Source organism: Pseudoxanthomonas sp. PXM02, assembly GCF_014851805.1.
Lineage (GTDB): Bacteria > Pseudomonadota > Gammaproteobacteria > Xanthomonadales > Xanthomonadaceae > Pseudoxanthomonas_A.
The window spans coordinates 1,070,943-1,181,264 of sequence record NZ_JACVAK010000001.1 but is presented as its reverse complement, the minus strand read 5'-3'; the positions used below and the strand labels follow the sequence as shown (position 1 = coordinate 1,181,264).

At 67.1% G+C, this 110,322-nt stretch carries 114 protein-coding genes and 2 pseudogenes (2 of these 116 running past the window's edge); 67 read left to right on the top strand and 49 right to left on the bottom strand.

Annotated elements, in window-relative coordinates; genetic code table 11:
- From mrcB to tsaB, 4 genes are all read left to right on the top strand, one after another.
- Positions 1–370, top strand: partial view of a penicillin-binding protein 1B gene (mrcB, locus tag IB225_RS05750; RefSeq protein WP_345776571.1) — the final stretch only. The gene continues 2,045 nt to the left of window position 1, outside the view; only the last 370 of its 2,415 coding nucleotides appear in the window; the start codon falls outside the window, past its left edge; it ends in the stop codon at positions 368–370.
- Positions 367–957 (top strand): hypothetical protein, encoded by a 591-nt coding sequence (locus IB225_RS05745; protein WP_192310234.1) that lies wholly within the window; start codon positions 367–369, stop codon positions 955–957. The genes mrcB and IB225_RS05745 overlap by 4 nt, the downstream gene beginning before the upstream one ends.
- A 64-nt stretch (positions 958–1,021) precedes the next feature.
- Positions 1,022–3,073 carry an ATP-dependent DNA helicase gene (locus tag IB225_RS05740; protein WP_192310233.1) on the top strand — a complete coding sequence of 684 codons (2,052 nt, stop codon included), beginning with the start codon at positions 1,022–1,024 and terminating at the stop codon, positions 3,071–3,073.
- Between the two features lie 53 nt (positions 3,074–3,126).
- Positions 3,127–3,867 carry a tRNA (adenosine(37)-N6)-threonylcarbamoyltransferase complex dimerization subunit type 1 TsaB gene (gene tsaB, locus IB225_RS05735; protein WP_192310232.1) on the top strand — a complete coding sequence of 247 codons (741 nt, stop codon included), beginning with the start codon at positions 3,127–3,129 and terminating at the stop codon, positions 3,865–3,867.
- A gap of 12 nt (positions 3,868–3,879) precedes the next feature.
- Here the strand turns inward: tsaB and IB225_RS05730 are convergent, their stop codons facing one another.
- Positions 3,880–4,755: an energy transducer TonB gene (locus tag IB225_RS05730; protein ID WP_192310231.1), complete on the bottom strand. Its 876-nt coding sequence runs from the start codon at positions 4,753–4,755 to the stop codon at positions 3,880–3,882.
- Position 4,756: 1 nt separating this feature from the next.
- Entirely contained in the window at positions 4,757–5,701 is a 945-nt protein-coding gene (gshB, locus tag IB225_RS05725) for a glutathione synthase (protein ID WP_192310230.1), read from the bottom strand.
- A 245-nt stretch (positions 5,702–5,946) separates the two neighbouring features.
- On the opposite strand from gshB, the gene IB225_RS05720 reads away from it, so the two are divergent.
- The 6 genes from IB225_RS05720 (at position 5,947) to IB225_RS05695 (ending at position 16,876) form a co-directional block, all read left to right on the top strand.
- Positions 5,947–6,348: a response regulator gene (locus IB225_RS05720; RefSeq protein ID WP_055940451.1), complete on the top strand. Its 402-nt coding sequence runs from the start codon at positions 5,947–5,949 to the stop codon at positions 6,346–6,348.
- 53 nt (positions 6,349–6,401) lie between these two features.
- Entirely contained in the window at positions 6,402–6,932 is a 531-nt protein-coding gene (locus IB225_RS05715; protein WP_192310860.1) for a chemotaxis protein CheW, read from the top strand.
- Between the two features lie 33 nt (positions 6,933–6,965).
- Complete coding sequence (locus IB225_RS05710) at positions 6,966–9,002, top strand: methyl-accepting chemotaxis protein (RefSeq protein WP_192310229.1); 2,037 nt, start codon at positions 6,966–6,968, stop codon at positions 9,000–9,002.
- A gap of 90 nt (positions 9,003–9,092) precedes the next feature.
- Complete coding sequence (locus IB225_RS05705) at positions 9,093–15,161, top strand: Hpt domain-containing protein (protein WP_192310228.1); 6,069 nt, start codon at positions 9,093–9,095, stop codon at positions 15,159–15,161.
- Positions 15,148–16,395, top strand: coding sequence for a chemotaxis protein CheB (locus IB225_RS05700; protein WP_192310227.1), 1,248 nt, complete (start codon positions 15,148–15,150; stop codon positions 16,393–16,395). Before IB225_RS05705 ends, IB225_RS05700 begins: the two co-directional genes overlap by 14 nt.
- A 10-nt stretch (positions 16,396–16,405) precedes the next feature.
- Positions 16,406–16,876 carry a chemotaxis protein CheW gene (locus IB225_RS05695; protein ID WP_192310226.1) on the top strand — a complete coding sequence of 157 codons (471 nt, stop codon included), beginning with the start codon at positions 16,406–16,408 and terminating at the stop codon, positions 16,874–16,876.
- A gap of 109 nt (positions 16,877–16,985) precedes the next feature.
- On the opposite strand, the gene IB225_RS05690 is transcribed toward IB225_RS05695, so the two are convergent.
- Together IB225_RS05690 and bioA are read right to left on the bottom strand one after the other, a co-directional pair.
- Positions 16,986–17,717, bottom strand: a complete 732-nt coding sequence (locus IB225_RS05690) for a 16S rRNA (uracil(1498)-N(3))-methyltransferase (RefSeq protein ID WP_192310225.1) — start codon at positions 17,715–17,717, stop codon at positions 16,986–16,988.
- Positions 17,708–19,108: an adenosylmethionine--8-amino-7-oxononanoate transaminase gene (gene bioA / locus IB225_RS05685; RefSeq protein WP_192310224.1), complete on the bottom strand. Its 1,401-nt coding sequence runs from the start codon at positions 19,106–19,108 to the stop codon at positions 17,708–17,710. Before bioA ends, IB225_RS05690 begins: the two co-directional genes overlap by 10 nt.
- 74 nt (positions 19,109–19,182) lie before the next feature.
- Here bioA and nudE point away from each other — a divergent pair, with 74 nt between their 5' ends.
- The 5 genes from nudE to IB225_RS05660 are packed head-to-tail and all read left to right on the top strand — an operon-like array spanning position 19,183 to position 22,037.
- Entirely contained in the window at positions 19,183–19,731 is a 549-nt protein-coding gene (nudE, locus tag IB225_RS05680) for an ADP compounds hydrolase NudE (protein ID WP_162337791.1), read from the top strand.
- Positions 19,728–20,564 (top strand): 3'(2'),5'-bisphosphate nucleotidase CysQ, encoded by an 837-nt coding sequence (gene cysQ / locus IB225_RS05675; RefSeq protein ID WP_192310223.1) that lies wholly within the window; start codon positions 19,728–19,730, stop codon positions 20,562–20,564. The genes nudE and cysQ overlap by 4 nt, the downstream gene beginning before the upstream one ends.
- A complete protein-coding gene (mazG, locus tag IB225_RS05670; RefSeq protein ID WP_192310222.1) occupies positions 20,548–21,369 on the top strand; it encodes a nucleoside triphosphate pyrophosphohydrolase in 822 nt (273 codons plus the stop codon). Before cysQ ends, mazG begins: the two co-directional genes overlap by 17 nt.
- Before the next feature lie 25 nt (positions 21,370–21,394).
- The gene (locus tag IB225_RS05665; RefSeq protein WP_192310221.1) at positions 21,395–21,718 is read left to right on the top strand and encodes a YnfA family protein; all 324 of its coding nucleotides are present in this window, start codon (positions 21,395–21,397) and stop codon (positions 21,716–21,718) included.
- 16 nt (positions 21,719–21,734) lie between these two features.
- Positions 21,735–22,037, top strand: a complete 303-nt coding sequence (locus IB225_RS05660) for a DUF962 domain-containing protein (protein ID WP_192310220.1) — start codon at positions 21,735–21,737, stop codon at positions 22,035–22,037.
- Positions 22,038–22,047: 10 nt separating this feature from the next.
- Here the strand turns inward: IB225_RS05660 and IB225_RS05655 are convergent, their stop codons facing one another.
- Positions 22,048–22,386: a DMT family protein gene (locus IB225_RS05655; RefSeq protein WP_192310219.1), complete on the bottom strand. Its 339-nt coding sequence runs from the start codon at positions 22,384–22,386 to the stop codon at positions 22,048–22,050.
- A gap of 133 nt (positions 22,387–22,519) precedes the next feature.
- On the opposite strand from IB225_RS05655, the gene IB225_RS05650 reads away from it, so the two are divergent.
- From IB225_RS05650 to IB225_RS05615, 8 genes are all read left to right on the top strand, one after another.
- Entirely contained in the window at positions 22,520–23,221 is a 702-nt protein-coding gene (locus IB225_RS05650) for a response regulator transcription factor (RefSeq protein ID WP_055940490.1), read from the top strand.
- A 49-nt stretch (positions 23,222–23,270) separates the two neighbouring features.
- On the top strand, positions 23,271–24,542 hold the full coding sequence (locus tag IB225_RS05645; RefSeq protein WP_192310218.1) for a HAMP domain-containing sensor histidine kinase: 1,272 nt from the start codon (positions 23,271–23,273) through the stop codon (positions 24,540–24,542).
- 96 nt (positions 24,543–24,638) lie between these two features.
- Positions 24,639–26,174 (top strand): efflux RND transporter periplasmic adaptor subunit, encoded by a 1,536-nt coding sequence (locus tag IB225_RS05640; RefSeq protein WP_192310217.1) that lies wholly within the window; start codon positions 24,639–24,641, stop codon positions 26,172–26,174.
- A gap of 2 nt (positions 26,175–26,176) precedes the next feature.
- Complete coding sequence (locus IB225_RS05635) at positions 26,177–26,902, top strand: ABC transporter ATP-binding protein (RefSeq protein ID WP_225583279.1); 726 nt, start codon at positions 26,177–26,179, stop codon at positions 26,900–26,902.
- A complete protein-coding gene (locus IB225_RS05630) occupies positions 26,899–28,140 on the top strand; it encodes an ABC transporter permease (protein WP_192310215.1) in 1,242 nt (413 codons plus the stop codon). Before IB225_RS05635 ends, IB225_RS05630 begins: the two co-directional genes overlap by 4 nt.
- Positions 28,141–28,218: 78 nt before the next feature.
- Positions 28,219–29,175, top strand: a complete 957-nt coding sequence (locus IB225_RS05625) for an isoaspartyl peptidase/L-asparaginase (RefSeq protein ID WP_192310214.1) — start codon at positions 28,219–28,221, stop codon at positions 29,173–29,175.
- The gene (locus IB225_RS05620; RefSeq protein WP_192310213.1) at positions 29,176–29,892 is read left to right on the top strand and encodes a hypothetical protein; all 717 of its coding nucleotides are present in this window, start codon (positions 29,176–29,178) and stop codon (positions 29,890–29,892) included.
- Positions 29,871–30,248: a VOC family protein gene (locus tag IB225_RS05615; protein WP_192310212.1), complete on the top strand. Its 378-nt coding sequence runs from the start codon at positions 29,871–29,873 to the stop codon at positions 30,246–30,248. The genes IB225_RS05620 and IB225_RS05615 overlap by 22 nt, the downstream gene beginning before the upstream one ends.
- Before the next feature lie 21 nt (positions 30,249–30,269).
- On the opposite strand, the gene IB225_RS05610 is transcribed toward IB225_RS05615, so the two are convergent.
- Complete coding sequence (locus IB225_RS05610; protein WP_345776596.1) at positions 30,270–30,914, bottom strand: SGNH/GDSL hydrolase family protein; 645 nt, start codon at positions 30,912–30,914, stop codon at positions 30,270–30,272.
- Positions 30,915–31,215: 301 nt separating this feature from the next.
- Here IB225_RS05610 and IB225_RS05605 point away from each other — a divergent pair, with 301 nt between their 5' ends.
- From IB225_RS05605 to IB225_RS05570, 8 genes are all read left to right on the top strand, one after another.
- Complete coding sequence (locus tag IB225_RS05605; protein ID WP_192310211.1) at positions 31,216–31,596, top strand: diacylglycerol kinase; 381 nt, start codon at positions 31,216–31,218, stop codon at positions 31,594–31,596.
- Between the two features lie 29 nt (positions 31,597–31,625).
- The gene (locus IB225_RS05600) at positions 31,626–32,360 is read left to right on the top strand and encodes a TerC family protein (protein WP_192310210.1); all 735 of its coding nucleotides are present in this window, start codon (positions 31,626–31,628) and stop codon (positions 32,358–32,360) included.
- Between the two features lie 156 nt (positions 32,361–32,516).
- Positions 32,517–33,158, top strand: a complete 642-nt coding sequence (locus IB225_RS05595; RefSeq protein WP_192310209.1) for a LemA family protein — start codon at positions 32,517–32,519, stop codon at positions 33,156–33,158.
- A gap of 18 nt (positions 33,159–33,176) precedes the next feature.
- A complete protein-coding gene (locus IB225_RS05590; RefSeq protein ID WP_192310858.1) occupies positions 33,177–34,070 on the top strand; it encodes a TPM domain-containing protein in 894 nt (297 codons plus the stop codon).
- Positions 34,070–34,561, top strand: a complete 492-nt coding sequence (locus IB225_RS05585; protein WP_192310208.1) for a TPM domain-containing protein — start codon at positions 34,070–34,072, stop codon at positions 34,559–34,561. Before IB225_RS05590 ends, IB225_RS05585 begins: the two co-directional genes overlap by 1 nt.
- A gap of 83 nt (positions 34,562–34,644) precedes the next feature.
- On the top strand, positions 34,645–35,532 hold the full coding sequence (gene lgt / locus IB225_RS05580) for a prolipoprotein diacylglyceryl transferase (protein ID WP_192310207.1): 888 nt from the start codon (positions 34,645–34,647) through the stop codon (positions 35,530–35,532).
- A gap of 22 nt (positions 35,533–35,554) precedes the next feature.
- Positions 35,555–36,349, top strand: a complete 795-nt coding sequence (locus IB225_RS05575; RefSeq protein WP_192310206.1) for a thymidylate synthase — start codon at positions 35,555–35,557, stop codon at positions 36,347–36,349.
- 6 nt (positions 36,350–36,355) lie between these two features.
- On the top strand, positions 36,356–36,853 hold the full coding sequence (locus tag IB225_RS05570) for a dihydrofolate reductase (protein WP_192310205.1): 498 nt from the start codon (positions 36,356–36,358) through the stop codon (positions 36,851–36,853).
- On the opposite strand, the gene IB225_RS05565 is transcribed toward IB225_RS05570, so the two are convergent.
- From IB225_RS05565 to IB225_RS05520, 10 genes and pseudogenes are all read right to left on the bottom strand, one after another.
- Positions 36,850–37,512, bottom strand: coding sequence for a DUF1287 domain-containing protein (locus tag IB225_RS05565; protein WP_192310204.1), 663 nt, complete (start codon positions 37,510–37,512; stop codon positions 36,850–36,852). The two genes, IB225_RS05570 and IB225_RS05565, sit on opposite strands and share 4 nt — an antisense overlap.
- A 2-nt stretch (positions 37,513–37,514) precedes the next feature.
- Positions 37,515–38,369: a symmetrical bis(5'-nucleosyl)-tetraphosphatase gene (locus tag IB225_RS05560; RefSeq protein WP_192310203.1), complete on the bottom strand. Its 855-nt coding sequence runs from the start codon at positions 38,367–38,369 to the stop codon at positions 37,515–37,517.
- A gap of 12 nt (positions 38,370–38,381) precedes the next feature.
- Positions 38,382–38,762 (bottom strand): Co2+/Mg2+ efflux protein ApaG, encoded by a 381-nt coding sequence (gene apaG, locus IB225_RS05555; protein ID WP_192310202.1) that lies wholly within the window; start codon positions 38,760–38,762, stop codon positions 38,382–38,384.
- Between the two features lie 59 nt (positions 38,763–38,821).
- Entirely contained in the window at positions 38,822–39,610 is a 789-nt protein-coding gene (gene rsmA / locus IB225_RS05550; RefSeq protein ID WP_192310201.1) for a 16S rRNA (adenine(1518)-N(6)/adenine(1519)-N(6))-dimethyltransferase RsmA, read from the bottom strand.
- 49 nt (positions 39,611–39,659) lie between these two features.
- Complete coding sequence (pdxA, locus tag IB225_RS05545) at positions 39,660–40,634, bottom strand: 4-hydroxythreonine-4-phosphate dehydrogenase PdxA (protein ID WP_192310200.1); 975 nt, start codon at positions 40,632–40,634, stop codon at positions 39,660–39,662.
- A 19-nt stretch (positions 40,635–40,653) separates the two neighbouring features.
- Positions 40,654–41,964 (bottom strand): annotated as a pseudogene (locus IB225_RS05540) (peptidylprolyl isomerase); the annotation flags it as partial.
- Entirely contained in the window at positions 41,961–44,426 is a 2,466-nt protein-coding gene (lptD, locus tag IB225_RS05535) for an LPS-assembly protein LptD (RefSeq protein WP_192310198.1), read from the bottom strand. The pseudogene IB225_RS05540 and the gene lptD, both read right to left, overlap by 4 nt.
- A gap of 125 nt (positions 44,427–44,551) precedes the next feature.
- Entirely contained in the window at positions 44,552–45,460 is a 909-nt protein-coding gene (locus IB225_RS05530; RefSeq protein ID WP_192310197.1) for a histone deacetylase family protein, read from the bottom strand.
- 114 nt (positions 45,461–45,574) lie between these two features.
- Positions 45,575–46,132 (bottom strand): cob(I)yrinic acid a,c-diamide adenosyltransferase, encoded by a 558-nt coding sequence (locus IB225_RS05525; protein WP_192310196.1) that lies wholly within the window; start codon positions 46,130–46,132, stop codon positions 45,575–45,577.
- Between the two features lie 16 nt (positions 46,133–46,148).
- On the bottom strand, positions 46,149–46,751 hold the full coding sequence (locus IB225_RS05520) for a hypothetical protein (protein ID WP_192310195.1): 603 nt from the start codon (positions 46,749–46,751) through the stop codon (positions 46,149–46,151).
- 97 nt (positions 46,752–46,848) lie between these two features.
- Here IB225_RS05520 and ubiH point away from each other — a divergent pair, with 97 nt between their 5' ends.
- Genes ubiH through IB225_RS05505 form a run of 3 tightly spaced genes read left to right on the top strand, consistent with a single transcriptional unit; the run spans position 46,849 to position 50,423 of the window.
- Complete coding sequence (ubiH, locus tag IB225_RS05515) at positions 46,849–48,057, top strand: 2-octaprenyl-6-methoxyphenyl hydroxylase (RefSeq protein ID WP_192310194.1); 1,209 nt, start codon at positions 46,849–46,851, stop codon at positions 48,055–48,057.
- Entirely contained in the window at positions 48,054–49,241 is a 1,188-nt protein-coding gene (locus IB225_RS05510; RefSeq protein ID WP_192310193.1) for a UbiH/UbiF family hydroxylase, read from the top strand. Before ubiH ends, IB225_RS05510 begins: the two co-directional genes overlap by 4 nt.
- Before the next feature lie 57 nt (positions 49,242–49,298).
- Positions 49,299–50,423 carry a Gfo/Idh/MocA family oxidoreductase gene (locus IB225_RS05505; RefSeq protein ID WP_192310192.1) on the top strand — a complete coding sequence of 375 codons (1,125 nt, stop codon included), beginning with the start codon at positions 49,299–49,301 and terminating at the stop codon, positions 50,421–50,423.
- 6 nt (positions 50,424–50,429) lie between these two features.
- On the opposite strand, the gene IB225_RS05500 is transcribed toward IB225_RS05505, so the two are convergent.
- The 6 genes from IB225_RS05500 to IB225_RS05475 form a co-directional block, all read right to left on the bottom strand.
- Entirely contained in the window at positions 50,430–51,152 is a 723-nt protein-coding gene (locus IB225_RS05500) for a hypothetical protein (RefSeq protein WP_192310191.1), read from the bottom strand.
- A 72-nt stretch (positions 51,153–51,224) separates the two neighbouring features.
- The gene (locus IB225_RS05495) at positions 51,225–52,109 is read right to left on the bottom strand and encodes an SMP-30/gluconolactonase/LRE family protein (RefSeq protein WP_192310857.1); all 885 of its coding nucleotides are present in this window, start codon (positions 52,107–52,109) and stop codon (positions 51,225–51,227) included.
- 87 nt (positions 52,110–52,196) lie between these two features.
- Positions 52,197–53,249 (bottom strand): 23S rRNA (cytidine(2498)-2'-O)-methyltransferase RlmM, encoded by a 1,053-nt coding sequence (gene rlmM / locus IB225_RS05490; RefSeq protein WP_192310190.1) that lies wholly within the window; start codon positions 53,247–53,249, stop codon positions 52,197–52,199.
- A gap of 91 nt (positions 53,250–53,340) precedes the next feature.
- Positions 53,341–53,901, bottom strand: coding sequence for a nucleoside deaminase (locus tag IB225_RS05485; RefSeq protein WP_192310189.1), 561 nt, complete (start codon positions 53,899–53,901; stop codon positions 53,341–53,343).
- Complete coding sequence (locus IB225_RS05480; RefSeq protein ID WP_192310188.1) at positions 53,901–54,320, bottom strand: hypothetical protein; 420 nt, start codon at positions 54,318–54,320, stop codon at positions 53,901–53,903. Before IB225_RS05480 ends, IB225_RS05485 begins: the two co-directional genes overlap by 1 nt.
- A gap of 77 nt (positions 54,321–54,397) precedes the next feature.
- Positions 54,398–56,155: a glutamine--tRNA ligase/YqeY domain fusion protein gene (locus tag IB225_RS05475; protein WP_192310187.1), complete on the bottom strand. Its 1,758-nt coding sequence runs from the start codon at positions 56,153–56,155 to the stop codon at positions 54,398–54,400.
- A 93-nt stretch (positions 56,156–56,248) separates the two neighbouring features.
- Here IB225_RS05475 and IB225_RS05470 point away from each other — a divergent pair, with 93 nt between their 5' ends.
- From IB225_RS05470 to msrA, 3 genes are read left to right on the top strand one after another with little or no spacing between them, the layout of a single operon-like run.
- Positions 56,249–56,917: a glutathione S-transferase family protein gene (locus IB225_RS05470; RefSeq protein ID WP_192310186.1), complete on the top strand. Its 669-nt coding sequence runs from the start codon at positions 56,249–56,251 to the stop codon at positions 56,915–56,917.
- A 38-nt stretch (positions 56,918–56,955) separates the two neighbouring features.
- Positions 56,956–57,225: a DUF2007 domain-containing protein gene (locus tag IB225_RS05465; protein ID WP_192310185.1), complete on the top strand. Its 270-nt coding sequence runs from the start codon at positions 56,956–56,958 to the stop codon at positions 57,223–57,225.
- A 29-nt stretch (positions 57,226–57,254) separates the two neighbouring features.
- Positions 57,255–57,905 (top strand): peptide-methionine (S)-S-oxide reductase MsrA, encoded by a 651-nt coding sequence (msrA, locus tag IB225_RS05460; RefSeq protein WP_192310184.1) that lies wholly within the window; start codon positions 57,255–57,257, stop codon positions 57,903–57,905.
- Positions 57,906–57,950: 45 nt separating this feature from the next.
- Here the strand turns inward: msrA and IB225_RS05455 are convergent, their stop codons facing one another.
- From IB225_RS05455 to ahpC, 5 genes are all read right to left on the bottom strand, one after another.
- Complete coding sequence (locus IB225_RS05455; protein WP_192310183.1) at positions 57,951–58,919, bottom strand: transaldolase; 969 nt, start codon at positions 58,917–58,919, stop codon at positions 57,951–57,953.
- Positions 58,920–59,029: 110 nt separating this feature from the next.
- Positions 59,030–59,470 (bottom strand): nucleoside diphosphate kinase regulator, encoded by a 441-nt coding sequence (rnk, locus tag IB225_RS05450; RefSeq protein WP_192310182.1) that lies wholly within the window; start codon positions 59,468–59,470, stop codon positions 59,030–59,032.
- Between the two features lie 112 nt (positions 59,471–59,582).
- A complete protein-coding gene (oxyR, locus tag IB225_RS05445; protein WP_192310181.1) occupies positions 59,583–60,542 on the bottom strand; it encodes a DNA-binding transcriptional regulator OxyR in 960 nt (319 codons plus the stop codon).
- Positions 60,543–60,613: 71 nt separating this feature from the next.
- Positions 60,614–62,200 carry an alkyl hydroperoxide reductase subunit F gene (gene ahpF, locus IB225_RS05440; protein WP_192310180.1) on the bottom strand — a complete coding sequence of 529 codons (1,587 nt, stop codon included), beginning with the start codon at positions 62,198–62,200 and terminating at the stop codon, positions 60,614–60,616.
- Between the two features lie 242 nt (positions 62,201–62,442).
- Positions 62,443–63,006 carry an alkyl hydroperoxide reductase subunit C gene (gene ahpC / locus IB225_RS05435; protein ID WP_142125842.1) on the bottom strand — a complete coding sequence of 188 codons (564 nt, stop codon included), beginning with the start codon at positions 63,004–63,006 and terminating at the stop codon, positions 62,443–62,445.
- Between the two features lie 375 nt (positions 63,007–63,381).
- On the opposite strand from ahpC, the gene prmC reads away from it, so the two are divergent.
- The 4 genes from prmC to IB225_RS05415 all read left to right on the top strand — a co-directional run bounded on the left by prmC (position 63,382) and on the right by IB225_RS05415 (position 66,701).
- On the top strand, positions 63,382–64,254 hold the full coding sequence (prmC, locus tag IB225_RS05430; protein WP_192310179.1) for a peptide chain release factor N(5)-glutamine methyltransferase: 873 nt from the start codon (positions 63,382–63,384) through the stop codon (positions 64,252–64,254).
- 31 nt (positions 64,255–64,285) lie between these two features.
- On the top strand, positions 64,286–65,227 hold the full coding sequence (pip, locus tag IB225_RS05425; RefSeq protein WP_192310178.1) for a prolyl aminopeptidase: 942 nt from the start codon (positions 64,286–64,288) through the stop codon (positions 65,225–65,227).
- 29 nt (positions 65,228–65,256) lie between these two features.
- The gene (locus tag IB225_RS05420; RefSeq protein WP_192310177.1) at positions 65,257–66,156 is read left to right on the top strand and encodes a dienelactone hydrolase family protein; all 900 of its coding nucleotides are present in this window, start codon (positions 65,257–65,259) and stop codon (positions 66,154–66,156) included.
- A 137-nt stretch (positions 66,157–66,293) separates the two neighbouring features.
- Complete coding sequence (locus IB225_RS05415; RefSeq protein ID WP_192310176.1) at positions 66,294–66,701, top strand: DUF4019 domain-containing protein; 408 nt, start codon at positions 66,294–66,296, stop codon at positions 66,699–66,701.
- Positions 66,702–66,705: 4 nt separating this feature from the next.
- Here IB225_RS05415 and IB225_RS05410 read toward each other — a convergent pair whose 3' ends face one another.
- From IB225_RS05410 to IB225_RS05400, 3 genes are read right to left on the bottom strand one after another with little or no spacing between them, the layout of a single operon-like run.
- Positions 66,706–67,266 carry an NUDIX hydrolase gene (locus IB225_RS05410; protein WP_192310175.1) on the bottom strand — a complete coding sequence of 187 codons (561 nt, stop codon included), beginning with the start codon at positions 67,264–67,266 and terminating at the stop codon, positions 66,706–66,708.
- Between the two features lie 41 nt (positions 67,267–67,307).
- Positions 67,308–68,228, bottom strand: coding sequence for a 5'-3' exonuclease H3TH domain-containing protein (locus IB225_RS05405; protein ID WP_192310174.1), 921 nt, complete (start codon positions 68,226–68,228; stop codon positions 67,308–67,310).
- On the bottom strand, positions 68,221–68,802 hold the full coding sequence (locus IB225_RS05400) for a nitroreductase (RefSeq protein WP_192310173.1): 582 nt from the start codon (positions 68,800–68,802) through the stop codon (positions 68,221–68,223). Before IB225_RS05400 ends, IB225_RS05405 begins: the two co-directional genes overlap by 8 nt.
- Positions 68,803–68,942: 140 nt before the next feature.
- On the opposite strand from IB225_RS05400, the gene IB225_RS05395 reads away from it, so the two are divergent.
- The 3 genes from IB225_RS05395 (at position 68,943) to IB225_RS05385 (ending at position 74,807) form a co-directional block, all read left to right on the top strand.
- Positions 68,943–71,120, top strand: coding sequence for a DUF1631 family protein (locus IB225_RS05395; RefSeq protein WP_192310172.1), 2,178 nt, complete (start codon positions 68,943–68,945; stop codon positions 71,118–71,120).
- A gap of 187 nt (positions 71,121–71,307) precedes the next feature.
- On the top strand, positions 71,308–73,626 hold the full coding sequence (locus IB225_RS05390) for a DUF1631 domain-containing protein (RefSeq protein ID WP_192310171.1): 2,319 nt from the start codon (positions 71,308–71,310) through the stop codon (positions 73,624–73,626).
- A gap of 74 nt (positions 73,627–73,700) precedes the next feature.
- Positions 73,701–74,807: an NAD(P) transhydrogenase subunit alpha gene (locus IB225_RS05385; RefSeq protein WP_192310170.1), complete on the top strand. Its 1,107-nt coding sequence runs from the start codon at positions 73,701–73,703 to the stop codon at positions 74,805–74,807.
- Positions 74,808–74,816: 9 nt separating this feature from the next.
- Here the strand turns inward: IB225_RS05385 and IB225_RS05380 are convergent, their stop codons facing one another.
- The 4 genes from IB225_RS05380 to IB225_RS05365 are packed head-to-tail and all read right to left on the bottom strand — an operon-like array spanning position 74,817 to position 76,580.
- Positions 74,817–75,260, bottom strand: a complete 444-nt coding sequence (locus IB225_RS05380) for a DUF3106 domain-containing protein (protein ID WP_192310169.1) — start codon at positions 75,258–75,260, stop codon at positions 74,817–74,819.
- Positions 75,257–75,655 (bottom strand): hypothetical protein, encoded by a 399-nt coding sequence (locus tag IB225_RS05375; RefSeq protein ID WP_192310168.1) that lies wholly within the window; start codon positions 75,653–75,655, stop codon positions 75,257–75,259. The genes IB225_RS05380 and IB225_RS05375 overlap by 4 nt, the downstream gene beginning before the upstream one ends.
- Entirely contained in the window at positions 75,652–76,221 is a 570-nt protein-coding gene (locus tag IB225_RS05370; RefSeq protein WP_192310167.1) for an RNA polymerase sigma factor, read from the bottom strand. The genes IB225_RS05375 and IB225_RS05370 overlap by 4 nt, the downstream gene beginning before the upstream one ends.
- A 23-nt stretch (positions 76,222–76,244) precedes the next feature.
- Complete coding sequence (locus IB225_RS05365) at positions 76,245–76,580, bottom strand: hypothetical protein (protein WP_192310166.1); 336 nt, start codon at positions 76,578–76,580, stop codon at positions 76,245–76,247.
- Positions 76,581–76,742: 162 nt separating this feature from the next.
- Between IB225_RS05365 and IB225_RS05360 the strand changes: the two genes are divergently transcribed.
- Together IB225_RS05360 and IB225_RS05355 are read left to right on the top strand one after the other, a co-directional pair.
- Positions 76,743–77,042, top strand: coding sequence for an NAD(P) transhydrogenase subunit alpha (locus IB225_RS05360; RefSeq protein WP_192310165.1), 300 nt, complete (start codon positions 76,743–76,745; stop codon positions 77,040–77,042).
- Positions 77,039–78,427, top strand: a complete 1,389-nt coding sequence (locus tag IB225_RS05355; protein ID WP_192310164.1) for an NAD(P)(+) transhydrogenase (Re/Si-specific) subunit beta — start codon at positions 77,039–77,041, stop codon at positions 78,425–78,427. Before IB225_RS05360 ends, IB225_RS05355 begins: the two co-directional genes overlap by 4 nt.
- Before the next feature lie 75 nt (positions 78,428–78,502).
- Here IB225_RS05355 and IB225_RS05350 read toward each other — a convergent pair whose 3' ends face one another.
- Complete coding sequence (locus tag IB225_RS05350; RefSeq protein WP_192310163.1) at positions 78,503–80,878, bottom strand: TonB-dependent receptor; 2,376 nt, start codon at positions 80,876–80,878, stop codon at positions 78,503–78,505.
- Between the two features lie 208 nt (positions 80,879–81,086).
- Here IB225_RS05350 and IB225_RS05345 point away from each other — a divergent pair, with 208 nt between their 5' ends.
- The gene (locus IB225_RS05345) at positions 81,087–83,270 is read left to right on the top strand and encodes an alkaline phosphatase D family protein (RefSeq protein ID WP_192310162.1); all 2,184 of its coding nucleotides are present in this window, start codon (positions 81,087–81,089) and stop codon (positions 83,268–83,270) included.
- Positions 83,271–83,280: 10 nt separating this feature from the next.
- On the opposite strand, the gene IB225_RS05340 is transcribed toward IB225_RS05345, so the two are convergent.
- Entirely contained in the window at positions 83,281–83,694 is a 414-nt protein-coding gene (locus tag IB225_RS05340; protein WP_192310161.1) for a hypothetical protein, read from the bottom strand.
- 110 nt (positions 83,695–83,804) lie between these two features.
- Between IB225_RS05340 and sufT the strand changes: the two genes are divergently transcribed.
- Entirely contained in the window at positions 83,805–84,356 is a 552-nt protein-coding gene (sufT, locus tag IB225_RS05335) for a putative Fe-S cluster assembly protein SufT (RefSeq protein ID WP_192310160.1), read from the top strand.
- Positions 84,357–84,407: 51 nt separating this feature from the next.
- Entirely contained in the window at positions 84,408–85,505 is a 1,098-nt protein-coding gene (locus IB225_RS05330) for a branched-chain amino acid aminotransferase (protein WP_192310856.1), read from the top strand.
- A gap of 105 nt (positions 85,506–85,610) precedes the next feature.
- Here IB225_RS05330 and IB225_RS05325 read toward each other — a convergent pair whose 3' ends face one another.
- A complete protein-coding gene (locus IB225_RS05325; protein ID WP_192310159.1) occupies positions 85,611–86,159 on the bottom strand; it encodes a hypothetical protein in 549 nt (182 codons plus the stop codon).
- Between the two features lie 426 nt (positions 86,160–86,585).
- Here IB225_RS05325 and IB225_RS05320 point away from each other — a divergent pair, with 426 nt between their 5' ends.
- From IB225_RS05320 to IB225_RS05245, 15 genes are all read left to right on the top strand, one after another.
- Positions 86,586–88,376: a S8 family serine peptidase gene (locus tag IB225_RS05320; RefSeq protein ID WP_192310158.1), complete on the top strand. Its 1,791-nt coding sequence runs from the start codon at positions 86,586–86,588 to the stop codon at positions 88,374–88,376.
- A 278-nt stretch (positions 88,377–88,654) separates the two neighbouring features.
- On the top strand, positions 88,655–89,644 hold the full coding sequence (locus IB225_RS05315) for a hypothetical protein (RefSeq protein ID WP_192310157.1): 990 nt from the start codon (positions 88,655–88,657) through the stop codon (positions 89,642–89,644).
- Positions 89,645–89,671: 27 nt separating this feature from the next.
- Entirely contained in the window at positions 89,672–90,529 is an 858-nt protein-coding gene (locus tag IB225_RS05310; RefSeq protein WP_192310156.1) for a hypothetical protein, read from the top strand.
- Positions 90,526–91,959 carry a peptidoglycan-binding protein gene (locus IB225_RS05305; RefSeq protein ID WP_192310155.1) on the top strand — a complete coding sequence of 478 codons (1,434 nt, stop codon included), beginning with the start codon at positions 90,526–90,528 and terminating at the stop codon, positions 91,957–91,959. Before IB225_RS05310 ends, IB225_RS05305 begins: the two co-directional genes overlap by 4 nt.
- Before the next feature lie 51 nt (positions 91,960–92,010).
- Complete coding sequence (locus IB225_RS20340; RefSeq protein WP_225583278.1) at positions 92,011–92,571, top strand: hypothetical protein; 561 nt, start codon at positions 92,011–92,013, stop codon at positions 92,569–92,571.
- An 84-nt stretch (positions 92,572–92,655) separates the two neighbouring features.
- Positions 92,656–94,440: a hypothetical protein gene (locus IB225_RS05295; RefSeq protein WP_192310154.1), complete on the top strand. Its 1,785-nt coding sequence runs from the start codon at positions 92,656–92,658 to the stop codon at positions 94,438–94,440.
- Between the two features lie 14 nt (positions 94,441–94,454).
- Positions 94,455–94,607 carry a hypothetical protein gene (locus IB225_RS05290; protein WP_192310153.1) on the top strand — a complete coding sequence of 51 codons (153 nt, stop codon included), beginning with the start codon at positions 94,455–94,457 and terminating at the stop codon, positions 94,605–94,607.
- Positions 94,608–94,990: 383 nt separating this feature from the next.
- Positions 94,991–95,179 carry a hypothetical protein gene (locus IB225_RS05285; RefSeq protein ID WP_192310152.1) on the top strand — a complete coding sequence of 63 codons (189 nt, stop codon included), beginning with the start codon at positions 94,991–94,993 and terminating at the stop codon, positions 95,177–95,179.
- Entirely contained in the window at positions 95,172–95,369 is a 198-nt protein-coding gene (locus IB225_RS05280; protein ID WP_192310151.1) for a hypothetical protein, read from the top strand. The genes IB225_RS05285 and IB225_RS05280 overlap by 8 nt, the downstream gene beginning before the upstream one ends.
- Before the next feature lie 1,560 nt (positions 95,370–96,929).
- On the top strand, positions 96,930–97,328 hold the full coding sequence (locus tag IB225_RS05275; RefSeq protein ID WP_192310150.1) for a hypothetical protein: 399 nt from the start codon (positions 96,930–96,932) through the stop codon (positions 97,326–97,328).
- 487 nt (positions 97,329–97,815) lie between these two features.
- Positions 97,816–98,160, top strand: a complete 345-nt coding sequence (locus IB225_RS05265; protein WP_192310148.1) for a hypothetical protein — start codon at positions 97,816–97,818, stop codon at positions 98,158–98,160.
- Positions 98,161–98,250: 90 nt separating this feature from the next.
- Positions 98,251–98,460, top strand: coding sequence for a hypothetical protein (locus IB225_RS05260; protein WP_192310147.1), 210 nt, complete (start codon positions 98,251–98,253; stop codon positions 98,458–98,460).
- Positions 98,461–98,516: 56 nt separating this feature from the next.
- Positions 98,517–98,822 carry a hypothetical protein gene (locus tag IB225_RS05255; protein WP_192310146.1) on the top strand — a complete coding sequence of 102 codons (306 nt, stop codon included), beginning with the start codon at positions 98,517–98,519 and terminating at the stop codon, positions 98,820–98,822.
- A 1,042-nt stretch (positions 98,823–99,864) separates the two neighbouring features.
- On the top strand, positions 99,865–100,170 hold the full coding sequence (locus IB225_RS05250) for a hypothetical protein (protein WP_192310145.1): 306 nt from the start codon (positions 99,865–99,867) through the stop codon (positions 100,168–100,170).
- A gap of 221 nt (positions 100,171–100,391) precedes the next feature.
- The gene (locus IB225_RS05245; RefSeq protein ID WP_192310144.1) at positions 100,392–100,820 is read left to right on the top strand and encodes a hypothetical protein; all 429 of its coding nucleotides are present in this window, start codon (positions 100,392–100,394) and stop codon (positions 100,818–100,820) included.
- Positions 100,821–100,910: 90 nt separating this feature from the next.
- Here the strand turns inward: IB225_RS05245 and IB225_RS05240 are convergent.
- From IB225_RS05240 to wrbA, 7 genes and pseudogenes are all read right to left on the bottom strand, one after another.
- Positions 100,911–101,024: pseudogene (locus IB225_RS05240) on the bottom strand (asparaginase); the annotation flags it as partial.
- Positions 101,025–101,082: 58 nt separating this feature from the next.
- A complete protein-coding gene (locus IB225_RS05235) occupies positions 101,083–101,748 on the bottom strand; it encodes a hypothetical protein (protein ID WP_192310143.1) in 666 nt (221 codons plus the stop codon).
- Positions 101,749–101,764: 16 nt separating this feature from the next.
- A complete protein-coding gene (locus IB225_RS05230; RefSeq protein ID WP_192310142.1) occupies positions 101,765–102,658 on the bottom strand; it encodes a hypothetical protein in 894 nt (297 codons plus the stop codon).
- A gap of 287 nt (positions 102,659–102,945) precedes the next feature.
- Entirely contained in the window at positions 102,946–103,431 is a 486-nt protein-coding gene (locus IB225_RS05225) for an asparaginase domain-containing protein (protein ID WP_192272499.1), read from the bottom strand.
- A gap of 20 nt (positions 103,432–103,451) precedes the next feature.
- The gene (locus IB225_RS05220) at positions 103,452–104,156 is read right to left on the bottom strand and encodes a hypothetical protein (protein ID WP_192310141.1); all 705 of its coding nucleotides are present in this window, start codon (positions 104,154–104,156) and stop codon (positions 103,452–103,454) included.
- Positions 104,156–104,488, bottom strand: a complete 333-nt coding sequence (locus tag IB225_RS05215; protein WP_192310140.1) for a DUF2069 domain-containing protein — start codon at positions 104,486–104,488, stop codon at positions 104,156–104,158. Before IB225_RS05215 ends, IB225_RS05220 begins: the two co-directional genes overlap by 1 nt.
- Complete coding sequence (wrbA, locus tag IB225_RS05210; protein ID WP_192310139.1) at positions 104,488–105,084, bottom strand: NAD(P)H:quinone oxidoreductase; 597 nt, start codon at positions 105,082–105,084, stop codon at positions 104,488–104,490. Before wrbA ends, IB225_RS05215 begins: the two co-directional genes overlap by 1 nt.
- Positions 105,085–105,161: 77 nt before the next feature.
- Here wrbA and IB225_RS05205 point away from each other — a divergent pair, with 77 nt between their 5' ends.
- Genes IB225_RS05205 through IB225_RS05195 form a run of 3 tightly spaced genes read left to right on the top strand, consistent with a single transcriptional unit; the run spans position 105,162 to position 107,274 of the window.
- Positions 105,162–106,439 (top strand): YihY family inner membrane protein, encoded by a 1,278-nt coding sequence (locus tag IB225_RS05205; protein ID WP_192310138.1) that lies wholly within the window; start codon positions 105,162–105,164, stop codon positions 106,437–106,439.
- A complete protein-coding gene (locus tag IB225_RS05200; protein WP_192310137.1) occupies positions 106,436–107,008 on the top strand; it encodes a TlpA disulfide reductase family protein in 573 nt (190 codons plus the stop codon). Before IB225_RS05205 ends, IB225_RS05200 begins: the two co-directional genes overlap by 4 nt.
- On the top strand, positions 107,008–107,274 hold the full coding sequence (locus tag IB225_RS05195; RefSeq protein ID WP_192310136.1) for an acylphosphatase: 267 nt from the start codon (positions 107,008–107,010) through the stop codon (positions 107,272–107,274). The genes IB225_RS05200 and IB225_RS05195 overlap by 1 nt, the downstream gene beginning before the upstream one ends.
- Before the next feature lie 9 nt (positions 107,275–107,283).
- Here the strand turns inward: IB225_RS05195 and IB225_RS05190 are convergent, their stop codons facing one another.
- The 5 genes in view from IB225_RS05190 to IB225_RS05170 are tightly spaced (at most 28 nt apart) and all read right to left on the bottom strand, a layout consistent with a single transcriptional unit that may run on beyond the window.
- Positions 107,284–107,685 carry a hypothetical protein gene (locus tag IB225_RS05190; RefSeq protein WP_192310135.1) on the bottom strand — a complete coding sequence of 134 codons (402 nt, stop codon included), beginning with the start codon at positions 107,683–107,685 and terminating at the stop codon, positions 107,284–107,286.
- A gap of 18 nt (positions 107,686–107,703) precedes the next feature.
- Positions 107,704–108,483 (bottom strand): polyphosphate kinase 2, encoded by a 780-nt coding sequence (gene ppk2, locus IB225_RS05185; protein WP_192310134.1) that lies wholly within the window; start codon positions 108,481–108,483, stop codon positions 107,704–107,706.
- 28 nt (positions 108,484–108,511) lie between these two features.
- Positions 108,512–108,850, bottom strand: coding sequence for a helix-turn-helix domain-containing protein (locus IB225_RS05180; RefSeq protein WP_192310133.1), 339 nt, complete (start codon positions 108,848–108,850; stop codon positions 108,512–108,514).
- A 16-nt stretch (positions 108,851–108,866) separates the two neighbouring features.
- On the bottom strand, positions 108,867–109,385 hold the full coding sequence (moaB, locus tag IB225_RS05175; protein WP_192310132.1) for a molybdenum cofactor biosynthesis protein B: 519 nt from the start codon (positions 109,383–109,385) through the stop codon (positions 108,867–108,869).
- A gap of 25 nt (positions 109,386–109,410) precedes the next feature.
- A protein-coding gene (locus tag IB225_RS05170) for a tetratricopeptide repeat protein (RefSeq protein ID WP_192310131.1) crosses the window boundary here: on the bottom strand, positions 109,411–110,322 show its 3' portion. 807 nt of this gene lie beyond the right edge of the window; only the last 912 of its 1,719 coding nucleotides appear in the window; the start codon falls outside the window, past its right edge; it ends in the stop codon at positions 109,411–109,413.

The window sequence follows — 110,322 nt, the reverse complement described above, 5'->3', positions numbered from 1 at the left end:
TCACCTGGCGGTGGTGTGGATGGGTAACGACCAGAACGAACAGACCGGCCTGTACGGCGGTACCGGTGCGATGCGCGTGTGGTCGGGCCTGTTCGCACGGTTGCCGAGCGCGCCGCTGAAGGTGTCGGGCAAGGGCCTGGACTGGCAGTGGGTGGTCGGCGCCAACAGCACCGACGCCAGTTGCCCCGAAGCGCGCCAGTTGCCGTTCGTGACCGGCTTCGCACCGGCGTATGCGCCCTGCGTGGTCGAGCAACCGCCAATCGAAGGCGAAGAATCGGAAGGCGGCGGTTGGCGCAGCTGGTTCGGCCTTGACCGCAAGGAAGAGGCCGCACCGCCGCCGCAGGAAACTCCCCCGCCGCAACAGCCATGATGATGAAGTCCGCCTTTCCCCTGTTTCTCGTGATCCTGCTGGCCGGTTGCGTCTCTGCGCCCGTGCCCGAGGCCCCTGTCGCGCACGACCCGGTGACGCCGGAGCAGCGCGTTGCCGCGATCCACGCGGCATCCGGTGATGACGATCGCGAACTTGCCGTGCAGCCGCTGCGCGATCCGCAGGTCGAGGACCTGAGGGAGACCGCGCAGCAGGCGCGTGCATCGCGCAACTTCGCGGCGGCCGCGGATGCTTTGAACCAGGCGCTGCTGCTGGTGCCGGAAGATCCCGCCGTGCTGCAGGAGCGTGCCGAAGTCGCGCTGCTGCAGGCCGACTACGCGCGTGCCGATACGCTGGCGCAGCGTGCCTTCCAGCTGGGTTCGCAGGTGGGGCCGCTGTGCCGCCAGCATTGGGAGACCGTGCGCCAGGTGCGCCAGCACGAGTTGGCGGTGCAGCCGTCGCTGCCGGCACGCCATACGCCGGAAGACGCCGCGCAGCACGCCGCGCGTGCCGCGACCGCGCAGGCCGCCATCGCCGAGGCGGAAAGCAAGCGCGATGCCTGCACGGTGCCGGTGATCCAGCGCATGTGAGGCGCATGCCGCGTCCGCCGTGACGCGGTACCCTTGCCGTTGTACGCCGCCTTCCGTTTTCCCGATGTCCCAGCTCGCCCAGGCCAGCCGCGACGCCCTCAGCGAGGGTGGTGCACTGGCGGAACGCCTTGATGCCTTTGCGCCCCGCGACGCCCAGCAGCGTCTGACCGCGGCGATCGCCGACGCCTTCGACGCGCGCGACGTGCTGCTCGCCGAGGCCGGCACGGGTACCGGCAAGACCTTCGCTTACTTGGTGCCCGCGCTGCTGTCCGGGCTTAAAACCATCGTGTCCACCGGCACGCGTGCGTTGCAGGACCAGCTGTACCACCGTGACCTGCCGCGCGTGCGCGACGCGCTCGGCGTGGCCGGACTGAAGTCGGCGTTGCTGAAAGGGCGCAGCAACTATCTGTGCCGCTACCGCCTGAACCAGGCCAAGGGCGATCCGCAAGCGCTGCGCACCACCTTCACCAGCCGCGAGCAGGTGGACCAGTTCCAGCGCATCGTCGCGTGGGGCGGGCGCACGAAGTTCGGCGACATGGCCGAACTGGCGGCGCTGCCGGACGACTCGCCATTGCTGCCGCTGGTCACGTCGACGATCGACAACTGCCTGGGCAGCGAGTGCCCGTTCTGGGACGACTGTTTCGTGGTGCAGGCGCGCCAGCGCGCACAGGCGGCGGACATCGTGGTGGTCAACCACCATCTGTTGCTCGCGGACCTGGCGCTGAAGCAGGAAGGGTTCGGCGAGATCCTGCCCGGCGCGCAGGCGTTCGTCATCGACGAGGCGCACCAGCTGCCCGAACTGGCCGCCAATTTCTTCGGCGAAGGCTTCGGCATGCGCCCGCTGCAGGAACTGGCACGCGATTGCCTGACCGAATCGAAGGATGCAGCCGGCGCACTGTCGGCCTTGCAGCCGCCCGTGCGCGCGCTGGAGCAGGCGTTGCGCGAACTGCGCGCGGCGATGGAAGGCCTGCCGGCGCGTGGCACGCGCGAGCGGCTGCTGGCGAAGCCGGAGGTCACCGCTGGTTTCGACACGCTCGCCCACGCGCTGGATGACCTCTCGGCCGCCCTCGCGCCACTGGTCGAGGCCTCGCTGGGGTTGGAGGCGTGCGCTGCCAGGGCGAAGGAGTTCGGCACACGGCTGTCGCGCTGGTATGCAGCGCCGGCGGCAGGAGCGTTTGACGACGATGCCTCTTCACAGTCTGCCGACGATGCCAGCGACGTCCTCTGGTACGAACTGACGCCGCGCGCGTTCCGCTGCCAGCGCACGCCACTCGATGTGTCCGGTCCGCTGCGCCAGCACCGCGAGCAGTCGCGTGCAGCGTGGGTGTTCACCTCGGCCACGCTCGCGGTCGGTGGGCGCTTCGACCATCTCGCCGTGCGGTTGGGTCTGGAGGATCCGCCCACGCTGCTGCAACCCAGTCCGTTCGACTGGCCGCAGCAGGCGCTGTGCTACCTGCCCACCGGGCTGCCTGATCCGAATGCGCCCGGCTACGGCGCGGAACTGATCGCGACACTGCGGCCCGTGCTGGAAGCATCGCAGGGACGCGCCTTCCTGCTGTTCGCTTCGCATCGCGCGCTGCGTGAAGCGGCGGAAGCGCTGCGCGGCGGGCCATGGCCGCTGTTCGTGCAGGGCGAGGCGCCGCGCGGCACGCTGCTGCAGCGGTTCCGCGAATCCGGCAACGGCGTGCTGCTGGGCGCTGCGAGTTTCCGCGAAGGCGTCGACGTGGTTGGTGACGCGTTGAGCGTGGTCGTGGTGGACAAGCTGCCGTTCGCCGCGCCTGACGATCCGGTCTTCGAGGCGCGGCTGGAAGCGGTGCGTCGCGCGGGCGGCAATCCGTTCCGCGACGAGCAGCTGCCGCAGGCGGTGATCGCGCTGAAGCAGGCCGTCGGCCGGCTGATCCGCAGCGAGACCGATCGCGGTGTGCTGGTGCTGTGCGACCCGCGCCTGACCGGCAAGCCTTACGGGCGCGTGTTTCTCGATTCGCTCCCGCCGTTCCGGCGCACGCAACGCGTACAGGATGTGCAGCGCTTCTTCGGCGCTGAGGTCGAAGAGGTCGCCGCACCGCCGGCAAGAGCCAAGGACGCTGACGACTGGTTCGCCGATGCCCGTTTCTGATCGCCTGCCACCACACCGTTTAAGCTAGCCCCCTCCCTGCACCTGCCCACCCCATGAAGCTGCTCGCCTTCGAAACCGCCACCGAGGCCTGTTCCATCGCCATCTACGTCGATGGCGAGGTGCGCGAGCGTTTCGAGGTCGCGCCACGTCGGCACGCCGAACTCGCGTTGCCGTGGGCCGAGCAGTTGCTGGCGGACGCGGGCATCGCACGTGCGCAGCTCGATGCGATCGCGCTGAGTCGCGGTCCGGGCGCCTTCACCGGTGTGCGTCTGGCCATCGCGCTGGCACAGGGCATCGCGCTGGCGCTGGATCGTCCGCTGGTGCCTGTGTCCACGCTCGCCGTGCTGGCGTCGCAGGTGCCGCCACCGCGCGCGGTGGCGGGCGAGGGTGGCTGCGATGTCGGCGCTGCCCATCCCATCCTGGCGGCCATCGATGCGCGCATGGGCGAGGTCTACGCGGGCACCTTCGTGCACCGCGGCGATCGCCTGGAGGCGACGTCGGAAGAAGCCGTGATCGCGCCCGCCGACTACGTGCTTGCCGGCGACGATGCCGGCTGGATCGGCGTGGGCACCGGGTTCGCGGCCACCGAGGGCGTACTCGCCACGCGCCTGCAGCCGCGCTTCACCCGCATCGACGCACAGGCCCTGCCGCACGCGGCGGATCTCGTCCGTCTTGCGGCCGCGGCCTTCAGCCGTGGCGAGATGGTCGCGCCGGAGTTCGTCGAGCCGGCCTACCTGCGCAACAACGTCGCGCTGACCCTGGAAGAACAGAAAGCCCTGCGCGCCTCGCGCTGAATCGGGCCGGCGCTACTCGTCGCGGACTTCACCGCCCGGCAGGAAGCGCCAGGTGCGGGTGACGTGCAGGATGTCCACGTTCTCGGCGGTTTCCGGCAGCGGCGGGAACGGCGAAGACAGCTGCACGATGCGCTGTGCGGTGGAGTCCAGCAGCGGCACGCCGCTGGACTGGATGATGCGCGTCTGCTCCACGGTGCCGTCGCGGCGCACGGCCACGCTGATCACCAGCGTCCCCGCCAGGCGCTTGCGGCGTGCTTCGTCCGGGTAGTTGAGGTTGCCCACGCGCTCGGCGCGGTCCACCCACGCGCGCAGATAGTTCGCGTAGACGTATTCCTTGGTGCTGGCCGAGACGAACTTGCGCTTCGGCCGCTTGGCGTAGAGCTCCGAGCGCAGGTGGTACTCGGCGGCCAGGCGCGCCATCTCGGCGTCGCGCTGCACCTTCTGCTCGCCCTGCGGCAGATCGGGCTGGTCGGGTTGCGGGCGTGCTTCCGGCGTGGGCGTGCTGACCTCGCTGTCACGGGTGGTGACCACGCGGCTTTCTGTCGGCGGCACCGGCGCCGTGGTCTGCGCACGCAGCGGCTGCGGCGCCAGCCCGGTGTCGGGTTGCGGAATCCAGCCGGCCTGGCTGTCGCGCGGGCGCCGGGCCTGGTCGCTCTCGCCGCCACCCTCCTGGTTGGCCGCGGCCAGGAAGTCGGCTTCCTTCGGCGTCAGCGGCGTACTGGTCTGGCTGAGGATCACGTCCAGCGTCGGCATCACCGGCGCGGCGTCGTCCAGGGCGAAGCCCACGCCCAGCACCAGCAATCCGTGCACAATCAGCGACAGCGCCAGCGTGGCGCCGAGGCGTTCGTTCGCGCCGATCTTCGGCGGTTGGACCGGGACCGCCGACATCTCAGGCCAGCTTCTTCTCGATGACGTCGAACAGCTGGCCCGCGATGTTCAGGCCGAACTGCGCGTCCAGTTCGCGCACGCAGGTGGGACTGGTGACGTTGACCTCGGTCAGGTAGTCGCCGATCACGTCCAGGCCGACAAACAGCATGCCGCGGCGCTTCATTTCCGGGCCGACCTGCGCGGCGATCCAGCGGTCGCGCTCGCTCAGCGGGCGGCCTTCGCCGCGACCGCCGGCCGCCAGGTTGCCGCGGAACTCGTCGCCCTGCGGGATGCGGGCGAGGGCGTAGTCCACCGGTTCGCCGTCGACCAGCAGCACGCGCTTGTCGCCGTCCTTGATACCGGGGATGAAGCGCTGGGCGAGGGTCTGGCTGCCGTGGCCGATCAGCGTTTCCAGGATGACGTTGGTATTGGGGTCGCCGGCCTTCACGCGGAAGATCGAGCGGCCGCCCATGCCGTCCAGTGGCTTCAGCACCGCTTCGCCGTGCTCGGCGACGAACGCCTTCAGCGCGGCCGGGTCCCGGCTCACCAGGGTCGGCGGGCAGCACTGCGGGAACAGCAGCGCGGCAAGCTTCTCGTTGAAATCGCGCAGGCCCTGCGGGTCGTTGACGATCAGCGCGCCGGCCTGCTGCGCGATGCCCAGCACGTGGGTGTCGTAGAGGTACTGGTCGTCGACCGGCGGGTCCTTGCGCATCAGCACGACCTGGCCGGGGCCGAAGTCCAGCGTGCGGGTATCGCCCAGGCTGAACCAGCCGGCCTTGTCGTCCTTCACGGTCAGGGGCGCCACCTCGGCTTGCGCCACGCCGTCGCGCAGCGACAGCCGGCCGGGCACCACGTAAAGCAGGCGGTGGCCGCGCCGCTGGGCTTCCAGCAGCATGGCGAAAGTGGTGTCCTTGGCGATCTTGATGGACCCGATGGGGTCCATGACGACGACGACGTCCAGCGGCATGGGGGAGTGGTTCTGCAGGAGACCGCGCGATGGTATCAGGGCGCGCTCGCCGGCCGTCCCCGGCACCGATGGAACGCGCTGTCGCCGGTGCCGCCGCAAACTGCGACGCAGTTCGCATCATCCTGTTCATCGGAAGGGCGGTCGGTGCTGCGGCTTGACAGTGCGCGCCGGGATAGGGGATATAGGCAGCAACGCAGCGGGGCCGGTTCGTCAATGAAGCCGCGCGCGCATGGGGAAATCAGGTAATGACGCAGAACGAAGGCCAGGCCGGTGGACTCCACGGCCTACGGGTCATGGTGATCGATGACTCGAAAACCATCCGCCGCACCGCAGAGACCCTGCTGAAACGCGAGGGTTGCGAAGTCGTGACCGCGACGGACGGATTCGAGGCCCTGGCCAAGATCGCCGACCAGCAGCCGCAGATCATTTTCGTGGACATCATGATGCCGCGCCTGGACGGGTATCAGACCTGTGCGCTGATCAAGAACAACCAGGTGTTCAAGTCCACGCCGGTCATCATGCTGTCGTCCAAGGACAGCCTGTTCGACAAGGCGCGCGGGCGCATCGTCGGCTCGGAGCAGTACCTGACCAAGCCGTTCACGCGCGAGGAACTCCTCGACGCCATCCGCGCCCACGTCAGCACCTGAGGGGCTGGCGCCATGGTGATCATTCGCACTGAGTGCACAGGGGGCGGGCGATGATCCGCACACCGTTCGATACGCTGGCCGAATACGAGCGTCGCAGCCTGGCGCACGCCGTGGTGCAGCCGGCGCGCGAAATCGCGCAGGACCAGTACCGAGGCGTCGGTTACCGCGTCGGCAAGCGCCGGCTGATTTCCAACTTCGGGGAAGTGGTGGAAATCGTGCCGATGCCGCCGGTCACGCCGGTGCCGGGCGCGCATCCGTGGCTGCTGGGGATCGGCAACCTGCGCGGCAACCTGTTTCCGGTCGTGGACCTGAAGCAGTTCCTCGAAGGCGAGCGCACCGTCCTGCACGAGGGCCAGCGCGTGCTGGTCATGCGCCAGGCCGGCGGCGACGTCGCGCTGACCATCGACGAGCTTTACGGGCAGCGCAGCTTCCACGAATCGCAGCAGGTCGAGCCGGGGGATCTGGCGGACGGCCGCTACGGGCATTTCATCGATCGCGCTTTCGCCAGCGACGATCAGCGGTGGGGCGTTTTTGCGCTGGGGTTGTTGGCGCGCACGCCCGAATTCCGCCAGACCGCGCTCTGAGCGCGGACGACAAGAACAATCAGGGGTTGAACGATGAGCACTGCGACGGATTCTCCTAGCGCCGGCAAGGTCGGCAGTTTCGGCAACAATTTCTGGCTGTTGCTGCTGGCGCTGTCGGTGCTGGTCTTCGGTGCCAACACCGGTGTGGCCACCTACCAGGGCAGTCGCCTGTCGGGTGCCAGCACCGGCGCATCGGACATGCGCGTGCTGTCGCAACAGCTGGCCAACCAGGGCCGTGAGGCCGTGGCCGGCAACGCCGAGGCGTTCAAGGCGTTCAAGGAAACCAAGCAGTCGGTCGAGTCCACCGTGTCCGACCTGCAGAACCGCTTCGGCAACGAAGGCGCCATCTCCGGTCCGCTGGCCAAGCTGAGCACCACCTGGTCGCCGCTGGGCAAGAACGCCGACCAGATCGTTGCCTCCGAAGCCGCCGTGCTGGCGCTGGCCGGCAACGCCGACCGCTTCGCCACGCAGGTGCCCAGCCTGCAGGCGCAGCTCAACGAGGTCGTGCGCGCCATGTCCGCGGGCGGTGCGCCGTCCTCGCAGATCTACAGCGCGCTGCAGCAGGTCGTGCTGGCAGGCACCATGGCCCGCCGCGTGACTGAAATCCGCGCCGGTGGCGCGGGCGCCGCCACTGCGGGCGACGCGCTGGGCCGTGATGCCGTGCTGTTCGGCCAGGTGCTGGAAGGCCTGCGCGACGGCAACCCGGACCTGGGCATCGCGCCGGTCCGCAACGCCGCCGCGTTGGCCGCGCTGCAGAACTCGCAGACCCTGTGGACCGCGATGAAGAAGGACCTGGACGCGATCCTGGCCAGCTCGCGCAATCTGTTCGCCGCGCAGTCCGCGGCGGCCGCGTTGACCAACGGCTCGGGCCAGATGCTCCAGGACAGCACCAACCTGTTCCAGGCGTTCTCGGCCTTCGGTTCGGTGCGCGACACGCGCCTGTTCCCTAACTTCTGGCTGGGCATCGCGTCCGGTATCGCGGCGCTGATCTCGATCATCGGCTTGCTGTACTCGCTGTACCGTACCCGCCAGCGCGAGCAGGAAACGCGTTACCAGACGCAGGTGGAATACAACAGCCGCAACCAGCAGGCGATCATGCGGCTGCTGGACGAAATCTCCTCGCTGGGTGAAGGCGACCTGACGGTGAAGGCCTCGGTGACCGAGGACATGACGGGCGCCATCGCGGACGCCATCAACTACGCCGTGGACGAACTGCGCAACCTGGTGACCACGATCAACGACACCTCGGTGCAGGTGGCGGCGTCGACCCAGGAAACCCAGGCCACCGCGCTGCAGCTGGCGGAAGCCGCCGGCCACCAGGCCGACCAGATCACCACCGCGTCCGACCGCATCAGCGAAATCGCGACCAGCATCGACCAGGTGTCGAAGAACTCCACCGAGTCGGCCGAAGTGGCGCAGCGCTCGGTGCAGATCGCGACCGAGGGTGCCGGCGTGGTGCGCGAGACGATCCGCGGCATGGACCAGATCCGCGACCAGATCCAGGAAACCTCCAAGCGCATCAAGCGCCTGGGCGAGTCCTCGCAGGAAATCGGCTCGGTCGTGGAACTGATCAACGACATTTCCGAGCAGACCAACATCCTGGCGCTCAACGCGGCCGTGCAGGCGGCTTCGGCCGGTGAAGCAGGTCGCGGTTTCGCGGTCGTGGCCGACGAAGTGCAGCGCCTCGCCGAACGCACCTCGGGCGCGACGCGCCGCATCGAATCGCTGGTGCAGACCATTCAGGCCGATACCAACGAAGCGGTCAGCTCGATGGAGCAGACGACCGCGGAAGTGGTGTCCGGTGCACGCCTGGCCGAGGACGCGGGTACCGCGCTGGGCGAGATCGAGCGCGTGTCGAACGACCTCAACAACCTGATTAAGGGCATCTCCAGCGCCGCGCAGCAGCAGTCGTCGGCGGCACTCGACATCACCCAGACGATGGGCGTGATCCGCCAGATCACCTCGCAGACCTCGTTGGGTGCTGGACAGACCGCCGAGTCCATCGGTCACCTGGCGCAGTTGGCCGCGGACCTGCGCCGCTCGGTCGCCGACTTCAAGCTGCCGGGCTGAGGACGGGACGCACTGCATGAACTTCCTACGCCATCCCGCCTGCCAGCAGCGCAAGGCTGACGGTCCTGCCGTCGGCGCGGGAGCACGCCCATGAGTGCGCTGCGCGAAGCCATGAGCCACGCCGTGCTCGGCTGGGTGAAACCCGAACTGGATGAGACCCTGCGCCTGGTGCGCCAGGAGATCGAGGCGTTCGTTGAAACGCCGTCCGACACCAGCCGCATGCGCTTCTGCGCGGGCTACCTGCACCAGGTGCAGGGCACGCTGCGCATGGTGGAGCTGTATGCGCCGGCCATGGTCGCCGAAGAACTCGAACTGCTGGCCAAGGCCCTGCAGGACGGCACCGCGGGCGACCGCGACGAGGCCTGCGCCACGCTGATGCGCGGTGCGGTGCTGCTGCCGGACTACCTGGAGCGCCTGCAGGAAGGCCATCGCGACATCCCGATCGTGCTGCTGCCGTTGCTCAACGAGATCCGCGCCTCGCGCGGTGCGTCGGGGCTCAACGAGAGCATGCTGTTCCCGCCGGGCAGCCGCGACGAAGCGGCGCCGAGCGAAGCCGAAATCGATCACGCGCGCAGCAGCCTCAGTGGCCGCAACCGCGAACTGCTCGACACCGTCGGCAACGCGGTGAAGGAAGAACTGCTGCGCGTGAAGGATGCGCTGGACCTGCACCTGCGCACCGGCAGCGATTCGAACGAACTGCAGTCGCAGGTCACCGAACTGGGCAACGTCGCCGATACGCTCGGCATGATGGGCCTGGGCGTGGCGCGCGACGTGGTGCTGCAGCAGCGGGACACGCTGCGCGACGTGGCCTCGGGTTCCCGCCCGGCCGACGAGGGCACGCTGCTCGACGTCGCCGGCGCGCTGCTGTACGTCGATGCATCGCTGGACGATCAGGTCGCCCGGCTGGGCAGCGGCGGTGACGCTGCGCCGGATCCGAGCGCGGCCGAGTCGCAGCGCACGGTCGAGGTGCTGGCGCAGGAAGCCATCATCAACTTCGCCGGCGCGCGCGAGCGCTTCGTCGCGTTCATCGAAACCAACTGGGATCACGCCGAACTGGCGGATGTCCCGCGCCTGCTGGACGAAGTGGCGGGCGCGCTGCGCATGCTTGAGCTCGGCCAGGCCGGCGACTACGTGGTCGGCGTCAAGCGCTACGTGAGTGGCGAGCTGATCGGCAAGAAGCGTGTGCCCGGTGGCCAGCAGCTGGACACGCTGGCCGACGCGATGGCCAGCCTGGAGTACTACCTGGAAGCGCTGCGCGAGCGGCGTCCCAACCGCGAGGACATCCTCGAAATCACCCGCGGCAGCCTGGAAGCCCTGCGCTACTGGCCGCTGCCGGCAGACGTCGCTGCGCCCGTGGAGGCACCCGCTGCCGAAGCGCCGGCCGTCACGCCGCCGCCAATCCCGGCCGTGCCCGCTACTCCCGAGCCCGCGCCGGAAGCGATCGCCGAAGCGCCTGCGCCGGTATCGTTCGGTGCGCTCTCTCTGGAGCCGCTTGACGCTGCTCCTGCGTCGGTGCCGTCGAGCGCCGGTGCGAATCCGTTCGATCCGGTCGGCTTCGAGGAAGCCGACAGCGTCGATGCTCCGTCGACGAGCGAGGCCGAGTCGCCCGCAGTACCCGCATGGACGGTCGATGCCGACGACAGCACGGCGGTCGATGCGCCGGCCGATGTCCCCGTCGAGGTAACCGAAGTAACGACAGAGATCGTCGAAGCGCCCGCGCCGGTCGTCGAGGCCGATGCGCTGCCCGACCTGCGCCACGAGATCGCCGCGGCTGCGGCCGCTGTGCCGTCCGCCATCGTGGGCGGCTTCGATGGCGACAGCACCGACATCGACGACGATATCCGCGAGGTGTTCCTCGAGGAGTTCGACGAAGAGATCGTCAACCTGCGCCAGCTGCTGCCGGCCTGGCGCAGCAACACCGAAGACCTGGAACGCCTGCGGCCGATCCGCCGCGTCTTCCACACGCTGAAGGGCAGCGGCCGACTGGTCGGCGCCAAGACCCTTGGTGAGTTCAGCTGGAAGGTCGAGAACATGCTCAACCGCGTGCTCGACCGCACGCGTGCGCCCAGTCACGCCGTCGAGGTCCTGCTGGAGCAGGCCTGCGATACGTTGCCGCAGCTCAACGCCGCATTGCGCGGGCAGGGCAGCGTCACGGCCGACCTCGCCGGGCTGCAGGATGTCGCCGACCGCCTCGCGGCCGGCGAGGACGCCTACTACAGCGCGGAGCCGGTGGTGCTGGACGAAGAGGTCGAGGTCATCGCGCCGGTGTCCACCGCGCCGGCGACCTTCGCCGAAGACGCGCCGGCCGTGTTCGAGCCGGAAGTCGAAGGCACGCCTGCGTCGGTCGACGCGGTGCTGCGTGAAATCCTGGAAGCCGAAGTCGACAACCATCTCGACACGGTCGACCACTGGCTGCAGAAAGCGCAGGTGGATGCCACGCCGGTCACCGAGGAACTGCTGCGCGCCATCCATACGATGAACGGTGCGCTGGCGATGGCCGACGTACCGGAGATTACCCACGTCACCTCGGCCGCGGAGCAGTACACCAAGCGGTTGCTGGCGTCGGGCGAGACGCCCACGCCGGAAGGTGTCGCCGCCTTCGCCGACACCGCGCAGGCAATCCGTCGCAGCGTGGCGGCGTTGCAGGCACCGTCGCCGCGTATCCCGCTGTTCGCCGCGCTGGCGGGCCAGCTGCGCGCGCTCAGCGAAAGCCTGCCCGACGTGCGCCACGGCGCGCAGATCGTGGACGATGCGCGACAGGGCACCTACGTCGGCCAGACGCCGATCGCGCCGCCGGTCGGCCCGTCCGACGTCGAGCTGCTGGCGATGGATCTGTCGGCCTACCTCGATGCCGAGGCGGCCAACGGTGCCGGTACGACGGCCACCAGTCCCGCTGGCGAAGCACGCCTCGAAGACGCGCCGGTTGAAGACATTGCCGACGCTGCGCCGCCGGTCGACGCGCTCGCCATCGAGCCGGAAACCCCGGCGCCGGTGGACAGCAGCGTCACCTTCTACGACATCGACTACCGCATCCTGCCGCGCTCGCACGCGCCGGAGGCAGAGGTTGCCGCAGCGGCGGGCGAAGAAGCCCACGATGCCGAGGCGCCAGCCGAGGTGGAAGAATTCGTGGTCGCCGAGGCCGACAGCGGTCTGGATGAAGCGGTCGACGCCGCTTCGACGGCAACTGAAGAGCCGGTACTGTCCGAGGCGGATGCCGCAGAACAGACGGCTGAGGACGCAGCCCCGGTCGCCGAAGAAGACGCACTGGCAGTCGATGCAGAACTGCCGGCGTTCCTGGCCGAGACGGATACGACGCCGGCGGAAGAAGCCCCTGCGGCTGACGCCGGGGATGTCATCCTGTCCGTGGCCGACGATGCAACGTCGGACAGCACAGTTACGGCGGACGTGATCGAGGAAGAAGCCGACGCCACCGTCGATATCGCCGAGGTCGAGGAAGTGGCGGACGCCATCGAGACCACCGACACCGGCGCCTACGAGGTGGAAGAGATCACGCTGGCCGGCGATGTCGTCGAGACCGACGATGCATCGTCGGTGGACTCCGACGCCGAGCCTGCTGCATCCGACGACAGCGTCGCCGTCGTCGAAGAGGATCGTGCGGAAGACGTCGTCCTCGAGACGGCCGATGCCGATGTCGCGCCGACCGTCGAAGCCGAAACGGCTGAAGAAACGCTGGTGGAAGCCGTGGCGGACGAGCCTGTCGACACGGCGGACACGATCGAACCCGCACCGCAGGACGTCGAAGCCGTTGCCTCCGTCGAAGTCGAGGAGTCTGCCGTGACCGCACCCGCCGACATGCCGGAACCGGAAGACGCACTCGACCTGACCGGGCTCGACCTGGACCTGGTCGAGATCTTCATCGAGGAAGGCAACGACCTGCTCGACCACTCCGACGACCTGATCGCCAAGCTGCGCGAGACGCCGGAAGACCGTGCGCTGATCACCAGCCTGCAACGCGACCTGCACACGCTTAAGGGCGGTGCGCGCATGGCGGGCATCCACGCCGTCGGCGACCTCGGCCACGCGATCGAATCGATGCTGGAATCGATCGCCGGCCAGCGGACCGAGCTGGACCGTCGCGCCATCCAGTTGCTGGAGCGCGGCTTCGACACGCTGCACGCGCAGCTGGCCCGCGTCACCGCTCGCCGTGCCGTCACGATTCCGGACGGCATGATCGCCGAGTTCAATGCGCGTGCCCGTGGCATCGAACTGCCGGACGCACCCGCGACGTCGGACGCCCCCGTGGCACCGGTCGAACTCGCACCGCTGTCGGCCCCGATCGACACCGATGCGGCCGCGCCGGTCGAGGAAGAGTTCTTCCCCGTCGGCCAGCAGGAGCAGGTGCGTGTCCGCGCGGACCTGCTGGACCGCCTGGTCAACAACGCCGGCGAAGTCGCGATCTACCGCGCCCGCCTGGAGCAGCAGCTGGGTGCGTTCCGCGGCGCGATGGCGGAACTCGACCGCACCAACATCCGTATGCACGACCAGCTGCGTCGTCTCGACCTGGAAACGGAGGCGCAGATCGTCGCCCGTTACCAGCGCGAGCACGACAAGCAGGATCCGACGTTCGATCCGCTGGAACTGGACCGCTTCTCCACGCTGCAGCAGCTGAGCCGTGCGCTCGCCGAATCGGCCGCCGACATCAGCGGCCTGCAGGGTGTACTCGACGATCTGGCGCGCCAGTACGACAGCCTGCTGCAACAGCAGTCGCGCGTCAGCTCGGAACTGCAGGATGGTCTGATGCGTGCGCGCATGCTGCCGTTCGAAGGCATCGTGCCGCGCCTGCGCCGCGTGCTGCGCCAGGCCGCGACCGAGACGCACAAGCAGGTCAGCCTGCAGTTCTCCGGTACGCACGGCGAAATGGACCGCAACGTGCTGGACCGCATGACCGCGCCGCTCGAGCACCTGCTGCGCAACTCGGTCGCACACGGTCTGGAAACGCCGAAGGAACGCCGCAAGGCCGGCAAGGCTGAAGAAGGCACCGTGCACGTCGCGCTGCGCCGTGAAGGTTCGGAAATGGTGCTGGAGGTGTCCGACGACGGCGCCGGCCTGAACCGCGACGCCATCCGCAAGCGCGCCGAACAGCGCGGCCTGCTGCAGCCGGGTGCCGTGCTGCCCGACACCGCGCTGGACCGCCTGATCCTGGAGCCGGGCTTCAGTACCGCCGACAAGGTCAGCCAGCTGGCCGGCCGTGGCGTGGGCATGGACGTGGTCTACAACGAAGTGCGCCAGCTGGGCGGTTCGCTGGAAATCAGCTCGGTGCCGGGCAAGGGCGCGACCTTTACCCTGCGCCTGCCGCAGACGCTGGCGGTCAGCCAGGCGGTGTTCGTGCAGATCGGCGAAACGCAGTTCGCGGTGCCGGTGGCGGCGGTCAGCGGTATCGGCCGCATCAGCCACGCCCGCTTCAGCGCGGGCGCCGGCAGCTACCACTACGCCGGCGAGGACTATCCGCTCTACAACCTGGGCCACCTGGTGGGCCAGGGGCCGGCGAAGGCCGAAGGCCAACCGCAGGTGCCGCTGCTGCTCGTCCGCTCGGGCGACCTGCGTGCCGCCGTGGCGGTCGACCAGGTGCTCGGCAACCGCGAAATCGTGGTCAAGCCGGTGGGTCCGCAGATCTCCTCGATCCCGGGCATCTACGGCGCGACCATCACCGGCGACGGCAGCGTCGTGGTGATCCTGGACGCCGCCCCGCTGGTCCGCCGCCATCTGGCGCAGCCGCAGGAGCCGGCACAGCAGGTCGCGGCGGTCGAACAGCGCCGCGTGCCGCTGGTGATGGTGGTCGACGACTCGCTGACCATGCGCAAGGTCACCAGCCGCGTGCTGGAACGCCACAACTTCGAAGTCAGCGCCGCGCGCGACGGCGTCGAAGCGCTGGAAAAGCTGGAAGAGCGCGTGCCCGACCTGATGCTGCTCGACATCGAAATGCCGCGCATGGACGGTTACGAGCTGGCGACCGCGATGAAGGCCGATTCGCGCTTCAAGGACGTGCCGATCGTGATGATCACCTCGCGTACCGGCGACAAGCATCGCCAGCGCGCCTTCGACATCGGTGTGCAGCGCTACCTGGGCAAGCCGTACCAGGAGCTCGACCTGATGCGCAACGTGTACGACCTGCTGGGAATCGCCCGTGTCCGTGAGTGAAGCAAAACGCGTTGCCCTGCTGGCGCGCCCGGGCGAGGCGCGCGAGCGCCTGCGCGTGGCGCTGCACGAGGCGGGTGCCGAGATCGTGCTTGAAGACGACCCCAATACGCTCGACGCCGATGCGCTGGGTAGCAGTGCGCCGCAGGTGGTGCTGGTGGCGCTGGAACCGGCCATCGAGGACAGCCTGGAGCGCTTCGACAGCGTGCTGCACGATCCGGCCGTCGCAGTGATCTTCGACGAGGCCGACCTGGCCGCGCGCCGCCAGGGCTGGGATGCCCAGCGCTGGGCCCGCCATCTGGCCGCCAAGCTGCACGGCCATCGCGACGTACTGCCGCCGGGCCGCGAGGAAGACGTGGGCCTTCAGCTGGAACCGGGCCTGCCGGTGACGCCGGCCCAGTTGCACGAAGGCGCCGAGATTTCGCTGCACCTTGAAGAAGCCGCCGACATGGCGCTGGAGTTGCCCAGCGACGACTTCGCCTACACCGGCAGCTTCCACGCACGCGAAGTGGACGAGCAGGTCGTCGATGCGGACGCATGGCTGCGTTCGGCGTCCGCGCCGGTGGAATCGGTCCCGCCACCGCTGCCCGATGTGCCGTCGGCCGGACCGCCGCCGTTGCCTGCTGCTCCTGCCGCACCCGCGTCCTCGGGCTTCGATCTGTCGAAGCTGGAACTGGAACCGCTGGACGGCGGTGGCGTTGCTGCCTCGGCGCGCGCGCAGGGCGCGGTGCTGGTGTTCGCCGGCATCGGCGGTCCCGATGCCGTGCGCAAGCTGCTCGCTGATCTGCCCACCGGCTTCCCGAAGCCGGTGATGGTGCACCTGCGCCTCGACGGTGGCCGTTACGACAACCTGGTCCGGCAGATGGAGCGCGTGGCGCACATGCCGGTATTGCTGGCCGAGGCCGGCAAGGCCGCCGAAGCAGGGCACGTCTACGTGTTGCCGGGCGACGTGGTGCCGTTCGTCGATGGCGGTGCGGTGAGTTTCCGCCCCGGTGCCGTGATCCATACGATGATCCCGCAACTGCCGCCGGCCGACAGCGCCGTGCTGCTGCTGAGCGGCAGCGATGTCGCCCTGGTCGACGCCACGGCGGCGCTGGGCAACGACGGCGCGCTGGTCATGGGCCAGTCGCAGGAAGGCTGCTACGACCCCGCCGCACCGAAGGCGCTCGCGGCGCGTGGCGCCGAACTCGGCACGCCCGCACAGCTGGCGCAACGCCTGACCGACCGCTGGTTCTGAGGAACATACGATGGCCCATTCCAACGACGAAATCCGCGGCGTCCTGATCCAGGCGGGCGAGCACCGCCTGCTGCTGCCCAACGCCACCGTCGCCGAAGTGCTGACGCGCGCGCCGGTCGAACCGGTCGCGGACATGCCCGACTGGCTGCCGGGCCGGATCGACTGGCACGGTTGGCCGGTGCCGCTGGTCGCGTTCGGCCGGCTGACCGGCAACACCAATGATCCGGTCGCGCTGAACAGCAAGATCGTGGTGCTGAAGGCGCTGAGCGGCGACAAGGATCGCCCGTACTTCGCACTGCTGACGCCGTCGTTCCCGCGTCTGGTATCGGTGCCGCGCGATGGCCTGCTCGCCGACGCGACGGAAGAAGACCTTCCCGTCGGCGTGAAGGTGCGCGTGCTGCTCGGCGACGAAGCTGCCGTGCTGCCGGATCTGGAAGTCGTCGAAGCGATGATCGGCGACGCGCTGGCGAACGCGGCCTGACGCGATTCCACGAGGTGGGCCTTCGCCCACGTCCGATCCACGCGAACACGACGCTTCGGCCCGCCGGCCTGGAGGCCTGATGTCGTGCGATGGCGGGCTCGGGCCCGCCCTACAGGTCGCCGAAGCGGGATTGCAGCGCAGCGATGGCCGCAAGGCCCGCGGTTTCGGTACGCAGGATGCGCGGGCCCAGGCGCAGCCCGGTGAATCCCGCGGCCGACAGGATGTCGCGGTCGCGCGGCGACCAGCCACCTTCCGGCCCTATCGCCACCACCACCGCGCCACGGGTGACCTGCACCGTGGCCAACGAGACCTCTCCGACAGGATCCAGTGTCAGCCGCATCGCGCCGGTATCGACAGCGCTCGCCGCATCGACCAGCGCTGCGGGCGCCGACAGCGTCGGCAAGCGTGCACGGCCGCTCTGCTCGCAGGCCGAGGCGATGACGCTGCGCCAGTGCGCCACGCGCTTCTCCGTGCGCTCGGCATCGAGCTTCACCTCGGTGCGTTCGGCCATCACCGGCACGACCGCGGCCACGCCGAGCTCGGTCGCCTTCTGCAGGATCAGGTCCATCTTCTCGCCGCGTGCGATGCCCTGCAGCAGGGTCACGTGCAGCGGCGATTCGTTGTCGATGGCGCGTACGCCGACGATGTCGGCCAGCACGCCGCGCTTGCTGATCGCGGTGATGCGGGCGTCGTAGTCATGCCCGTCGCCGTTGAACAGCACGCAGCCGTCGCCCTCGCGCATACGCAGCACGCGGGCAACGTGGTTGGCGGCGGTGTCGGGCAGTGCGATCGACGTGCCGACGGTCAGGCCGGTGTCGACATGGCAACGGGTCAGGCGCATGAGGTGGCCTCGTCGATGGCGTGGCGGGTGACGTCGGCGAGCAACTGCAAGGCGTCTTCATCCACGCAGTAGGGCGGCATCCAGTACAGCACGTCGCCCAGCGGTCGCAGTACCACGCCGCGCGCGAGCGCAGCGCGATAGGCCTTCAGGCCAATGCGGGCGGTGGTGGGGAAGGGCGTGGCCTTGTCGCCGTCCTGGGTCAGCTCGAACGCCAGCATCATGCCGGCCTGGCGGACGTCGGCCACGTGGCGATGCGTCGCCAGCGGCTCGGCAAGGGTCGCCATCGCGCGCGCAGTCACGCGGTTGCGCGCCAGCACGTCGTCGGCACGGAAGATCTCCAGCGACGCCAGCGCCGCGGCACAGGCCAGCGGATTGCCGGTGTAGCTGTGCGAGTGCAGGAAGGCGCGCTCGCGCGAATCATCGAGGAAGCCTTCATAGAGCGCCTGCGTGGCCAGCACCGCTGCCAGCGGCAGGAAGCCGCCGGTGAGGCCCTTCGACAGGCACAGCAGGTCGGGCATCACGCCGCTCTGCTCGCTGGCGAACAGCGTGCCGGTGCGTCCGAAACCCACCGCGATCTCGTCGGCGATCAGGAACGCGCCGTGGGCGTTGCACAGTTCCCGCACGCGGGTCAGATAGTCCGGGTGATGCATGCGCATGCCGCCGGCGCACTGCACGCGCGGCTCGACGATGACCGCGCAGACCTCACCCGGATGCTGTTCCAGCAACGTCGCCAGCGCATCGGCAGCGCGCTTGGCGCACTCGGCAGGCGATTCGCCCGGCTGCGCCAGGTAGGCATCGGGGGAGGGCGCGAACAGCGCTTCGGTCAGCAGCGGCGCATAGACCCGCCGGTACAGCGGGATGTCGCCCACTGCCAGCGCCCCCAGCGTTTCGCCGTGGTAGCCGTTTTCCAGTGCGATGAACTTGGTGCGGCGATGCTCGCCGCGGTTGTGGAACCAGTGGAACGCCATCTTCAACGCCACTTCCACGCCTGCCGAGCCGTTGTCGGCATAGAACACCTTGGCCAACGGCGCGCGGCCGGGCTGGCGTGGCGCGATCGCCAGCAGCCGTTCGGCCAGCTCCACCGCCGGCGCATGGGTGAAGCCGGCCAGCATGACCTGCTCCAGCGACTGCGCCTGCGCCGCGATGGCGGCGCCGATGCGCGGTTCCGCGTGGCCGAACAGGTTGGTCCACCAACTGCTCACCGCATCCAGGTAGCGCGTCCCGTCGTGGCCGACCAGCCATGCGCCCTCGCCACGGGCGATCGGTACCAGGGGCAAGGTGTGCGGGTGCTCACGCATCTGCGTGCAGGGATGCCACAGCACCGACAAATCACGGGCACGCCACTCGTCAGCCTCTGCTAGCATTCCCGTCTGATGATCCTGTTGTCGCATCCCCTCATGATATCGGGCACCGCCCCTTGCCGTCGCCACGCCTTGCGTGGCGCGTGCGGATGCCGCTCCATCGCATGAGCCGCCTGCCGACCATCCACGGGATCACCCAGCGCACCGACGGGCCGGACCGCCATGTCGAGGAGCTGGATCTGGAATTCAGCAACGGCGAGCGCCGCCGCTACCACCGTCTTCGCTCGCAGGGCCATGGTGCGGTCGTGGTGGTGCCGATGCAGGACGACGAGACGGTGCTGCTGGTGCGCGAATACGCCGCCGGCATGCACCGCTACGAACTGGGCCTGGTGAAGGGCCGGATCGACGCTGGCGAGACGCCCGAGCAGGCGGCCGACCGCGAACTGAAGGAAGAAGCCGGTTTCGGCGCGCGCCGCCTCGACGTGCTGCGTGCCCTGACCCTGGCACCCACCTACATGAGCCACCAGTCCTGGCTGGTGGTGGCAAGAGACCTGTACCCCGAGCGTCTGCCGGGGGATGAACCCGAGGAGTTGGAAGTAGTGCCCTGGAAGTTGCAAGACCTCGACCAGCTGATGCTGCGCGAGGATTTTTCGGAAGGTCGTTCGCTGGCGGCTCTGTTCATCGCCCGCGAATGGTTGAACGCGCGGACATGAGCCGGATGACCGCCGACCTGCACGAAGCCGTCATCGTCATCGCCCGCGAAGCGGGCCAGGCCATCATGGCCGTGTACGCAAACGCCTTCGACGTGCAGCGCAAGAACGACGACAGCCCGTTGACCGCTGCCGACATGGCCGCCCACCAGGCGATCACCGACGGTTTGCGCCGGCTGACCCCGCAGTGGCCGGTGCTGTCGGAGGAAGCCGCCGACATCCCATGGTCCGAGCGCAGCCAGTGGCCGACCTACTGGCTGGTGGATCCGCTGGATGGCACGCGCGAATTCATCAAGCGCAATGGCGAGTTCACCGTGAACATCGCGCTGATCGAACAGAACGAACCCATCTTCGGCGTCGTACACGCACCGGTGACCGGTGAGACCTGGCATGCGCGGCAGGGCCGCAATGCCTATCGCCGCGTCGGCGACGTGGACGCGCAGATCCGCACGCGTGCGCCTGCCACGGGCGCGCTGAAGGTCGCCGCCAGCCGCTCGCACCGCGACGCGCGCACGCAGGCATTCCTCGACGGCATGGGCGATATCGAGACGGTCGCGCTGGGTTCCTCGTTGAAGTTCTGCCGCATCGCCGAGGGCACGCTCGACGTCTACCCGCGCTTCGGCCCGACCAGCGAGTGGGATACGGCCGCCGCACAGTGCGTACTGGAAGCCGCCGGTGGCGCGCTGTTGGCGCCGGATGGTCGCGCGTTCCGCTACAACCGCCGCGAGACGCTGCTCAACGGCGACTTCGTCGCGCTGGGCGACATGACGCTGCCGTGGCGGACCTGGCTGGCGCAGGCGCAGGACGACACGAATGGACATGCCCGCAGCGCATGACGGCGACATCGCGCGGCTGCTGGCCATCATGGCCCGCCTGCGCGATCCCGACGGCGGTTGCCCGTGGGATCTGGAGCAGGACTTCTCGACCATCGCGCCGTACACGGTGGAAGAGGCCTACGAGGTCGCCGATGCCATCGATCGTGGCGACATGCCGGCGCTGAAGGACGAACTGGGCGACCTGCTGCTGCAGGTCGTCTTCCATGCGCAGATGGCGCAGGAGCAGGGTGCGTTCGCGTTCGGTGACGTCGTCGATGCGATCTGCGACAAGATGGTGAGGCGTCATCCGCACGTGTTCGGCGATGCCTCGTTCGCCGATGCCGAAGCCCAGACGGTCAACTGGGAAGCGATCAAGGCCGCCGAGCGCAAGGCGGCAGGTGAGGAAGATAACTCCGCGCTCGCGGGTGTTTCGCGCGGGTTGCCCGAATGGCAGCGCGCGGTGAAGCTGCAGTCGCGCGCGGCGCGCGTGGGCTTCGACTGGCCGGGCACGGCGCCGGTGATCGACAAGCTGCATGAGGAAATCGACGAAGTCCGTGTCGAACTCGCGGCCGCGCCATCGCCCGAGCGCGATGTGCGGCTCGAAGACGAGATCGGCGACCTGCTGTTCGTCGCCGCCAACCTGGCGCGCCATGCCAAGGTCGATGTGGGCGGCGCACTGCGCCGCGCCAACCTGAAGTTCGAGCGTCGGTTCCGTGCGATGGAAGCGTTGGCTGCCGAGGACGGCACCACCATGTCCGCGCTGTCGCTGGAGCAGCAGGAGGCGCTGTGGGCCCGGGTGAAGGTCGAAGAGCGCTCGCCGGACTGACGCGTGCCTGCGGTAGGCTTGCCGCATGAAGACCCTGCTGCTGTTCCTCGTCACCGCGCTGGCCGAGATCGTCGGCTGCTATCTGCCGTACCTGTGGCTGCGCAAGGAAGGCAGCGTGTGGCTGCTGGTGCCGGCGGCGGCCAGCCTGGCACTGTTCGCCTGGTTGCTGACGCTGCATCCCACGGCGTCGGGCCGTGTCTATGCAGCCTACGGCGGCGTCTACGTCACCATGGCGATCGCATGGCTGTGGGCGGTGGACGCGGTGAAGCCGACGCGCTGGGACCTGCTCGGCGCTGGCTTGTGCCTGGCCGGCATGGCGGTGATCATGTTCGCGCCACGCGCCGCCTGACCCTGTGGGAGGGGACATGAGCCGCTTCGCCAGCTTCCGCGAGTTCTATCCGTTCTACCTCAACGAGCACAGCAACCGCACCTCGCGGCGCCTGCACTTCATCGGCAGCTGCGGCGTGCTGGCGCTGCTGGTGCTGGCCATCGTCGAGCGCAACGCGTGGTGGCTGCTCGCGGCGCTGTTCTGCGGCTACGGCTTCGCCTGGGTGGGCCACTTCTTCTTCGAGAAGAACCGGCCGGCCACCTTCAAACACCCGTTCTATTCCTTTGCCGGCGACTGGGTGATGTTCAAGGACATCCTCACCGGCAAGATCCGGTTCTGACCTCAACGCCTTACTCGTAGAACATCAGGAATGCCGCGCCCACGATCAGCGCGAAGGCCGCGTAGTGGTTCCACTTCAGCGGCTGGCCCAGGTACCAGGTGCTGAAACCGGCGAAGACCAGCAGGGTCAGGATTTCCTGGATCGTCTTCAGCTGCACCACCGAATAGACCGCGCTGCCCATGCGGTTGGCCGGCACCATCAGCGTGTACTCGAAGAAGGCGATGCCCCAGCTGGCCAGGATCACCACGAACAGGGGTGCCGACTTGTATTTCAGGTGCCCGTACCAGGCGAAGGTCATGAAGACGTTGGACGCCAGCAGCAGGGCGAGAGGCAGGACGCGTTCGAGCATGGCGGGGGCGCCGTCGGGAGAGGAGGGCGAAGCGTAATCCCAACTGCTGGCTGAATGGAAAGGGCGTCTTCACGCGGTGTCTACCGGTGCCCCGGTAGTTTCACAAACCTGAAGCCTTTTCAAAGGAGCCGTCATGCGACACAGTCAGGAAACCGCGGGTCTGGTGCTGGTGGTGGAAGACAACCGCAATATCTCCGAGATGATCGGGGAGTATCTGGAAGGTCGCGGTTTCGAAGTCGACTACGCCACCGACGGCCTGGACGGTTACCGCCTGGCGGTGGAGAACAGCTACGACGTGCTGGTACTCGACCTGATGCTGCCGCGCCTGGACGGCATGGAAGTCTGCAAGCGGCTGCGCACCGAGGCGCGCAAGTCCACGCCGGTGCTGATGCTGACCGCGCGCGACACCCTGGACGACAAGCTGACCGGCCTGAGCTCCGGCGCCGACGACTACCTGACCAAGCCGTTCGCGATCCAGGAACTGGAAGCCCGCCTGCGAGCGCTGATCCGCCGCGAGCGCCGCCAGGTGGGTGCCGAAGTGCTGAAAGTCGCCGACCTGGTGCTCGATCCGGTCAGCATGCGCGCCACCCGCGGCGGCACCGAACTGATGCTCTCGCCGATCGGCCTGCGCCTGCTGACGATCCTGATGCGCGAGTCGCCGCGCGTCGTGACGCGCCAGGAGATCGAGCGCGAGATCTGGGGCAACGGACTGCCGGATTCGGACACGCTGCGCAGCCACCTGTACAACCTGCGCAAGGTAATCGACAAGCCGTTCGACAAGCCGCTGCTGCATACCGTGCAGAGCGCGGGCTACCGTATCGCCGACATCGGCTGACCCGCCCGTCGGCGCGCGGCATACTCCCGCCTTCGCCCGACGACCTCCCATGCGCCAAGGCCTGCCCCGCAAACTCAGGATCGCCTTCATCCTGCAGGCCGTGATGGTCAGCCTGGCTATCGTGCTGGGCGTCTACCTGATTTCGGCGGTCATCAAGCACAGCCTGATGAACACCGCGCTGCAGGAAGAAGCCGCGCATTTCTGGGAGCTCTACAGCGCCAGCACGGCGCAACCGCCGCCGAACACCTTCAATCTGCGCGGCTACCTGGTGGTGAAGGGGCACTCCAACCTGGTGCTGCCCGAAAACCTGCGCGATCTCACCCCGGGCTTCCACGAGCTGAAGGCCGACGACCTGCTGGTGCTGGTCGACGAGCAGCCGCAGGGTCGCCTGTACCTGGTCTTCCTGCGCTCGCAGGCCGAGCGGCTGGCGTTCTACTTCGGCACGGTGCCGATCATCATGACCCTGGTCGCGATCTATCTGGTGTCGTGGCTGACCTATCGCGCGTCCAAGCGGCTGGTGTCGCCGGTCAGCTGGCTGGCGCGGCAGGTGTCCGAGTGGGACCCGCGCCGCCCCGACGTCAGTGCCCTGGCCGCCGATCGCCTGCCGAACGATGTGCAGGGCGAAGCACGCCAGTTGGCCGCCGCGCTGCACGGGCTGGCCCAGCGCGTCAGCGCACACGTCGCGCGCGAACGCGACTTCACCCGTGATGCCAGCCATGAGTTGCGGACGCCGCTGACGGTCATCCGCGTGGCCACCGACATGGGCATGGCGGAGGATTCGCCGCCGCGCGTCGCGCGTGCCCTGCAACGCATCCAGCGCGCGGGTCGCGACATGGAAGCGGTGATCGACGCCTTCCTGATCCTCGCCCGCGAGGCCGAGGTGGAACCGCAGAGCGAGGACTTCGACGTCGCCGACATCGTGATGGACGAAGCCGAGAACGCGCGCACGCTGCTGCTCAACAAGCCGGTCGACCTGGAGGTCACGCTGCATGCGCGCCCGCGCCTGCATGCGCCGCCGCGCGTGTTCCAAGTGGTGGTCAGCAACCTGCTGCGCAACGCCTGCGCCTATACCGACCGCGGTCGCATCGACGTGCTGCTGGAGCCGGACCGTGTGGTCGTGCGGGACACCGGCATCGGCATGTCGGCCGAGTCGATGCAGCGGGTGTTCGAACCCTTCTATCGGGCCGATCCCTCGCGCCCGCACGGCAGCGGCCTCGGGCTGTCCATCGTCAGTCGCCTGTGCGACCGCTTCGGCTGGAAGATCGAGCTCGACAGCGAGCTGGGACGCGGAACCACGGCGACGATCCGCTTCGTTCCGTAATCTATACGGGAACTGACCGGCGCCGCAGGCTGTCAACGCGGCGGCCTCCGGCGCGTTCCCGTTCCCGACTCCCCACTCTCCAAGCCGACTCACTGCATGAGCCAGCCAGCACGCACCGCCCCCCGCAAGAAATCCCCCCTGCCCAAGATCCTGCTCGGGGTCGCTGTTGTCGCGATCCTCGGTGCTGGGGCGTGGTACTGGACCGCACGCAAGGCCGACGGCGCCGAGAGCGCCTATCGCACCGCGACCGTCGAGCGCGGCGACATACGCGTGGCCATCTCGGCCACCGGCACCCTGAGCGCCATTTCCACCGTCACCGTCGGCAGCCAGATCTCCGGCCAGGTCACCGACGTGCTGGTCGACTACAACAGCGAGGTGAAGAAGGGCGAGGTGCTGGCGCGCATCGATCCCAGCACCTACGAGGCGCAGATCGAACAGGGCAATGCGCAGATCGCCAACGCCCAGGCCAGCCTGAAGCAGGCGCAGGCCACGCTGGCGAATGCCGAACTCGATTACACGCGCAAGGCCGACCTCGGCACGCAGAAGCTGGTCGCGCAGAGCGACGTCGACCTGGCCCGCGCCGCGCGCGACCAGGCGCGCGCACAGGTCAACGCGGCGCAGGCGTCAATCCGCCAGCAGACGGCGTCCACCCAGACCACCCGCGTCAACCTGGACCGCACCGTCATCCGTTCGCCCGTCGACGGCGTGGTGCTGACCCGCACCATCGAGCCGGGCCAGACCGTGGCCGCCAGCCTGCAGGCGCCGGAACTGTTCACCATCGCCGAAGACCTGTCGAAGATGAAGATCGAACTGGCCGTCGACGAGGCCGATATCGGCCAGGTCAAGGTCGGGCAGGCGGTATCGTTCACTGTCGACGCCTTCGCCGATCGCCAGTTCCGCGGCGAGGTGCAGCAGGTGCGCCTGTCGGCCACCACCACCAGCAACGTGGTGACCTATCCGGTGGTGGTCAGCGTGGACAACAGCGATGGCACGCTGCTGCCGGGCCTGACGGTCAACGCCGAGATCGAGGTCAGCAAGCGCGACAACATCCTGAAGATCTCCAACGCCGCGCTGCGCTACAAGCCGACCGGCGAGGAAGCCAACGCGACGGCCACCACGCAGGCGCCGCAGGGCGGCCAGAACCGAGGCGGCAGCGGCGTCAGTGACGACCTGGTGCGCGTGGCCGGCAGCCTGCAGCTGAAGCCGGAACAGCAGGCCGCGTTCGACACCGCGCTGGCGGCATTGCGCGAGCGCCAGGCCGCGCGTGCGGCGCAGGCGCAGCAGCGCGGTGGCGCGAGCATGTTCGGTGGACCGGGCGGTGGCCCGCGTCCCGGCGGCAACAGCAGTGGCGGCGGCGCCATGCAAGCGCAGATCCGCCAGCGCATGGCCGAGCGCATGCAGCAGGATTTCGCGCCGTTCCGCGCCACCCTGGACGATCAGCAGAAGCAGCGCTGGGATGGCGAACTGCGCACATTGCTGGGCGCCAAGCGCGCGCCCATCTACAAGCTGGTCAACGGCAAGCCCGAGATGGAGCAGGTGCGCGTGGGCGCCAGCGACGGCACCAGCACCGAAGTGTCCGGCGCGGTGAAGGAAGGCGATGTGGTGGTCGTGGGCGAGCGCGCGAAGGAATGAGCATGCCGTCCGCGAAGGTCGACGACCGCGTGCCGGTCATCCAGACGCATGCGCTGGGCAAGGTGTACTCCGCCGGTACCGAGGCGGAAGTGGTCGCCTTGCGTGGCGTGGACATGCGCGTAGACCGTGGCGACTTCGTCGCCATCATGGGGCCATCCGGTTCGGGCAAGTCCACGCTGATGAACCTGATCGGTTGCCTGGACACGCCCAGTGATGGCCATTACCTGTGCGACGGCATCGATGTGGCCACACTCGACGCGGAGCAACTGGCTATCCTGCGCCGGGAGAAGATCGGCTTCGTGTTCCAGGGCTTCCACCTGCTGCCGCGCATGACCGCGCTGGAGAACGTGGCGATGCCCTTGGGCTACGCGCAGGTGCCGCCCGGCGAGCGCGCCGAGCGTGCGCGCCAGGCGCTGGCCGCGGTGGGTCTGGCCGAGCGCGCGGGCCATCGCCCCAATGAACTCTCCGGCGGACAGCAGCAGCGCGTGGCGATCGCGCGCGCGCTGATCAACCAGCCGCCGATCCTGCTGGCCGACGAGCCCACCGGTGCGCTGGACAGCAAGACCGGCGAGGAGATCCTGGCGCTGTTCAAGCGCCTGCGCGATGACGGCCACACCGTCATCCTGATCACCCACGACGCCGAAGTCGCCGCGCATGCCGACCGCATCCTGGTGATGCGCGATGGCGAACTGCACGAAGACACGGACCACGCGGGAGGCCGGCCATGAAGTTCTCCGACATCCTGCGCACCGCGTTGCATGCCTTGCGCGGCAACTGGATGCGCAGCGCACTGACCTCGCTGGGTGTGATCATCGGCATTGCCGCCGTCATCGTCATGGTGTCGGTGGGCCAGGGCACGCAGGCCGAGATCCACAAGCTGGTGTCCGGCCTGGGTTCGCAGCGCCTGGACATCAGTCCGGGTGCGGGCCGCGGTCCTGGCGGTGGTGGCGTACGCATGAGTTCCAGCAGCTTCTACACGCTGAAGGAAAGCGACGTGGACGCGATCCGCAACGAGATCCCGGAAGTGCAGTACGTGGCCGGTGCGTTGCGTGGCAACACGCAGATCGTGTTCGCCGAGAACAATGCCTCGACCAGTTGGCAGGGTGTGCAGGCGGATTTCTTCGACATCAACAGCTGGGTCATCGCCAACGGCGAAGGCTTCGACGCGCAGGATTACTCCAGCGCCGACAAGGTGGTGATCCTTGGCGAAACCGTGCGACGCACGCTGTTCGGCGAAGACAGTGGCGTCGGCCAGACCGTGCGCCTGGGCCGCGTGCCGTTCACCGTGGTGGGCACGCTAGCGCCGAAGGGGCAGGGCGGCTTCGGGCAGGACCAGGACGACGTGATGATGGTGCCGCTGGAAACCGCGCGCCGCCGCCTGATGGGCTCGATGGGGTTGCCGCCGGGCGCCGTGCAGCAGGTCGCGCTGACCGTGGCCGATGCCAAGGACCTCAGCTACGTGCAGGGCGAGGTAGAAGCGCTGCTGCGCCAGCGCCACAAGATCAATCCGGGCGAAGAGGACGACTTCAACGTCCGCAATATCTCCGAGATCGTCGCGACCCGTACCGCGACCACCAAGCTGATGTCGCTGCTGCTCGGCGCGGTGGCGACCATTTCGCTGATCGTCGGCGGCATCGGCATCATGAACATCATGCTGGTGTCGGTGACCGAGCGCATCCGCGAGATCGGCCTGCGCATGGCGGTCGGTGCGGGACCGGGTGACGTGCGACGGCAGTTCCTCGCCGAAGCCATGCTGCTCTCGCTGGGCGGCGGTGTGCTGGGCATCCTGATCGGCGTGGTCGGTGCGTTGCTGGTGGGCAAGTTCAGCGAGTTGCCGGTCGCGTTGAACGGGCAGGTCATCGGCCTGGCTGCCGGCTTCTCGATCGCCACCGGCCTGTTCTTCGGCTACTACCCGGCACGCAAGGCCTCGCAGCTCGATCCCATCGAGGCGCTGCGCTCGCAATAGGCCATCGGTGGGGGCTGGTGCGGTGCGGGGGCGGGAGTATGCTGAGGGCCCGTCGCGCCCTCCGGTGGTGCCTGCGCCATGAGCCCGCATTCGTCCCGCCGGCCGCTTGCACTGGCCATCCATGGAGGCGCCGGCGTGATCGAGCCCGGCAGCCTGGGTGCCGAACTGGAAACCGCGATCCACGCCGAACTCGCACGTGCGCTGGATGTCGGCCACGCCATCCTCGCCACCGGCGGCAACGCGCTGGATGCGGTGGAAGCGGCAGTCACCGTGCTGGAGGATTCCCCGCACTTCAATGCCGGTCGCGGCGCGGTGTTCACCGCCGAGGGCCGGCACGAACTCGACGCGTCGATCATGGACGGACGCCACCGTCGTGCCGGTTCCGTGGCGGGCGTGATGACGGTGCGCCATCCCGTGCGGCTGGCGAGGCGCGTGCTGGAGGATTCGCCGCACGTGTTCCTGATCGGCGATGGCGCGGAGCAGTTCGCCGACACCCAGCCGGGCATCGAGCGCGTACCGAACGGCTGGTTCTCGACCGAAGCACGGCGCGCGCAGTTGCGTGATGCGCAGCAGCGCGAACAGCAGGCCTGGCACGGCAACGACGATCTGCGTGGCAAGTACTTCGGCACGGTCGGCGCGGTGGCGCTTGACGGTCGCGGGCACCTTGCCGCGGCCACCTCCACCGGCGGCATGACCAACAAGCGCTGGGGCCGCGTCGGGGATTCGCCGGTGATCGGCGCGGGTACCTGGGCCGATGCGCGCTGCGCGGTGTCGTGCAGCGGCTGGGGCGAGTTCTACATCCGCAATGCGGCGGCCCACGACATCGCCGCACGCGTTGCCTACCGCGGTGACCGCCTGCGCGATGCGGTGGAGGACGTCATCCTGGGCGAGGTGCCGCAGCACGGCGGCGACGGCGGTGCGATCGCGGTCGACCGCGACGGCAACCTCGCGCTGATCCTCAACACGCGCGGCATGTACCGCGGTTGGGTGCGGCCTGACGGCACGCGCGGCACCGCCATCTACCAGGACGTCTGAGTGACGGCATCGTCGGGAGACAGGGACGACGCCCTGACGCTCGCGGTTCACCGCACGCTCCGTGCCCAGGCCCTGCGGCTGTGCCGGCGTGCGGATGAAGCAGACGATCTGGTGCAGGAAACCCTGCTCGCCGGACTGGTCGCCGGCCGCCACGATCTGCCCTGGCTCTCGGGCGTGTTGCGCCGTCAGGCAGCGATGGCTGCGCGTACGGCGGTCCGCCGACGCCGGCGTGAAGCACAGGCGGGACTGTTGGGAGGCGACACCATTGAACCGGTAGCGCTGCAGGAATCCGGAGCGCCGTCGACGCACCTGCCCTGGCTCGCGATTTTGCCGCCCTCTGCGCGGCGGCTTGCAGTGCTTGCGTTGCATGGACTGTCGGCGGACGAGATCCGCTGGATCCTGCGTATCGAACCGACGGCATTCCGCCAGCGCCTGACCCGTATCCGCAAGGCGCTCGCCGCACAGTCTCCGACGGCGCGGGCGGAGAGCATCGCGCTGGCGTACGTGCGCGACCCGGCGCGCAGCGTCGATCTCCCGTTCGGCCTGGCCCGGCGCGCACTGAAGGCCGCGATGCAGGCTGGTGAGGGGCTGGGGACGCACGATCCGGACGGGCACCTGATCCTGATCGACGCCGGTGCTCACACATCGCCTTCCCGCGGCAACGGACAGAAGGGAATCACACAGGAGGACATCCCATGCTCACGCACTGCAAGGTAGGCGCCATCGTGTTCTTCGTCTCCGATCTGGCCCGGTCGGTGGCGTTCTATCGTGACACCCTGGGCCTCCCGATCGACGCCATGGACGGGCATGACGGCCCGTTCGCGATGGGCGAGGTAGGGGAACTGGCGCTGGTGTTCATTCCGCGGCCGGCGCGTGCGGGCGAATCGCCGGTTGTCGTTTTCAGCCTCGATGGCGGCATCGACGACCATGCGGAGGCGTTGGCTGCCAAGGGGGTGGAGATCGTGGTGCCGGTCAGCGAGGCGCCCGATGGCGGGCTGACGCTGGATTTCCTCGATCCGGACGGCAACATGCTGAGCCTGCACCAGAACGAGGGCGCACCGCGCCGGCGTTGACCTGCCGGCGCGCGCGAGTGGTCACTTCACGTAGGGAGTGATCACCCGCTGCCAGATGTCGTAGCCGGCGGCATTCATGTGCAGCCGGTCTTCGACGAACAGCGCCTCGTCCGGTTGGCCGCTGGCGTCCAGCATCGGGGTGAAGATGTCGATGTAGTCCACGCCCAGGCGCTTGGCTTCGGCGGCTACCAGTGCGTTCGCTTCACGTTGCGCCGGCAGCAGCTGTGCGCGCGACGGGCTTGGCTTCGTGCTGATATAGGCGATCTTCGCTTTCGGCAGGTCGCGGCGCACGCGCTCGACGAACGCGACGAAATCCGCGTGCACCTGCTGCGGGGTGCGGCCGGCGTGCAGGTCGTTGTCGCCGGCGTAGATCAGGATCTGCCGCGGCGCGTAGCGCACGATCGTCCGGTCCGCGTACCACGTGCTGTCGCGCAGTTCGGAGCCGCCGAAGCCGCGGTTGATCACCGGTACGCCGGGAAAGTCCTGCGCCAGCGTGTCCCACAGGCGGATCGACGAACTGCCCGTGAAGACGACCCCGCCGCGCGGCGGGGGCGACTGCGCATCCTCGGCGGCGAAGCGCTGCATGTCGGTCTCCCATGCCGCATTGGATACCTGCTCCGGGATGCGCGGCGCGGTTGTCGCGGACGCGGCCGGGCCCTCCGACACGGGGCCGGACGCCGTGGACGGGCTGCCGGCACAGGCGGTGAGCAGGGCGAGCAGGGCGCCGGCAAACACGGCAGGACGCAGGGGGGTCGGCAAAGGCACGGGAGAAGGCTCCTTCGGTTCAGGCGAACCCTAGTGGACCAGCCGGGGACGGGTGATGCAAACCGGCGCGGGGCCACGTTGTGGCAAAATTGCAGCCTTGGCGCGACGCCCGCGCCTGTTCCACCCGATCCGACGCCCGCTGGCACAGGCTCCGCCTGACCGGCCGGGGACGATGCGGGGCCTCCTTCGCATCGACCCACCCATGGCTGACGAAACCGGACATCTTCCCCGCGGCCCCGGCCGCATCCTCAAGGCCGCGGTGTGGTCCATGCAGGGCCTGCGTGCGGCGTGGACCCATGAGTCGTCGTTCCGCCTCGAGGTCTATCTGCTGGCCGTGATGGCGCCGCTGGCATTGTGGCTGGGCCAGGACGGCATCGAGCGCGCGCTGCTGATCGGCAGCTGCCTGCTGGTGCTGGCAGCCGAACTGCTGAACTCCGCCGTGGAAGCCGTCATCGAGCGCTACGGCCCGGAACACCACGAGCTCGCCGGCCGCGCGAAGGACATGGGCTCCGCCGCCGTCTTCGTGCTGATGATGAACGTCCTGCTGTGCTGGGGCCTGATCCTCGTGCCCCGCTACCTCTGAACTCCTGATCTGAACCAAGGTATTCCCCGATGATGGAACTGCTAACCGATCCGCAGGTGTGGATCACGCTGATCACGTTGAGTGCGATCGAGATCGTGCTGGGCATCGACAACCTGGTCTTCATCTCCATCGCGGTCAGCAAGCTGCCGCCGCATCAGCGCGAAGTCGCGCGCAAGTTCGGCATCGCCGTGGCGTGCATCACCCGCATCCTGCTGCTGCTGACGCTGGCTTGGCTGGCTGGCCTGACCAGCGACCTGTTCACCCTGTTCGGCCAGGGCATCTCGGTGCGCGACCTGGTGCTGATCCTCGGTGGCGTGTTCCTGCTGGTGAAGGGCACCAAGGAAATCCTGGAACTGGTGAAGGGCGAGCCCGATTCGGAAGACGTGCACACGCGTCCGGCCGTGTCGTTCGCCGGCGTGATCGCGCAGATCGCGGTGATCGACATCGTGTTCTCGCTGGACTCGGTGATCGCCGCGGTCGGCATGGCCAACCACACGCCGGTGATGGTGGCGGCGATCCTGCTGGCGGTGGCGGTGATGCTGCTGGCGGCCAAGCCGCTGGGCCAGTTCATCGACAACAACCCCACCATCAAGATGCTGGCGCTGGCCTTCATCGTGGCGGTCGGTGCCTACCTGCTGCTGGATGGCTTCGAGATGCACATCCCGAAGGGCTATCTGTACGGTGCGATGGGCTTCTCGGCGCTGGTCGAGTGCCTCAACCTGTGGGCGAAGAAGCGCGCCAACCAGCGCATGCTGCGCGAGTAAGCATCCACTGCCACCGCGTTCTCCAGGAAGGGCTCCCGTCGGGAGCCCTTCTGCTTTCACGGCCGACTAACAACGCACGGCATTGCCCGGACGACGCTTGCGCGGTCATGGGCAAGGTGCTGCAATCGGCGCGTCCTTTCCAGGGAGTGCCGTGCCATGCGTTCGTTCTCGCGGATGTGGTTGCTGGTGATATTGACCGTGATGCTGTCCGGCTGCGGCTACAACGCCATCCAGCAGAAGGATGAAGCGGTGAAGGCAGGCTGGTCGGAAGTGCTGAACCAGTACAAGCGCCGCGCCGACCTGATTCCCAACCTGGTCAAGACCGTGCAGGGCTACGCCCAGCAGGAACGGCAGGTGCTGACCGACGTCACCAATGCGCGTGCCCGTGTCGGCCAGATCCAGGTCAACGCCGACGATGCTGCCTCGCTGCAGCAGTTCCAGCAGGCGCAGGGCGAGCTGTCCGGTGCATTGAACCGGCTGCTGATGGTCACCGAGAACTACCCGAACCTGAAGTCCGACCAGTCCTTCCGCGATCTGCAGGCGCAACTCGAAGGCACCGAGAACCGCATCACCGTCGCGCGTGGCCGTTACATCCAGACAGTGCAGGACTACAACACCTATATCCGGCAGTTCCCGCAGGTGATCACCGCCAAGATCACCGGCGCGAAGGAGAAGCCCAACTTCACGGTCGAGAACGAGGCCGCGATCTCGGACGCACCGGCGGTCGATTTCGGTGCGCCCGCGCCTTCCGCACCACAGGCTCCGACACCGCCGCCTCCGCCGTCGCCGGACAACTGATCGCCTCCGGGCATGCCCATGCTGCGCGCGCTGGCGCTCTGCCTGCTGCTCACCTTCGCGCCCGCGTGGGCGCAGTCGCTGGCGGCGATTCCCGCGCTCGACTCGCCGGTGGTCGATACCACCGGCACGCTCGATGCCGCGCAGAAGCAGCAACTCGAGCAACAAGCGCTGGCGCTGCAGCAGCGCAAGGGCAGCCAGCTGCAGGTGCTGATCGTGCCCAGCACGCAGCCTGAAGACATCTTCGACTACACCCAGCGCGTCTATGACCAGTGGAAGCTGGGGCGAAAGGGCGTGGACGATGCCGTCATGCTGGTGGTCGCCAAGGATGACCGCCGCGTGCGCATCCACACGGGCTACGGGCTGGAAGGCGCCATTCCCGATGCCATCGCCAACCGCATCATCCAGGAGTATCTGGTGCCGAAGTTCCGCGCCGGCGACTTCGCCGGTGGCATCACCGATGCGACGGCGGTGCTGGTGAAACTGGTCGATGGTGAAGCGTTGCCCGAACCGGTGAGCGACAACCGCACCGGCCAGGCCCGTGGCGGAAGCGGCGCATTGTTCGCCCTGTTCGCAGCGTTCGTCGTTGCCACCATGGTCCGCGGCGTATTCGGTCGTGCCCCCCGACTGTTGCGCGGTGTGTTCACCGGTGGCGCGGCCGGTGGTGTGGTGCTGTTGCTGTCATCGATCATTCCGCTGACAGCCTTCGCGGGCATCCTGGGCCTGTTCTACGGTCTGCTCGCCGGCTCGTCCGGGAGTTTTGCCCGCCACGGCGGCTGGGGTGGCTTCGGCGGCGGTGGCTGGGGAGGCGGTGGTTTCGGAGGGGGAGGCGGCGGCTTCGGCGGAGGGGGTGGAGGCGGCTGGGGAGGCGGTGGCGGCATGTCGGGAGGCGGTGGCGCCTCGGGGAGCTGGTGATGAGGCTGCTGCGCCATCTGTTCGCTCCGTCTTCGCGCAGGCTGTTCCCGGAGGACAGCCTGCAGCGCATCACCCAGGCGATCGCCGACGGTGAACGCGGGCACCGCGGCGAGGTCATGTTCGCGGTGGAGTCCAATCTGCCGCCCGGCGCGCTGCTGGCCGGCATGCAGGCGCGGGAGCGCGCGCACGAAGCGTTCGTCCGCCTGCGTACCTGGGACACCGACGCCAACAACGGCGTGCTGATCTACCTGCTGCTGGCCGACCACCGGATCGAGATCGTGGCCGACCGCGGACTGACTGGGCGGGTGAGCGATGCGGAATGGTCCGCGGTGTGCCGCCTGATCGAGGCGGAGATGCGGGCAGACCATCCCGAGCAGGCGATCCTGGAAGGCATCCGCGCGGTGTCGGATCATCTGGCGCGGCATTTCCCGCAGTCCGACGGACAGCCGGACGAGGATGAGCTGCCGAACCGGCCCCATCTGCTGGATTGAGGGACGCCGGTGCGGTCCGCGGTCATCCACGCGCGTACGTGCTGGGGCAAAATAGCCCATCCCCACCGGCCAAGCCGAGGCGCATGATCTACCTCCACCAGATCGATCCGATCATCTTCTCGCTGGGTCCGGTCAAGCTGCACTGGTACGGCCTGATGTACCTGCTCGCGTTCGTCGTTGCGTGGTGGCTGGGCCGCCAGCGCGCGTCGCAGGGGCGCCTGCCCGGCGTCAATGCGGACGCCTTCTCCGACCTGATGTTCTACGCGATGCTCGGTGTCGTGCTGGGAGGCCGCTTCGGCTATGTCCTGTTCTACGGCTTCGAGACCTTCCTGGAGAATCCGCTGTCGATCTTCAAGGTGTGGGAGGGCGGCATGAGCTTCCACGGCGGCCTGCTCGGCGTGATGGCGGCGGCGCTGTGGTGGTCGCGCAAGCATCGGCTGCACTTCTTCGACACCATGGATTTCGTCGCACCGCTGGTGCCGCCGGGGCTGGGCTTCGGCCGGCTAGGCAACTTCATCGGCGCCGAACTGTGGGGCAAGCAGACGCACAGCGACTGGGGCGTGATCTTCCCGACCGATCCCGCATTGCGCAGCCTGGATGCCGTCCAGTTGCAGGCGCAGTACGCCGCGGGCGCGCTGGACCCTTTCGCGCGCCATCCGTCGCAGCTCTACCAGGCGTTCCTGGAAGGCCTGGTGATGTTCGTGGTGCTGTGGGCGGTGTCGCGCAAGCCGCGGCCACGCTATCTGGTATCCGGCCTGTTCGCGCTGATGTACGGCGTGTTCCGTTTCCTGGTCGAGTTCGTCCGCGTGCCGGACGAGGGGCACTACGTGGCGTGGGACTGGCTGACCAAGGGCCAGATCCTCAGCGTGCCGCTGGTGCTGCTGGGCCTGTACCTGCTGTGGCTGTCGCGCCGTTCGCCGACGTTGCAGCCCGTTGTTCCGCCGCCGGATGCCGGCAAGCAGACCGCATGAAGCCCTTCGCCGGAGACAAGGCATGAAGCAGTACCTCGACCTGTTGCGCCACGTACTGGAACAGGGCGCCGAGAAGTCGGACCGCACCGGCACCGGCACGCGCAGCGTGTTCGGCTGGCAGATGCGCTTCGATCTCAACGAAGGCTTCCCGCTGGTCACCACCAAGAAGCTGCATCTGCGCTCGATCATCCACGAGCTGCTGTGGTTCCTGAAGGGCGAGACCAACATCGCCTACCTGAAGGACAACAAGGTCAGCATCTGGGACGAGTGGGCCGACGAGCATGGCGAGCTGGGGCCGGTGTACGGCAAGCAGTGGCGCAGCTGGGAAGGTGCGGACGGCAGGACCATCGACCAGATGCAGTGGCTGGTGGACGAGATCAAGCGCAATCCGGATTCGCGCCGCCTGGTGATCAGTGCCTGGAACGTGGCCGAGCTGCCGAAGATGGCACTGATGCCGTGCCACTCGCTGTTCCAGTTCTACGTGGTGGACGGCAAGCTCAGCTGCCAGTTGTACCAGCGCAGCGGCGATATCTTCCTGGGTGTGCCGTTCAATATCGCCAGCTACGCGCTGCTGACGCACATGGTGGCGCAGGCGACCGGGCTGGGCGTGGGCGATTTCGTGCACACGCTGGGTGATGCGCACCTGTACTCGAATCACTACGAGCAGGCGCGCGAGCAGTTGTCGCGCACGCCGCGTGCGCTGCCGAAACTGCATCTCAATCCGGAAGTGACCGACCTGTTCGGCTTCACCTTCGATGACATCGAGATCCACGGCTACGATCCGCTTCCGGCGATCAAGGCGCCGGTGGCGGTCTAGGTCCCGGTGCGCATCTCCCTCATCGTCGCACTGGATCGCCAACGTGCGATCGGTCGCGACAACGATCTGCCGTGGCGCCTCCCGGATGATCTGAAGCGGTTCAAGGCGCTGACGTTGGGCAAGCCGGTGCTGATGGGGCGGAAGACCGCCGAGTCACTCGGTCGCGCACTTCCCGGTCGGCTGAATCTGGTGCTGACCCGTAGTGGCCGCGTGCCGTTCGAGGGTATGCAGGCCGTTGCATCCGTCGATGAAGCGGTCGCGATCGCCGAAGCGCAGCAGGCAGAAGAGCTGTGCGTCATCGGCGGTGGTGAGGTCTATGCGCTGACGCTGGACCGCGCCGATGTGCTGCACCTGACAGAGGTGGACACCGTGGTCGACGACGCGCATGCGTTCTTTCCGGCATTCGACACTGCGGACTGGCGTGAGACGGCACGCGAGCATCATCCGGCGGATGCGAAGCACGCGTTGGCGTTCGACTTCGTGGAGTACCACCGCGCGCGCTAGCCGCTCGGCAGCGCCCCCGGTGCGCGGTAGTGGCCAATGATCGTGTGATGGAACAGGAGGTCGTTCTCCTGTGTGCCGGCGTTGATGTTGTGCAGGATCAGCGGCGTCCCGTCGTGGCTGCGGCGGTCCGACACGATGCCGATGTGCAGCAGACCGCTGCCCGTGAGCTTCCACGCGACGATGTCGCCCGGCGAAAAATCGTCGGCGGACTGGCCGATATCCTGCTCCCATCCCTGCCGCGCGAACCAGCGCATCTGGTTGGGCACGCGGCGATGGTCGATGTTGCGGTCGGGGCGGCTCAGGCCCCATTGCTGCGGATACACATCGAAGTGCGCGCGCATGTCCTCGTGGATCGCCTGCTGCAGGTCCAGACCCTGCGTGCGCAGCGCGCGGATCACCACATCGGTGCAGACACCGCGATCGGCCGGCACGTCGCCGCCGGGATACGACAGGCCGAAGTAGGTCGGGTCGTAGATGCGAACGACCCCGATCTGCGCGCGTGCCGCAGCGACAAGCGGAGGCGAGGGCTGCGCGGGAACAGCGTCCGCCCGCGTCGCTATCGGTGCCGGATCTTGCGCAGGTGCGGGAGGCGCGTCCGCGCGACACGCAGCCAGCAGGACGATCAGCAGGCACAGCGTCGACAGCCACGCCCGCCGCATGCTCAATCCTTCGGCAGCTCGCCCTTCGGCGGAGGCGGCACGTCGCGACCGGGCACCTGCACCAGGCGGATCTCGTCGGTATCCAGCTGCAATGCAGTCAGCTTGCCGCCCCACACGGCGCCGGTATCGATCGCATGCACGCCGTGGCCGATCATCAGGCCCAGCGTGGACCAGTGGCCGCAGACGATCTTGAGGTCGCGTTCGGCACGCCCGGGAACCTCATACCAGGGGTACAGGCCCTGTGCCTGCTGCCCGGGTGCACCCTTCTCTTCGATCGCCATACGTCCGCGCGGCGTGCAGTAACGCATGCGCGTGAGCACGTTGATGATGGCGCGCGAACGGTCGTGGCCGGACAGGTGCGGCGCCCAGTTCGGCTTGTCGCCATACATGTTGCGGAACAGCTTGCGATAGGCGTTGCCATGCAGTTGCTGTTCGACTTCGCGCGCATGCTTCTCGGCCAGCGCGGTAGTCCACTTCGGCGCGAGGCCGGCGTGCACCATCATCCAGCCGAGGTCGCGGTCGACGTGCACCAGCTTCTGCAGGCGCAGCCAGTCCAGCAGTACGCGCGCATCGTCGGCGAGCACCACGCGCTGCAGGTCGGGGTTGACCTTGCGCTGCTCATCCGGCGACCGCTCGCCGATGGCCAGCAGCGACAGGTCGTGGTTGCCGAGTACCGTGGTGCTGCGGTCGCGTAACGAGTAGACCAGCCGCAGCGTCTCCAGCGACTGGCCACCGCGATTGACCAGATCGCCACAGAACCACAGGCGGTCCTGCGCCGGATCGAATCGGATCTTCTCAAGCAGACGCTGCGTGGCGTCGTAGCAGCCCTGCAGGTCGCCGATGGCCCAGACACTCATCGCGCCGGGGCCTCAGTGCAGGGTCCGCGGGACGGACAGGGTGAACGGAGCGATGGGAGCGTCGAAGCGGGTGCCGTCATCGGCCAGCATGTCGTAGCGTCCCTGCATGGTGCCCAGCGAGGTTTCCAGGATGGCACCCGAGGTATAGCGGAAATCCTCGCCCGGCCTCAGCCAGGGCTGCTCGCCGACCACGCCTTCGCCATCCACCGTTTCCACCTTGCCGTTCGCATCGGTGATCACCCAATGGCGGCGCAACAGCTGCGCGGGCACGTTGCCGCGATTGCGGATGCAGATGGTGTACGCGAACACGTAGCGCCCGTCCTCGGGCGTGGACTGGTCGTCCAGGAAGCGCGTGGCGACATCGACGTCGATGGCGTAGTCGGGGGAATCCATGCGGGAAGTGTATGCAAAGGCGTGTAAAAGCGGAAACAACGCCGCGACGGCGTGCGTGGTCAGCCTTCCGCCGGCAGGTTGGCGAGGCGGACGAAGCCTTCGACCTCGATCTGCTCGGCGCGCGCATCGGGGCGCAGGCCGGCCGCTTCGATCTGCTCGGTCGAACAGGTGCCACCCAGTGCATTGCGCAAGGTCTTGCGGCGCTGGCCGAACGCGGCGCGCACGACCTCCTCGAAACGCCGATGGTCGGCGATGCCAATCGCTGCCGCATCGCGTGGCACCAGTCGTGCGACCGCCGAATCCACCTTGGGCGGCGGACGGAACGCGCCCGGCGGCACGACGAACAGGGAATCCACGCGGCAGTAAGCCTGCAGCATCACGCTGAGACGGCCATAGACCTTGCTGCCGGGTTCGGCGGCCATGCGGTCGACCACTTCCTTCTGCAGCATGAAGACCATGTCGTGGATCGAGGCTGCGTGCTCAATGGCATGGAACAGGATCGGCGACGACAGGTTGTAGGGCAGGTTGCCGACGAGGCGCAGCTTTTCGTCGCCGGCCAGCTTGCCGAAGTCCACGTCCAGTACGTTCTTGTGGATGATCGTCAGCCGTCCGACCCCTTCCGACGCTTCCATCAGTGGCGTGATCAGGTCGCGGTCGAATTCGATGGCGGTCAGCTCGCCATGCTTGCGCAGCAGCGGGAAGGTGATCGCGCCCTGACCTGGCCCGATCTCGACCAGCCGGTCACCGGGCTGCGGGTTCACCGCCATCACGATCTTGTCGATGTAGCTGCGGTCGGTCAGGAAGTGCTGGCCGAGGGACTTCTTGGGGGGAGCCTTGAAATGCGACATGCGGGAATTATGCGGGAATGCCGCACCTCGCGTCGGTCGCAGCCGTCTTTCAGGCCCTGCGCCGGGCTGCCATCCGTGCGCAGGTCGCGACGGCGGCGAACAGGCTGGACGGATCGGCGACGCCCTTGCCGGCCAGGTCCAGTGCCGTGCCATGGTCCACGGCCACGCGTGGATAGGGCAGACCCAGCGTCAGGTTCACCGCCTGCTCGAAGCCGCTGTACTTGAGCACCGGCAAGCCCTGGTCGTGGTACATCGCAACCACGGCATCGAAGCCTTGCAGCTTCTGCGGCAGGAAGGCGGTATCGGCCGGCAGGGGGCCTTCCAGGCGCATGCCGTCGGCGCGCAAGGCGTGCAGCAGCGGTTCGATGACCTCGATCTCCTCGCGCCCGAGGTGTCCGGCTTCGCCAGCATGCGGGTTGAGCCCAAGCACGGCGATGACGGGATCAGCGATGCCGAAGTCGCTGCACAAGGCGGCATGCGTGATGCGCAGCACCTGCGCGAGCGCGTCCGGAGTGATGGCATCGGGGACGTCGCGCAGCGGCAGATGCGTGGTGGCCAGCGCGACGCGGACGATGTCGTTGGCGAGCATCATCACCACCGGGCAGCGTGCCTGTTCGGCCAGCAGCTCGGTCGTCCCGCTGTAGGCGATACCGCCGGCGTTGATGGCCGCCTTGTGTACGGGCCCGGTGACGAGGCCATCGAGCTGGCCGCGCAGGCAGGCGTCCGCCGCGTGCGTCAGGGCATCGATCACCGCGCGTGCGTTGCGCGGTTCCGTGCTGCCGAAGGTGTGGGCGGCGGCGTTTGGGATGGGGTGCAGGCGGAGGTCGCCAGGCTGGCGGGCGACCTCGGACTCCGCCAGCAGTCGGAGTGGGAGGTGAAGTGCTTCGGCGGCCGCGCCGAGCGTGGCCGCATCACCGAAGGTAAGCAGGGTGCAGTCCGACCGGGGCTGCTGCGCCAGCCGCACGCACAACTCCGGTCCAATGCCGCCCGGCTCGCCTGGGACCAGCGCCAGCCGGGGTGTCACGTCAGCCGCCCGGCGTGGTCTCGGCGCGGTCGCCGCTGCGGAAGCTCACGTAGGCTTCGCCACGCAGTTCCTGCAGGTAGCGGTTGTATTCGTCTTCGGCCTTGCGGCGGCCGATGGTGTCGCGGACCTGGGCGCGACGGTTCTGGTCGGTCACGTCCGTCTGGCGGCTGCCGACGCGCTGGACGATGTGCCAACCGGCATCGGTACGGAACGGCGCGCTGACCTGGCCATCCTGCAGGCCGGTGATTTCCTTGCCGAACGCCGGGCCGAACGCATCGGCCGGGAACCAGCCCAGGTCGCCGCCGTCATCGCGGCTGTTCGCATCCTCGGTGGATTCCTTCGCCACGGCGACGAAGTCGGCGCCGCCGGCGATGCGCGCGCGCAGCGTATCGATCTTGGCCTTCGCGGCCGCGGCGTCCTGGGTTTCGGTGATGCGGACCAGGATGTGGCGTGCGTTGTATTCCTCGACAGAGCGCTTATCCGCCTGGGCCGCGTCGCGCACTTCCACCAGCTTCAGCAACTGGAACCCACTGGGACCGCGCAGGGGGCCCACCACCTGGCCGGGGCTCATGCCCTTCAGCATCTCGACGAAGGCGTTCGGGATCTCGTCGACACTGCGCCAGCCCAGATCGCCGCCTTCCAGTGCATTGGGACTGTCGGAATAACGGACGGCGGCTGCGGAAAAGTCCAGTTCGCCCTTGTCGACGAGCGCCTTGACGCCATCGATCTTGCTCTGTCCGGTGCTGATCTGTTCGGCGTTGGCGCCGTCCGGCAGCGCGACCAGGATGTGCGCCAAGCGGTACTGCGTGCCGCTGGCAGCCTGTGCGGCCAAGGCCGCGTCGACTTCGCCTTCGCTGACATTGACGCGGCTCTGGGCGAAGCTCTGCTTCAGGCGCTGGATGGTGATTTCGTCGCGCAGCGAATTGCGGAACTCGGGGAACGACATGCCATCGGCTTCCAGCCGCTGGCGCAGGCCGTCTGGCGTGGTGCCATTCTGCTGGGCCACCGCATTGACCGCGTTGTTGAGTTCGGCGTCGTTGACGCGGACGCCGGTTTCGGCGGCGCGCGCGACCTGCAACTTGACCAGCACGAGGCGCTCAAGCACCTGGCGCTCGAGGACCGCACGCGGCGGCAACTGCCCGGGCTGGTTGGCGTACTGGGAGATCACGTTCTGGACGGCGCGGTCGAGCTCGCTCTGCAGCACGACATCTTCGTTGACGACTGCGGCGATGCGGTCCAGCGGCTGCAGCGTCTGCGCCAGCACGGGCGAAGCGGCCGTCGACAGGGTCAGCAGGCCGGCGATCAGGAGGCGGGAAAACGGCTTGGTCATGGCATCGGATCCGGAGCGTAGGAGTTGTCGTCCGGACGCGGCGCGATATTGCTCGGCGGGACGAGATAGAGGTCGTCTCGGTAGTAACCGAGAATAGCACGGCGCAGGGTGCGGTCCGTGTCCTGGCCCGCCGAGCCCAGTCCTTTCAGGACGAACTCGAGCTGGAAGCCGGTGTTCATGTCGCCTTCGCGGTTGCGGACGTAACGGCGGACCAGCGCACGCACGGCAAGGCAGCAGCTGTCCCACTGCACGCCGGCGACGCCTTCCAGCAGGCCGGGTTCGATATCGCGCTGCGTGTCGCGGTAGAACGAATGGTAGTAGCGACCGACCACGCTCCATGCCGGCGTCACCGGATACAGGAACGAGAAGTCGGCCTGCTCCAGCACGTCGCGGCGACGACGGTAACTGACATTGACCACACCGTCGTCCGGCAGCAGGTAGCGCGCACGCACGCTGGCCAGGTCTTCGCGGCGGAACTTCGGATCCCACTGGTACGAGGCGCCGATGGTCCAGCGGTCGGTGGGCGCGTAGTTGGCGTCGACCACCCAGGCCGACTTGCCCTTTTCCAGCGGCACTTCGTTCGGCGCGGTGACACGGACATCGTCGAAGTAGCGGATCTGGCCGATGCTGGCCGACAACCGCTCGAAGCCGTCCTTCTGTCGCAACAGGCGCGTGGTCAGCGCGAGCGTCAGCTGGTTGGCATCGGTCTGGCGGTCCGGCCCGGTGTAGCGATTGTCGCGGAACAACTGGCCGTAGCTGAAGTTGAAGGGGCGGGAGTCGAAGATCGGCAGCCCGTCCTGCTCACGGTACGGCGCGTTGAGGTAGAACAGGCGCGGCTCCAGCGTATGCAGGAAGCGGTCGCCCTTGATCTCCGTCTCGCGGTCGAAATACACACCCGCGTCCAGCGAGCCGATCGGCAGGCTGCGGCTCGGCGAACGGTCGTAGAACTCGGCGATCATCGCCGGCGTGACCCCGCTGGCCGGCACGCCATAGGCCGCGCGGGCCTGACGGATCGCGACTTCTTCGGCAAGGTCCGCGTCGAGCCTGTACTCCGTATGCCGATACGCCAGCGTGGGCGTGATGTACCACGCGGCCCCTTGCAGCGGCATGGAAATGGTCGGCTTGATGTCCAGGCGGCTTCCGCCCGGCTTCTCGTCGTGCTGGAACCTCACGGCTTCCACATGTCCCCCGACGGTGAACCATTGGCTGAGGGGCTGGTTCCAGTTGAGGTACGTGCGAGGAAGGCGATTGTACGGAAGCGAGCGCTCGCTGCTGAGGTAATCCGCCAGTTGCCAGTGGTCCGCCATCAGGCCGGCGGTCCAGTACTCACCGGCGCCATATACGCCGGCCGTGCTCGTCACCGACGAAGACGCCTGGCCATACAGCGAGTTGCCGAAATCCTCGCGGTAACGCGCATCGCTGAGCCAAGTCAGGTTGGCGCGTGCCTGCCAGTTGCGGGTGAACCGGTGGGAGCCGAAATACGAAAGGAAGCCGCGTCCGTGATCGGGGTCCGGATTGTTCGGATTCGACGCGTCGTAGTCCGACTCGTTCATCCGGTCACGGACCAGGTCGTCCTTGGTCATCCAGGTGCCCTGGATCTCGCCGCGCCCCTTCTCGTACAGGTAGCGGAACTCGGCGCCCATCTGGAAGCCGCGCTCGCTCATGTAGCGGGGCTCGAGTGTCGCGTCGTAGTTTGGTGCCAGGTTCAGGTAGATCGGCTGCGTCCAGTCGAAGCCGTTGCGACCCGACAGGCCGATGGCCGGGTACAGCAGGCCGGTATGACGCTGGTCGTCGATCGGGAACTTCAGGTAGGGCACGTACAGCACGGGCACCTTGCCCAGGCGGATCGTCGCGCCACGCGCCACGCCCCAGCCATCATCGGTGTTGATGTCGATGCGCCGCGAGCGCAGTTCCCAGCGCCGGTCTTCGGGGTCGCAGGTCGAATAGGTGGAGTGCAGCAGACTGCCTTCGGGCCCCTTCATGTCGATGCGGTCGGCACCGCCGTTGCCGCGGCGCGACACCAGCTGATAGCGCACGTTGTCGATCTGGTGGGTGTCGGCGCTCTGGTCGCCGCGGGCGGTGTCCGCGATCAGCCGGATGCCGGTGTCCTGGTAGCGGATATGACCGTCGGCGACATAGGTGTCGTTCTCCTGGTCGTACTTCAGGCTGTCGGCGCCGAGGAACTGGTCTCCCTTGATCAGCGAGACATTGCCCTGGTAGTCGAGGTTGGCTTCGGTGCCGCCCAGCTGGTCGCCTTCGATGGATGTCGGTTGCTCGGCACGCTGTTCGCGCGCGGCTTGAGCATTGCCGGGCGTTGCGGGTGCCGGTGCACCGTTGAAGGACGGGATGACGTCCTGGATCGGGCACAGTGCCCAGCTGACGGGCTTGTCATCGTCAGCCAGCGCCGGCAGGCACAGGGCGATGCTGAGGGGCAACGGGAGCAGGCGGAGGGCAGGGCGCACGCGGTGCTGGGCTCGCTGTCGGACGAAAAACGGCCGTTAGCTTGCCGCATCCCATGCATGCGGGCAATGAAGGCTTCGGCCGATGTCGGGGGAGGTTCAGCGACCGGGCGGGCGGTCCACCGGCCTCAGCGTAGCGCGTCCACGTGGACCTTGGCGCAGTCCCGCAGGGCCTCCAGGTCGTAGCCGCCCTCGAGCATCGAGATCAGGCGCCCGCCGGCGTGCCGATTGGCGATGTCACGCAGCTGCCGGGTGATCCACCCGAAGTCCTCGGTCTCCAGCATCAGGTCCGCCAGCGGGTCGCGCATGTGCGCATCGAACCCTGCCGACACCAACACCAGCTGGGGCTTGAAGTCCTCCAGCGCCGGCAGCAGATCGTCCGCCCACGTGTTCTGGAAGCGGAAGCCGCCACTGCCCGGGGGCAGCAGGGCGTTGAACATGTTGCCCACGCCCCGTTCGTAGGGGGCGCCGCTGTGCGGGTAGATGCCGGACTCGTGGGTGCTGAAGTAGGCCACGCGGGGGTCGTTGTAGAAGATGGCCTGGGTGCCGTTGCCGTGGTGGACGTCGAAGTCGATCACCGCCACCCGCTCCAGCCCGTGCTTGTCGCAGGCGTATGCCGCGGCCACCGCGATGTTGTTGAACAGGCAGAACCCCATCGCCGCGGCGCTGGTCGCGTGGTGGCCCGGCGGGCGCACCGCGCAGAACGCCGTCTTGTCTTCGCCGTTCATCACGGCGTCCACGGCGGCTACGCCGGCGCCGGCCGCCCGCAGCGCCGCGGCGCGCGAGGCCGGGCACATCACCGTATCCGGGTCGAGCATCCGGTAGCCGGACACGTCGGCCTCCAGTACCTCACGCACCAGCGCTTCGTCGTGGACGCGGCGCAGGTCACCCAGTTTCACGATCGGCGCCTCGCGCCAGTCCGCCTCTGCGTGGTGGCTGCGCAGGGTTTCGAGCACGACTTCCAGCCGTGCCGGACGCTCCGGATGCTCGGGACCCGGATCGTGCAGCAGGCAGGCGGGATGGGTATAGATGATCAAGGTGCCGGCGTTGCCCCGTCAGGGCGGGAACCGCCTCTCCCGATGGATGTCCGGGACCATTCTATGCGCGGCGCCGGCCAGGCCGGCACTCGACCTTGGGGGAACGCCCCGGCCTTACGAATGGCGCCGCTCGTGCTTCCACAGCACTTCGCCCTGGCCATCGGCACGGGCCAGTACGCGGGCCAGCACGAACAGCAGGTCGGACAGCCGGTTGAGGTAGCGGATCGCCTCCGGCCGCACCGCGTCGTGGCGGACCAGGGTGACCGTCTCGCGTTCGGCGCGCCGCACGATGGTGCGGGCCAGGTGGCAGCGCGAGGCCGCCTCGCCGCCGGCTGGCAGGATGAAGTCCTTCAGCGGTGGCAGGTCGTCGTTGTAATGGTCCAGCTGCCGCTCCAGCGCATCCACGTCGTCGCCGGTGATCGCAGCATGGCCCGGGATGCACAGCTCTCCGCCCAGGTCGAACAGCTGGTGCTGCACCGTGGTCAGCAGCGAACGGATATCGTCTTGCACGCTGGGCACCGCCAGCAGTACCCCGATGGCCGAGTTGGCTTCGTCCACCGTGCCGTAGGCGGTGACACGGGCGGAGTCCTTGCCCACGCGCGTGCCATCGCCGAGCCCGGTGCTGCCGTCGTCGCCGGTGCGGGTGTAGATCTTCGAGAGGCGGTTGCCCATCGTGCGATCCGCGCGGTCAGTCCGCGGTGCGGCCGTGCGGCTTGGCCAGGCGGACGACCTGCTCGACCATCACGTGCACGATGACCGCCACGCCCACATAGATCGCGGCCACGCGCAGGTAGGGCAGGTACCAGTCGCTGAAGTTCTTCCACCAGCCGGCCAGCGTGGGCTCACTGACCACCGGGCTCAGCCAGTAGAAGCTGCCCTGGCTCAGCAGGTGGCAGACGGTGACCGAGGCCAGCAGCGTACCGACCAGCAGGGCCAGCGTGCGGCCGTGGCTGGCGGTCTGGTAACGGCGCAGCAGCGCACCGCCCGCCCACATCGCACCGTAGGCCGGCAGCAGGAACCAGTACGCCTGCGACACGCAATAGTGCGTCCAGAAGTTGATGCCCTGGCCGCTGATCACGATGTAGTCCACGGCGACCGCAGCGGCCATGAACAGCGGGAAGGCCCAGCGCGACCAGGAACGCAGGTAGTAGCCGCCGATGAAGAAGGCGGCCCAGCTGGCGTCGGGCAACGGACCGATGTGGCCGAACGTGGTGGGCAGGTGCAGTCGGGTCAGGACCAGCAGGGCAGCGACCAGGGTCAGCACGAGGGCGCGTTGGGAAGTGGTGTTCATCGGCACGGTTCCGGAGACTCAGCCCCGCATTCTACCGGAGCCAGCGCGCCGGAGGCCGACGAACGGGGGGCAGGAGGCGGGGCGCTATCATGGCCGCATGAAAGAACGGCATGACGTGGTGATCGTGGGCGGGGGACTGGTCGGTGCCAGCCTGGCCATCGCCCTGGACCGGCAGGGGCTGGACGTGGGGTTGGTGGAAGCGAGTCCGGCCGGGCAGATGCCGACCGTGTTCGATCAGCGCAACCTCAGCTTCGCGGCGGCGACGGTCAACGCGCTGACCGCGCTGGGTGTGATGCAGCAGCTGCGCGCGCCCACGGGGCCCATCCGGCGCATCCACATCAGTCGTCAGGGCGATTTCGGGCGGGTGAAGCTCGATGCCGGCGACTACGGTCGCGAGGCGTTCGGCCACGTGGTGGTGGCGCGCGACTTCGGCGAGGCATTGGAGTCGCGGCTGGATGGCCTGTCGCGGCTCACACGCTATCGGCCGGCGCGCTTCGTCGGGTTTGCGCCGGATGAAGCCGGACACCGCGCGCTGCGGATCGCCGATGCGGACGGCGAACGCACGTTGCAGGCTCGGCTGGTGGTCGCCGCCGACGGGACCCGCAGCGCCGTGCGCGAGGCGCTCGGCATCGGAGCGGACGAACACGACTACGACCAGACCCTGTTCGTCGCCCGCGTGCGTGCCACGCAGGCACCGGACGGCACCGCACACGAACGTTTCGGCGATGCAGGACCCACTGCACTGCTGCCGCGCGGCGACCGCCACTGGGGCGTCGTGCACGGCGTGGCGCGCAATGAGGCTGACGCTGTCGCCGCACTGGACGAAGCGGCCTGGCTGGCGCGCCTGCAGCAGGCCATCGGCTGGCGCATCGGCCGGCTGGCCGGCAGCGGGGAGCGCAGCGCCTATCCGATCATCCGCGTCGTCGCACAGCGTCTGGTCGCCGACCGAGCGGTGGTGCTGGGCAATGCCGCGCAGACGATCCATCCGATCGGTGCCCAGGGGTTCAATCTCGGTTTGCGCGATGCATTGACGCTGGCCGAAGAGATCGCACGCCGTGACGATCCGGGCGATGCCGATAGCCTGGCGGCCTACGCCGCACGACGGCAGGAGGACCGCGAGCGCACGCTGGCGTTCTCCGACGGACTGGCGCGCCTGACCGCCAACCCGTCGCCCTTGCTGAAGCCGCTGCGCAGCCTCGGGCTGGTGGCGGTGGATGCGCAGCCGTCGTTGCAGTCGTTCCTGGTGGGCGGCGCGATGGGCTTCCGCGGCGATGTCCCGGTGCTGTGTCGTGGAGAGGCGGCATGAAGCGGCGTGGACAGATCGATGTCGCCGTCGTCGGCGGTGGCGTGGTGGGTGCCGCCTGTGCGCTGCTGCTGGCGGGTGAAGGTCTGGAGGTCGCGCTGGTCGAAGGTCGCGAGCCGCCGCGCTGGTCGTCGTCGCAGCCTGACCTGCGTGTCTATGCTTTCGCGCCCGACAACGCCGCGTTGCTGGATGAAGCCGGCGTATGGCAGGCGGTGCGCGACGCGCGCGCGCATCCATACCGCCGCATGCGGGTGTGGGACGCGGCGGGTGGCGACGAACTCCGCTTCGATGCCGACGCGCTGGGCCGCACGCAACTGGGCTGGATTATCGAGAACGCACTGCTGGTCGACCGCCTGTGGGCCGCGTTGCCTGCGGCCGGCGTGCAGGTGCGTTGCCCGGCGCGCGTGGAGGCGATGGAGCAGGACGAGGCCGGGGTGACGCTGCGACTGGACGACGGGTCGCGCCTTGATGCGCGACTGGCTGTCGCGGCCGACGGTGCCGATTCCACGCTGCGCCGCCTGGCCGGGCTGGAGGTTGCCGCACACGACTATGTGCAGCGCGGCGTGGTCGCATTCGTACACACCGGAACGCCGCACGACGACACGGCGTGGCAGCGCTTTCTCCCGACCGGCCCACTGGCCTTCCTGCCATTCACCGAAGGTCAGAGCTCGATCGTCTGGACGCTGCCTGACGACGAAGCGCAGCGCGTGCTGGCGCTGGACGATGCCGCCTTCGGCCGTGAGTTGACGCTGGCAATGGGTGGGCAGCTTGGCCAGGTTGAAGCGGCGTCGCCGCGCGCGGCGTTTCCGTTGCGGCGCCAGTTGGCGAAGGAGTATGTCGCCGGCCGCGTCATCGTTGCCGGCGATGCTGCGCATGTCGTGCATCCGCTCGCGGGGCAGGGCGTCAATCTCGGCCTGCGCGATGTCGCTGCGTTGAGGGACGGCATCCGCGCGGCCCAGGGCAAGCGCGTGGACTGGGCCGCACCGCATCGCCTCGATCGCTGGGCGCGGCAGCGGCGTAGCGAGAACGCGACCGCGGCCTACGCGTTCGAGGGCATCAACAGGCTGTTCTCCAACGACGAGATGCACCTGACCCTGCTGCGCGGGCCGTTGCTGGGCTTGGCCGGCAAGTTGCCGCCGCTGGTGGACTTCTTCTGGCGGCATGCCGCCGGACAACGCACGCACTGACCCCGTCGGCGCGACGCATGCGGTAGCCTCGCGGTTCCCTGCCCGAGGCTGTCCGCGATGAGCGCCGAGCGTTCCTCCACCGATCCTTCCCGTCGTCGCCTGCTGGGGGCGCTGGGCGCCGCCAGCTTCGCCACTCTGCTGCCGGTGGCGCGCGCCCGTGCGTCACGCCCACTCGGCGTCGCGCTGGTGGGCCTGGGCTACTACAGCCGTGACCTGCTGGCGCCGGCGCTGCAGATGACGCGGCATTGCCGGTTGGCCGGCATCGTCACCGGTACACCGGCCAAGGCGAAGGAATGGCAACGTCGTTATCGCCTTCCTGATCGCAACGTCTACGACTACGACGGGTTCGACCGCATCGCCGACAATCCGGACATCGACGTCGTCTACGTCGTGCTGCCCAACCATCTGCACAAACCCTTCACCCTGCGCGCTGCCGCGGTAGGCAAACACGTGTGGTGCGAGAAGCCAATGGCGATGGACGCGGCCGAGGCGCGCGCAATGATCGATGCCTGCCAGCATCATCGCGTGCAGTTGGCGATCGGTTACCGCATGCAACACGAACCCAACACGCAAGCGGTGATGGCGCTCGCCGCCTCGAAGCCCTTCGGACGCCTGCAACGCATCCGGGCCGAGGCGGGATTCCGCGGATTCGACGGAGCATCTCCCGACAACTGGCGTCTGGATCCCGCGCGAGGCGGCGGTGCGATGTACGACATGGGCGTGTACGCCTTGAACGCGGCGCGCTATACGGCAGGCGCCGAACCCGTGGCAGTGACGGCGACGCAGGAGATTGAGCGCACCGACCTCTTCCGTGGCGTCGACGAGACCATGCGCTTCCGCCTTGAGTTCCCCGAGGGCGTCATCGCCGATGGCGAGACCAGCTTCGGTCGCAACATGAATCTGCTGCGTGCCGACTGCGCGGACGGATGGTACGAACTGTCGCCGTTCCAGGCCTACGAAGGCGTGCGTGGCGAAGCCAGTGACGGACGCCGCTTCGACGCGGTGATCGGCGCCACGCCGGCGCAACAGGCGCGGCAGATGGATGCCGACGCGCTGGCCATCCTGGAGAAACGCGCGCCGCGGGTTCCCGGCGAAGAGGGCTGGCGCGACATGCGGGTGCTGGACGCGATCTTCGCGTCGGCGCGCGCTGGCGGGAGCCGCATGGAGATCGCCGCCGGTTGAATCCCGTCAGCCCGGGATGAACGGGAACACGATCTTCAGCAGCCCCTTCAGTCCGCCCTCGGCGGTGCTCGCCACCGCCTTCGCGCCCAGGCTGTTGAGCGCGTTGCGCGCGTCCTGCCAGCGCAGCTTGGTGACGTCCTTCTTCAGCAGGTCCGCGACTTCTTCGGCGGTGGGCGTCAGCTGTTTCAGCGCTTCGGTCACCGCGGCCGGATCGGGCTGCAGGTAACCCCAGCGTTCGGCGATCGCCAGCAGCGTGTCGAAGCGCACCGCCACCACTTCGCGGTTGCGCTCATAGACGGGCAGCGCGCCGACGTCGAGGATGGCCTGTTCGAACTGCTGGTGGTCGTCCGGATGCTCGACGCGGATGGCGAGGAAGCCGTCCTTGCGGCTGCGTTCGCTGACATGCTTCGCGCCCGACTTCAGGTTCGCCTCGGTCAGGGCGTTGGCGACGATGCGCTGCAGGGCGGCATCACGCTCCTCCGGCACCAGCGCACGCCACCGCGCGTAGCCATCGCGACGCAGCGCCTTGATCTTCGCTGGCGTCACCCGCAGCTTGCCGGCGACCGTGAAATTGGACTCGTCGCGGCCGATGGCGCCATCGCGCTCGAGCAGCACGAAGATCAGCAGCTCCAGGTCGCGCTTGGTCAGCGACTGGAAGCCCTGCAGCAGCGTCAGGCGCAGGAACTCGGTGCCGAAACCGGCGGGATCCTTGAGTTCGATGGGCAGCATCGTCGGTCTCCTTGTCAGGGAGGCATCTTGCCACGCCGGGGTGTCAGGGCCTGAGACCTGCGGTGCGCGCCGTCACAGGCCGGTTTCGCGGCCCGGATGTTCGGCGCGGAACGCCTCGATTGCACCCCGGTCCTGCAGCGTGACGTACACCGTACGGCCGTCCTTGCCGCCGAACGCGACGTTGGTGGGCTTCTGTCCCTTCAGCTTCACTTCGCGCAGCAGGTTGCCGTCGGGCGATACCACCGCCACCACACCGGCACCGTAGCGCGCGATGTAGAGATTGCCCTTGATGTCGGTGCGCATGCCGTCCATGCCGTGATCGTCGAAGGCGATCAGCAGGCGCTTGTTCCTGACGCTGCCGTCGGCGCGGATGTCGTAGACCCATACCTTGCGTTGCACGCTCTCATTGACGTACAGGCGCTTCCAGTCGGGGCTGACTTCCACGCCATTGGTCGTGCCCATGCCGCTTTCCAGCAGGTGTGGCGTGCCGCTGCGATCGATGCGCCACAGCTGGCCGGTGTTGTCGGCCCATTTCGGGTCGCTCGCGTACAGCGTGCCGTCCGGGGACATCGCGATGTCGTTGGGCTGGTTCGCCTGCGGCATCGACGCGTGCACTTCCACCCGTTGCGTACCGTGCGGAATGCGCAGGATGTGGTGGCCGCTGTAGTCGGCGATGTACATAGTGCCGTCGACATCGAAGCGGATGCCGTTGCCGGTGCTACCTTCCGGCAGGGTCACGAACAGCGCGGCCGTGCCGGCACCGTGCGCGTCGAACGTCACACGTCCGATCGTGCCGTCGCGCCCGTAGCTCACTGCATACAGCGCGCCGTCCGGGCCGAACGCCGGTCCTTCGATGCCTGCGCTGAAGACGCCGTCGTCGATGACGTCGCGCGCCACGTACAGCACTTCCGTATCAATGTTGGTCGAAGCTTCCGAATGCGCACAGCCTGCCAGCATCAGGGCGAGGAACACGGCGGCGATAGTGTTGGAGCGTGATGACGTCATCCGTTTCCCCTCGGGTGGCGTACGTGTGGAATGCCGGTCTCAGCCGGGCGTGACGAAGACGGTGATCTCTTCGCGGTCGTGGTAGAGCTGGCGGGCGCGCACCTCCAGCGGTCGCTCCGCCTGCTCCGCGAAGAGCTCCAGGCACAGTTTGGTTTCGTCCCAGCGCTTCTTCATCGGCAACTTGAGGTTGAACACCGCGTGCCGGCACCAGCCTTCGCGGAACCACTGCGCCATCCGCTCGGCCACGCGTCGCGGCTGTTCGACCATGTCGCAGACCATCCAGTCCAGCGACTGTGTCGGCTTCCAATGGAAGCCGTCGGCGCGCAGGTGCTCGACCAGCCCGGTGGCCAGCACGTGCTCGCGGAGCGGGCCGTTGTCGACACTGGTCACGCGCAGGTGGTGGCGCGTCAGCACCCAGGTCCAGCCGCCCGGCGCGGCGCCCAGGTCGGCGGCGGTCATGCCCGGTTTCAGCAAGGCCTCGCGCTGGCGTTCGTCGAGCAGTGACAGGAAGGCTTCCTCCAGCTTCAGCGCCGAGCGCGAAGGCGCGTCGGGCAGCAGCTTCAAGCGCGGGATGCCGAGCGGCCACGGTGCGCTGTCGTGTCCATTGGCGACGCAGAGGAACAGGTGATCGCCTTGCACGAACACCACATGCAGGCGCGGCAGGCGTGCGTCGTCCTTCTCGCTGAGGAAGCCCGCCTTGCGCAGCGCCGGACGCAGCGCATTGCCGAAGCTGCGCGCCAGTCCGGCGAGCGGCTTGGCACTGTCGGAATCGGGATGCTCGACCCACAGGTCGCCATAGCGCCCGGCACCGGCCAGCGCAGCGAGGATCGGCGTGATGCGGTCCTTCGGATCGATGCCACGCAACTCGGCGAGCAGCCGCAGCTTCTGACGGGCAAAGATCAGGTCGCGCCATGGCAACGCACGATCGAGCGCCTCGGCCTGCTCGCAGACGAACACGACATGGCCGTCGTTGCGCTGCGCGCGCGCATAGCCGGCGAACCCGGCCAGCGCGGCGCGCTCGGTCAGTTCGGCAGCGAGTTCGGGTTCGAATCCCTGGCGGCAAAAAGCCAGCAGGCCGGTCGTCGATGACATGGCGCGGTCGCGTGAAGCGGATGGCTGCGGCTCCTGCCGCACGGACAGGGTACAGGAGAAGCCGGGGACGATGGCTTCTCCTGCGTATGGCTCAGTATTTGTCGCCGCCGGATTCGCCGTACAGCTTGAGCACGGCACGCGCGTCGTCACGGCGCAGGTCACGCACGACTTCGATGCCGCGCTTGCCGAGTTCGCCGATCCAGTCGGCCGGCAGCGGGCCTTCGTCGAACTCGGTCAGTTCCATCACGTCCTCGGCGCGCGCGCCGATCAGCAGCCGGTCGATGCCGGCCCAGATGGTGGCGCCATAGCACTGGCAGCACGGCTGCGACGACGTCGCCAGCACGACCGGCGCGGTGAGGTCGTTGAGGCGCGGCGTCTGCAGGCGCTGCTGCGCCAGCATGTAGGCCATGGTTTCCGCATGCGCCAGCGAACAGGTATGCGGCATCACGCGGTTCACGCCGAGCGCGATCACGCGGTGGTCCGGGCCGAACACGACGGCGCCGAACGGCCCGCCGGTGTTGGCGTCCACGTTGCGGCGCGACAGGTCGATGGCCAGTGCGACCTTGTCTTCGTCGCTCGCGAAGGTCGCGGCGGGATCGACCAGGTCGTGGGTCCAGGCGGGCAGGGTCAGGTGGATCTGTTGGTAGAGCATTACTGGGCAGGCAGTTTCGAGGAGGAGGAATCGGATTCGCAGCGGCCGCTGACGCACTGGCAGGCCGACACGTCGGCGAAGCCGCAGACGGCCATGCGGCCACTGGCGGCGCACTGGGCCTGTACGCCCTGGGGATCGGTGGGGCTGTCCTTGTTGACGCAGGCCGGCATCGCACCACAGCAGTTGCCGACGTTCTTCACTGCGCAATCCGCGCTGGTCCTGCAGGCGTAATCCACGGTGACCGCGCCGGCCTCGCGCGGCGGCAGGTTGCCCCCCGTCGGCTTGGGCGCCGGCGTGGACGTGGATGGCGGATCGCCGGCCGTGCCATCAGAGGACGCCGGCGCGGCGCACCCTGTCAGCGCGAACAGCAGCAGGCAGGACAGCAGGGCAGGCAGCAGGCGCAGTGCGGTGCGGGACATGGCGGACTCCTTCCTTCGATGGTGGTGCGCGCCAGCCTGCCGGCCACCGCCTCAACGGGCGGTGAAAGCCGCCGGCGTCAGGCCTTGGTCGCCCAGGTGTCGCGCAGGGTGACGCTGCGGTTGAACACGGGATGCTCCGGCGTGTGGTCGTAGCGGTCGGCGACGAAATAGCCGGTACGTTCGAACTGGAACGACTGTTCGGGCGCTGCGCTGGCGGCTGCCGGCTCCACGTAACCGGTCACCGTGCGACGCGAGTCCGGGTTCATGTAGTCGCGGTAGGTCTTGCCTTCCGATTCGTCGTCCGGGTTCGGCACGGTGAACAGGCGGTCGTACAGACGGATTTCCGCCGCCACCGCGTGCTTCGCGCTGACCCAATGGATGGTGCCCTTGATCTTGCGCTCGGCGCCGGCCATGCCGGGGCGCGATTCGGGATCCAGCCAGCCGCGCAGCTCGACGATCTCGCCGGCGTCGTTCTTGATCACTTCATCGCAGCGGACGATGCCCGCGCCGCGCAGGCGCACTTCACCGCCCGTGGTGAGGCGCTTGAAGCCCTTCGGCGGCACTTCCTCGAAGTCCTCGCGCTCGATCCACAGTTCGCGCGAGAACGGCACGCTGCGCTGGCCGAAGGCTTCGTCCTTCGGATGGTTGGAGAAGGTCAGCGATTCCTCGTGGCCTTCCGGCAGGTTCGCCAGCACCAGCTTCACCGGATCGATCACGCCCATGCGGCGCGGCGCGGCGGCATCCAGGTCCTCGCGCAGCGCGCCTTCCAGGATCGAGATGTCCAGCAGCGAGTTCTGCTTGCTGATGCCCACGCGGTCCACCATCAGGCGCAGCGCGGCCGGGGTGTACCCGCGGCGGCGGATGCCCTGCAGGGTCGGCATGCGCGGGTCGTCCCAGCCGTCGACGAGCTTGTCGTTGACCATCGCCAGCAGCTTGCGCTTGCTCATCACCAGGTAGTTGAAGTTCAACCGCGAGAACTCGATCTGGCGCGGCTTGCTGGCTTCCTTCGGCAGGCCCTTGGCGAGCAGCGGCGCGATCAGCTCGAGCGAGCCGGCCAGATCCACCTTGTCCACGCACCAGTCGTACAGCGGGCGGTGGTCTTCGAACTCGAGCGTGCACAGCGAGTGAGTGATGCCTTCCACCGCATCGCTCAGCGAGTGCGCGTAGTCGTACATCGGGTAGATCGGCCAGTCGTTGCCGGTGTTCTGGTGCTCGACGTGCTTGATGCGGTACAGCGCCGGATCGCGCAGGTTGATGTTGCCGCTGGCCATGTCGATCTTCGCGCGCAGCGTGCGCGCGCCGTCCGGGAATTCGCCCGCGCGCATGCGGCGGAACAGATCCAGGTTCTCTTCGACGCTGCGGTCGCGGTACGGCGAATTGCGGCCCGGCTCGGTCAGCGTGCCGCGGTACTCGCGTACCTCCTCCGCGCTCAGGTCGCAGACGAAGGCGTCGCCCTGGCGGATCAGCTTCTCGCCTGCCAGGTACAGCACCTCGAAGTAGTCCGACGCGTGGCGCAGGTCGTGCCAGTCGAACCCCAGCCAGCGCACGTCGTCCTGGATGGCGCGCACGTACTCGGGGTCTTCCTTGGCCGGGTTGGTGTCGTCCAGGCGCAGGTTGCAGACGCCGCCGAACTCGCCGGCGATGCCGAAGTCCAGGCAGATCGCTTTGGCGTGGCCGATATGCAGGTAGCCGTTGGGCTCGGGCGGGAAGCGCGTCTTCACCGACGCATGCCGGCCCGCGGCCAGGTCCTCGCGCACGATCTGGCGGATGAAGTCCCGTTTTTCGGGGGCGGCATCGTCAGCAAGGGGGGCGGAGGAAGGGGCAACGTCGGACATCGGCGGCAGGCAGGCAGGGAAAGGCGCAAGTTTAGCCGGTCCCGGGGCGGCGCTGGTCTATCCTGAACAGCCCTGACGTGCCGCGATCCCCGCATGAGCCTTCCGGTCCTAGTCATCGGCAACAAGAACTACTCGTCCTGGTCGCTGCGACCCTGGCTGCTGCTGCGGCACTTCGGCGTGGCCTTCGAGGAGGTCCGGCTGCTGCTGGATGCACCGGACTTCACGGCACAGGCAAGGCGGCATGCCCCCACCGGCAAGGTGCCCGCGCTGCACGATGGTGAGGTCCATGTCTGGGACTCGCTGGCGATCTGCGAATACGCCAATGAGCGCTGGCTCGATGGCGGTGGCTGGCCTGCAGACCTGGCGGCACGCGCGCTGGCCCGTGCCGCCGCCGCGGAAATGCATTCGGGCTTCGTCGCGCTGCGCACGCAGCTGCCGATGAACAGCCGGCGCACGCCGGATGCCTACACCTGGGATGAGGCCGCGCAACGCGACATCGATCGCGTGCAGGCACTGTGGCAGGAACTGCGCGCTGCGCACGGGAAGGGCGGGGACTTCCTGTTCGGTACGTTCGGGATCGTCGACGCGATGTACGCGCCGGTGGCGGTCCGCTTCGACGGTTACGGCGTGGAGGTCGACGACACGGCACGTGCCTACATGCAGGCGCTGTTCGCGCTGTCGGCGATGCAGGAATGGCGTACCGCTGCCGCGGCGGAAACTGAATCGGTGGCGGACACGGACAGGCTCCGGCGGTCGACCTAGCGGAATGCGGGTGTAGGCTGGCTGCAAAGGAGGCCTCCATGCGCGTGATCTACCTGGCAGACAACCTGTTCGATGCCCATCTGGTGAAGCATGCGCTGGAAGAGGCGGAGATCCCGGCGTTCGTGTTCGGCGAATCGTTGCTGGGCGGCATGGGCGAGCTGCCCTTGTTCGGCGTGCTGCGGGTCTGCGTACCGGACACAGCGTTCCCCGAAGCGCAGGGCATCGTGCAGGCGCTGGGACTGGAATCGCGCGACGACGGCCCCATCTTGGAAGGCGACGACGAAGGCATGGGCATCCTGCCCGCCTGATCCGTCGTTCCATCACCACGAGGTTCGCCATGCTGGGTATCGGAGCCTACAAGCAGCGCATGCCGCGCGCGGAAGACATGCTGCCGGGCCGCAGCGCGCCGCTGCCGCTGCACAACGTGCATTTCGTCAAGGGCCATCCGCTGCGCGACGCGTTCGACGGATTGCAGCAGGTCGAGTTCGGCCTGGGCTGCTTCTGGGGTGCCGAGCGCAAGTTCTGGAATGTTCCGGGCGTCTACAGCACGTCCGTCGGCTACGCCGGCGGCGGCACCCCGAACGCGACCTACGAGGAAGTCTGCTCCGGCCAGACCGGGCATAACGAGGTCGTGCGCGTCGTGTACGACCCGGCGCAGGTGTCGTTCGAACGGCTGCTGCAGGTGTTCTGGGAAAGCCACGATCCCACGCAGGGCATGCGCCAGGGTAACGACGTCGGTACGCAGTACCGGTCCGGCATTCACTGCCATACGCCGGAGCAGCAGGCGATGGCCGAAGCCAGCCTGCAGGCTTACCAGCAGAAGCTGCAGGCCGCCGGCTACGGCGGAATCACCACCGAGATCGTGTTTCCCGCGCCGCCGTTCTACTACGCCGAGGACTATCACCAGCAGTACCTGGCGAAGAATCCGAACGGTTACTGCGGCTTGGGCGGCACCGGCGTGAGTTGCCCGATCGGCCTGGAGGCCTGATCACGCACCACGCGCCGTTGCGGCGCGTGGTGATCCAGCATTACATCAGTTCGCCGCCAGCTTCTCGCGGATGGTGGCGCGCAGCGCAGCCAGGTCCTTGGCGAAGATCTCGATGCCGGTGGCGAGCTTTTCCTTCGCCATCGGATCGGCCTCGATCGCGGCGGCGAAACTCTCGGCCGTCACCGGTGCCGCGTCCACGGCTTCCCTGGCGCCGGGCGACAGCTTGCGAGGCAGGTCGCCGTGGTCCTGGTCCAGCTTTTCCAGCAGGTCGGGCGAAATGGTCAGGCGGTCGCAGCCGGCGAGTGCTTCGATCTGTGCGGTGGAACGGAACGAGGCGCCCATCACCACCGTCGGCGAACCGCGGCGCTTGAACTCGGCGTAGACGCCGCGGACGAACACCACGCCCGGATCCTCGTCGATGCTCGCCGGCGCCTGGCCGTTGGCGACGTACCAGTCGAGGATGCGGCCCACGAACGGCGAGATCAGGAACGCGCCGGCTTCGGCGCAGGCGATGGCCTGGGTCGGATTGAAGATTAGCGTCAGGTTGCAGTCGATGCCTTCGGCCTGCAGCACGCGCGCGGCTTCCACGCCTTCCCAGGTGGAGGCGACCTTGATCAGGATGCGGTCCCGACCGATGCCCTGGTCGGCGTACATCTGCACGAACTTGCGCGCCTTCGCCACGGTGGCGGCGGTGTCGTAGGCCTGGTCGGCGTCGACCTCGGTGGAGACGCGGCCGGGGATCAGGCCGGCGAGCTTGGCGCCGACGCCGATCGTCAGGCGGTCCACGACCTCGTCGACGAGATCTTCGCCACCGCCCTGCGCGCGCGCCCACGCCAGTTGCTCCTCGATCAGGTCGGCGTAGACCGGCAGGTCCAGCGCCTTCTTCACCAGCGTGGGATTGGTGGTGCAGTCGACCGGCTTGAGGCGCTTGATGGCGTCATAGTCGCCGGTGTCGGCGACGACGACGGAGAGTTCGCGGAGCTGCTGCAGCTTGGAGGGGGACGTATCGGACATGGGATTCGGGGCAGGGGGAAAACGGGGTCACAAGTATGCCCTGTCCCGCACGGGCGGACCCGGCACGGGACGATGGTTTTCGTGGATTGAGGCGATAGCGCGGGCGCAGGTCAGCGGTGCAGGTTGCCGCTGGCTTCCGGCTGGTAGGCGATGGCGGTGACGCGCAGCCGCAGCGGCCGGTTGCCGGAAGCCTGCCAGTCGATCGTCTGTCCGACCGAGAGCCCCAGCAATGCGCTGCCGACGGGCGCGAGCACGGAGACCAGTCCGGTCTCGACGTTCGCTTCGTGGGGGTACACCAGGGTCAGGCGATGGTGTTCGCCGGTGAGTTCGTCCTCGCATTCTACGCGCGAGTGCATGGTCACCACGTTGTCCGGCATGTCGTCCGGCGTGCGCACGTCGGCGCGGTTCAATTCGTCCATAAGCGCGAGGGCGGCCGGATGCCGGCGCAGCACGGGCGTGTCCAGCAGGGCCTCCAGGCGGGACAGGTCGCGGCTGGAGACGATGAGCGGGGGAAGCGACGGCGGCAGGCCGCTGGTGCGGGTGTTGTTCATGGCGTGGTCTCTGGATTTCGGGGGCGCAGAAAAGGAAACGGGCGACGCGTTGCCGCGCCGCCCATCGGTGTCCTGTTTTGCGTGCTTACCGTAGCCCGTAAGCGGGGTGGCTTCAAGCTGCGTGGGTGGCCGCGCGTTCCGGTGAGGCCAGTGGGCGGGAGAACGGCGCGTCGGGTTCGAACAGCCCCGGCGGCAGGTCGCGGAACACCTGCGCGAGCTGCTGCAGGAAATCGCTCATCGCCGAACTCTTGCGCCACACCATCGCGATCTGGCGGCTCGGGTGCGAGTCGCTGAAGCCGAGCAGGTGGATGTTCTCCGAGCGCGCGACCGGCGGCTTCACCGCCAATGTCGGCAGCAGGGTGATGCCGACATCGGCCGCCACCATCTGCCGCAGGGTTTCGAGGCTTGTCGCGCGGAACTCCGATTTCTCGTTGGCGCCCGACAACCGGCACACGTCCAGTGCCTGCTCGCGCAGGCAATGGCCGTCCTCCAGCAGCAGCAACTGCTGCTGCGACAGTTCGGCCAGGCTCAGCGAGTCGCGCCGCGCGAGCGGGTGCGATTCCGGCACCGCGAGCACGAAGGGCTCCTCGAACAGGAACTCCGTATGCAACTGGTCGTCCGTCACCGGCAACGCCAGCAGGCCCGCGTCGAGCCGGCCTTCACGCAGGCGCGACAGCAGCACGTCGCTCTTCTCTTCGACCAGCAGCAGTTCCAGGTGCGGGAAGCGCGCGCGGATGCGTGGCACCACGTGCGGCAGCAGGTACGGGCCGAGCGTGGGGAAGATGCCTAGGCGCACGGTGCCTGCCTCGGGATCCTGGCTGCGGCGTGCGGCTTCCTTCATCTGCTCGACTTCGGCGACGATGCGGCGCGCGCGATCGGCGGCGTCGCGGCCGGCCGGCGTCAGCATCACCTTGCGTGGCGCACGCTCGACCAGCGGCACGCCCAGTTCGTCTTCCAGCTTCTTGATCTGGGTCGACAGCGTGGGCTGGCTGACATAGCACGCCGCGGCGGCGCGGCCGAAATGCTTGTGGTCGGCCAGGGCCACGAGGTACTTGAGATCGCGCAGGTTCATCGGACTCCTCCCTCAGGGAACCGCCGTGCGTGCGACGAGGTGCGGGCCGCCACGCAGCCCGCACCCGGACATCATGCCGCGACCGCGTCCGGGGTTTCCACCGGCGCCGACGTGCGGATCAGGTGGTCGAACGCGCTCAGCGCGGCCTTCGAGCCCTCGCCCATGGCGATGACGATCTGCTTGTACGGCACCGTGGTGGCGTCACCGGCGGCAAACACGCCCGGCACGCTGGTCTGGCCGCGGTCGTCGACGATGATCTCGCCGCGCGGGCTCAGCGCCACCACGCCCTTCAGCCACTCGGTGTTCGGCAGCAGGCCGATCTGCACGAAGACGCCTTCCAGTTCCACGCGGTGCGTATCGCCGCCCGCGCGGTCCTTGTAGACCAGTCCGTTGACCTTGCTGCCATCGCCCAGCACTTCCGTCGTCTGCGCGCTGGTGACGACGCGCACGTTCGGCAGGCTGCGCAGCTTGCGCTGCAGCACGTCATCGGCGCGCAGCTGGCTGTCGAATTCGATCAGGGTGACGTGCGCCACGATGCCGGCCAGGTCGATCGCCGCCTCGACGCCGGAGTTGCCGCCGCCGATCACCGCCACGCGCTTGCCCTTGAACAGCGGGCCATCGCAGTGCGGGCAGTAGGCCACGCCCTTGTTGCGGTACTCGTTTTCGCCGGGCACGTTCATCTGCCGCCAGCGCGCGCCGGTGGACAGGACCACGGTCTTCGACTTCAACGAGGCGCCGTTGGCGAGCTTCACTTCGACCAGGCCGTCTCTGCCGGCCGGCACCAGGGCTTCCGCCCGTTGCAGGTTCATCACGTCGACCTGGTAGTCCTTGACGTGCTGCTCCAGCGCCGCGGCCAGCTTGGGACCTTCGGTGTAGGGCACGGAGATGAAGTTCTCGATCGCCATCGTGTCCAGCACCTGGCCACCGAAACGCTCGGCCGCCACACCGGTGCGGATGCCCTTGCGCGCGGCGTAGATTGCCGCGGCCGCGCCAGCGGGGCCGCCGCCGACGACGAGCACGTCGTACGGTGCCTTTGCCTTGATCTTCTCGGCCTCGCGCTTGCCGGCGTTGGTGTCCAGCTTGGCGACGATCTCTTCCACGCCCATGCGGCCGGCACCGAAGACTTCGCCGTTGAGGAAGATGGTCGGCACCGACATCACTTCACGCTGTTCGACTTCCTGCTGGAAGAGCGCGCCGTCGATGGCGACGTGCTGGATCTTCGGATTCAGCACCGCCATCAGGTTCAGCGCCTGCACGACGTCCGGGCAGTTCTGGCACGACAGCGAGAAATACGTTTCGAAGCGGTACTCGCCGTCCAGCGTGCGGATCTGTTCGATCACGTCCTGTGCCAGCTTCGACGGATGGCCGCCGACCTGCAGCAGTGCCAGCACCAGCGAGGTGAACTCGTGGCCCATCGGCAGGCCGGCGAAGGTCAGGTGGATGTCATGGCCCGGCGAGGTCAGCGCGAACGACGGCGTACGTTCGCCACCACGCTGCTCGGTGACAGTGATCTTGTCGGAGACGTCCTGCAGGTCCTTCAACAACGCCTGCAGTTCGGTCGAACCGGCGCTGTCGTCGAGGTGGGCGGTGATATGGATCGGGCGCACGGCCTTTTCCATGTAGGCCTTGAGCTGCGTCTTCAGATTGGCGTCCAGCATGGCGAACGTCTCCGTGAAAGAAATCGGGGGGAGGGAGGTCAGGCGTTTGCAGGAGCGGCATGCGCCGGGGGAGAGAGGGAGCCGGTCAGGGAGGGGGAACCGGCAAGCGGCGCATGCCGCTGCTGCAAACGTCCGAGGGGCGACCGACCTCCGGGCCGGTGGCTCGGAGGTGGTGTGATGCGGTGGTGCAACTGGGTGGAGCACGGCGCGTTCGCAGGAGGAACGCGCCGTTGAAGCGGGATTTAGATCTTGCCGACCAGGTCCAGCGACGGGGCGATCGTCTGCGCGCCTTCCTTCCACTTGGCCGGGCAGACCTGGCCGGGGTTGGCGGCGGTGAACTGCGCGGCCTTCAGCTTGCGCAGGGTCTCCGACACGTCACGGGCGATCTCGTTGCTGTGGATCTCGGCGGTCTTGATGACGCCTTCCGGATTAATGACGAAGGTGCCGCGCAGGGCCAGGCCTTCTTCTTCGATGTGCACGCCGAAGGCGCGGGTCAGCTGGTGGGTCGGATCGCCGACCAGCGGAAACTGGGCCTTGCCCACGGCCGGGGAGGTTTCGTGCCACACCTTGTGCGAGAAGTGCGTGTCGGTGGTGACGATGTAGACCTCCGCGCCCGCCTTCTGGAACTCGGCGTAGTTGGCGGCGGCGTCTTCCACTTCGGTGGGGCAATTGAAGGTGAAGGCGGCCGGCATGAAGATCAGGACCGACCACTTGCCCTTCAGGGTGCCGTCGGTGACTTCGACGAATTCGCCGTTGTGGAAGGCGGTGGTCTTGAACGGCTGGACCGCGGTGTTGATCAGGGACATGGAAGATCCTCGTGAGTGGAGTGGGTGTGGTGAAGCGATGGCGCCATGGTAGGCAGCGACTATTGATATCTCAAATCGATTGATGGAATTGGATAGATAGTCTTTGGCTATCAATAAGTGGGGTCGGGCAGTGGTCCAGGCAAGCGGCCAAGCAAGGCACTCATAAAAAGTAAGTTTTTTCAGTGGGTTAGCATTTCTTCGCGTGATGCGCACCGTTACATGGCAGGTATTGACCATGCAGGCCAAAGATCCAGCGGGACGCGCACACGGCCCTTGGGCGGTGAAAGTCGCTCCATACGCCATTGAGCACCATGATGGTGCGGCGCGGCGATACGGGCGCGTCCGGGATGCCTCGGCCCGGTACCATGCGCGACGATGCCCGCCGACCTGCCCACCGCCCGTCTCGATCTGGCCCTGCGTGCCGCGTCGGCCCACCTGACCGGTCCCGATGCCCGCCATGAAGCCGAACACCTGCTGCTGCATGTGCTGGGGCGGGACCGGGCGTGGCTGTTCGCCCATGGCGACGATCCGCTGTCTGGATCAGAGGCGTTGGCTTTCGAAGCCCTGCTGGCGCGGCGGGAGGCGGGCGAGCCGTTGGCCTACCTGCTCGGCCGGCGCGGGTTCTGGACCCTTGACCTGCAGGTGTCGCCCGCCACGCTGATTCCGCGTCCCGAGACCGAACGCCTGGTCGAACTGGCGCTGGAGCGGTTGCCAGTCGATCGCGCGATACGCGTCGCCGATCTCGGTACCGGTACCGGTGCCATCGCCCTGGCCATCGCCAGCGAACGCCCGCAGGCCGACGTCGTGGCGACGGATCTCAGCGAGGCAGCACTGCAGGTCGCGCAGGAAAATGCCCGCAGCAACGAAGTCGCCAACGTTGCGTTCCGCCATGGCAGCTGGTTGGCCCCGTTGGCGGGTGAGCGTTTCGATCTGATCGCCAGCAATCCGCCCTACATCGCCGACGGCGATCCGCACCTGGCGCAGGGCGACCTGCGTTTCGAGCCGCCCACCGCGCTGTCCTCCGGTGCCGACGGTCTGGACGCGATCCGCGAGATCGTCGCCATTGCGCCATCGCATCTGCTCCCCGGCGGCTGGCTGCTGCTCGAACACGGTTGGGACCAGGGCGAGGCGATCCGGAGGCTCCTGTATGGCGCCGGTTTCATCGACGTCGCGACGGAACTGGACCTGGAGCAGCGCGACCGCGTCACGCTCGGCCGCGTAACGGAAGGGCAAGACGGCAACCGCTAGACTGTCCGCTTTCGTTCAGGACATGCCGCCCATGCGCACGCTGTACCCCGATATCGAGCCTTTCGACACCGGCACGCTGAAGGTCGACGACCGCCACACGCTGTACTACGAACAGTGCGGCAACCCGGACGGCAAGCCGGTGGTGCTGCTGCATGGTGGGCCGGGCGCGGGCTGCAGTCCGAAGATGCGCCGCTTCCACGACCCGGCGAAGTACCGCATCGTGCTGTTCGACCAGCGTGGTTCTGGGCGTTCGACGCCGCATGCAGACCTGGTCGGCAACACCACCTGGGATCTGGTGGCCGACATCGAAAAGCTGCGCGAGCAACTCGGGATCGAACGCTGGCAGGTGTTCGGCGGCAGCTGGGGTTCGACGCTGGCGCTGGCCTATGCCGAGACGCATCCGCAGCGCGTGACCGAGCTGGTGCTGCGCGGCATCTTCATGCTTCGCCGCTGGGAGCTGGAGTGGTTCTACCAGGAAGGCGCCAGCCGCCTGTTCCCCGATGCGTGGGAGCACTACATCACCGCGATTCCGCCGGTCGAACGCCACGACCTGATCTCGGCTTTCCATCGCCGCCTGACCTCGGACGACAAGGCGACCCGTCTCGCCGCGGCCAAGGCGTGGAGCGTGTGGGAAGGCGCGACCAGCTTCTTGCACGTGGACGCCGACTTCGTCAGCGGGCACGAGGAGCCGGAGTTCGCGCTTGCGTTCGCGCGCATCGAGAACCACTACTTCGTCAACGGCGGCTTCTTCGAGGTCGAGGACCAGCTGCTGCGTGATACGTCGCGGATCGCGGACATCCCAGGCGTGATCGTGCATGGGCGCTACGACGTCGTCTGCCCGGTCGCCAACGCGTGGGAGCTGCACAAGGCGTGGCCGAAGGCGACGCTCGAGATCACGCCGGCCTCGGGCCACTCCGCGTTCGAGGCCGAGAACGTCGACGCGCTGGTGCGCGCGACCGACGCCTTCGCCTGACCGCACGTCGTCGCAAACAGGAGAGCGCCATGGAACAGTCGCGTGCCGCCGCGTCCACGTTCGACCAGCGTGTGCTGGACCTGTACGACGATTACGTGCACGGCCGCGTCGACCGGCGCGGTTTCCTGGCGGGTGCCACGCAGTTCGCCGTCGGCGGCACCACGGCCGCCGCGCTGCTCGCGGCACTGACGCCGCAGTACGCGTTCGCCGCCCAGGTCGCCGCCGACGATCCGCGCATCACCACGGTCTACCGCACGTTCCCGGCGCCTGACGGCCATGGCGAAGGCCGCGGCCTGCTGGCGATGCCACGCAGCGAAGGGCGCCATCCGGTGGTGCTGGTGGTGCACGAGAACCGCGGGCTCAATCCGTACATCGAAGACGTCGCACGTCGGCTCGCGGTGGCCGGTTTCATCGCGTTCGCACCCGATGCGCTGTATCCGCTCGGCGGCTATCCCGGCAACGACGACGCGGGGCGCGAAATGCAGGCGAAGCTGGATCGCGCGAAGGTCCTCGCCGATCTCGAGGCTGCGGCACGCTTCGCCCACGCATTGCCGCGCAACAACGGGAAACTCGGCGTGGTCGGCTTCTGCTTCGGCGGCCTGGTGACCAACCTGCTCGCCTCACGGTTGCCTGACCTCGTCGACGCTGGGGTGCCGTACTACGGTGGGCAGCCTACGGCGGAAGAGGCGGCACGCATCAAGGCGCCGCTGCTGCTGCAGTTCGCCGAACTGGACACGCGCGTCAACGCCGGATGGCCTGCGTACGAGCAGGCGTTGAAGGCCGCCGGAGCGACGTACACCGCCCACGTCTATCGGGGCGTCAACCACGGTTTCCACAACGACACCACGCCGCGCTATGACGCGGCGGCGGCCGAGCTGTCGTGGCAGCGCACGCTGGCCTTCTTCCGCGATCATCTGGCGGGATCCTAGACGCGCGTCACGACGCTGCGCATTGGCGCAGCGCGGGTTGTCCGGTGCCCGCATGCGCCTGCGAACGACTCGGGTGGATACCGCGCCATCGGAGGCATGGCGAGGATCATACCTCTCGGACATGCATGGCGATGATGATGGATACGGGGCACCTGGGCGCGGGCAGGATCGGGCTGGAAGACGTCGACATCATGCGGCTGGGGATGGCGGCGATGCGTTTCATCAAGGCCATCGAACAGGGGCAGCACGAAGTGCTGTGGGGTGCGGCATCGAGCGCCATCCGGCATTCCACGTCGCGCGATGCCTTCATCCACTCGCTGGCGCAGCGGCATGAAACGCTGGGGCGAGGGGAGGGGCGGCGCTGGACCGCGATCCGGGTCGACCAGCCCGTGGCGCAGGCGCAGTGGTTGCCCGGCACGTACGCCAGGCTGGAGTTCTCGGTGTCGTTCGGCACACCCAGTGCGAGGCACCACGAAATCGTCACGCTGAGGCGCGAAGAGCAGGATGTATGGCGCCTCGCCGGTTACGGCGTCAAGGTCGCCTGAAGACTCAGCCGCGCGGCGTGCCGTCGAGGGTGTGGTCGATCATCCACAGCCCGGCCCACAGCTTGGCATCCAGTTCGTAGCCTTCGGCCATCTTCTGCGCCAGCCAGGCCGCCGCGCGCTGGCGCGGCACCATGTGCACGGTGATGTCTTCGTCGCCATCACCGCCACCCGCACCTACCTTGCGCAGGCCGGTGGCGCGGACGAAGGCGATCTTCTCGCTGCTGCTGCCGGAGGACGTTGGGCCGATCATCAGCACTTCGGCGTGATCGGCCGTCCAGCCGGTTTCTTCCTCAAGCTCGCGGATCGCGGACACCTCGATCGATTCGTCCGCGTGGATATCGCCGACCAGGCCGGCGGGCATTTCGATGGTGTGCGCCTGCAAGGGCACGCGGAACTGTTCGACGAATACCACTTCGTCGTCCGGCGTCACCGCGATGATGATCGCCGCCAGGCCGCCCGCATGTGCGCGCTCCACGTACTCCCACGTGCCCCGCACCATCATGCGCTGGTACTTGCCCTGCCATACCACCTCGGCGGGCGCGCGTCGCTTGTCGTGTTCGTCCATGGGGCGATGCTATCGGGTGCCGATGACGTTTTACAGACGCGTCAGTAGGCGGGGTCTTCCAGTCCGGCGGCCACGCGCAGCCGGCGCCGGGTCATCGGGCCGAAGCGCAGCGCGTCCGACAGGCCGGCCAGCATGTCGCCATCGGCCTGGCCGCGCGCATGGCCGGACGCGACATCGCCCAGCGGGGCGTCCAGTGCGATGGTGGTCAGCTGGCGCCACAGCAGGGACTGCTCGCGCTGTTCGCGCAGGCGGATGGCCATCGTGGCGGCGCCGCGCAGGCGCAGGAACGCGACTTCATCCATCCGGTCCAGCAGCGTGTCCAGGTTGCCGAAATGCGCCAGCAGCACGGCCGCGGATTTCGCGCCGATGCCGGTCACGCCGGGAATGTTGTCGACCGCATCACCGGTCAGTGCCAGGTAGTCGGCGATCTGCCGCGCTTCCACGCCATGCCGCGCCTTCACGCCGGCCGCACCCCAGCGCTGTCCGCGCGCGAAGTCCCACTGCTCGTCGTATTCCCACAGCAACTGCGAGAGATCCTTGTCGGCGGACACGATGACGCCACGGAACCCCTGCGGCCGCGCCGCATGCAGCGCGCTGCCGATCAGGTCATCGGCCTCGTACTCGCCGTGCGCCAGCACGCTCAGGCCGAGCGCGGCGCACAGCGCCTTGCAGTGGGTGAACTGGCGCCGCAGTTCTTCCGGCGCAGGATCGCGATTGGCCTTGTAGGCCGGATACAGCCGGTTGCGGAAGCAGCTGTCCAGCGCTTCGTCGAAGGCGATGGCGATGTGCGCCGGACGTTCCTTTTCCAGCAACTCCAGCAGGAAGCGCGCGAAACCGTGCACCGCATTGGTCGGCCAGCCTTCGGCATCCTGGAACTCGTCCGGCATCGAATGCCAGGCACGGAACACGTACAGGCTGGCATCGACCAGATAGAGCGGACGCGGGCGCGGCGATTCAGGCATCGGGGGTCCATTCGGACAGCAGTGCGGCCGGATCGGGGCGCTCCCGTTCCGGGGCTTCCAGTCGCGGCGTGCCGATATGGATGAAGCCGGCGACCTTCTCGTTCTGGGCCAGGCCGAGCAATTGCGCGACATGCGCGTCGTACGCCATCCAGCCGGTCAGCCACTGTGCGCCGAAGTCGAACGCCTGCGCCGCCTGCAGCAGCGCGAAGCAGACGCTGCCGGCGGTGAGCAACTGCTCCTGCTCGGGCACCTTGTGGCCCGGCGTCAGGCGCGCGACCACGGTGATGATGTCGGGCGCGCTGGAGAAGCGGCCGCGATCCTTCTCCACCGCCGCGTCCGGCGCATCGGGATCGAGTGCACGCGTGCGGGCCGCCAGGTGGTTACCGAGCGCGTGGCGCGCGTCGCCGTGGATATGAATGAAGCGGAACGGCACCAGCTTGCCGTGGTCCGGCACGCGAACCGCCGAGGCCAGCATGCGCAGCAGCGTGGTCGCATCGGGGCCGGGTTCGCCCAATTGCTTGGATGGCACGGAACGTCGTGCGTCCAGTGCCTGCAACAGACTTTCAGTGAGCATCGAGTCGCCTTATAGTGGGATGCAGTGCACGGTATCGATGCATCAGTTTAATCGCAGCGGATGCGTCACGGTCCGCGCCACGCACGGATCCGTGAAGCTGGACGGGTCGCAGCGGACAACCCGGCCGACCCAACGACGCAATGCCCGCCACGCCACCGCCTCTTCCCACGTCAGGCAACCAGCTCGTCGAACTGCTGCGTGAGGCGATGCAGCCGGCGCTGGATGCCGCATTCGCCGACGTGGTGGACGGGTTGCGCCAGCCGATGCTGGACCGCCTGGAGCGCATGGAGCTGGATCGCGGCCCCTATCTGGACGGGCTGCTTGCGCTGAAGGATCGCCGCGAGCTGATCCTGCGCGGATTCCGTGAAGACATGGCGGCGGCCTGGCAGGCGGCCGCGGAAGGCGAGGCGCCCACGGCGCGCTTCGGCCAGGAACAGCCCGGCTCTGACCTCGGACTGGTGGAAGAAGATGAACTGGACGTCCGGCTGGCGACCGACCAGTTGGCGGACCTCATCTCGCGAGAATGGCAATCCGAGCTGCTGCGCCTCAACGGCTACCTGACGTGGCTGGACATGGGCGTGCGCCTGGCGCCGGACAGCGCGCCGTATTCGCCTGCCCGCATCGCGATGGCCGTCTATCGCGGCTTTGCACGCGCATCGCTGCCCGGCAACGTGCGTGCGCTGGCTGTGCAGTGCTGCGGCAGGGAGTTCGTCGAACTGCTCGGGCCGATCTACGAATCCCTGCACGCCCGGCTGGTGCGCCGGCTGGGTGCGCAGGACAGCACGACGTCGAGGGTGCGCCGCGCGCAGGCCATTCCCAGCAGCGGGGACGAGGCGTCCAGCGAGCCCGACTGGATGACGCGCTTCTTCGTGTCGTGGGACCAGGAGGAGGGGAGCGCGAATGCGGCGTCGCCGGACGCGGCCAGCCTGCCGCCGGCGCTGCACCACCTGCTTGAAGCGTCCAGGCAGCAGCGTGCGCGCGAAGGAGATGCTGCTCGCCCGCCTTCGTCACGCACCTCGTTGTCGCAGCGCGAACTGGTGGTGGCGCTGACCCTGGTGCAGATCGCCTCGCCCGAGGTGCACGCCGAAGTGCTCGCGGATCCGCGCAAGCTGCAGGCCGCGTTCAAGCAGCAGATCTTCCTGCATGCGGCCCAGCTCGGTGTCGCGCCGGAGGCCGTGGCGATCTCGGAGGCCGACGAAAACGTGGTCGATCTGGTCGGCATGCTGTTCGAGGTGATCTTCCGCGAGAGCCACCTCGGCGACGAACAGGTCCACGTGCTCGGCCGGTTGATGGCACCGATGACCAAGGTCGCCTTGCAGGACCGCAAGCTGTTTTTGCAGGCCACCCACTCGGCGCGCCGTCTGCTCAACCTGCTGGTCGAAGCCTGCGACGGCAATCCGGGCGAGAACGAAGCGCAGCGCCTGTTGCTGGAGAAGGTGCGCGACACCGTGCAGCGACTGGTCGCCGATTTCGACGAAAGCCAGTCGGTGTTCCGCACGGCGCGGACCGACTTCAACGACTTCTATGCGCGCTACCGCACCGAGGCGGAGAAGGCCGAAGAGGCGTTGGCCGCGGAACAGCGCGCGAAGGATGCCGAAGCCGCCATCCTGGCGGGATTCGCTGCCACGCTGGAGGCGAAGCTGCAGGGGCGCGAGGTGCCTGCCGCGATGCGGCACATCCTGCGGGAGGGATGGCCGGCCTATGCCGCGCGCATGCAGTCGCTCAACAAGCCGCAGGCCGCGCCGATGATGCTGGACGGTCTGCTGCAGGCGATCGACGACGCCCATGTCCGCGACGACGTCCGCGCCTGGCATACCGCGATGGACTGGTTGCAGCCGATGTGGATGGCATCCGGGAATTCGCGGGCCGCGATCGCCGCGCTGCGGGAAACGCTGTTCGCCGCCCTGGTCACGCCGCAGGCCGCGGCGCCGGAGCCGCGCGCCGCGACGTCGGAACCTGCGCCCGCACTGCCGCAACCGGTGCTGCCGGGCCTGCTGGAAACACACGAGTGGGTAGAGGGCCTGGAACACCTGGACCCGGTGATGACCGACTACTTCCAGCAACTGCGGGAAGGCAGCTGGCTGGATTTCGTCGACAAGGACAATCGCGTGCAGGCGGGCCGCCTGAGCTGGATCAGCCCGGTGTCGCGCCGCCTGATGTTCGTCAACCGGGCGGGCGCGCGCATCTGCGTGGCCTCGGTGCAGGAGCTGGTGGTGATGGCGCAGCTGGGCCGCGTGCGCATGCATCGCGACGAGGACGCGTTCTACAGTGCGATGCAGGGCGTGGTGGACCGCCTGGTGACGCCCGCGCCGCCCTGAGCCGGCCGCCACGCCGGACATGCAAGCCCTGTGCCGCAAGGGTTTCCTGTGCGGTATCGTATTGCACGGCACCAAACTGCCGAAGCCATCACGGTCGCCTGTCGGGCGGATTTCCTACGATGTCGCTGCGGATCCCCGTCCGCATCCCCCACCTTTCTTTCGCCCCCCCGGGCGGGGACCCCTGCGCATGTCGAACGTCCTCAACATCGCCGACCGCCCAGGGCGCGACTCGCGCCTGCTGGAGCAGGCGCGCGACGCCGCGATCCCGCCGCTGGTCGATGCCTTCGCGGTGGCGCTGGGGCGTTTCGATGATGCGCTGTTCGACCGCGCCGAGCGCGCCGGTCCCTCGCAGATGGCCTTCCTGGATGCGATGCGCGAACTGCGCCGCCGCCGCGACGACATCATCGGTCGCTTCCGCGCCCAACTGCAGCGCTCGTGGAAGGCGCTGGAAGCCGGCCAGCCGCTGCCGATCGAGCGCGTGTTCCTGGAGTCGGCCGAAGAAACCCTCAGCCTGGTGTCCGAGCAGGAACTCGAGTCGCGCCTGGCCGTCCGCAATTTCGCCAGCGTCATCCAGCGCGACTGCAAGCCCGTGCTGGCACGGCTGGACCGCCGGCTGGGCTGGATCGCCGGCGACATCACGCTGGATGCCGACCTCAATCCCATCGGTCCCGAGCACATCGGCGTGGCCGTGCACCAGGCGTTCGCCGGCTGCGACCTCGCGCCCGACGTCCGCCTGGTGGTGATCAAACTGTGCGAGCGCGACTTCGTGCCCGCCATCGCGCGCATCTACGCGGCCCTGGACCAGCGCCTGATGCAGGTCGGCGTGATGCCCGAGCTGCCGGCCCGCCGCGCACCTGCGGCGGCGGCACCGGTCGCGGATGCTGCCGCGGACCTCGCGGCCACTGGCGAAGAAGAACCCGGCGCGCCCGCCTGGGCGGCGCGCTTCCTCAACCGCATGGCGGGCGTCAGCCGCGGGCTGCAGGCCAGCCAGGCGGCGCCGGTCGCACCGCCGGGCTTCGGCGATGTTCCGCCCGGTTACGCGTCCGGGCCGGGCGCGCAGGGGGTGCTGCTCGAAGCCCTGCACCACCTGCTGCAGGAATCGCGCCGTGGCCGCGATACGGGCGACGCGCCGGAGGCGCGCCCCGCCGATCAGCACCGCCGCGACCTGTCCCAACGCGAGATGCTGTCGGTGCTGTCGCTGCTGCAGGCATCGCCCAGTGCGACGCTGCGCGCGGCGATCGGTGACACCGGCGAGTCGCTGTCGCAGCGGCTGAAGAATGAAGTGCTCAGCAGCGCCACGCAGCTGGGCGTGGACCCGTCGCAGGCGCGCCTGGCGCCGGTCGACGAGGACGCGATCGACTTGGTCGGCATGCTGTTCGACGTCATGCTCGACGAGCGCGACCTGGAAGGCCGACCGCGCGAACTGATCGGCCGGCTGGTGGTGCCGTTCGTGAAGGTGGCGCTGCTGGACCGCCGCATGTTCGTGCAGAAGACCCATCCGGCGCGCCGCCTGCTCAACGTGCTGGCCGAGGCCTGCGAGGGCAACAACGGCGAGAGCGCCGCCGAGCGCACCCTGCTGACGAAGGTCGAGGAAGTCGTCGACCGCCTGGTCGCCGAATTCAACGAGAACCTCGCGATCTTCCTGACCCTGGAAGAAGAATTCCGTGCGTACCTCGACCAGCATCGCCGCCGCATCGAGATCGCCGAACGGCGCGCTGCCGAGATCCAGCGCGGCCAGGAACGGTTGGAAGCCGCGCGCGCGCGCATGACCTCCGAGCTGGACGAGCGCCTGGCGGACCGCCGCGTGCCGCAGGCCATCGAGGATTTCCTGCGTCAGCCGTGGGCCCACCACGTGACCATGACGGTGCTGCGGGAAGGCGACGACGGCACGGGCCTGCGCGAATCGCTGGCGCTCGCCGACGGCGTGCTCGAGGAACTGACCGAAGCGCAACGCCATGTGGTCGGCAAGCCGTGGCTGCAGGCGTGGCGCACCGAAATGCTGAAGGTGTTCGCCAGCGTAGGCATGAACCAGGACGCGGCGGCCGGCGCCGTGGATGCGCTGCACGACACGCTGCAGGCGGTCGCTTCCGCCCGTCCGGATCTGGAAAAGGCGCTGCCCGAGTTGCCGCAGGTCGTGCTGCCCAAGCCCATCGTCGACGAGGACACTGCGGCGATCCAGCTGGTCGGTGGCGCCGACACGCTCGATTTCGACCACAGCGATGCCGACCATTTCCGCGGCCTGCCGATCGGCACGTGGCTGGATTTCGTCGACAAGGACAACAAGGTGCAGGCGGGCAAACTGTCGTGGGTCAGCCCGATCTCCTCGCGCCTGCTGTTCGTCAACCGCCGCGGCGTGCGCTTCTGCGTTGCCTCCCCCGAGGAACTGGCGGTGATGGTGCGCATGGGCCGGCTGCGCACGCACCAGAGCGAAGACGCGTTCGACAGCGCGATGCAGGGCGTGATCGAACGACTCGAACCCGCCCCCTCGGCCGCCGCACCGGCCTGACCCGATCGCCTCCGCGCGGCCCTGCCGCGCTCTGCTAGCATCGCCCCACGGACGACCTAACGACGAGGGGCGCAATGGCGGTCGAAGTTCGGGTACTGAAGGAAACTGCCGCGGGCGAACGCCGCGTGGCCGCGACACCGGAAACCGTGAAGAAGCTGATCGCCTCCGGCGCACGCGTCGTCGTGGAGCGCGGTGCCGGCGAGGGCGCGGGCTTCCTCGACCAGGCCTATGCGGACGCGGGCGCCGAACTCGGCGATGACGTGGGCCGTTCCAGTGCCGATCTGCTGCTCTGCGTGCAACCGCCGTCGGCGGACGTCATCAATGGCTTCAAGTCCGGCGCCACGCTGGTCGGCGTGCTGCAGCCCGGCGCCGATCCGGCGCGGGCGGCCGCGATGCAGGCGAACGGCCTCCAGGCCTTCCCGCTTGAGCGGTTGCCGCGCACGACGCGCGCGCAGGCCATGGACGTGCTGAGTTCGCAGGCGGGCATGGCTGGTTACAAGGCCGTCCTGATCGCCGCGCAGCTGGCGCCGCGCTTCTTTCCCATGCTGACCACGGCTGCCGGCACGATCCGTCCGTCGAAGGTGCTGATCGTCGGCGCGGGCGTCGCGGGGCTGCAGGGCATCGCCACGGCCAAGCGGCTCGGCGCGCAGGTCGAGGGCTTCGACGTGCGCCCGGAGACGCGCGAGCAGATCGAATCGCTGGGCGGCAAATTCCTCGACCTCGGCGTCAGTGCGGCGGGCGAGGGCGGCTATGCGCGCCAGCTGACCGACGAAGAGCGCGCCCTGCAGCAGCAGCGTCTCGCTGACCATCTCCGCGGCATCGACGTGGTGGTCTGCACCGCCGCTGTGCCGGGTCGCCCGGCGCCGAAGATCATCACCACGGCGATGGTGGAAGGCATGAAACCCGGCAGCGTCATCGTCGACCTCGCTGCGGAAACCGGCGGCAACTGCGAACTGACCCGTCCCGGCGACACCTACGCGCACAACGGCGTGACCATCGCCGGGCCGCTGAACCTCGCCAGCCTCGGCGCCGTGCATGCCAGCGAGATGTACGCCCGCAACGTGCTGAACTTCGTCGCCTTGTTCGTCAAGGACGGCGCGCTGCAGTTCGACTGGGACGATGAATTGCTGGCCAAGACGGTGTGGCCCGAGCGGGTGACCGCAACGCCTGCCGTCGCCTGACGGAGAGCGTCAGCGCTCCGGTCGGCGGTCCCGATCGCGCGGCGGAGCGTTGTCACGCATCCATGCTTCGCGCTGTTCGGGCGTCATCTTCTTCCACTGCTCGCGTAGTGCATCGCGCTGTTGGGGCGTGAGCGTCTTCATGTGCCCGTAGAGCGCGCGCGCCTGGCGGCGCTGTTCGGGATTCATGCCTTCGAAACGCTTCTGGCCGTGACGCGCCTGCGCGCGCTGCTCCGGCGTCATGGCCTGCCAGCGCTGTGCGCGTTCCATCATGCGGGCACGGTCTTCCGGCTCGCGGTTCCAGCGGTCGCGCAGCGGTGCGATCAGGGCTTCACGCTGTTGCGGGGTCAGCTGTTCCCAAGTTGGCAGCGGGGCCGGGGCAGGCGACTGCGCCAGTGCGTGGCTGGTCGCCAGCAGCAGCCCGAGCGCGAGCAGGCGGGGGACGAAGGCATTCATGGGGTCGACTCCATGGCAAGGGGCTGGGCGTCGGCGGACGCCAGCCAGAGGTACAGGTCGGGATCTTCATCGAGCGCGCTGGAGGCGCCGAACTCGTCGGTCGAAAGGTCGCTGTCCGCCTGCGCCACGGAGGGCGTCGCGGGATAGGCGGGCGTCTCGGGCGTGCGGGGCAGCCACTGCACGCCCAGGCCCACGGCCAGCACCGCCGAGAACGCGGTAGCCGTCAGCCAGCGCCACGTGCGGGCGCGACCGCGGGCGGGCGCTTGCTGTCCGGCCTCATGGCGCGCGGCGCGCAGGCGCATCAGCGTCTGCGGCGAGACCTGGGCCAGTGCGGCCTGGTGCAGGCGACGGGCCTGCTGGTCGATGCCAGGGCCGTCGTCGTGGACGGGGTTCATCGGAATTCCTCCAGTTGCCGTTGCAGGGCCTCGCGTGCGCGGGAGAGATGGGTTTTCACCGACCCCTCCGAACAACCCATCGCGCGCGCGGTGTCGGCCACATCCAGTTCTTCCAGCACGCGCAGGGTGAACGCTTCGCGCTGGCGCGCGGGCAGTCCGCGCAGTGCCTGCACGAGGCGGGTATACGCCTCGCGCTGATCATGTGCCTGTGCCGGACCGGCACCGTGGTCGGGCGCCCAGTCGATCGGGCTTTCATCGCCGCGGTCGCCCGTGGGCAGCAGCCAGCGCAGCCGGAAACCGGCGCGGCGCTGCAGGTCGACGATGCGCCGGCGCAGGATGCTCCAGAACAGCGGCGACCATTCTTCCGCTGGTTTCTCGCGATAGGCCAGCATCTTCATCATCGCGTCCTGCACCGCGTCCAGCGCATCTTCGCGATGGCGCAGGCCCGCTTCGGCGAAGCGGAATGCGCGGGGGCCGATGTCCGCCAGGAACAGTTCGATCGTCGCCGCCAGCGGGGCGGGCGACGACGTTTCCGGCAACGGACTGGAAGGGGTGCTCACCAACATAGCTTAGCGGCCGCTGCCGTGAATCAGCCGCGACGGTCCAGGCGGCGGTCGATGCGATCGCCCCGGCGGTCCCAGTGGGCTTCGGCACGCTCGCCCTTGCGGTCCAGCCGTGCATCGACGCGATCGCCGCGGTGCTCCAACCGGTTCGCCAGCTGCGGACGCCCATGGTGATCGGCCCACTGGGCACGGCGGTCGAACTGGCGCTCGATGCGATCGCCACGTGCGTCCAGCCGGTGTTCGATACGGTCGCCCTTGCGATCCAGGCGCTGGTCGATGCGATCACCGCGGTCGCCTGCGGTGGCGGCACCCGCGGTGGCCAGCAGCAGTATGGTCAGGCCCAGCAATGACATGCGCTTCATGGTCGGCTCCTTCGTGGGGTGGGCGTTGCGGGTACGGAAACGCCCGAGATGGCCGCCGGTTGACGTCGGAATGCCATCCTCCGTCGGGTTCAGGTGCGGTTATGATGCGGACGCACCGGGCAACGCCCGTGTACCGACAACGTGGACAGGATGGGGGAGCGGATGAGCGACGGGTTCGTGGCGCTGTACATCTTCATGCTGGCGGCCATCGCCGGCCACGTGATCATTTCGCGGGTGCCGGTGATCCTGCACACCCCGCTGATGTCCGGCTCCAACTTCATCCACGGCATCGTGCTGATCGGCGCGATGGTCGTGCTGGGCCACGCCGATACCCCGCTGGAAAAGGCCATCGGCTTCATCGCCGTGCTGCTGGGCGCCGGCAATGCCGCCGGCGGCTACGTGGTCACCGAGCGCATGCTGGAGATGTTCAAGAGCAGCAAGAAGCCGGAGAGCGGCAAGTGAGCGCCCTCACCCTGGTGAAACTGAGCTACTTCGTGGCCGCCACGCTGTTCCTGCTGGGCCTTCAGCGCATGGCCAGCCCCAAGACCGCGCGCAGCGGCATCCAGTGGGCCGGCGCCGGCATGCTGATCGCGACCATCGCGACGTTCTTCCTGCCGGGCCTGCACAACATCGGCCTGATGATCGCGGCCATCGTGATCGGCGTGGGCCTCAACTGGATCTGGGGCAAGAAGGTCGCCATCACCGACATGCCGCAGATGGTCGCGCTGTTCAATGGCATGGGCGGCGGTTCGGCCGCAGCCATCGGCGCGGTGGAGCTGGTGCGCTATTCGGCCGGCGAACCCGCACCGTCGACCTTCACCCTGTCGCTGGCGGTGATCGGTGCGCTGATCGGCGCGGTGTCGCTGACCGGCTCGGTGATCGCCTGGGCCAAGCTCGACGGGCGCATGGACAAGCGCTACACGTTCCCCGGGCAGCAGTGGTTCAACGCACTGGTGGCGCTGGCCGCCGTGGTCTGCGGCGTGATGGCGCTGACCACGCTGGCGATGCCGTGGATCATCGCGTTCTTCGTGCTGTCGCTTGCGTTGGGTGTGCTGATGACGCTGCCCATCGGCGGCGCCGACATGCCGGTGGTGATCTCGCTGTACAACGCGTTCACAGGCCTCGCTGTCGCCTTTGAAGGCTACGTGCTGGGCAACGAGGCGCTGATCATCGCCGGCACCATGGTCGGTGCGGCCGGCATGCTGCTGACGCGGCTGATGGCCAAGGCGATGAACCGCAAGATCACCAACGTGCTGTTCTCCAACTTCGGCGGCGGCAGCGCGGCGATGCAGGAGATCGGCGGTTCGATGAAGCCCATCGAAGCCGCGGACGTCGCGGCGATGATGGCCTACGCCGAGCGCGTGGTGATCGTGCCCGGCTACGGCCTGGCGGTGGCGCAGGCGCAGCACAAGATCTGGGAACTGAGCCAGAAGCTGATGGATCGCGGGGTGAAGGTGAAGTTCGCCATCCATCCGGTCGCCGGTCGCATGCCCGGCCACATGAACGTGCTGCTCGCCGAAGCCGGCGTGCCGTACGACCTGATCGCCGACATGGACGACATCAATCCCGAGTTCGCCAACACCGACGTCTCGCTGGTGATCGGCGCCAACGACGTGGTGAACCCGGTGGCGAAGACCGATCCCGCCTCGCCGATCTACGGCATGCCGATCCTCGACGTGGTCAATTCGAAGAACACCATCGTCATCAAGCGCGGCAAGGGCACCGGGTTCGCCGGCATCGAAAATGCGCTGTTCTACGCCGACAACACGCGCATGCTGTACGGCGATGGTTCCGAGATGGCGAATGCGCTGGTCAGCGAACTGAAGGCGCTCGACGGCGGGCACTGACCGCACACGCGTTCATGCGGGGCAAAGAAAAAGCCGGGCATTGCCCGGCTTTTTCATGGAGCGGAGTGCTTCGTATCAGAACCGGACCTTGGCGGTGATGCCGTACGCACGCGGCTGGCCGGCCACGAACGTCGGCGTGCCGAACTGGCGGCCCGTGTTGCCGGCGTCGATCAGGTAGTCCTCGCCGGTCAGGTTGCTGCCCCAGACACCCAGGTCCCAGCGACCATCGGCCAGCGTCACACCCATGCGAAGGTTGAACAGGCCGTAGGCGTCCTGCTCCAGGCCGGGGGTGTTCTCGTCTTCGAAGTACACCTTCGACTTCCAGTTGTACGACGGGCGCAGGTAGAAGCTCGCGCTGCCCATCGGCACGCGCCAGTCCATGCCGATCGCGGCGGCGTGGTCCGGTGTCAGGCGGAAGCGGTGGCCGGCGTAGAGCTGTGCGTTGCCGTCGTCATCGCGATCGTCGAAGCGCGCATGTGTCCACGCATAGTTGGCGAACAGCACCAGGCCGTCGGCGACTTCGCCGGTGATCGAGGCTTCGATGCCCTTGGCCGTCGCATTGCCGCCGTTGGTGGGGATCAGGAACGGCGTGCCGCCGCTGGGGTTGGGGATCTGCGTCTGGAAGTCGCTGTAGTCGTACCAGTAGGCGGACACGTCATAGGCCAGGCGACCGCCGGCGGTGCCGCCCTTGATGCCGATCTCGTAGCTGTTGACGATCTCCGCTGGCAGGATCTGGCTGCCCTGCGGCGTGATGTCGATGACGTTGGGGCGACGGCCGCGCGACACCGTGGCGAACCCGCTCAGCGTCGGCGAGAACACGTAGCGGGCGGCGACGCGGCCGACCACCGAATCGAAGTTCTCGCTGCGTTCCAGCTTGCCGGCGGTGGCGCTGTTGAGGATGTTGTTGCCCATCAGCGGGGCGGGTGCGCCCGCACCCAGACCGTTGAACAGCGTCGGTGCGTTGCCGGCGAAGCCCTGGTAGCCCGCGGTCTGCTTCTCCCACGTGGCGCGCAGGCCGGCACTCAGTTCCAGCGACGGCGTGGCGCGCCAAGTGCCATCGAGAAACACATCCCATGACGTGGTGGAGCCGTAGTTGGCGAAGGCCTCGCGATGATCCGGATTCAGCAGGGTGTGCAGTCCGCCTGGCAGGGTATAGCCGGTCAGCGGATTGCCGTCCGGTCCGAACAGCGGGATCGCCGGGAACGGAATGCCGCCGAGCAGCGCGCCGATCTGCTGCCTGAACGACGGATCCTGCGACAGCAGCGCCAGCAGGCTGCGTTCGTCGGTGGCGAACGGCACGTACTGCGAGCCGTCCTCGACGAAGTAGCTGGCGCCGAAGAAGCCGGCGAAGGTGTCGTTGTCGAAGTTGAAGCGGACTTCCTGGCTGAACTGGTCGCCTTCAGCGATCTCGGCGAATTCCATCGCCTTCAGTCGCGAGCCATCGGCGTCGAACTCCTCGTGCGAGTCGAAGCTGCGCCAGCCGCTGATGGTGTCCAGCGTCCAGTTGCCACCCAGCCAGAACGAACCCAGCGCGGTCAGGCTGCGCACGGTGCGGTCCAGGCCAAGCTCCTCGCCGCGGTTGAGTTCCGCGTCCGCAAATGGACTCGTGCTGCCCTGGCGGTTCGGGATGGTGCCGCTGATGAAGGCGGTGCCCGGCGGCGTGTCCTTCTGGTAGTTGGCGATCAGGTCGATGCGGCTGGCCTCGCCGATCATCGCGCCCAGGCTGGCGCGCAGCGCGGTGGTGTCCTTGCCGTTGAGCGTGCCACTGGCCGCGTTCTCGATGCTGCCATCGCGTTCTTCATGGAAGACGGCCACGCGCGCCGCGAGTGCTTCCGGTGCGATCTGCGCGTTGAAGTAGCCACTGGCCAGGCGCTGGCTGTCGCTGCCGGCGCCCAGTTCGAATGCGCCGCTGGTGTCGTCCTTGGCCTTGTTCTGGATGTAGTGCACCGCACCGACCTGCGCGGCGCGGCCGAACAGCGTGCCCTGCGGGCCACGCAGCACTTCGACGCGCTCCATGTCGAACAGCGCCGCCGACGCGCCGCGCGAGCGGCTGATCGACACGCCGTCTTGGAACACCGAAATGCGCGGCTGCACGTTGGCTTCGCCGCTGTCGGAGGTGATGCCGCGGATCACGTAGCCGGGGTTGTTCGGGCTCTGTTCCTGCACCTGCAGGCCGGGCACGAAACCCGCCAGATCCCCCAGCGTGGTCATGCCCTGGCGGTCGAGGAAATCGCCTGAGTACGCCGTGATCGCGATCGGCACTTCCGACACCTGCTGCTCGCGCTTCTGCGCGGTGACGACGATGGTGTCCAGCTGGGTGGGACTGCCGGCATCGGCGTCCGGCGACTGCTGTGCAAGCGCCTGGGTGGCGGAGAGCGCGAGCGCCACGCCCAGCGCGGAAGCGAGGGCGTGACGGACGGGGCGATGCACGGGGCGGGGAGTCGGCGTCATGGTGGACCGTGGCGTGAGGGAAAGGGCGGCACGCCGCGCCTTGCGTGCGCAGCGGTATGGCGACACAGGCTGACCTGTTCATGTTGCTGTGCCATGACGGTGCCGTTGCCATATCACCGCAATATGCGGCGGCGATCCTCCGCGGCTTCGCGTTGCGAGCGGCGGCCTGTGGATGGCGTTGCTCCCGCTTCTTCCGTGGAGTGCCGCCTTGGCCGTATCCGATCCGTCGTCTGCGCGTACGTCGCGCCGTGCCTTCCTCAAGCTGTCGCTCGCGGCGGCGACGCTGCCGTTCGCCAGCCGCTGGTTTCCTGCGCATGCGCAGGTGCCCGGCGTGTCGCGCGCGGACTTCCCGCAGTCCGTCGCTTCCGGCGATCCGCGTCCCGACCGTGTACTGCTGTGGACGCGCGTGCCCGACGTCGAGCGGCGCGATGTCGTCGTGCGCCTGCAGGTGGCCGACGATGCGGCGTTTTCGCAGTTGCGTGTCGAGCGCGAACTGACGGCGCACGCCGGCCATGATCACTGCCTGCGCGTACGCGTCGACGGCCTGCTGCCCGGACACCGCTATCACTACCGTTTCCTGCGGCAGCGCGAAGGCGCGTGGGTCTCGTCACCGGTCGGAAGGACGCGCACTGCGCCCGCGGCGGAAGCGCCTACGCCGCCGCTGCGTTTCGCCTTCATGAGCTGCCAGGACTACGGCGGTCGCTGGTACAACAGCCTGGTACCGCTGCTGCAGGAAGACCTCGACTTCGTCCTGCACCTGGGCGATTTCATCTACGAATCGGTAGGCGACACGAGTTTCCAGCGCGCCGACGGCGCACGCGGCATCGTGTTCGACGACATGGCCGGCGCGTTGCGCGTCGGCGCCGCGGACAGTGGCTATCTCGCCGCCGCCAGCCTGGACAACTATCGCCAGCTGCATCGCGAATACCGCACGGATACCGCGCTGCAGGCCTTGCTGGAGCGCGCGCCGCTGGTCGCCATCTGGGACGACCATGAGTTCAGTGACGACTGCTGGCAGGATCACGCCACGTACGAAGACGGACGCCGCGAGGAAGGTAATCTGCGTCGTCGCCGCAACGCCGAGCGCGCCTACTTCGAATACATGCCGGTCGATGTCGCCGTCGGCGCGGTGGACGCTACCGGTGCACACATCGTGGATGACAACCGCCTGCACCCGAATGGCCAACTGTGGCGCCGACTGGACTACGGGCGCGATGTCAGCCTGTTGCTGCTGGACTACCGCAGCCACCGTCCGGACCATCCGATTCCCGAGGATGCGTTCCCCGGCGCGCTGGCCTACGACGAAGCTGCACTGCGCCGGCTGGCGCCCGCTCTCGGCATGGACTGGTCGGCGTTGTCGACGGCATTGATGCCTTACCTCGATCTTGCCGACGATGCGTGGGCCGACCTGCGCAAGCCGTTGAGGCGTGCGCTGGCGAAGGCGTACACGGACGCCGGTGTGGATAAGCGGGACGCCACCGTACGCGCCACCGCCTTGTCCATGCTGCCGATGGCGGTCTACGTGGTCCGCGATGTGCTGACGCGCTACAACGCCGCAGTGCCAGGCTTCATGGAAGTCGATCTTCCGCCGGACGCCCACGACGACTACCTGCGCGGCCTGCCGTGGCTGGCCTTCGGCAAGAGCGCGCTCTTCGGCCATCTGGGCAGCCGCTACATGGTGGTGAAAGACAGCTACGACCTGCTGCTGGCGCTGCGTCGGGCGGACGGCGCATTGCCGTCCGCGCTGGGCGATGCGCAGCAGGCGTGGCTGGCCGCGCAACTGGCCGACGCGCCGACGCGCTCGTTCTTCGTGGCGAGTTCGGTCTCGATGACGCCGATGGTGCTCGATCTGTCCAATCCCGCGCTCGATGCGCCGCCACTGTTGCGCCGGAAGTTCTATCTCAACGTCGACCAGTGGGACGGCTTCGGATTGCAGCGCGATGCGCTGGTGTCGGCGCTGGACCGCACGGCCGGCGCGGTGGTGCTATCGGGCGACATCCATGCCAGCTTCGCCACGCAGCATTCGGCGCGGACGGTGGAGTTCACCGCGCCCGCGATCTCGTCCTCCACGCTGTCGGCCATCATGGGGGATGCGGCGAAGTCGGATCCCGCCACCGCATCCGCAGGCGAGCGGCTCGTCGCCGGCCTGGATGCCTTGCTGGCGGCGGGCGAGCCGCGCATCCGGCATGCGCAGACGCGTCGCCATGGCGTCGGTCTGTTCCAGCGCGATGCCGGAGGCGACTGCGAGGTGCAGTTCCTGCTGCTGCCGGCGGACCTGTGCAGCCAGCGGCTTTACGACGACACGGCGCGGATCGATGCCGCACTCGTACGCGAGCGGTTCGACCTGGTGACCGGGGTCACCGGTGAGCGGGTTCTGAAGAAGCGGACCTGACGCCGCAGCGTCAGCGCGTCCACCACGCCGCCAGCAGAGGCGCCGCCACCAGCGCCACCACGTCCAGCGGCGTGGTGGTGAGGGAGATCAGTGTCCAGCCGTGGTGCGCACCCAGCCGGAGTGCGGATTCCCAAGGGGTCAGCCCGAACGCGAACCCGAGTTGGGTGGCGTGCACGGACCACAGCGCCAGCGCCGAGATGATCACCGTGACCAGTGCGGCCAGCAGCGCGCGGCGCGTGCCGGCGGCCATCCCGCCCAGGCGCAGCACCAGCACCACGTCCAGGGCAACCAGCAGGGCCATCCAGCCGGTCTGGCGCCCCAGGTAGAGCGCCAGCGCCACCCAGATCACCAGCACGCAGGCACTGGCCACGACGAGCATCACGGGGAGCAACCAACGGGGGATGCGGCGCGGGGCGGGGGGCATGGAGACTCCGGAAGGGTCGCCAAGGATACGGCCTGAACGCGGCGGCCGGGGCCCGGGGGCTACAATAGGTCGCCTTGCAGCGCCCCACGCGCGTCCCCATCTGATCCGGCATGTACTCCCGCAGCAGCGAACCCGTCCAATTCTCCCGCGATTGCGCCGCCGTCCTGGTGCCGCAGGGCGAACTCGTCACCCTGCCGGCCGGCAGCTATGGCTACATCACCCAGGCACTGGGCGGCAGCTATACCGTCTTCGTGGAAGGCAACCTGTTCCGCATCGCGGGCAAGGATGCCGACGCCATCGGCAAGGAACCCACCGAACCGCTGACGCTGCCCGACAACGCCAGCGATGAAGAGGTCGAAGCGCTGGTCTGGAACCAGCTGCGCACCTGCTTCGATCCGGAAATCCCCTTCAACATCGTCGACCTGGGTCTGGTGTACGAAGCCAACCTCACCACCCGCGACGACGGCCAGCGTGGCGTCGAGGTCAAGATGACGCTCACCGCACCCGGCTGCGGCATGGGCGAGATCCTCGTCGACGACGTGCGCAGCAAGCTGGAGATGATCCCCACCATCGCCGAGGCCGACGTCGACCTGGTGTTCGATCCGCCGTGGGGCCGCCACATGATGTCCGATGCCGCCAAGCTGGAAACCGGCATGCTCTGAGCCTCCGGCTCGTCCCTTGCAGAACCCGTCAGGAATGAAGAGATGAACGTGATGAACGCCGCCCCGTTGACCTACCGCGTGAACCGCTCCGACAAGGCCCGCACCACGGCCGAGCGCGACGCCATCCTCGCCAGCCCCGGGTTCGGCCTGCACTTCACCGACCACATGGTCGCCATCACCTGGGACAAGGCGCAGGGCTGGCACGACGCCGAAGTGCGCGCCTACGGTCCGCTGTCGCTCGACCCCGCCGCATCGGTGCTGCATTACGGTCAGGAAATCTTCGAAGGCATCAAGGCCTACCGCCACGCCGACGGCTCCATCTGGACCTTCCGTCCCGATGCCAACGGCAAGCGCCTGCAGCGTTCGGCCGCGCGCCTGGCGCTGCCGCAGCTGCCGGTCAACGAATTCGTCGAATCGCTGCGCCAGCTGGTCGCCATCGACGGCGACTGGGTGCCGTCGGCGCCGGAAACCAGCCTGTACTTCCGTCCCTTCATGATCGCCACCGAGGCCTTCCTCGGCGTGCGCGCCGCGCAGCAGGCCGGCTACTACGTCATCGCCAGCCCGGCGGGTGCATACTTCGCCAAGGGCGTGGCGCCGGTGTCCATCTGGTTGTCCGAAGACTATGCGCGCGCCGGCAAGGGCGGCACCGGTGCGGCCAAGTGCGGCGGCAATTACGCCGCCTCGCTGCTGCCGCAGCAGGAAGCGCAGGCGCAGGGTTGCTCGCAGGTGCTGTTCCTCGATCCGGTGGAAGGCAAGTACCTGGAAGAGCTGGGTGGCATGAACGTGTTCCTGGTCTACAAGGACGGCCGCATCGTCACGCCGGAACTGTCGGGCAGCATCCTGGAAGGCATCACCCGCGAAAGCATCATCCAGATCGCACGCGACCGCGGCCACACGGTCGAAGAGCGCAAGATTTCCATCGACGAGTGGAAGCAGGGCGTCGCCTCGGGCGACATCGTCGAAGTCTTCGCCTGCGGCACCGCCGCGGTGATCACGCCAATCGGCCAGCTGAAGGGCAAGGGCTTCGAAGTCGGCGACATCAGTGCGCCGGCCGGCGAAGTGACGATGGGCATCCGCAAGGAGCTCACCGACATCCAGTACGGCCGCCTGCCGGATCGCCATGGCTGGCTGGTGAAGCTGCGCGACTGACGCCGTGTCTTGATCGAAACGGGCCGTTGAAAGACGGCCCGTTTCGCATGGTCTTACGACCTTCGGGATGGCTCACGGCAGTCGTTATCGTGGCATTGCGGTACATCATGGGTGCTTCTCGCCGTCAGTGCGTTCGACATCGCATCTGGAGTACCTCAGGGAAGCATCCCCGCGTCGTCCGTCAGGCTCCCAGTGAAGCTTGTCCCCGCGCAGCGAAAGCCGGGTCACGACGGGTTCCTCTTCTGACGACTCATCCGGCAGGACATCGATGCCGAGTCGTGTGGTGACTCGCCACGCGCCCGCGCCTTCCGCTTCGATACGGTCGACGGCATAGAAATTTCCTTCGCCATACTCGGCGACCGCCTGAATCAGGCCCGGGGTTATCACCAGACTGCCTACCGGCACGATATCGACGCCGTCATGCCCGCTCCTGACAGGCAGCAGTGCCCGATATCTCTCGCACTCCGAGGCGCCCTCTGCGTCGTCGGGATACCAGACACCGGTAAAAATGTCCGGCAATCGGGTCAAAGGGGCAGCCCCCTCTTGCGTCTCCGCCTGGTCGCCGCCGGACATCGTGGACGGCGTCCACGCGAGGCACTCCGCGCATGCGATGGCCAAGGCCAGCCCAAGATATTGCGTGCGGCATCCTTTCATCCTGCTCTCCTTTTTGTCGTCCTTGCCTGCATGCCATCAATACACGCGCGACGACGCGTTGGCGAGTCACAGTGCACGACGTCAACGACATCCTGTTTGCGTAAATCGAAGCGCACGTTGCGAATAAAAAATCGCTAGTCATCACGCGCTTGCCACGTAAATGAATCTACGCAGCGATGTCTACCGGTGACTATCGCTTCATGCATGTATTCCAATGATTACGTTTGAAACATGATGCAGTGAAGTGTGTCCTTCATCGCTGATTCATTTCGACGCGCTCCGTTAGCGTCGTCCTTGCGCCATGCATTGCATGACGTGCACCCGGTCGAACGCAACAGCCTGTCCACCCCCTCCCGTGCCAACCTCGCGCCCTCGACCGGGCTCTTGCCGCTTTGGCGGCTTTCGACAACTTTGAGGGAGAGTCTGATGTCCGGATTTGCAAAGCGTGGTTCGCGTGTCCGCCTGCTGTGCCTGTCGTCGGCCGTGCTGGCGTCGTTGTACGCACTGCCTGCCATGGCCGGTCGCGTCGACATGAGTGGCCTACAGGTGGAAGAACCCGGTGGCTACGATCGCTTCATCGTGAAGTACCGCGACGGCAGTACCGAGAGCACCAATGCGACGCAGCTGCAGCGCTCGCTGACCACGGCCGCCAGTGCCGGTGTCGCCAAGCGTGGCGGTCGCGCGCTGGGCCTGCAGAAGCTGCGCCGGCTGGCCGCCGGTGGTGCGGACGTCGTGCGCGCCGACCGCAAGCTGGACCGCGTGGAAGCCGAATCGCTGATGCGCCAGCTGGCCGCGGATCCGAACGTCGAATACGTGGAAGTCGACCAGCGCATGTACGCCGTGCTGACGCCCAACGACACGCGCCTGTCAGAGCAGTGGGGCTTCGGCACCACCGCGTCGGGCATCAACGTGCGTCCGGCGTGGGACAAGTCCACCGGCGCAGGCGTGGTGGTCGCGGTGATCGACACCGGCATCACCAACCATGCCGATCTCAACGCGAACATCCTGCCGGGCTACGACTTCATCAGCGACACCTTCGTCTCGCGCGACGGCAACGGCCGCGATTCGAATCCGAACGACGAAGGCGACTGGAACCCGGTGGCGAACGAGTGCTACAGCGGTTCGCCGGTCAGCAACTCCAGCTGGCACGGCACGCATGTGGCCGGCACCGTGGCCGCGGTCACCAACAACAGCACCGGCGTGGCCGGTACCGCATTCGGTGCGAAAGTCGTGCCGGTGCGCGTGCTGGGTCGCTGCGGCGGTCTGACCTCGGACATCGCCGACGCGATCACCTGGGCCTCGGGCGGGACCGTGAGCGGCGTGCCCACCAATGCCAACCCGGCCGAAGTGATCAACATGTCGCTGGGCGGCGGTGGCACGTGTTCGGCCACCTACCAGAACGCGATCAACGGCGCCGTCGGTCGCGGCACCACGGTGGTGGTGGCGGCGGGCAACAGCAACGCCAACGTCTCCACGGCCGTACCGGCGAACTGCCCCAACGTCATCGCCGTGGCGGCGACGACCTCGGCCGGCTCGCGCGCCAGCTTCTCCAACTACGGCACGGGCATCGACATCTCCGCACCGGGCGCCAGCATCCTGTCCACGCTCAACACCGGCACCACCACGCCGGGCAGCGCCAGCTACGCGTCGTACAACGGCACGTCGATGGCGGCACCGCACGTGGCCGGCGTGGTCGCACTGATGCAGGCGGTCGCGCCGTCGCCGCTGACGCCGTCGCAGGTGGAGACCATCATCAAGAACACCGCGCGTCCGTTGCCGGGCACGTGTTCGGGTGGTTGCGGTGCGGGCATCGTCGATGCCGATGCCGCGGTGGTCGCCGCGCAGGGCGGTACGCCGCCGGGTGGCGGCACGCAGACCTACACCAACGGCACCGACGTCAACATCCCGGACAACAACACGACGGGTGTGAGCAGCACGATTGCGGTGTCGGGCCGTACGGGCAATGCGCCGAGCAATGCGCAGGTGGCGGTGAACATCGTGCACACGTACAAGGGCGATCTGATCGTCGACCTCGTCGCGCCCGATGGCTCGGTCTACAACCTGCACAACCGCACCGGCGGCAGCGCGGACAACATCAACCAAACCTACACGGTCAACCTGTCCAGCGAAGCGCTGAACGGCTCGTGGTCCCTGCGCGTCCGCGACCGCGCCGCGGCCGACGTGGGCTACATCAACAGCTGGAGTGTCACTTTCTAAGGATCGTCCCCCAGGGGAGTGCGCAAGGACGTGCATGAAGAACCCCGGCATTGGCCGGGGTTCTTTTTTTGCTGCGTTCGCGCGGTTTCAGCGTACTCACGCGAGATGGAAATCAGAAATCCCCCGGCACCCGGTTGCCGAAACTCGGAGACTGCAGATTCGTGTAAGTGCATTTCCTTGGCGCGCGGTGTAGACAGGCCATCAGGATCGATGGCACGACGTTCGCGAACGTCTCGACGATCCATCCAAAGGAATGCTGCTTCTGACAGGAGGTCTGTATGTCGTTCAGTGCATCGGTATCAGTGGCAGGTTTGATGCTGCTCCTTCCACTCGCCGCCTGCGTCCCCCTTTCAGATCTCGCTCACGCCGAATCGCCTCAACCGCAACGTCTTCCGGTCGCTGTCATGCCCGAAGCACCTGATGCTCCTGCGGTCGTCAATTTCGTTGAAGAGCGCGCGATGGGGGCCGACTGTGGTCCGGCGGCGATTACCGATGCGCCGCTGGAGGACATGGCGTGCAGCGGCCATCTTCCGGAGTATTTCGCTTCGTTTCTCCGAAACATCCCGAACGGGCACCCATTCCTGTCTGGACATGAGAAGAATCAGCTCTCGCATTCCAAGCACAGTTTCAAGCTTGTCGAGGGATTGGGTGCGCGCCCCGACATCCTCGTCGTGATCCATCACTACCGTCCGTTCTGGATCCGCTCGTTCGAAGGGCCGGATCCCGACGTCACCGTCTATCTGGCGTATGGGCCAGAGTGCGCAGCCCCGCTGCCCGGAAGTGGCAGGCTCTCGGAACCCGAATGCCGTCCCGAAGGAGCGTACCTGAGGGACTTCACCCTGTATCGGGTAGACAAAGGCGGGGTTCCGAAGGATGTGACCGCGGAGCTGGCGCCGCCTGCGCCACGGCTGGCTGGCGACGAGGGTCGCCGCTATGGACGATATGTTCGAGCAACGGGCGACGCAGTCGATGGCGACATCCAGTTGGATATCAGCAGGCTGGCTTACGTTCCGGCGCTACGTTGGGTGCTGCGCCCCGTCCAGGAGGGCGAGTACACGCCGCCCGGCATGCCGAGCTCGGACGCGCGCGCTTTCAAGGACGACTACTGGGGTACCGGAAACGTTGCGCATTTCGGCTTCCTGGTCTGGAACGGGCGCCGCATGGCGTCGCGCGAAAGGGTGCCATCAGCACTCTGGCCATGCCGATCATCGGGTTTGCCGACATGCGACCAGGGATACGAGAGCAGCGCCGATCGCTATCTCGATTAAGACACGACCGACAGCCAGGAGGGCTCTATGAAGACTGAAAACTCCACCCGCGGCAGAGCTACGGATGCGCACGCTCCGGCGGATGCGAAGAACGATCACCCTGACCGACGAGACGACCATCCGCTGCGCCACGGGTGTTGGCGGGCGATCCTCTTCGCCTTTCTTCCGCTAGCGGCACTCTCGGGCTGCAATAGCGTCGCCAAGACGCGCGTTGACCACATTCAAGGGGTTGCATTTGAACAACGGTGGGCAGAAGACACGCCAGACGAAAGCGGGTTCATGGAGATGCGCCTTGGCGACGCCGCGATCATCCTCCAGTCGGATGGCTGTTCTCACCGGATGATCAACAGGCTTATCTGCAGCAACGTCAAACTGACGATCTCGACTTCGAAGCTTCGCCGACAAACGCTGTCGCTTCCAGAGGTCTGGATTCGAGTCGCGATTCCGCCGCGCCACCCTGAAAGGACAGGCTTCCGAGGATCGGTGCGTTGGGCGTTCGGAGATGATACGCACGCCATCATCCTGTCCGACATCAACATGGATGGCCACGAGGATCTGGTGGTCTGGAGCGGTCCCGATGGCACCTATGGGGACCCGTCCTATACCTACTATCTGTACGACAAGGAGGCCCGGCGCTTGGTCGAGAACAAGGCATTGGCAAAGCTGATGGAAGGGAACTCCTTGTCGCGCATCATTGATGGTCGACTGTTCGCGTGGTATCGCAGCGGTCCGTGCGACCGTGGCGAGAAGCTGATTGGAATCCGTGGAGATGGCGCGGAGATCCTGGCGAGAAGGGACTACACCACCTGCGGAGAAAATGCGATCGAGAGTGAAGACATCTCCGACGACTCTTGGATGAAACTGGAAGGGGAGCCAAAGAAATGAGCGACGGATACGGACGCAGCGCTGCATCCCCGATCACGCGTGAACAGACAGTGCGACTGATCGTGCGAACCTGCCTGGAAGAGGGCGTCACGGATGAGCGCCAGATTGCCTACGTGCTGGCGACTGCCGAGCACGAAAGCCAGAACTTCACTAGTCCTGAAGAGAGCAGCGGTAGGAAGCAGGCGGCGGAGATCGGTTATAGAGGGGGCGAGCGAGCTGGCTATGGAAGTGGCGAAGAGTATTTCGGGCGCGGCTACGCGCACCTGACGCATTGGGAGAACTATCGGGATCTCGGCGAGACCTTGGGGCGAGGTAACGAGTTGCTGGATAATCCGTCTCTTGCTGCAGATCCGGAGGTGGCATCGCGTGTCCTGGTTGTGGGTATGCGTGATGGGCATTTCACTGGGCGTAGATTGGACGACTACGTCACCGCTGATAGAACTGACTACGCGAACGCTCGCAGGATCGTGAATGGCACTGACCGGGCAGCTGATGTCGCGGCGCTTGCTCGAGCCTGGGAGCCCAGTGTTGGTGACCTGGTTATCGCAGTCCGGCGCGACGGCGTCGATCTGACGCCCTTGGAGGAAGCACGCCGGGCCGATACGCCGCTCCAGCGCGGTGACGCAAACGCCCGCGTTTTCGAACTGCAGCAATACCTTGCTGCCTTGAACATAACGGATGCTGCGGGCCGAAGATTGTCTCCGGATGGAGATTTCGGGCGCTCGACCGATCAGGCGGTGAGGAGTTACCAGCGCACGGCCGGAGTTCCAACCACCGGCACGGTGGACCCGGCAATTTTTGACCGGATCCGAGGTGATGCCCTGCGGACCAATCCGGACTTCCGGCTCAAGACCATGATGGATCTGCATGGGCCGCTGAAGGATGGGGTTCTCGGTCCTGGTGATCGCGGTGATTCTGTCGCCGAATTGCAGGAGCAGTTGCAAGGACTCGGCTTTCGGGGTGGCAACGGACGTCCACTGAACATCAGCCGCAGCTATGACAACGCGACGCAACAGGCAGTCCGTCGATTCCAGGATGATGCAGGCATTGCACCGGCGAACGGACTGGCCGATGAGCGCACCCGCGACGCGATCAATGCAGATGCGGTGGAGCGAGGATTGCAGGAGGCCACCGAGGTGGTGCGTCGAAGGGAACTTCAGCGTGCTCAGCAACCGCAGCAGGAGCAGGGCCGACAAGCCGATGGACGCCAGGGGATGCTTTATGAACCGCCCGGGCGGTTGGACGAATCCCTGACAGACCGCTACCTCGCCGCCGTCATGTCCGGCGACAGCGCCTCGGCCGATCGTGCCGCCATCGAGTTCGCGCGCTCGGCGGAAGGCCGGCATATGGGAGTCCAGGGTGAGCAGTGGCTGGCGCAGCAGCAGGCGGCAGAGCAGACCCAAGCGCAGGATCGGCAGATGGCGCGCTAGCCGGCTGTCATGGGGTTTCGCTCACACGGATGCAGATAACGAGGAGGTGTCATGGAAGACGTCAGTGCGGTGCCGGCGGCCACGCCGATGGATGCCATCAAGGCGCTGATGGTGTTGCGTGCGGAGATGGCGCAGCGCGAGGCGCGCATGAGCACGGCGATCACGGAACAGGTGCAGTCGCTGCGCCAGGAAGTTGGCCAGTTCCGGCGCGATGTCGCTGCCATCGTGGACGGCGCCGGTACGCGGATCGCGCAGGATGCCCGCGAGGCCGTGTCGCCCGTCACCGCCGAGTACGGTCATGCCGTGTCCGTCACCGTCGCGCAATTGCGGGGGACGGGCAGGGTGGTGTGGATGTGGTTGGGCGCGGCCGCCGCGATCCTGCTGCTGGTGCTCTTCGTCGCGTGGACGGTGCTGGGCTACTACCGGCGCGAGCTAGCCGATACCCGGGAAGAACTGCAGCGCTACGAGGACGCCGTGCCGGTCGTGCAGGCCTTCTACGCCTCCGACGCGGTGATCTGTGGCGGTGTGGTCTGCACGAATGCCGATCCGGAGGGCGCGCGTGCCGGCGACAAGGGCCAGTACCGGGCAGCCAGGCCGCGGCCGCAGCGCTAGCGTGTGGATCTCAGTAGGCCCTGCGGCGAACGCTCAAGCCCGGGAATGTCGCGCCACGGGGCATCGATCAACAGGAGGTTGCATATGCATGGAAGGAACCTTGCAAGTCTCGCGCTCTTCATGGTCCTCGGCGCGTGCGCGTCCAGTGACCGGGTGGAAGGCGCCGACCGGGGCGCACGTTCATCCGAAGCCACATCCGACGCTCAGCCACTTCTACGGGACGCCCAGTCGTGGACGCCGTACGCAATCGAGAAGGGCATGGGGGCGCAGTGGTGCCCGGACGATCCAAGCGACGAGAGTGGCAGGGTGCGACATGGCGGGCTCAACAGGGCGTGCGTTGGCTTGCTGCCCAGGCATCTGGCTGACGTTCTGGTCGCCATCCCCACTGAACAGATATTCCTGTCCACCGCCGAGCGAACTGCCCAGGTCCGTCGACCACAGTCCTATCTGGCGCTGCCCGGACGCGGAGGCCGGCCAGACGTCATGGCCAGTGTCGACATGCTTGAGGGCATCCTGCTGCGCTCCTTTGAGGGCACGAACCCTTCGGATACCGTTTACCTCGTTGTGGGCCCCTTCAAATGCATCGACGGCGATCCGCTGGTCGCGCGGGAAGGCGAGTATCTGGTGGGAACGGAAGCCTGCCAGTCGGCGCATGCCGAGACGCGCCTCTACAAATGGGTAGCCAACGGAAAACTGCGCGACGTCACCAGTGCGTATCTGCCCGTGCCTTCAATGACGCCGGCCGAGCACGCATTGACCGCGCCCTTCAGGCCAAATCTGGAGACCGGAAAACTGGACTACGCACCCGTCATGCGATGGGTCGTACCGCTCAAGGACGCCTCGCCGCCCGGACGGGTGGACGATCACGAGTACGATCCAGTCGCGATGCCCGATTGGGTTCGCGAGACCAGAAGACTGGGAGACGGGTTGCATCTCGGCTTTGTGGTCTGGAACGGGAAGAGCTTCGAGATTCGACAGCGGGTGCCCAGATCGCTATGGCCACTGCCGTACTGCGACCCTCTGCGTCCCGACACCAGATGTCGCGATCGCAGTCCGGTCCGTGACGATCACTTCGATCCTTTCGTAGATAAGGACAGCTCCAAGCAGGCAGCAGGAACGGACGTGGCAGTGCCTGCGCCCATCCAGCCCTCTGTGGACTGGCCAGCTACGGTCGTAGCAGAGCGTGAGTTCCCGGCGGTGGAGGTCATCATCGATGAGCGCCGCAAGCCTTCCAAGCTATGGCTGATGTCGTCGCATGAGAGCGGCGTGGCGCAGGCCCTGGAATTCTTCTCGGGTGAGCGCGTCGCGGATGTCCAGGTCGAGTCGACCGGTTCGAACTTTCCCGCCGAGAGGTTGGACTACACCTTCGCCTACAGTTTCACGGACCGTAGTGGGCATCGATATGCGTCCGTCCCGGGAATACCGTACACCGTAGGTACCGACCAACCATCGATCTATGGTGCTTGGAAGGATCAGAAGGGTAGCGGCCATGACGTCGTGCTGGGTGACTACCTGTTTGAGCACACCACCGTGACCGGACCCGACGGAATGCCGAAGGGCGTCGATACACCGATCGATGTGCGACATCTGTTCGCGGGGCAATCCATCTGCGAGACAACGGCCTGTGTCGCTCGCACGCAGGCGCCCTTGCAGCAGGAGGTCGAACCTGGGTTCGAGCCGATCACGAAGATCATTGCCGACTACAACAGCGAGAAAAAATGCTGGGTCACCCTCCCGACGCTCGCGGTGGACCTTCGGGACAACACGATCCTCATCGCCATCGGCGACAAGGTGATCCGGTTGAGCAGCAAAGACCTGTCGCCCATCGGCTCCGTGGGGAGCGTCCGCATCATCGACGTCAGGTATTAGAGACAGAAGGCGCCATGAGGCTCGAACGTGAACGCACAACGCCGAATCTTGCGCTTGCCCACGCCGAGTACAACCCGGCCAGTGATCCAGGCCAGCGCTTGATGCCGAAGGTCTTGGTGATGAGCGAACATGAAAACTTGAACCCTGCAAGTAAGGATCGGCAGTGATATCGACGAAGAGATTAGCCAGTGCCTGGATTCTGGTGTTGTCGCTAGGATGGGCAACTTCGGCATGTGGAACCCCGCGCGAGATAACGCCAGTGCGATCGTCGGTCGCGAACGCATCGGACGCTCCTGCCCAGCCTGCAAGGCCGTTTGCAGGCGTGTGGAGTGTCTGGTGGTGCGAGGAGCCTGTGGTTTCCGGTAGGTCCTGCGGAGGTTTCCGCGCCTACCTGTCGCAAAGCGATTCGCGCATCTGCGGAACGTATGGTGGTCTCGATCAAAGAGCGAATCGCCTGGACGAAGGCGAGCCACGATCCATCATCGGGACGGTGGTGGATTCCACCGCCGTGCTCGCCATAACAAGCGGAAGGAGTCGTGGCATCTACTTGGTGACGGCCAAGCTCGACAGCGGTGCGCTCGACTGGAATGTCGTCGGTGAAGTGAAGGAGAGCGCTAATGGCGAGCCCGCCTTGATCGCTGATGGCGACGTGCTTACCAAGAGTTCGTCAGCCGACGACCTGAGCTATCTGGACGAAGTAATGCGCGATTGCGCTTCGGAAGGACCTGAACATGACTGACGACAAGGGCCAGTACCGGGCAGCCAGGCCGCGGCCGCAGCGCTACAGCGGCTTGTCGCTGCGCACTGGGTGGAAACAGAACGGCCCCGCGATGCGGGGCCGTTCTGCGTTCAAGTTGCCGGTGCAGGGGCGAACGCGCGACGGATCGATCGGGCCAGGCCAGCGCGTGGCCCTGCGTCCTCCGGACTGAACCTCGCGGCTTCAATCAGCATGCGTACCGGGCGCCGTAGTCGCATCTGTAGGTGGCGATGCGGTCCGCAACATCGCTCAAGCGTCCAGCATCTCCCGATGCACGGCAACCTGCGTTATCACCCCGACGCTGCCCTGATAATCCGCGGGCACAGCATATCTGCTGGATAGCACGGGTGACTCGGAGGCCCCCGACTCGCAGGCATGTCCTCCAAAGCCTTGCAGGGACTGCCTTCCCCGTGTTGACGCCCCCGCTCGCGCAACTGAATACTCCGCGTTATCACCCCAGAACGGGGTCTACTAGGCGTTAGGTGCCGCTTGTGAGGAATCGGCTATTCGTTCCAATAGCTATTGTTCTTCCGACTCTCCTTGTCGGCTGCCCGAGCGCGGACTACCCCACCTGTTCAAGCGCCCCTGTTACTCATCCCGGCGGCCAATGCTCTGCCTACTACTACCAGACTGACTATGGCTCCGGGGGCGTCACGACCCAAGCCATGACTGATTGTGTTGTTGGCTCGCAACGACTCGGAGGCAACATCGTGACCTTCCACACGCTTCAGCATGGCATCGGCCTCCGGTGGCTTGACTCAAACACTCTTGAGGTTTCGGTTCCGGATGGCGTCAAGCTAGAGGATCAGCGTACAAGTGCAATCTACTCTGGCTATCCACTAAGCTACACATATCGCAATCTGCAACCGGACAGTCCAGAGTTTACGGGGTGCAAGCCCAAGCGGCGGACGGGCGACACCTAACAATTCATTCAAGCCGAACCCGCTTCGCGGGTCGGCTTAATTCAGGCGTTAGCGGCCCAATTCGGCGTTCCAACTAGACACACAAAGACCCAATGGCACCAACATCTTCCGCAGGGTATGCGCAATCGGGTGGAGCGTCCTGCCCCGTGTGTGGCGGTGCGAGGCTAGATAAAGCACCTCCCTCTTGGCCAGAGAATGGCCAAGTCACTGTGTGGGTGGGCTGCGAGGATTGTCGGCACGTCTGGATGGAGACGTACAGCCTCGCTGGGTACAGCGAGCTTGAGTTCTCTCCCAAACCGGCACTTCCCGTTTGAGCGCAGACATGTCATTACCCGGGCAGGCCGCTAACAATTCATTCAAGCCGAACCCGCTTCGCGGATCGGCTTAATTCTGGCGTTAGGCCCGCTGAGATCGTATGACGCACAGTGACTGGCTAGAGCTTATGCAGTTCCCGCCCGAGTGGACGGCATGGAACCTCATTCCCTCAGAACTAGCGGCCAAGCAGCTTTCCGGTTACGAGCCTGGGCATGAGGGTGCATCGGAGCATGATCGTCACGGAGCCTTCCAGTGGTGGCTCAAACAGCACCCGCGATCTGAACTGTTGGTACAGTTGGCTCGACTGTCTTGGCTCGACCCAGATCAGCCCATGGCTCAGTACGTGAGAGACTGCATTGCCAAGCAGTCTGGAAACAACGCAGATGTGGTAAATGCGCTTGTCACCCCATACCAACGGGCCTAACAATTCATTCAAGCCGACGCTGCTTCGTGGCGCGGCTTAATTCAGGCGTTAGACCGCATAGGATAGGCTCATGCAGCTTGTAACCCAGGTCGCTGAAAGCCTCGGATGGCTGGCGGTTCTTGCCGGCCTTCTGCTGCTCTCGTATCGCGCAGGCAAGATTTTCGGCAGCATCCTGATCGTCTGCATGCTAGCGATAGCCTTATGGAGCATGTGGAGCGAGCCCATCGTGGAGTGGCTTGATGCTTTCTTGTTCGGCACCACCCAAGTGCCTCACGTGTCAGCTGGCAAACTAGATGTGGCTTCAGCAATTTATGCTGTCGGAAATATGCACATAATTGGCCGCGTGTGCGAATCAGTTCTGATTCTGTGGCTTGGCCTGTCATTCCTTCTGGCAGTGATCGCGACAAAGAGGAGCAAGATGCGGTCTAACAAATCATTCAAGCCGAACCCGCCGCGCGGGTCGGCTTAACTCAGGCGTTATCACCCCAGACCGGGGGCTGCCAGGCGTTAGGTGCCGCGAACGGATATGCGAACCCTGCAGGAAATCCTCCAGTCCACTTCGGACGTCTTGTTCCCCGCAGAGCTTGGGGAGCGCGAGGTCTCCCTCGACAGCCAAGACTGCAATGGATATACGCCCTTGCACGTATTGGCCTGGAGAGGGGACTCTGCGGGGGCGAAGGCCCTGATCGCGGCAGGAGCCGCACCAGATGGCATCGGCGACATGGGTGAGACCCCTCTGCACGTCGCCGTTCGCCAGGAGAATTCGGAGCTAGTCGAGGCGCTTCTGGAGGCGGGTGCCAACCCTGACATCCGGTCGGAGTTTGGTAAGACCCCACGAGAAATGGCCGCTGCCAAAAGTGATGCTGTTGCCAGGCTGCTAGGACGGGCGGCACCTAACAGTTCATTCAAGCCGAACCCGCTTGGCGGGTCGGTTTAACTCAGGCGTTAGGCCGCGAATGCGCGCACCGCTGCTTCTGATAGCAATGGCGTTCTCTGCGGTCGGTTGCGGTCGCGCAACACCAGTCAGCGTCGACAATCAGTCGGGCGGGATTCTGGAGGATGTTGTTATCTCAGGCTCTGGTTTCGAGCAGCCTCTCGGCGATATCGCTACAGGAGTGACGGCCACAACGATGATTTTTCCCAAAGGGGAGTCCGGTCTTGAAGTGTCTTTTCACTCTCAAGGGCGACATGTTGTTCTGCCTCCCAGTGGTTACTTTGAAGGTGGTGGGCAGTACGCCGTGACTGTCGTGGTTACACCGGACCTTGGAGCAGATGTGGATGCCGACTTGCGCCCGTACTAGGTCCAGCTCGTGGTCTAACAATTCATTCAAGCCGAACCTGCCTCGCGGGTCGGCATAACTCAAACGCTAGGCTGTCTTTGGGGAGAGTTCATGAGTATCAAAGCGCTGCTGCTCGCCGTAGTCGGCCTGATCGTCGCCGGCTTCTACGCGCTTGAGTCTTACCTGTCGTTCCAAGCAAGCGGCTTCACGGTTCCCTTGCTCGTTAAGCTCATGATCTGCGGCGCTGGGGTGTACCTGTTCGTACGCAACATCAAGCGCATCAAGGATGGCTCTGGTGATTCTTCGGCCAGTGCAACCTAATAAGTTCAAGCCGACGCCGCATCGCGGCGCAGTCCAACTCAGGCGCTAGGCAGCACATGATCAAGTCTGTGGTGATCACTTCCTTGGCCGGCGCTGCCGCTATCGGCAACCTGTATGTTCTCGCCAAATGGCGCCGCCCTCGGGCACGAGGATCTCGCAACCTTGCCGTCACTTCGCTGGCGTGCCTCGCAATCGCTGTCTTGCTGGCTTTCGATCTCTTCACGCAGATATGGGTGGCTCGCCCCAATTCCATCTCCAAACCCATGTTTCTTGGTTTTGGTTTCGCATCCATCGTCCTCTCTGCTGCTGCAGTGGTGACCTTCGTTGCAAGGTGGCGCAAGCATCGGCATGCTGCTGCCTAACAACTCATTCAAGCGAAGCCCGCTTCGCGGGTCGGCTTAACTCAGGCGTTAGATATTCATGGAAGTTTCTGCAAGCGATGTTCAAGGCCGAGCGAAGGTCTCTCGCCTTGCAGCCACTGATCCCAAGGCTGCGCTTGAGCTAGCCGGCACGATCACTCATGCGTGGTATCGGTGCCAGTCTCTTACGGCCGCTGCGGAACAACTGTCTGGCAAAGAGCAGTTGGCCGCGCTTTCTAAAGCCTTTGCTGCGGCAAAAGAACAGGATGAGCCAAATCGCGTTGTTACAGTCGCGTCTCGGCCTGTTGGAGCTCTGGCCAGGATCGACCCGCAATTGGCCGCGGAGTGGGTTTCAGAGCTTCTGGCCATCGCTGGCACTGAGCCCCACAACCTAAGGCGGGCACACGCCCTCCAGGCCCTGGCTTTCACGACTTCGCCCTATTCTGGAGTTCTAGGAACTGTTATCCCCGCGCTAGCAAAGACCTTGCTCGGGGGTCGCGGCCCGCGCATTGACAGGGTCATCCGGGATACCTTTGAGCTAGTCCGCTCGACACATCCTCAACTGCTTCATGACCTTGCTAGGCATCACAAAGCTGGTCAGCAACAACAAAAGCTTCTTGCCTCAGTTCCAAGCATGGAGATCTAAAAGGCCATTCAAGCCGACGCCGCTTTGCGTGTCGGCTTAGTTCAGGCGTTAGCTGACACTAGTAAATTCGAGCCCAAGGCAGAGATACGAGATGACAACCTTCGAGTGGATCGCCCTAATTCTTTTGTTTCTGATCTTTCTTCGCTGCGGCAGCCGAGCAAGCGTGGAGATTCGCGGCACTGCACTTGCGGAGCTTTCATCAACTCGCGATCACTTGAGTGTCATCAACCATAGACTTAGTGAGATTGAGGTGGCCCTTGGGAACATTGCGAGCGACGTGCAAAGGGTGCACATATCTACCCGTCCGAGCCACCCGTCGGACTAGCTTTAAGTGTTAGCCAATAGTTCATTCAAGCCGATCCCGCTTCGCGGGTCGGCTCAGTTCAGGCGCTAGGTACCATGGGAAGAGCTCTTTCCGTCATTGCGAGCATCATCGCCATCGCCCTCCCTTTGGGCGTCGCGTATGCGCTTCGTCCCACTCCAGAACAGAACAACCACGCGATGATGTGGCTGCTCCTGACCGCCACGAGTTTGGTTGTCTCCAGCCTGCTGTCGGGTTTCGCTATTTACTATGGCCAGGCCAGGTTTCGGGCGTTACCGGCGCCACGTCCACTGCATCGCAAGATTGAGCTTGGTGTACTCATGCTTCCGCCAATATTGTTCACGGCAGTCGTTGTATTTCGGGTGCTGTCGTCCGGCACCTGACAGTTCATTCAAGCCGTTAACGGCGATGTACATATCCGACGGCAACGACTGCATCGCCCAGATTGCAGCCTGACCTCCGCACAACGTCGACCCTCACTGTCAAGACCCGGCCGGGAGTGTTCCGTTGCCTGCCAGTGCGTTCAACTGGCGCCGCTGGCGTATCAGGGAGGTGGATCGCCGGTCCTGCATCGCATTCCCGAACTCGACCACTGGAGACAGAGATGGCGTTCAAAGCCCGCATGATGTGCGTACCGGCCCTCATGGCCCTGTGCCTTTCCATGACCGGTGCGCCGGTGCAGGCCACGACGCCCGCCACCAAGCCGCTGCGGTTCGTCCTGTATGCCGGCATGGACCCGGCGGGCAGCGACACCGTCAATCCCACCTGCTACTCGAACATCATCAGTCGGCCAGGTCCGGCGGGGTGGGGCGGCCCCGGCTTCCTGCCGCCGGGATCCGGCAATGAGGCGCTCCGCATCGTCGAAAGCCTGCGAGCGGACTTCCTGGCCAAGTGCCGCGCCGCCAGCCAGCGCAACATCCCCGATACGCGTTTCCAGTACCAGTGGAACGGCGCCACCCAGGACAGCGAAGACCGCCTCGAACTGATGATCAAGCGCCGGTTCCGCGAAGACGTGCACATCACCATCAACTGAAGGCGACGGATCTCCTTCCTTCCGAGAGCCCATAACGATCAAGGCCCGCGTTAGCGGGCCTTGTCGTTGGTGCCTCAGGATCGTTCGGCGTCAAACCGCCTCAAACCGGTTCGCCGCCACGTTCTTCCGCACCTTCGCCGGATCCCAGATCCGTCCGTTCATCGCGATGTACACGCCCGGCGGCAGCGACTGCACCGCGCCGAGCTCGGGGAGTCCGCTTACCTCACGGCTCCTTCGCACACGGAGCTGCCTGCCCGTCCTGTCAGGGCTGGCACGACAGCTGCAACACGCGAAGGGCGTTCTCCACGTAGTCGGCGAGGTCCTCGTTGTTGACGGAGATAAGTGCGTAGGGCGCGCGTTGGTCGGTCTTGATGAGGAAATCAGTCAGGCCGATCCATTGCCTCTTCGATCGCTGGAAAGTGGCGATGCGCCAATCGATGCGATAGGGGCCGCCGAACCGGATGCGGGGATCTCCCTCCAAGTTGTACACCCACTTCGAGTCTTCACTGTAGACGCGTTCCTTGGTCAGGCCGTCTGCCGGGAACGTGAAGCTGTAGTCGGTGTTCTTCGCACCCGTAACGTTGACGGTTACGGATGTCGAGCAGTCGTCGTACTTCTCTTCCTTTCCCACGTGCCCGAAGTCGGTGAAATCGAACTGCGCATGGACCGGCTTGCGGAACGAGCTGTGCTCGCTCCAGCCCCGCAGGAACTTCTTGTTGTAGCTGGTGGCTACTGCCGTGGTCGAGGCGACCAGGCCGAAAGTTTCACGGTCGTTGAGATCATTGCCGATGGTGAACGCAATGGTGCGGCTTTGGAGCATCTGGCTCAGGAAGCGCTGTGCGTCTTCCGAACTCATGGCCAGTTGCGCGTTGGCCTGGTAGGGCATCAGGCCAAGAAGACCGCAGGCTGCCAGTGTCAACAATCTCATGTCCATCCCATCGCCCTCATTGCGCGCCAGCGGGACATGGATACTGCACAGGTGCGCATTCCATGGTCACGGTGCAAGAAGAAAATCCTTTGACTGCATCGCAGTTCAAGGGCCCGAGCTTGGCAGGCGAGGACTGCTGGCAGCTTGTGGCGCTCTTCCTCTTCATGTCGGCGTAGATGGTCTCGGCACGCTCCCGTGTCATGAGCATCACGCCGGGCAGGTAGTTGAAATTGATGACATTCTTCGTCGCATTCGATCTGCACATCCTGGGGCGCCTGGTCGCGATCCGCTCCCGCAGGTCCACCAGCTGCCTGATCTCCTTGTCCCGGCCCGATCCGAAGCGCTTGCGCTCTGCCGCCACCGCCGCATCCTTCCGTTCGGCCGCGCTCAGGGCGTTCTGGAAGTCCGCCTGCTGCTGCGTATCTGCTCCAGCCGAGCGCGATGGTGGCTGCCTGGAGGCCGCACCGGGCGCGCCGCCGCTCCTGAGCGAGTTGACCTGCAGCGTGCTTCGAGGATCGCCACCTCCTCCTGACCGGACGAGATCAACGATGGCCCGATGGCTGCAATCCATTCCCCACATCTGATTGCTCGTTCTGCCCGGACCAATCTCTTTGTTGTGCGCTTGGAATTCATCACTGAGCGCTGAGCTGCCGGAATTGAAGTGGACGTGGCGAAGGCGGTTGTTGTCCAAAGTGAAGGTGGCCTTCTGGCCCTTGAGGCGCTCCGCGAACGCGTCAACGGCGGTGGAGAAGAAGGCAGCTGACGTTACCCCCGGGCACTCGCGTGGGTCGTATTCCAGAATGCCGGAGAAGAAGCCTGCCACCTTGCTGTCGGAAGCAGACGCTCCGGGAATGAAGATGTACCCATACTGGCCATGCCGGTTGGGATCATAGCCCTGCGCTGCAGCCATGAACGGCCACAGGAATCCGACTACGAGCGCTGCGCGCCATAGAACACCACGACAAGTCATGCACGATCCCCTGTTGACGCCCTGCGCTGATCCGCGCCCGTGTGCGCTCTCGATCCTTCGCGAATGTCCCCGATCATCCGCGCTCCGCGCCACTCCCAAATGGGAGTGGCCGGAGGCCTCGCCGAGCATAGCGTCGCGGGAAGGGGCCAGAAAGCAGCTTCCTGGCCCGTAAAGCGAAAGGCCCGCGTCAGCGGGCCCTGTCGTTGGTGCGTCAGGATCGTTCGGTGTCAGACCGCCTCGAACCGATTCGCCGCCACGTTCTTCCGCACCTTCGCCGGATCCCAGATCCGGCCGTTCATGGCGATGTAGACGCCCGACGGCAGCGACTGCACTGCGCCGATGGCGCAGCCGATGTTGAACTCCGCGTCCGAGCCGCGGAAGCGGGCCGGGCTGAGGGCGCCGGTCATCACGATGGTCTTGTCCGGGATGGAGGCCAACACGTGGCCCGTCTGCACCATGCTGTCGGTGCCGTGCGTGACCAGCACGTGCTTCGTGGACTGCGCCGCGATGGTCGCGCGGACCAGCTCGCGGTCCTCGTCGGTGATATGCAGCGAATCCTTGCGCAGGATCGGGATGACCGTGAAACGGAACGTCACCCCCAACTCGCGCAGGATCATGCCGATCTGCGGATCGCCGATCTGGTAATCGGACTTGTCGTCGAAGTAGATCTTGTCGATCGTGCCACCGGTGGTGACGATCAGCAGCTCGTCCATCTCAATGCTCCTGCCGGCGCTCACGGCGCGCCTGGCGTTGTATCCGGGGAAGTCAGGTCGTACGGCTCGCCGTAGTGCTCGCAGATCTTTTCCAGCGCGGGCGAGGGCGGGGCGACGACACGGGAATTATCGCCGCTTTGGCGGAGGAACGTGCAGACCACGCCGTCGACGGTGTCCGCGTCGCCACTGGCGCCCACCTGCACCATCAGGTCCATGTTGTCGTAGTTCAGCGGCAGATCGTGCGGCGCATCCAGCTTCCACAGGTGGTATTCCCAGCTGCAGCAACTGCTGCGGCCCGATTCCACCAGCCAGCCGTCCATGACCTGCAACTCGTAGTAACCGCCATTGAAGAAGTGGCGCAGTGTTTGCGTGGCGGGGTCGATCCGGTAGACGTCGCCCTCGCAGTTCGGCCCGGCGCCGCACATGCCGCGCACCTCGACCTCGTGCATCCCGTCCTGGTCCAGGTCGACCAGGTCGACGTGGCCCATGCTGTTGTAGACCACCTCCTGCGTGACCTCCAACCGGTCGCACACGCGTCCCGCATCGCAGGTGAGCGTGGCGACGTAGCGGCGCAGCTCGGGCGAGGCGCATTCGGTCTGCACGGTCAACACGCTGCCGTCGCGGTTCTCCGCGCGCGCCGGTTCGCCCGGCTCGCAGACCGCGTCTTCCTGCGCCCACGCGCAGGGCGCCAGCAGGCACAGCAGCAGCGCGACGGCGAAGCGCATCACGGCTTCCGGCCGAACCGCTTGGCGAACGCCGGCCAGCTGGTCGCCAGCACGATGCCGATCGACAGCACGATGCCCACCCAGGCGAATTTCGCCTTCACCGGATCGGCCCACGCCACCATCACCCCGTGCGAGAACCAGAACAGCGCGAAGACGCCGGCCCAGAACGCGGCGGTGCGTCGACGCGCCATCACGCCGATCATCAGCAGCAACGGCGGCAGTGCGAACACCAGCAGCGCCAGCGTGTACTGGCGGTCGCCGTAGAACCACACGGCATACAGGATGGCCAGCAGTTGCAGCAGCGCGGCCAGGACGAGGCGCGAGCGGTCCATCAGCGCGACTCCAGGCGGCGTGCGATGTCGGCCACGCGGCGGCCGAGCGCGCGGGCGAGCGCGGCTTCCTCGTCACTGGGGTGCGGGTCGTCCTCGCCACCGGCCACATGGCTGGCGCCGTACGGCGTGCCGCCGGTGCGCGTGGTGCTGAGCTGCGGCTCGGTGAAGGGAATGCCGACGATCACGCAGCCGTGGTGCAGCAGCGGTACCTGCATCGACAGCAGGGTCGATTCCTGCCCGCCGTGCTGGGTGGCGGTGGAGGTGAACACTGCGGCCGGCTTGCCGACCAGCGTGCCGCTGGCCCATTCCGCGCCCAGGCCGTCGATGAAGTGCTTGACCGGCGCGGCCATGTTGCCGAAGCGGGTGGGGCTGCCGAGGATCAGGCCACTGCATTCGGCCAGGTCCTGCTTGTCCACGTAGGGCGCGCCGTCCTCGGGCACCGGCGGTGCGGCCTGCTGCGTCACCGCGGCCACCGGCGGCACCGTGCGCAGGCGCGCGGACATGCCGTCCACTTCGCCCACGCCGCGCGCGATCTGCCGCGCCAGCCGCGCCACGGACCCGCCGCGGCTGTAGTAGAGCACCAGGATCTCGGGCATCGGGCCATCTTCGTTGCGTGGAAGGGGCCTAGTATCGGCGATGTCGGTCCCGTGACGCATCGGTTACCCTTCCGCCCATGGAGCCATTGGACTCGTTGAACCGCTGGACCGAACGCGTGCGCGACCGCGCGCGCATGGGCACGTTCTTCCGCTTCCTGGCCAAGCGCTTCCTCGACGACCGCCTGTTCCAGGCCGCCGGTTCGCTGGCCTACACCACCCTGTTCGCACTGGTGCCGCTGGCGATGGTGGTGTTCGGCGTGCTGTCCGCGTTCCCGGTGTTCCAGGAATGGAGCGCGCAGCTGCGCGACTACATCTTCGCCAACTTCCTGCCCGGCGCGGCGGTCAGCCTGAAGGAGAAGCTGGACGGCTTCCTCGCCAACACGGGCAAGCTGACCGCGGTGGGCGTGATCGCGCTGGTGGCCTCGCTGCTGATCACGCTCAACAGCATCGAGACCACCTTCAACCGCATCTGGCGCGTGCACAGCGCCCGCCCGAAGCTGTCGCGCTTCCTCGTCTACTGGACGGTGCTGACGCTGGGCGCGCTGATGGCCGCGGCCTCGTTGGCGCTGTCGGCACGCTTCTATGCGCTGCCCGTGTTCGCGACCAGCGGCGGCAAGTGGCTGCAGACGCTGTCGCTGACCGTGGCGCCGGTGCTGATCGAACTGGCGGCCATCGTGGTGATCTACCGCGTGGTACCGCACCGGACCATCAAGTGGCGCTACGCCGTGGCCGGTGCGCTGCTGGCCACCGTGCTGCTGGAACTGGCGAAGTGGGGGCTGGGCCTCTACCTCGGCAGCTTCAATGCGTACCAGAAGATCTATGGCGCGGTGGCGGCGGCGCCGATCCTGCTGCTGTGGATCTTCCTGTGCTGGGTCGCGGTGCTGCTGGGCGCATCGCTCGCCTCCGGCATGGCGGCGTTCCGCTACCAGCCGGTCGCGTTGCGCCTGCCGCTCGGCTACGAACTCTACGGCCTGCTGCGCATGCTGGGGCGCTTCGCGCAGGCGCGCGAGAAAGGGCGTGGCCTGCACAGCGACCAGATCCTGGCGATGGAGCCGATGCTGACCGATTCGCTGATCCAGCAGATGCTCGGCCAGTTGTCCGGCATCAACCTGCTGCGCCGCGACGAGGAAGGCGAGTGGCTGCTGTCGCGCGACCTGGACGACCTGACCCTCGGCGATCTCTACGAAGCCTGCCAGCTGCGCATTCCCGTCGCGGAAGCGCATCTTCCGTTCCACGACGATGCGCTGGGCTGTGCCGCGCGCACCGCGCTGGACGATCTGCGCATGCCCTTGCGCGAGCTGTTGAAGAAGCGCGTCAGCGATCTGTTCGTCGAATCCAACCAGGAGCCTGCATGAAGTCCGTTTCTTCCCTGTCGCTGGCCCTCGTGCTGTCGCTGGCCGCCTGCAATGCCGGATCGGCGCCCGCCGGCGTGGCCGAGCCGGCGATCGAGGCGCATGTGCAGACCGTCGATCCCGCCACGCAGAAGCCGGCCGATCGCACGGCGGACGTGCCCACCCTGCAGGTCAAGACACTCGACGATGCCGACTACACCCTGGCCGCGCATCGCGGCAAGTGGGTGGTGGTGAACTTCTGGGCGACGTGGTGCGCGCCGTGCCTGAAGGAAATGCCCGACCTGTCCGCGCTGGACAAGGACAACGAGCACATCGAAGTGATCGGGCTGGCCTATGAAGAGATCGAGGCGGACGAACTGAAGGCCTTCCTCGCCGAACGGCCGGTGGTGTATCCCATCGCCATCCTCGACGTGTACAACCCGCCGGCCGACTTCGCCACGCCGCGCGGTCTGCCGTTGACCTACCTGATCGCGCCGGATGGCAAAGTGGCCAAGCAGTTCCTCGGCCCGGTCACCGGCAAGGAGATCGAAGCGGCCATCGCCGCGGCCGGTGGCCCGCCAGCGAAGGCGTGATGGCGACGGCGCGTTTCATCGTCAGCGGCAAGGTGCAGGGTGTGTTCTTCCGCGCCTCGACGCGTGAGCGAGCGATGGATCTCGGGCTGTCCGGCCGTGCGACCAACCTGCCGGATGGGCGCGTGGAAGTGGTCGCCGACGGTGATGCGGCGGCGCTCGATGCCCTGGAAGCGTGGCTGCACGACGGGCCACCCGCCGCGCGCGTCGATACTGTCGTGCGCGATGTGTGGACGGGGCCGGTGACCGAAGGCTTCGTCACCGGCTGACGGAGTGGATCAGGGCGAGTCGCCCGTGGTGTCGCGCAGGCGCAGGGCGCGTGCGGCCTGTTCCTCGTCCAGCGGCGGGGGACGCGCGATCACGGTCTGCATCGGCTCCTTCCAGCCGGGAATCTTGCGCGCACCGGTCTGGATGCCTTTCGCCGCGAGTCCTGCCAGCACCGGCACGATGCCGCCGTTCTTGCCCAGCTGCTCAAGGCTGGGAGGTTCCTTCCAGCGGCGCTCGAAGGCGGTCGGCGGCACGTCGACCGGATTCTGGAAGCGGTAGAGATCCAGCACTTCTTCTGGTTCGGGTCTGACGACCAGCGTATCCAGCGTGGTGGCCGGATCGTCGTCGGTTGTGGTGGTGGCGTCGGGGTCCTGGGCCATCGCGCGCGAGGCGGCCAGCCACAGTGCGGCCATCAACGGCATCCGCATGCGTCAGTCGCCGCGCTGCGGTTTGATCGGCTTCAGCACGCCGTAGCGCTCCTTGTGCAGCTTGCCCTTCAGCGGCGGCAGGCCCAGCGGTTCCAGCGGCACCTCGGTGTCGGGCAGGCGGTCCAGCAGGTCGCGGATCAGGGTGAGGCGGCCGGTGCGCTGGTCGTTGAAGTCGACCAGGGTCCACGGTGCATGCTTCGTATGCGTGGCCTTGAGCATGGTCTCGCGCGCGGCAGTGTAGTCGGCGTACTTCTCGCGCGCCTTCAGGTCGATCGGCGACAGCTTCCAGCTCTTCAGCGGCTCTTCGGCGCGCTCGGCGAAGCGCTCTTCCTGCTGTGCCTGGTCCACGCACAGCCAGTACTTGAACAGCAGGATGCCGTCGTCGGTGATGCCGCGCTCGAACACCGGTGCCTGCTGCAGGAAACGTTCGTGCTGCTCGTCGGTGCAGTAGCCCATCACCTTCTCGACGCCGGCGCGGTTGTACCAGCTGCGGTCGAACAGGACGATCTCGCCCGCCGCCGGCAGGTGCGAGATGTAGCGCTGGAAATACCACTGCGTGGCTTCGCGCTCGCTCGGCTTGGGCAGCGCCACCACGCGGCACTGGCGCGGGTTGAGGTGTTCGGTGATCGCGCCGATCGCGCCGCCCTTGCCAGCGGTGTCGCGGCCTTCCATCACGATCACGATGCGCGCGCCGCAGTGCGAGGCCCAACGGGCCATCGCGGCCAGTTCCAGTTGCAGCGGCTTGAGGCGGGCGTCGTAGTCCTTGCGCTTGAGCGGTTTCATCGCGGCATCCTGTGCGGTGGTGGGGGAATCAACGCTTGCGGCGGGCCTTGTGTCCGGCCATGCCGCGGGCGACTTCCAGCAGTGCGCCCTGTTGTCGCGTATTGAGCGCGCGGTAGGCGGCGAGCAGGTCGTGTTCGCCCTGCGTGCGGGCGGGGTCCAGCGTGGTCGCCAGTTCCGACAGCAGCGCGCCCGCTGGTACGCCGAAGGCGCGCGCCAGTGCGGCGAGCTGGTCGCCGCCGGGCATCTTCTCGCCGGCGAGCCAGGACTTCACCGTCGCGACGCCGGCACGCGGGATGGCGGCGGCGAGGTCGGCGGCGGTCAGGCCGCTGGCCTTGGTGAGCAGACGCAGGGTGGCATCGAGGGACATCGCAGGCTCTCCTTGCTCATTCCTTCAGGCGGGGACGCAGCGTGGCCAGGTTGCAGGGTCGCGTGCGTGCATCGAGCTGGGCGCGGATGATCTTCTCCCACGCCGTGCGGCAGGCCGAGGTGGACCCCGGCAGGCAGAAGATGAAGGTCTGGTTGGCCAGTCCGGCGAACGCGCGCGACTGCAGCGACGAGGTGCCGATCTCTTCGACGCTGACATGGCGGAACAGTTCGCCGAAGCCGGGCATTTCCTTGTCGAGCAGCGGCAGCAGCGCTTCGGGCGTGGAGTCGCGACCGGTGAAGCCGGTGCCGCCGGTGACCAGGATGCCGTCGACGGCGGGATCGGCGATCCACTGCGAGACCTGCGCGCGCAACCGGTAGCGATCGTCCGGCAGCAGGGCGCGTTCGTGCAGGCGGTGGCCTTCCTGCGTGAGTGCGTCGATGAGGTAGTCGCCGGAGCGGTCTTCGGCGAGCGTGCGGCTGTCCGAGACAGTCAGTACGCAGAGGTGCAGCGGGATCAGTGCGTCGGCATGGCTCATGCCCGCAGGGTAACGCAATCGCGGGTCAGTCGAGTGGCGCGGGCGGGAGTCCCTTCCGGTGCCGGTCAGCCATGCGTTGCGCGACGTGCACGAAGCCGTCCGCGAAGCGCGGCATGTCGAAGAGGGGCGCGCTCGCGATCGCGGTCTGCAGGCGTGCACGGAGCGCCGTGCGCGCGTCGACGTCGTTGCCCAGCCGGATGGCGGCGGCAACGAAGGCCGCGTCATCGGCCACGTTCATCTCGTCCAGGCCCAGATGGTGGTTGAGGCTGCCCGCCACGCGCGCCGCGAAGGTCATGCCGGGGCAGGTCAGCACCGGGCACCCCGCCCACAGGGCGTCGGACGCGGTGGTGTGCGCGTTGTATGGATGCGTGTCCAGGAACAGATCGACGTGCCGATAGCGCGCCAGGTAGTCCGCATGCGGCAGCTTGCGCATGAACACCAGACGCGCTGGATCCACGCCACGCGCCTGCGCGGCGGCACGCAGACGATCGTCGGCACGCCCCGGGCCGGACAACAGCCACAGCACGCTGCCGTCCACGTTCGCCAGCACGTCCAGCATGCGGAACATGCTGCGCGGGTTGAGCTTGTAGCTGTTGTTGAAGCAGGCGAAGACCACGCCGGTGTCGGGAAGACCGCATTCACTGCGCGAGGGTGGCGTACCGATCGCGCGGCGCGTGTCCGACGGCTGGAAGGCGCCGGGCACGTAGGCCACGGCTTCGCTGTAGGCGGGCACCAGTGCATCGGGCAGGGCGAAGCGATCGGCCAGCACGTAGTCGATCCACGGCGCGCCGGAGGTGCCGGGATAGGCCAGCCAGTTCACCTGCACGGGAGCGGGCCGCATCGCGAGTACTTCCGGCGTACCGCCGCCGCCCCAGCCGCGCAGGTCGTACAGCACGTCGATGCGCTGGTCGCGGATCGTCTGTGCGATGCGTGCATG

What these genes read in the sequence shown, in the direction of transcription:
- IB225_RS05745 (WP_192310234.1), top strand. Translation starts at nt 367, where the DNA reads ATGATGATGAAGTCCGCCTTTCCCCTGTTTCTCGTGATCCTGCTGGCC.
- IB225_RS05740 (WP_192310233.1), top strand. Translation starts at nt 1,022, where the DNA reads ATGTCCCAGCTCGCCCAGGCCAGCCGCGACGCCCTCAGCGAGGGTGGT.
- tsaB (WP_192310232.1), top strand. Translation starts at nt 3,127, where the DNA reads ATGAAGCTGCTCGCCTTCGAAACCGCCACCGAGGCCTGTTCCATCGCC.
- IB225_RS05730 (WP_192310231.1), bottom strand. Translation starts at nt 4,755, where the DNA reads ATGTCGGCGGTCCCGGTCCAACCGCCGAAGATCGGCGCGAACGAACGC.
- gshB (WP_192310230.1), bottom strand. Translation starts at nt 5,701, where the DNA reads ATGCCGCTGGACGTCGTCGTCGTCATGGACCCCATCGGGTCCATCAAG.
- IB225_RS05720 (WP_055940451.1), top strand. Translation starts at nt 5,947, where the DNA reads ATGACGCAGAACGAAGGCCAGGCCGGTGGACTCCACGGCCTACGGGTC.
- IB225_RS05710 (WP_192310229.1), top strand. Translation starts at nt 6,966, where the DNA reads ATGAGCACTGCGACGGATTCTCCTAGCGCCGGCAAGGTCGGCAGTTTC.
- IB225_RS05705 (WP_192310228.1), top strand. Translation starts at nt 9,093, where the DNA reads ATGAGTGCGCTGCGCGAAGCCATGAGCCACGCCGTGCTCGGCTGGGTG.
- IB225_RS05695 (WP_192310226.1), top strand. Translation starts at nt 16,406, where the DNA reads ATGGCCCATTCCAACGACGAAATCCGCGGCGTCCTGATCCAGGCGGGC.
- IB225_RS05690 (WP_192310225.1), bottom strand. Translation starts at nt 17,717, where the DNA reads ATGCGCCTGACCCGTTGCCATGTCGACACCGGCCTGACCGTCGGCACG.
- bioA (WP_192310224.1), bottom strand. Translation starts at nt 19,108, where the DNA reads ATGCGACAACAGGATCATCAGACGGGAATGCTAGCAGAGGCTGACGAG.
- nudE (WP_162337791.1), top strand. Translation starts at nt 19,183, where the DNA reads ATGAGCCGCCTGCCGACCATCCACGGGATCACCCAGCGCACCGACGGG.
- cysQ (WP_192310223.1), top strand. Translation starts at nt 19,728, where the DNA reads ATGAGCCGGATGACCGCCGACCTGCACGAAGCCGTCATCGTCATCGCC.
- mazG (WP_192310222.1), top strand. Translation starts at nt 20,548, where the DNA reads ATGCCCGCAGCGCATGACGGCGACATCGCGCGGCTGCTGGCCATCATG.
- IB225_RS05665 (WP_192310221.1), top strand. Translation starts at nt 21,395, where the DNA reads ATGAAGACCCTGCTGCTGTTCCTCGTCACCGCGCTGGCCGAGATCGTC.
- IB225_RS05660 (WP_192310220.1), top strand. Translation starts at nt 21,735, where the DNA reads ATGAGCCGCTTCGCCAGCTTCCGCGAGTTCTATCCGTTCTACCTCAAC.
- IB225_RS05655 (WP_192310219.1), bottom strand. Translation starts at nt 22,386, where the DNA reads ATGCTCGAACGCGTCCTGCCTCTCGCCCTGCTGCTGGCGTCCAACGTC.
- IB225_RS05650 (WP_055940490.1), top strand. Translation starts at nt 22,520, where the DNA reads ATGCGACACAGTCAGGAAACCGCGGGTCTGGTGCTGGTGGTGGAAGAC.
- IB225_RS05645 (WP_192310218.1), top strand. Translation starts at nt 23,271, where the DNA reads ATGCGCCAAGGCCTGCCCCGCAAACTCAGGATCGCCTTCATCCTGCAG.
- IB225_RS05640 (WP_192310217.1), top strand. Translation starts at nt 24,639, where the DNA reads ATGAGCCAGCCAGCACGCACCGCCCCCCGCAAGAAATCCCCCCTGCCC.
- IB225_RS05635 (WP_225583279.1), top strand. Translation starts at nt 26,177, where the DNA reads ATGCCGTCCGCGAAGGTCGACGACCGCGTGCCGGTCATCCAGACGCAT.
- IB225_RS05630 (WP_192310215.1), top strand. Translation starts at nt 26,899, where the DNA reads ATGAAGTTCTCCGACATCCTGCGCACCGCGTTGCATGCCTTGCGCGGC.
- IB225_RS05625 (WP_192310214.1), top strand. Translation starts at nt 28,219, where the DNA reads ATGAGCCCGCATTCGTCCCGCCGGCCGCTTGCACTGGCCATCCATGGA.
- IB225_RS05615 (WP_192310212.1), top strand. Translation starts at nt 29,871, where the DNA reads ATGCTCACGCACTGCAAGGTAGGCGCCATCGTGTTCTTCGTCTCCGAT.
- IB225_RS05605 (WP_192310211.1), top strand. Translation starts at nt 31,216, where the DNA reads ATGGCTGACGAAACCGGACATCTTCCCCGCGGCCCCGGCCGCATCCTC.
- IB225_RS05600 (WP_192310210.1), top strand. Translation starts at nt 31,626, where the DNA reads ATGATGGAACTGCTAACCGATCCGCAGGTGTGGATCACGCTGATCACG.
- IB225_RS05595 (WP_192310209.1), top strand. Translation starts at nt 32,517, where the DNA reads ATGCGTTCGTTCTCGCGGATGTGGTTGCTGGTGATATTGACCGTGATG.
- IB225_RS05590 (WP_192310858.1), top strand. Translation starts at nt 33,177, where the DNA reads ATGCTGCGCGCGCTGGCGCTCTGCCTGCTGCTCACCTTCGCGCCCGCG.
- IB225_RS05585 (WP_192310208.1), top strand. Translation starts at nt 34,070, where the DNA reads ATGAGGCTGCTGCGCCATCTGTTCGCTCCGTCTTCGCGCAGGCTGTTC.
- lgt (WP_192310207.1), top strand. Translation starts at nt 34,645, where the DNA reads ATGATCTACCTCCACCAGATCGATCCGATCATCTTCTCGCTGGGTCCG.
- IB225_RS05575 (WP_192310206.1), top strand. Translation starts at nt 35,555, where the DNA reads ATGAAGCAGTACCTCGACCTGTTGCGCCACGTACTGGAACAGGGCGCC.
- IB225_RS05565 (WP_192310204.1), bottom strand. Translation starts at nt 37,512, where the DNA reads ATGCGGCGGGCGTGGCTGTCGACGCTGTGCCTGCTGATCGTCCTGCTG.
- IB225_RS05560 (WP_192310203.1), bottom strand. Translation starts at nt 38,369, where the DNA reads ATGAGTGTCTGGGCCATCGGCGACCTGCAGGGCTGCTACGACGCCACG.
- apaG (WP_192310202.1), bottom strand. Translation starts at nt 38,762, where the DNA reads ATGGATTCCCCCGACTACGCCATCGACGTCGATGTCGCCACGCGCTTC.
- rsmA (WP_192310201.1), bottom strand. Translation starts at nt 39,610, where the DNA reads ATGTCGCATTTCAAGGCTCCCCCCAAGAAGTCCCTCGGCCAGCACTTC.
- IB225_RS05525 (WP_192310196.1), bottom strand. Translation starts at nt 46,132, where the DNA reads ATGGGCAACCGCCTCTCGAAGATCTACACCCGCACCGGCGACGACGGC.
- IB225_RS05520 (WP_192310195.1), bottom strand. Translation starts at nt 46,751, where the DNA reads ATGAACACCACTTCCCAACGCGCCCTCGTGCTGACCCTGGTCGCTGCC.
- ubiH (WP_192310194.1), top strand. Translation starts at nt 46,849, where the DNA reads ATGAAAGAACGGCATGACGTGGTGATCGTGGGCGGGGGACTGGTCGGT.
- IB225_RS05510 (WP_192310193.1), top strand. Translation starts at nt 48,054, where the DNA reads ATGAAGCGGCGTGGACAGATCGATGTCGCCGTCGTCGGCGGTGGCGTG.
- IB225_RS05505 (WP_192310192.1), top strand. Translation starts at nt 49,299, where the DNA reads ATGAGCGCCGAGCGTTCCTCCACCGATCCTTCCCGTCGTCGCCTGCTG.
- IB225_RS05500 (WP_192310191.1), bottom strand. Translation starts at nt 51,152, where the DNA reads ATGCTGCCCATCGAACTCAAGGATCCCGCCGGTTTCGGCACCGAGTTC.
- IB225_RS05495 (WP_192310857.1), bottom strand. Translation starts at nt 52,109, where the DNA reads ATGCTGGCAGGCTGTGCGCATTCGGAAGCTTCGACCAACATTGATACG.
- rlmM (WP_192310190.1), bottom strand. Translation starts at nt 53,249, where the DNA reads ATGTCATCGACGACCGGCCTGCTGGCTTTTTGCCGCCAGGGATTCGAA.
- IB225_RS05485 (WP_192310189.1), bottom strand. Translation starts at nt 53,901, where the DNA reads ATGCTCTACCAACAGATCCACCTGACCCTGCCCGCCTGGACCCACGAC.
- IB225_RS05480 (WP_192310188.1), bottom strand. Translation starts at nt 54,320, where the DNA reads ATGTCCCGCACCGCACTGCGCCTGCTGCCTGCCCTGCTGTCCTGCCTG.
- IB225_RS05475 (WP_192310187.1), bottom strand. Translation starts at nt 56,155, where the DNA reads ATGTCCGACGTTGCCCCTTCCTCCGCCCCCCTTGCTGACGATGCCGCC.
- IB225_RS05470 (WP_192310186.1), top strand. Translation starts at nt 56,249, where the DNA reads ATGAGCCTTCCGGTCCTAGTCATCGGCAACAAGAACTACTCGTCCTGG.
- IB225_RS05465 (WP_192310185.1), top strand. Translation starts at nt 56,956, where the DNA reads ATGCGCGTGATCTACCTGGCAGACAACCTGTTCGATGCCCATCTGGTG.
- msrA (WP_192310184.1), top strand. Translation starts at nt 57,255, where the DNA reads ATGCTGGGTATCGGAGCCTACAAGCAGCGCATGCCGCGCGCGGAAGAC.
- IB225_RS05455 (WP_192310183.1), bottom strand. Translation starts at nt 58,919, where the DNA reads ATGTCCGATACGTCCCCCTCCAAGCTGCAGCAGCTCCGCGAACTCTCC.
- rnk (WP_192310182.1), bottom strand. Translation starts at nt 59,470, where the DNA reads ATGAACAACACCCGCACCAGCGGCCTGCCGCCGTCGCTTCCCCCGCTC.
- oxyR (WP_192310181.1), bottom strand. Translation starts at nt 60,542, where the DNA reads ATGAACCTGCGCGATCTCAAGTACCTCGTGGCCCTGGCCGACCACAAG.
- ahpF (WP_192310180.1), bottom strand. Translation starts at nt 62,200, where the DNA reads ATGCTGGACGCCAATCTGAAGACGCAGCTCAAGGCCTACATGGAAAAG.
- ahpC (WP_142125842.1), bottom strand. Translation starts at nt 63,006, where the DNA reads ATGTCCCTGATCAACACCGCGGTCCAGCCGTTCAAGACCACCGCCTTC.
- prmC (WP_192310179.1), top strand. Translation starts at nt 63,382, where the DNA reads ATGCCCGCCGACCTGCCCACCGCCCGTCTCGATCTGGCCCTGCGTGCC.
- pip (WP_192310178.1), top strand. Translation starts at nt 64,286, where the DNA reads ATGCGCACGCTGTACCCCGATATCGAGCCTTTCGACACCGGCACGCTG.
- IB225_RS05420 (WP_192310177.1), top strand. Translation starts at nt 65,257, where the DNA reads ATGGAACAGTCGCGTGCCGCCGCGTCCACGTTCGACCAGCGTGTGCTG.
- IB225_RS05415 (WP_192310176.1), top strand. Translation starts at nt 66,294, where the DNA reads ATGGATACGGGGCACCTGGGCGCGGGCAGGATCGGGCTGGAAGACGTC.
- IB225_RS05410 (WP_192310175.1), bottom strand. Translation starts at nt 67,266, where the DNA reads ATGGACGAACACGACAAGCGACGCGCGCCCGCCGAGGTGGTATGGCAG.
- IB225_RS05405 (WP_192310174.1), bottom strand. Translation starts at nt 68,228, where the DNA reads ATGCCTGAATCGCCGCGCCCGCGTCCGCTCTATCTGGTCGATGCCAGC.
- IB225_RS05400 (WP_192310173.1), bottom strand. Translation starts at nt 68,802, where the DNA reads ATGCTCACTGAAAGTCTGTTGCAGGCACTGGACGCACGACGTTCCGTG.
- IB225_RS05395 (WP_192310172.1), top strand. Translation starts at nt 68,943, where the DNA reads ATGCCCGCCACGCCACCGCCTCTTCCCACGTCAGGCAACCAGCTCGTC.
- IB225_RS05390 (WP_192310171.1), top strand. Translation starts at nt 71,308, where the DNA reads ATGTCGAACGTCCTCAACATCGCCGACCGCCCAGGGCGCGACTCGCGC.
- IB225_RS05385 (WP_192310170.1), top strand. Translation starts at nt 73,701, where the DNA reads ATGGCGGTCGAAGTTCGGGTACTGAAGGAAACTGCCGCGGGCGAACGC.
- IB225_RS05380 (WP_192310169.1), bottom strand. Translation starts at nt 75,260, where the DNA reads ATGAATGCCTTCGTCCCCCGCCTGCTCGCGCTCGGGCTGCTGCTGGCG.
- IB225_RS05375 (WP_192310168.1), bottom strand. Translation starts at nt 75,655, where the DNA reads ATGAACCCCGTCCACGACGACGGCCCTGGCATCGACCAGCAGGCCCGT.
- IB225_RS05370 (WP_192310167.1), bottom strand. Translation starts at nt 76,221, where the DNA reads ATGTTGGTGAGCACCCCTTCCAGTCCGTTGCCGGAAACGTCGTCGCCC.
- IB225_RS05365 (WP_192310166.1), bottom strand. Translation starts at nt 76,580, where the DNA reads ATGAAGCGCATGTCATTGCTGGGCCTGACCATACTGCTGCTGGCCACC.
- IB225_RS05360 (WP_192310165.1), top strand. Translation starts at nt 76,743, where the DNA reads ATGAGCGACGGGTTCGTGGCGCTGTACATCTTCATGCTGGCGGCCATC.
- IB225_RS05350 (WP_192310163.1), bottom strand. Translation starts at nt 80,878, where the DNA reads ATGACGCCGACTCCCCGCCCCGTGCATCGCCCCGTCCGTCACGCCCTC.
- IB225_RS05340 (WP_192310161.1), bottom strand. Translation starts at nt 83,694, where the DNA reads ATGCCCCCCGCCCCGCGCCGCATCCCCCGTTGGTTGCTCCCCGTGATG.
- sufT (WP_192310160.1), top strand. Translation starts at nt 83,805, where the DNA reads ATGTACTCCCGCAGCAGCGAACCCGTCCAATTCTCCCGCGATTGCGCC.
- IB225_RS05330 (WP_192310856.1), top strand. Translation starts at nt 84,408, where the DNA reads ATGAACGCCGCCCCGTTGACCTACCGCGTGAACCGCTCCGACAAGGCC.
- IB225_RS05325 (WP_192310159.1), bottom strand. Translation starts at nt 86,159, where the DNA reads ATGAAAGGATGCCGCACGCAATATCTTGGGCTGGCCTTGGCCATCGCA.
- IB225_RS05320 (WP_192310158.1), top strand. Translation starts at nt 86,586, where the DNA reads ATGTCCGGATTTGCAAAGCGTGGTTCGCGTGTCCGCCTGCTGTGCCTG.
- IB225_RS05315 (WP_192310157.1), top strand. Translation starts at nt 88,655, where the DNA reads ATGTCGTTCAGTGCATCGGTATCAGTGGCAGGTTTGATGCTGCTCCTT.
- IB225_RS05310 (WP_192310156.1), top strand. Translation starts at nt 89,672, where the DNA reads ATGAAGACTGAAAACTCCACCCGCGGCAGAGCTACGGATGCGCACGCT.
- IB225_RS05305 (WP_192310155.1), top strand. Translation starts at nt 90,526, where the DNA reads ATGAGCGACGGATACGGACGCAGCGCTGCATCCCCGATCACGCGTGAA.
- IB225_RS20340 (WP_225583278.1), top strand. Translation starts at nt 92,011, where the DNA reads ATGGAAGACGTCAGTGCGGTGCCGGCGGCCACGCCGATGGATGCCATC.
- IB225_RS05295 (WP_192310154.1), top strand. Translation starts at nt 92,656, where the DNA reads ATGCATGGAAGGAACCTTGCAAGTCTCGCGCTCTTCATGGTCCTCGGC.
- IB225_RS05290 (WP_192310153.1), top strand. Translation starts at nt 94,455, where the DNA reads ATGAGGCTCGAACGTGAACGCACAACGCCGAATCTTGCGCTTGCCCAC.
- IB225_RS05280 (WP_192310151.1), top strand. Translation starts at nt 95,172, where the DNA reads ATGACTGACGACAAGGGCCAGTACCGGGCAGCCAGGCCGCGGCCGCAG.
- IB225_RS05275 (WP_192310150.1), top strand. Translation starts at nt 96,930, where the DNA reads ATGCAGCTTGTAACCCAGGTCGCTGAAAGCCTCGGATGGCTGGCGGTT.
- IB225_RS05265 (WP_192310148.1), top strand. Translation starts at nt 97,816, where the DNA reads ATGCGCGCACCGCTGCTTCTGATAGCAATGGCGTTCTCTGCGGTCGGT.
- IB225_RS05260 (WP_192310147.1), top strand. Translation starts at nt 98,251, where the DNA reads ATGAGTATCAAAGCGCTGCTGCTCGCCGTAGTCGGCCTGATCGTCGCC.
- IB225_RS05255 (WP_192310146.1), top strand. Translation starts at nt 98,517, where the DNA reads ATGATCAAGTCTGTGGTGATCACTTCCTTGGCCGGCGCTGCCGCTATC.
- IB225_RS05250 (WP_192310145.1), top strand. Translation starts at nt 99,865, where the DNA reads ATGGGAAGAGCTCTTTCCGTCATTGCGAGCATCATCGCCATCGCCCTC.
- IB225_RS05245 (WP_192310144.1), top strand. Translation starts at nt 100,392, where the DNA reads ATGGCGTTCAAAGCCCGCATGATGTGCGTACCGGCCCTCATGGCCCTG.
- IB225_RS05235 (WP_192310143.1), bottom strand. Translation starts at nt 101,748, where the DNA reads ATGAGATTGTTGACACTGGCAGCCTGCGGTCTTCTTGGCCTGATGCCC.
- IB225_RS05230 (WP_192310142.1), bottom strand. Translation starts at nt 102,658, where the DNA reads ATGGCTGCAGCGCAGGGCTATGATCCCAACCGGCATGGCCAGTATGGG.
- IB225_RS05225 (WP_192272499.1), bottom strand. Translation starts at nt 103,431, where the DNA reads ATGGACGAGCTGCTGATCGTCACCACCGGTGGCACGATCGACAAGATC.
- IB225_RS05220 (WP_192310141.1), bottom strand. Translation starts at nt 104,156, where the DNA reads ATGCGCTTCGCCGTCGCGCTGCTGCTGTGCCTGCTGGCGCCCTGCGCG.
- IB225_RS05215 (WP_192310140.1), bottom strand. Translation starts at nt 104,488, where the DNA reads ATGGACCGCTCGCGCCTCGTCCTGGCCGCGCTGCTGCAACTGCTGGCC.
- wrbA (WP_192310139.1), bottom strand. Translation starts at nt 105,084, where the DNA reads ATGCCCGAGATCCTGGTGCTCTACTACAGCCGCGGCGGGTCCGTGGCG.
- IB225_RS05205 (WP_192310138.1), top strand. Translation starts at nt 105,162, where the DNA reads ATGGAGCCATTGGACTCGTTGAACCGCTGGACCGAACGCGTGCGCGAC.
- IB225_RS05200 (WP_192310137.1), top strand. Translation starts at nt 106,436, where the DNA reads ATGAAGTCCGTTTCTTCCCTGTCGCTGGCCCTCGTGCTGTCGCTGGCC.
- IB225_RS05195 (WP_192310136.1), top strand. Translation starts at nt 107,008, where the DNA reads ATGGCGACGGCGCGTTTCATCGTCAGCGGCAAGGTGCAGGGTGTGTTC.
- IB225_RS05190 (WP_192310135.1), bottom strand. Translation starts at nt 107,685, where the DNA reads ATGGCCGCACTGTGGCTGGCCGCCTCGCGCGCGATGGCCCAGGACCCC.
- ppk2 (WP_192310134.1), bottom strand. Translation starts at nt 108,483, where the DNA reads ATGAAACCGCTCAAGCGCAAGGACTACGACGCCCGCCTCAAGCCGCTG.
- IB225_RS05180 (WP_192310133.1), bottom strand. Translation starts at nt 108,850, where the DNA reads ATGTCCCTCGATGCCACCCTGCGTCTGCTCACCAAGGCCAGCGGCCTG.
- moaB (WP_192310132.1), bottom strand. Translation starts at nt 109,385, where the DNA reads ATGAGCCATGCCGACGCACTGATCCCGCTGCACCTCTGCGTACTGACT.